This is a genomic window from Dyadobacter luticola (genome assembly GCF_005860805.1).
GTDB lineage: Bacteria > Bacteroidota > Bacteroidia > Cytophagales > Spirosomataceae > Dyadobacter > Dyadobacter luticola.
Genome location: NZ_VCEJ01000005.1, coordinates 1 through 115343, shown reverse-complemented (window position 1 = coordinate 115343; position 115343 = coordinate 1). Strand labels below are relative to the sequence as shown.

Here is a 115343-nt window from a genome sequence, read left to right as displayed (position 1 = left end):
TCGGGCGGAAAAACGGTACGTCAAGCCGGGCCAGGACTTTGGTCGGATCGTTTTTGTCAAAAAGTACTTGTCCGGCGCAGTAGCTGTTGGGTGTAAAACGTTTGTCCCCGTCTTCGCCTTTGTCGTTCTTACCATTATAAAGCAGCACAATTCCCTTGTCGGTCAATATTGCAGGAGGGCCGCATTCGGTGAGGTTACTATCGAAAAAGCCTTTTCGCGGCGAGATCAGATTGACAATGTCCTGGTTTTTGTCAACTACCGGCTCCCAGTTTGTGAGGTCTGTCGAAGTAGCCACATTCACATTGTTTTCACCAAAATACAGCCAGTACTTACCATTAACCTTGGCAATCACCTGCTTATCGCCCACCAGTTTCGTCAAAATCGACGCTGATTTTGTCCAGATCTGGTTGAATTTTCCACCATAAGCTTTCGCAAATGCAGGTCCATGTTTTTCCCATTTAATAAGGTCCCGCGAAGTAGCCACGCCGATCCGTGCTTTATCCTGGTTCCACTGGGTATAAAAAATAACATATAAACCATCTTCGGTCACTGCCACGCGCGGGTCTTCGCAGCCACCCGGCCACTCGTTGGCTTTCTGGCCATCTTCGGCTGGAAACAAAACCGGCTCTTTGCGTCTCTTGAATGTGATACCATCCTCACTTTCAGCATATCCCAGCCGCGAAGTACGTTTCCCGATCGCTTTCCCGGCTTTATCTTCTGCCCGATAAAGCACAACGATCTTTCCGTTTTTAATCGTAGCCGCCGGGTTGAATGTATCATTGGATTCCCAGTCGATCTTTCTCTTGTTCATCGGACAAAAAAAGCTGGAAGTAGTGTCTGGCGAGATCACCGGGTTTACGCCTGTCGGACGTTTAAAACCGCCAAAAGTCCAGTCGGGAAGCTTGTTTTCGGTTTGGGAAAAGGCCTCGGGAAAAAATAGCGTGGCAGCGAGCAGCACCCGCGCAATAAAATTTTTCATAGATATATTTTGAGTTATCGAATAGGTTTTTCCAAATATAGGCACAAAAAAATCCGGTCTGAACATTCAGACCGGATCAAAAAATAGCAGTGATTCCTGGATTATTTGTTAGCAACCAGGTTCACATCCAAAGTAAAATCGTTGTCAATCGCTTTGTCGCCCAAGTTTTCGAAGAAGTTGGTCGAGCGGAATTTAATGTCATATTTGGTACGGTCCACAGTTACTTTCGCAGTAGCCGTCACTTTGCTTGCGTCCGATTTTACCGTTGCAGGAAACTTCACTTCCTGGGTAATTCCTTTAATCGTCAGCTTGCCGGTCACGTCGTAAGCATCGCCACCTTTTGGAGTTACCGAAGAGATCACCAGTTTCGCTTGTGGGTGTTTTTCAACCGAGAAAAAGTCATCGCTTTTAAGGTGACCTGTCAGCTTACCATTCATTTCTTTATCTGTAACATCCGTCACAACCAGTGATTTAACATCAGCTGTAAAACTTCCGCCTTTCAATTTATCCCCGTCAACGATCAATGTTCCGCTTTCTACCGGTACTGTTCCGGCGTGTGTTCCGGTTACTTTTTTGGCGCCCCAGGTGATGGTGCTGCTTTTTGTATCAACCGCCAGCGATTTGTCTTTTACCTTGCCAGGACCGCCCGCGATAGCAGCAGCATTCATCAACAAGCCAGCTACTACGAATACAAACATTTTCTTCATGATCATTTTCATTGTTTAAAGTGTAGAAAGAATTTTTAGAAATATAAAGAGATAGTTTAATAATAAATCACAACAAACGTTAATACGTGTTTTTTCAGGATCTCGTTGCCTCTTCTGCGAGCAATTTGTAATTCCCTAGCTTTTCCAATATCTCTTTCCCCTCCGTCCAGTCGCCAAGTCCGGAAACTGCGTTGATATGGCCTTTTTTGCCAACATTAATAAATTCACTGCCCCAGGTTTCGGCGAAATGTTTCGACCGGCTGATGGTGGCATAAATATCATTGGTACTCGCTACGACGATGGTTTTAAAGGAAATCGGCTTCACGGGGATCGGTTTGAAACCCACCACAAAATTAAGCCGCTTGGAAAGTTCCGCATCCGCCGGCGCAACCAGTAATGCACCTTGGATCAGATCCGAATGATGTTCCTGCGCCCAATGTGCCACGGTAATGCAGCCCAGACTATGCGCCACCAGGATCGTCGGCTGTGTAAGTTCACTGATTTGTTTTTGCAGCTGCGTCACCCAATCCGTTTTCACCGGCCAGTCCCAATTATCCTGCATCACCCTGCTGAAAATGTGCGGATATTGCTCTTCCCAGATCGTCTGCCAGTGCATCGGCCCAGAACTCGCCAGCCCCGGAACAGTCAGAAAATGCGTACTCATACGATTAAAAATTGTTGATGCTGAATTGCAAGAATAAAGATATTAACCGGCATTTAATTATCCTACTAAGTTAGTAGATTAAACTTTTAAAGAATGTTTTTCACTTCTGCTCAGCGGTTTATCGATAATCGGTGACTTTCACGTTTAACAAAAAAATAATCACCTCTCAACTTCGGTATTTATGAAAGTTTTCAAGAAACTACTGAGCACCGCACTTATCACTTTAATAATAATGCATTGTAAGGAGCCCGAACCCTACGTAATTACATGTACTGACGGCATCATACCCTACTCCGAAACCGGCGGTTTTAATAAAACTTTCAGGTTTAAAGATGATGCCCCTGAAAAGATGAAGGAACGATCGGCAGTCATTCAATCTCAAATTGAATTTGACTCCTATCTTGACCCGACAAGCTTTGGCAACTCACCTCAAATCGACTTTGATTCCAAAACGCTTCTGGTCGGAAGAAGATATAATGGCCAACAACCTTTTGTGGTCAGCCAGGAAGTAACAAGCGACTGCGGCAAGAAAATGATTGAATATCGTGTTAAACTCAAATCCGGTTCGGCGACCGTGACCGGCACAGCTTATTACTATGCGGTGATCCCGAAAATTTCGGATGATACCAAAGTTCAATTCAATGTCAGTCTAGAATTGTAATTGATTTCACTTCTTCGCCATCACGCACCGAAAACCCAAATTATTACTCCCGCTCGTAACTTCCCCTTTTCCCCGACTTCCCGCCTTGTAACGAATGCAATAATCGTCGCTGCATAAAAATGAGCCGCCGCGCTGGACGCGTTTTACTGCGCCGGGTTCGTCGGGATCGTAGCTGTCGGAGGGGCCTTGGGGGTTACTTTTTTCACTTTTTGCGTAATAGTCGGGACGGTAAAGGTCTTCACACCATTCCCATACATTACCGTCCAAGTCATAAATTCCATAAGGATTTGCAGGAAAAGTTTTTACAGGGGCGGTGGCCAGGAAGCCGTCTTCCTTGGTGTTTTTATCTGGAAAACTGCCCTGGTAAATGTTGGCTACCCACTTGTTTCCGGGTTTCAATTCGTCGCCCCAATAGTAAGTATGGTTTCCGCGGCCGCCCTGGGCTGCAAATTCCCACTCAGCCTCGGTCGGCAATCTTTTTCCGGCCCACTTGGCGTAGGCGGCGGCATCTTCGTATGAAATATGTACGACAGGATAATTCTCACGGCCCTTGGTCGAGCTCGAAGGACCTTCCGGATGCGCCCAGTTGGCGCCCGGCACGTAATTCCACCATTGTAACGGGTTATCCAAAGAAACGCGCGTCGGGGTTGGTGTGAAAACCGCCGAGCCGGGTACCAGTTTGTCGGCAGGTACGCCGGGATAATCAGCAGGATTGAGCGGGCGCTCGGCGACGGTTTTGTAGTTGGTTGCTTTTACAAATGCCGCAAATTCAGCATTGGTCACTTCGGTTTTATCCATATAAAAACCGTCTACCGAAACTTCGTGCATGGGCCGGGAATCTGGGAATTCATCGGCGCCCATCAGAAATTTACCGCCATTAATCCAAACCATCCCGGTTGTATCTCCCTTTCCAGCCGTCACATTACTGGCATTCCGGATCGCCGAAGCCCTCGACGGCATCCCATCTGCGATGCAATGCGCGAGACTGTCCGCCTTTCTCTTTTCTTCCGCCGTCTGCTTTTTCTCGCAGCTGAGTGACGCCAGCGCGATTAGGCCTAAAAAACATAAAACTGAAAATTCTTTCACCAAAACCTTCATATATCAATTATTAATGATGCTATGCTTGTGACTTTACGTTGAAAACATCCTTTAAAACCTGCCGTGCGGCGTTGTAGCCGCACATTCCGTGTACTCCACCGCCGGGAGGTGTCGAGGACGAACAGAGGTAAATGTTCCTGGCCGAAGTCCGGTAAGGCGATACGCTCAAAACCGGCCGGGTATACAACTGGAAAATATCCTGGATCCCACCATTAATGTCGCCGCCAATGTAATTCGGATTATAGGCCTCCATTTCAGCAGAATTGAATGTGTGTTTTGCTTTAATCAAATTCTTAAACCCCGGCGCAAACCGCTCCACCTGATTTTCGATCGCCGCGGTCATATCCCGCGTCGAACCGTGCGGTATGTGGCAGTACGCCCAGGCTGTATGCCTTAACCCGGGAGCGCGGGTACAGTCAAAAACACTGGGTTGGGTGAGCAAGACAAAAGGGCGGTCGGCTTCTTTGCCGGCTGCAATACATTTTTCGTAGTGCGCGATTTCCTCCAATGTATTCCCCAAATGTATCGTCCCGGCCTGCCTACATTCCGCGGCTGAAAACGGGATCATATCGTCCAGAGCCCAGTCAATCTTAAAGACACCCGGCCCGTACCGGTATTTTTCCAGCTTTGCCCGGTAAGATGCGCTCAATGTATCGCCAGCAATTTTGATCAGCTGCCGCGGCGTAATGTCGGCCAGGATTACCTTCGCAGCAGGCAGCTGGGTTAATGTTTTCACTTCAAAACCGGTTTGTATTTCGCCGCCCAATGATTTGAAATAAGCTGTCAGCGCATCAGCAATCGACTGGCTCCCACCTTTTGGAATGGGCCAGTTGTTTAAATGTGCCGCCGCCATCAACATGATCCCAAATGCAGAGGTTGCTACATTTTGCAGCGGCTGAATGCTATGCGCGGCCATTGCGGCCCAGAGTCCTCTTGCTTCTTTTGTTTTAAAATTTTTAGCCGTGTGTTTCGCAGAGGGCAATGCTTTTATGCCAAACTTCGCCATCGCGATTGGCTTTTTCGGCCAGTGAAATGGACCTAATAATTCTGGCAGCAAATCCGGAATATCTTCCAGCAGCGGCTCCATGAAATTTCGGTAAGCCGATCCATCGCGTCCCAGTCTGTCGGCTGTACCTTCCAGCGATTGTTCCAAAATAGCTGCACTGCCATCATCAAAAGGATGCGCGGCTGCCCACTTTGGATCAATAAATTCCAGCCCAAAATCCTTCAAAGGCAGCGACTTGAAAAATGGCGAAAGCAGCGCCATCGGATGCACCGCCGAACAAACGTCGTGCACATATCCAGGCCATGTCAGCTCCTGCGAGCGCATTCCTCCACCGACTGTCAGTTTTGCCTCCACGATCAAAACAGTAAATCCGGCACGCTGCAAGGTAATGCCCGCCGCCAGCCCGTTTGGGCCCGAGCCGATCACTACTGCGTCGTATGCTGTTTTTTGCACCGTTTAATTTTTTGCCGTGGCCAGGATTTTCAACGCCTCGTCGTCCTTGTACTCCGTCATCAGCACTTTCAGCTTTGCTTTCAGGTCTGCTGTAATGCGCTCGGTACCTTTTGTTCCATAAATGTTCGAAACTTCCGTCGGGTCTTTTTGCAGGTCAAATAACTCCCACGAATCCGCGCCGCCATAGAAATACGCCAGCTTATACCGGCTGGTCCTCAGCCCGAAATGAGGGTAAACGTGGTGCGGCTCCGGAAATTCGTAATAATGATAGTAGGCTTCTTTGCGCCACGGAACCTGCGCAACCCGATCAGATTTTAACAAAGGCAAAAACGATTTTCCCTGCATATCGGCCGGCGTTTTTACTCCGGCAATGTTGAGGACCGTCGGCGCCCAGTCAATGTTCAGGATCAGGTCGGATACTTTCGAACCCGGCTTGATCACGCCCGGATACCGGATCACAAAAGGCGTTTTCAGGGATTCCTCATAGATAAAACGTTTGTCGAACCAGCCGTGCTCTCCCAGATAAAATCCCTGGTCGGAAGCGTAAATCACGACGGTATTCTTTGCCAAACCACTTTTGTCCAGATAATCCAGCAGCTTACCAATGTTCCTGTCCAGCGAGTTGGCCACCGAAAAATAATCGCGGAGATAGCGCTGGTATTTCCACTCAATCAGTGCCTTTCCGGTCAGCTTTCTATCGTGGTATTCTTTTGAAATTTTATCATAATAACCTTTGAAAACCTTTTTCTGCTCCGGATTGAGCCGCCTGTAAGTCCAGTCTTTTTCATAATCGACATCCACTTTAAGGTCTTCTTTCAGGCGCATGGTTTTATTGATGGTCATATCCTGGTCTTTCGCCGCAGCCCTGCCTTTGTAATCATCATAAAAATTGGAAGGCAGAAGAAAAGTAACATTATCATAAGCACCCAAATCCTGCAAGTCCGGCAGCCACTCGCGGTGGGTTGCTTTATGTCCGACAATCAGGAAAAAAGGTTTGGAATCGTCCCTTTTTGCAAGCCACTCGGTGGAAAATTTTGTGATCAAATCGGAAACATAGCCGGTATGCCGCGTGGTATCATTGGGCTGACCGATAAAATCCGGATTATAATAATTTCCCTGACCTGGCAGCACATTCCAGTAATCGAAACCGGCCGGGAGACTGTTTAAATGCATTTTTCCGATCCACGCTGTTTGGTAACCATTCTTTCGTAATGTTTCCGAAAGCAAAGTCTGGCTGGTATCGAACCGGGTATTATCGTTGCGTTTGTATCCGTTGAGGTGGCTATATTTTCCAGTCAGTAATGTAGCGCGGCTTGGTCCGCAGATGGAATTGGTTACCAGGTTATTGGTTAAAAGTGCGCCTTCTCTGGCTATGCGGTCAATGTTGGGTGTTTTTACAATTTTATTACCGTACGCCCCGATCCCCTGGTAGGCATGATCATCCGAAAAAATAAAAATAATGTTGGGACGCTGGGTGTTTTGTCCAAAAGAGCAGATTGAAAAAAGGGTGATTGCAAGGCTCAAAAAGCCGATGCGCTTCCAGGATAAGGTTTTGGTAAAAAAGGCATCCATACAATACTCTATTAAATTGGTAGACAAAATAAACTTATCGAAAACTATTAAGCAAGCATTTGGGACGATAACTTGTGAAGATAGCGGAGATGTATTTAAAAGAAAAGGCCGGAAACTGACAAGCAGAATCCGGCCCCGGGACCATTTTAAGCATTAATCCAATCGCTTATTTTTCAGCATCATGGATCGCCTCGATCATTTCCAGGTGATGTTTCAATGTTGGCAACTTGCCAGACGCCCAGGATTTTACATCCGGATCTTTGGCATCGCTTGCGGCTTTTTCAAATTCCCTGATATCCTTTTTGTGGTCGTCCACCATCAGGGACACATAAGCTTTATCGAAATCCTTGCCTTTTTTCTCGGCCAGGTCATCATACGTTTTTTGTTTGTCATCGCTCAATACAGTCGGCAAAGTAATGTTCTTCTGGCTCGCCAGTTTTTTCAATTCCTCGCCTGCCGCACTATGGTCTTTCACCATTTGCGCACCAAATTTTTTCACTGCATCGCTGGTTCCATTGGTTTGTGCCAGCTCACCAAGCTTCACCTCGATCATTCCGCCATCCGCAGCTTCCACCGCAAATTCAGAATCGTCTTCGAGTTTGGTATCATCCAATTTTTGGTCATTTTGCTCTTCCGCAACTTCTTTCGAATCTTCTGATTTATTACTGGTACAAGCTGAGAAAGCCATCATTGTGGCCAATACCATACAGCTAAGTGTCATCTTTTTCATAATTATTTTCATTTTTTTGTGACTTAACAACTTGCTAGCTCAAAAAAGCATGCCAATCGACCAAAGCAGTTTGCGAAACACGAGGTCACTTAGGGTATTTATTCTTCGCAAAAGATGTGTTAATTTTGAAATAGCATTCGCTATACTTTTAAATTAGCTTTCACAAAGAATACTTGACCCCGCTGTTTTAATACCTATAATGAGTTACGTTAAACCTTTTCGAATTCTTCTTGCGGACGACGACGACGACGATACCTTTTTATTTCAGGAGGCGTTGCAACAGCTGCCAAGCCCGATGGAACTGCTGATTGCGGACAATGGTATGGAGTTGATGAATATTCTTGAAGACGGGGATGTAAAGCCAGATGTTATATTTCTCGATATGAATATGCCGGTCAAAAATGGCCTGGAATGCCTTACGGAGATCCGGTCGACCCCGGGATTTGAAGAAACACCCATCATAATTCTGTCCACTTCTATTGCACAGTACCTGTGGGAATCGGCTTATAAAGGTGGCGCAAACCTCTACATTCAAAAACCAACGAGCTTTGACGGATTGGTGGAAATTCTGAAAAAATGCCTGTCAGAGGGTCATAAGAGAAGCGCGGATTTCATTGTGGAACAATTTTTGATAACCAACTAGGCTTAATCGATACCGACCTCTCTAACCTCATGGGTGAACCAACTCTATTCAGCAAGGATCAGGACTATTTCGTTAAAAGTTTAAGGCAGGAAACCTCAGAAAGTCATCAGAAACTGGAAGAAAATCCGCTTTCCAAAGCCATACTGGACCCGGGCGTCACATTAGCAGATTATCAGGCTTATCTTTCAAAACTTTACGGGGTTACGATTGCCTGCGAGGACCAGGTTTTTCCGGCCGTCAGCCAGCATTTGCCTGATCTCAGCGGACGTTATAAATCAGGCCAGATCATTGAGGATCTTTCTTCTACCGGCATGAGCGACGTTGAAATTGATGCAATACCTGTTTTTCAATTTCATTTTGAAGATACCTCCGAAGCGATGGGCATTATGTATGTGCTGGAAGGTTCTACCCTGGGAGGAAGGATTTTATACAAGCACATTCACGAAACGCTCGGACTGGATTCGGAAAGCGGCGCTTCGTATTTCTGGGGTTACGGCGCAGAAACCGGGCCACGGTGGAAGTCATTTATGGCTGCGCTTGGCCAACAGGCTGAAAGCGACGGCGCGGCCAAGAAAATTATAGAAAGCGCAAAAAGAACATTCACTCACATAGATCATTGGCTCAGCGGCAGCAATTGAAGGATAATGAATATTAAAGACATCGTTAACAGGGATATCGTAAACCTGACAAATTGCGAAAGTGAGCCAATACACATTCCGGGGAGCATTCAGCCTCACGGTTTTTTACTTGCGGTAAAAGCAGGTACTTCCCGCGTCGAATATTGCAGCCAGAATACAACAACATACATTGGCCTTACGCCTGAAAAAGTGCTGGGCAAATCGCTGGGTGAGATATTTTCCGAGGAAGATTCCCGCGCGTTTGACCTCTACGCGAACAGCGGCACCATCGACTCGGCACATCCGTTTGTGTTTACCCTACACGATATTTCATACAATACGACGGTTCACACAAGCGGCGATAACCTGATCCTTGAACTCGAACCTTTCCCCGACGGTACGATTAACCTTCCGAACCTGTACAATCAGACCAGGAAATTTGTGTCGATCATGGAAAAATCGGCCTACCTGACGGAGCTCTGCCAGGAAATGGCGACCGAAACCCGCTCCATCACCGGATACGACCGGGTGATGATCTATAAATTCGACGAAGATTATAATGGCGAGGTGATTGCGGAAAGCCGGCGCGAAGACCTTGTTTCCTTTGCCGGACAAAAATACCCGCATACCGATATTCCTGTTCAGGCGCGCGAGCTCTATATCAAGAATCCGCTGCGCATGATCGCCGACATTAATTATGTCCCGGTGCCACTGCTCACGCTCGACGATTCCACAACCGGAGACGGGGCCGAAAAAAGCAATCAATCGCTGGATCTGGGCATGTCCATTTTAAGAAGCGTCTCGCCGATCCACATCGAGTACCTCCGAAACATGGGCGTGGGCGCTACCCTGACGATTTCGCTATTGCATAACCAGAAGCTGTGGGGGCTCATCGCCTGCCACCATTATTCACCGCTGGTGCTGCCCTATTACTCGCGGCTTTCGGCATTGCTGCAAGGTAATTTTCTTACCTCGCAGATTTCTGTAAGAGAGGTAGCGGAAGAGTTTGACGTGAGCCAGCAACTCGACAAAGCGCTGGTGGCCTCGCTGACTTCGCTTCACGAGCGTGAAAATTTTGTTGAGCAAAGCTTTCAATCAAAATCCCTCCTGGACCTGGCCAATGCTACCGGTGCGGTAGTCCTGCATGATGGGATTTTATATAAAAACGGATTGGTGCCCGAGGATGAGGACATTCTGGAACTGCTGCATTTCCTTGGCGAACGTTATCCTGCCAAAAGTTTTCATACCCGGTCTCTGCTGAATGTATATCCGAAGGCAGAATCCGTCGCGAAATATGCGTCGGGAGTTATTTATCATTCATTATCCAATACCGACGGCATCATGTGGCTCCGCAGGGAGCAGGTCGATACCATCAGCTGGGCAGGAAATCCGGACAAGGCCGTGCTGCAAAATGAGGACGGCTTCCGCCTTTCGCCCCGAAAATCTTTCGAGCTATGGATGGAAGTGGTAAAAAACAAAAGCATCCCCTGGCGGAAATCCGAGATCAATGCAGCTACGAGCTTTTCGTACGCTTTGCAGAAGCACATGAACTTTCAGCTGATCCAAAAGCAGGAAGATAAAAACCGCATCCTGAATGAGGAACTGCGCACGGCCAACAAGGAGCTGGCCAACATCAACTGGATCAGCACACACGATTTGAAAGAACCGCTGCGGAAAATTCAGATTTTTGCCTCCAAGGTACTCGACCGCGAAGATCCCGATCTTTCGGTGCAGGTGAAGGATTCAGTGGAGCGTATGCGCTTTGCCGCGGAGAAAATGCAGCTGCTGATCGAAGATATCCTCGCTTATTCAAAAGCCGGAAACATGGACAAGGTTTTTGAAAAAACAGACCTTAATGAAATCCTGGCAGAAGCGCTGGAAGAATTGCAGGATGTGATCGCGGAAAAAAATGCCGTAATCGTTTCCGATAAGCTGCCCGAGCTGGACGTAATTAGCTTCCAGATACGCCAGCTTTTCATCAACCTGCTCAACAATGCCATCAAGTTCACCAAACCCGGTGTGGAACCTTCAATTCAGGTAAAAGTGGACATGCTCGCCGGCGAGCAGATCGACCATGAAAAAGCGCTGCGTAATACGGAATATTACCGGATCGCTTTCCAGGATAATGGTATCGGGTTTGAAGAGGAATATAAAAACAGGATTTTTGATGTTTTCCAGCGGCTTCACCCGGCGCACAAATATCCTGGCACCGGCATTGGTCTTGCTATTTGCAAGAAGATCATGGAAAACCACCAGGGCTTTATCTTCGCCGATTCCGAGCCGGGAGAAGGTTCTGTTTTTCAAATTTATTTCCCGGTGATATAGCACGTTGGCTGATCCCAACTGAGTAGATACTTCCTCAGCAAAATTTCAAAACGAAATCTGCTGAGGATTTTTTGTGGGCTTTCAAACTGGTATCACTTTATTATAACTGTGGGACAAAGTTTAAAATAGCCAAAATGTCGGTAGCCGTAGCCGTTGGTACCTTAACAGGAGAACCTGTTATCACCGCAAGACAATTCAAGAAATTAAGAAAAGACCCCGCCCTCACCGCAGCAGCTGCCGGACTCAATTATGTTCAGTCCAGCGGAGCGCCAGGATTTACCAGGAAGGGCAAATCACCCCGCTTTTTTTATGTCGATCATCAGAATAACCGGGTCAAAGACCAGCAGATCATTAAGCGGATCAAGTCGCTGGTGCTGCCGCCGGCCTGGAAGGATGTATGGATCAGCGCGGATACTGAGTCACACTTGCAGGCCACGGGCATCGACGATGCGGGCCGGAAGCAATATCGCTATCACCCGCACTGGAACCTGATCCGGAATCAAACCAAATACTACAAGCTGCTGACATTCTCGGAAGCATTGCCGCTTCTCCGGGAGCAGGTGGAGCATGATCTGAGAAAACGTGATCTGGATTTACAAAAATCCATCGCTTTGGTCATTAAGCTCATGGACAAAACCTGCATCCGCGTAGGAAACCAGCGGTACAAGTTGAAGCACGGATCCTCGGGCATTACCACGCTCGACGCCCGCTGCGCTACGGTAACCGGAAGCAGGATCCGGTTTATGTTTACAGGAAAAAAAGGCGTTAAACAGGATATTACCCTGCGGGACACGCAGCTGGCGCGGCTCGTACAGATTTACAAGCAGATGCCCGGCAAGCGATTATTTCAATACGTGACGGAAAACGGCCGCTGCTCATTGAATGCACGACAGGTCAATGATTACATCCGCGAACATACCGGGTCTCATTTTTCCGCAAAGGACTTCCGCACGTGGATGGGTACGGTTACTGCATTCGAATACCTGAGCATGCAGGAACCTTATACCTCGCAGCGGCAGTACACGCGCACAGTGAATACCTGTCTGGATGTGGTGGCGGCGCATTTGGGAAATACGCGGGCAGTTTGCAAAAAATATTATGTGCACCCGGCAGTTTTCAGGGCTTATGAAAACGGTAAAATCCAGCGATTTGTGAACCGGGAAGCGGAAGAAACAAAGCTTTTTTCAGCGAGCGAGCAGCGTGTAAAGTATCTGCTGGGCCACCAGGTGTAGCATCGGGGAGGTAAGTAACTGCGGGTAAAATCGGCAACATATACGTATTGCGATCGTTACTCAAAACCCTTAAAATTCTGCCTGTCAGCTAAATGGCACAGGATTTTAACCATCCCTAGCAAACAATGAAAATTTATCACAAACTATAACTTTCAACATCATGGAAACCAACGAAAATCTCACCGAAGTATTAAACGACCTGATCAGGATCAATAACGACCGTATTGACGGTTATGAAAAAGCAATTAGCGAAGTAGAAGATATTGATGTAGACCTGAGAGGTATTTTCCAAAAAATGGCAAACGAAAGCCGTGAAAATATTAACGAACTGAGCGCAGAAGTTAGAAATCTGGGCGGCGACGTAGCAACTGGTACTACCAACTCTGGTAAAATCTACCGTGTTTGGATGGACATTAAAGCAACATTCACTGGTCACGACAGAACTTCTGTTCTTGAAAGCTGCGAATATGGCGAAGATGCTGCTCAGGAAGCCTATGACGATGCGCTGGCAACAGATGCAGATCTGCCTGTAAACATTCGTCAGATCATTGCGAACCAGAAAGCAGAATTGCTCGAATCGCATAACCTGATCAAAAAATACCGCGACTTGCACGAAGCAGTAAACTGATCAGAAGTACACTAGGCATACTATCAAAGAAGGGGGAATTCGTAGCGAATTCCCCCTTTTCTCTTTTCCAGCTAAGTGTTTCAGATTACCGAAGATCGACCACTTCTACGCCTGGATATTGCTTGGTATTAAATGCAAAAAAGCTGTCGGCCACATTTACATCAGGCTGGAACTGTTCCACTTTGTAAACTACTTCCTGGCCATTTTTCTGGAAAATCTTCCAGGCATTGATCGACTTATCTGCTTTGTTAACCTCAATTTCCACTTTATCTACCTGGCTGCTTTTGTTCGTAGAAGTCAGCTCCACTACGTCCAGGGCCTTGGTACCTTCTTTCTTTTCTTTCAGGTAAACGTATTTAAAACCCTTTTTATAAGCCGAGTAAATTTTTGTCGGATCAAGATCTCCGCCCGCAGTCGGGTCGGCATCCTGCAAATTCACCTCGTTGGTTTCCTTAATGTAGGTCGCCATCAGCTTGCCATCATTAAAAATCTCTTGACCAGCCATTTTCAGCCTGAACTTCATGCCTTTTACCGTCGCCTCACCTTTCAATGGTTTTTCTCCTTTCGGTGTGTAGGTAAAAACTGCCTTAAACGACTTGATCTGCTGGTATTTCTTGCTCATCGCTTCCAGGATCGCCGATGATTTTTTATCTCCTTGCGCAAATGTTGAGAGTGAGCCCAGCAGGAAAATCAGCGTAAATGCAATCGTGAAAACCTTGATTTTTGAATTTCGCATATTAAAGATTTGGTTTCTAGTAAGTTAAATAAAGAAGATGTTGAATGATATATGTATAAAATTTAGACCAGCGATCCACGAGAAGGTTTAATGGATCCCCATCACCCGCAAATGTTCTTCCAACATATTGAGGTCGTGGAACATCACATCACGGGCTTTGCTGCCGGTGAACGGACCGACTACGCCGAGGGTTTCGAGCTGGTCCATAATGCGGCCTGCACGGTTGTAGCCCAGCTTCATTTTCCGCTGGATAAGGGAAGTACTGCCCTGCTGGTGGGTTACGATCAACCGTGCTGCATCCGGCAGCAGGCCGTCGAAATCATCCGGATTGAGGTCTGCTTTTCCTTCGGAAGCATCCTCGCCTTCATATTCCGGCAATGCATAAGCTTCGTCGTAACCTCGCTGCGAACCAATATATTCACATACATCCTCCACTTCACGGGTATCGATAAACGGACATTGCAGACGGATCACTTCGGAGTTGATGGCCAGCAGCATATCGCCCTGCCCTACCAGCTGCTCGGCACCGCCCATGTCTAGAATGGTACGGGAGTCAATGCTGGAAGTTACCCGAAATGATAGCCGGGCCGGGAAGTTGGCTTTGATCAAACCGGTAATCACTTTTACCGAAGGTCTTTGCGTTGCAACCACGAGGTGAATCCCCACGGCACGGGCCAGCTGTGCCAGACGTGCAATCGGTGTTTCCACTTCTTTGCCGGCGGTCATCATTAAATCTGCCAACTCATCGATCACGAGCACGATATATGGCAGGAACCGATGGCCTTTTTCAGGGTTCAGGCGTCGCTGGGCAAATTTGGCATTGTATTCTTTAAGGTTCCGCACGGCGCCTTCTTTGAGCAAATCGTAGCGTGAATCCATCTCGATACAAAGTGAGTTCAATGTAAAAATCACCTTTTTCGTATCGGTAATAATCGCCTCTTCTGCATTCGGCAGCTTCGCTAAAAAGTGCCTTTCCAGCTTGTTGAAGAGGGTTAACTCCACTTTTTTTGGATCGACGAGGACAAATTTCAGCTCGGCCGGGTGTTTTTTATAGATCAATGATGCCAGGATCACATTCAACCCCACCGACTTTCCCTGACCTGTCGCACCGGCCATGAGTAAGTGCGGCATTTTAGCGAGATCCACAATGTGAATGTCGTTGGAAATGGTTTTTCCCAAAACAATCGGCAGATCAAAATTAGACTTTTGAAAGCGCTCATTAGCAAGTACGGATCTGGCAAAAACAGTCTCCCGGTTCTTATTCGGCACTTCAATACCGATGGTACCACGTCCCGGCATCGGCGCAATGATCCGGATTCCCAGTGCCGCCAAACTCAGCGCAATGTCACCTTCCAGGTTTTTGATCTTCGAAATACGGACACCGGCTTCCGGGATGATCTCATACAATGTTACCGTCGGCCCGATGGTCGCCTTGATCTTGGAAATGTTGATCCCGTAACTCCCCAGCGTATCTACAATTTTGGTTTTGTTACTTTCCAATTCCTCCTGACTTACCTTTTCATGCTGGTTTTCATGCACTTCATTCAGCAAATCAATGTTCGGGAATTTGTAGGTCGGCAGGTCGAGCATCGGATCATATTGCCCGAATTCCCGTAAAATAGATATATTAATGTCCTCTTCCTCCAAATCTTCTTCCGGCTCCGGCGCAACCTGGGTCGTATCTTCCACCTCCAATTCCAGCCTGGCGTCGGGAGTGACGACGGGCGTCGGGATCGGTGGGGCGACAGGTATTGCAGTCGGCTGCCCGTTTTTCACTTCCAATACAGGTTCTTCCGCAGCAACCGCTTCTTCCAGTTCTTCCAAAATATCTGCTTCTTCTTCACCTGCGCCATAATCATCATACGTATCATCTACTACCGAGAAAGTGCTCGCTTTTGCAGCCGGTTTTGCGATAGCAGTACCATTGAGCGATTGCGCCAGAATATCTTCTTTGACTTCCAGCGGCTCCTCAGGTTTCGCATTTTTCAGCTGCCAGGCCTCATAAGCCGAGCGCGCATCGTAGAAAAAGACGGCAAACACAAAAAGGGCAAAAATGATTGGGATGACACTTCCCCATTTCAGCCAGTCGAACAAAATCACATTCACGAGATATCCAAAACCACCCGACACGAAGCTCAGATCATTCTCGGTATTGCTCATTAAAATAATGTATCCCATGAGCACGCTTACCCAGAGCGTGAAGAAAATCACTTCTTTGGTGGTGCGTGATAAAGGCAGAAATTCTCTTCCGAACGCCAGTTTCCAACCCGCTACAATCGGCACCAGCGGGAGCAATAATGAACCCACGCCAAACCAGCGATAGACAAAAAAGTGGGAAACGACGGCGCCGAGCACACCGAAAAAGTTGCGTGTTTGATTCCCCGCGTCACGGACCGAAAGCTGCCCGAGACCATCTATAACACTCTGATCAGAGATGCCGGTGACGACGTAGGATATGAATGAAATTTCGAGAATGATCCCGAGCAAAATGAAGAAAATACCCCAGGCGAGGGTATTTTTCGGACTGGAAAATATCTGTTCCCAATCGAAAGATAAACTAAAACGGGAACGTGGCGCGTCCTCTGCCTTTTGACGCTGAGTGTTTCCTCTTGGCTTATTAACTGACATTATTCGACTCTGGGAATGCGTGAATGCTGTTTTCAGATGCTATTTATTAACCAGCGCCTTACAAATCCGGCTGGCCAATCCGGGTCCTTCATAAATGAAGCTGGTATAAACCTGGACAAGTCCGGCACCGGCTTTGATTTTTTCCAAAGCGTCACCCGGTGAGGAGATACCGCCTACACCGATGACTGGAAAAGCATGATTGGATTGATCGCAAAGGTAACGAATTACTTCCGTTGACCGGTGCGTGAGCGGGGCTCCGCTGAGACCGCCTGCACCCAGTTTCTCTACTTCCGCCCGGTCCGTTTTCAGGTTTTCCCGGCTTATGGTTGTGTTCGTTGCGATAACGCCAGCGATACCTGTTTGTTTTACAATATCAATGATATCGTCCAGCTGGCTCCAAGTCAAATCAGGCGCAATCTTTAAAAATATGGGTTTTGGATTAATTTTTTCCTGATTCTTTTTCTGCAATTCGCGGAGTAACGCAGTAAGCGGCCCTTTTTCCTGCAAATCGCGCAAACCAGGCGTATTTGGCGAGCTTACATTGACGACAAAATAATCGACGACGTCAAATAACTCCCGGAAACAGATCAGGTAATCGTCCAGTGCATTTTCATTTGGGGTATCCTTATTTTTCCCAATATTACCGCCGACCAGAATTTTTGATTTCCGTTTTGAAAGCTTCCCGGCTGCTACGCCAGCGCCTTTGTTATTAAAGCCCATCCTGTTGATCAGGGCTTTATCCTTTTTCAACCTGAAAAGTCGGGGCTTATCATTGCCCGGCTGCGGCCGCGGCGTCACGGTACCAATCTCAATAAATCCGAAACCCAGCGCTTCGAGCTGGTCTACCATTTCCGCATTCTTATCAAAACCCGCAGCAAGTCCTACCGGATTTCTGAATTTCAATCCAGCCACTTCCTGCACCAGATCGGGGTGCTCGAATGTGTAGATACTTTTAAGAATGTTGGGAAGAAAGGGGATTTTGAACGCAATGTGCAATACCTCCGCCACAAAATAGTGGATCCGCTCGGCATCAAACAGGAAGAGTAAAGGTGAGATCAGGATTTTGTACATGCTACAAATGTACCATGTTTGGCAGGAAGGGGAAGGTTACTCGTTATTTTTCCTGGATAATTCTTCTAAAATTTCATCAATGAGTACGACATCACGCAGATCTTTTGGACGCCGTGCTAAAATTTTCAATTTCTCTGGCTGCTCTGACAAAATCGAGAAAATCCTGATTCTCTAAATCCATTCTGGCTTCAAAATGATAATTCGTTTTTTACGCGGTTCCTCAGACACCTCATTTTCAGGTCTGCCAAAAAATTCCTTATAAAATTTCTTAAGCTTCCAGAAAGTCTCCCAACGCTCCTGCAAAGACATATTGATATTCCTTTGAATCTCGTCTCTGTTCATTTCTTCAAAAGAACTATAAAACTGTATTCGCTTGTTTTTCATATGGTCCACTTTTGGTAGACAAATATACAAAACGCATTTAGCTTCCAGCTTCGTTATACGCACTTAGGGAAGCCACATTTTATATCTCTAATCTCGATTTTTTCATACTTTTATATAATTGTTTTGCGACCGGGTGCGTTACCAATTCTATGGTTCTTCCGATTTGCAAAGCATGTGGCAAAAACGGATTTGTACTATTTTAGCACGCACTTACTCAGCAGAATCCGCTTAACTCCTAATAAAAATCAAAATCCTAAACCTGTGAAAAATACCCGTTTTGCTGGCATTGTGGCCTTATTAGCGCTTCACCTGCCTCTTCTTGCTTTTACGAAAAGTTATAAAAATCCCGTAAATATTTCTAAAAACTTCCGGGCTGATGGCGGCAAGCTGGTCGGGAAAATCGTAGAATCGCCTGCTAATGCTGGCGTAAGCTTCGCGACGGTGGCGCTTCTGGCTTCGAAGGATTCTACACTGGCCAATGGTGTCGTGGCGGATGAAAACGGGGTTTTTACAATTACCAATGTGCCTCCCGGCAGCTATATCCTGAAAATTACCAACCTGGGCTACCAGACCAAATTTGTCGCGAATGTAAAAATGGCGGCCGAGGGAAATATGGTCGACCTCGGAAACATTACGGTGCTGGCGGAAGCGCAGAAGCTTAACGAAGTAGTCGTAAAAGGCGAGAAGAGCATGATCGTGGATGACATTGATAAAAAAATGATCACGATCGGGAAGGATTTGCTGGCTAACAGTAACAATGTAAGCGACTTGCTGGAAAAAGTACCGGCGGTTTCGCTGGACGAAAATGGTAACCCGCAGGTGCGCGGCAAAGGAAATGTAGTGGTGCTGATCGACGGAAAACCGTCCAACCTCTATGGCGCCGATCTTCCGACCATCCTGCAATCATTTCCGGCCAACCTCATCGAGCGTATCGATGTAATGACGACGCCGTCGGCGAAATATGAAGGCGAAGGTGCATCAGGGGTGATCGACATTATTACCAAGAAAAATAAGATCCACGGCATGAATGGCGGCATGCGGCTGAGTCTCGGAAATAAAAATAACAACAATGCATCCGGTAACATCAGCTACCGAGCCGGAAAAGTGGGCGTGAATGCTTCGCTCAGCGGCAATACCCGCGGCATGGGCTGGGAGCGTAACCTGACCCGCGAGAATTTTATTTCGGAAACCGTTTCTACTCTGAAACAATCGGGGACCGGCACGAATAAAGGGAAAAATGCCTTTGGCCGCGTAGGTGTCAATTACGATATCAATGATAAAAATTCACTGGAAGCCGGGATCAATTATTCGCTGGACAACAACCGGAATAACAGCAACATTTTTAATGAAAACCTCGCTGGCAGTGTTTCGAGCGGGAATTTCAACCGGATTAATAACAGTAAGGGAAATGGTAACAACGTGAATTTCAGTCTCGATTACCGGAAGAAATTTGCGGACAAAGACCACCAGTTTAATTTCCAGTCGAGCTACTCGCTGGGCGGGTCGGATGGAGAATCGTACTTTTTGCAGGATAGCAAGATCGACAGTTTGATCAAAAACCAGCAAAACCTGCGTAATAACAACCGCAGATCGCTTTTCCTGAACACGGATTACACCTGGCCGATCACGCCGAAATCAACACTGGAGGTAGGTTTGCGGACGCGGACCAGCTCGAATGATAATACCAATTCGTTTTACAATTTAAACCGCGAAACGAGCTCCTACGAATTTGACCCCAACATTAGTAACGTATTTAGTTATAGCGATGCGACTTACACGGGCTTCATGACATTCTCCCAAAAAACCGATCTCTGGGGCATGCGGGCTGGTTTGCGGGTGACCGATTACAATCAGAATATTGATCAGGTAAGCATCGGCCGGGAATTTGGCGTACAATTTTTAACATTGGTACCGTCGCTGGCACTGACCCGCAAGCTGAACGAAACTTCGCAGCTGAAACTGAATTACAGCCGCCGCGTACAGCGTCCGGAAGCCGACTGGCTTAATCCCTACACCGACGTATCCGATCCAAGAAACGTAAAATCGGGTAACCCGAACCTGCGTCCCGAGTTCACGCACAATGCGGAGCTGGGTTATTCCAATTATGAAGAGTCGGGTGGTTTCGGGCCTTCCTTGTTTATGAATTATTCCAACAATGCCATCACCCAGATCCGCACCGTGGATGAAGCTGGCGTTTCTCTAACGCGGTACGATAATGTGGGCCGTGAGCTTTCTTACGGTTTTGAAACCGATTTTTCTCAAAAGTTTGGCGATGTTTTGAAGATCAATGGCAGCGGCCGCTTCTTCCGCAACGAGGTAGTATCCGCACTGGCGCAGATCGACAACCGGACGTGGAGCTACTCGGGTAACCTGAATGCTTTTGTAACATTACCCGCCGACTTCCGCGCCTCGGCTTATGTGAATTATGAGGGCCCGCGGGCGATTGCGCAGGGAACAAGGCAGGGTGTTTTTATCGCCAATATGGGTATTAGAAAAGACTTGCTGGAAAAAAAAGCAACAATTTCATTTAATGTGCAGGACATCTTTTTGTCCCGCGCCTACAAAAGTCAGTTGAACACGGCCACTTACTCCCAGGATTCGTACTGGCATCAGACCAACAGACTTGTTAACCTGACGTTTCAGTACCGGTTCGGGAAGATTTCGGGTGGTGGGGACGACGCCTAATACCTATCGTTACAGGCATTTCAGAAAAGGAAGGGTGATCATTTCGCTCTTCCTTTTTCATTTTCAGGATATTAGAATGGTGATTTTCCAGATTACATCCACAACCCTACCAGAAACGCCGTAATAGGCTTTTATGGAATGGTTTTTGCAAATGAATGTTAAGCAGTGCCTAATTTACCTTGCTTATTTAAACAAAAACCCATTTTGCAGATCTAAAATGAAGTAATGTATATTTCTTCGGAAATCTGTAATGAAGTTTAAATCAAATAACATTCAAAGAATATGAAAAAATCATCAATGATCTGGGTTGCGCTGCTGCTTGTGTCAACCGCTTCTTTTGGTCAAAAAATGCCAGCAGACTCTATTTTCAACAATTTCTATAAAGCAACCGGGGGCAAAGCGCTTTGGGACGGCGTGAAATCCTATACATTAAAAAGATCATATTCAGCGGCTTCGGCAACACCTTATGATGCCACCGTGACTGTTTCGCTACCCGACCAGTCGATCTATAAGTCCAAAACCATTATGCGACGCAGCTTTGTGTATACCGTAAAAGGTAATGAGGGCTGGATCAAAGTGCCTATCGGACAAAAAATGGATGTAAAAGACCTCAGCCAGGCCGAGCAGCAGAATATGCGCTTCGAAATGTATGATATCCTGGCCCCATTTTTGAAATATAAGGACCGCAGTTTGATCGCCACGACGGTTGGCACGGAATCTTTAAATGGTGCGCAGGTCAACCAGGTAGAGTTGCAGGGAAAAGGGATCAAGTATAACCTTTATTTCGATGCAAAAACCGGCTTGATGGTGCGTCAGAAAGAAACACAGGCGGGTGTTGAGACGACAACGGATATGTCGGATTATGTAAAATCTGCCTACGGGATTTCTTATCCATCGAAACTGGTGGAGATCAATACACAGGATAAAAAACCTGTCAACATTAAATCGGAAGTGAGTATTAATCAGTCGGTGAATACGGAGTTATTCAAGAGATAACACGGTAAGCCTTCTCTGAACAGTTCACTGGATGGTTGAATTTTCAAAAGTTTGACCGTCCAGATTTTTTATCTGTCAGGCGAAAAATCCCCTGCAAAACCAGCGCAGGACTAAAAGCAACGCATGAGGAAAGCACTAAAAGTATTGGCGATAATTATCCTGACCGTACTGATCCTGGTCGGGGTTTTAATTTGGGGATTACAAACAGAGTTCGGGCAGAATTTTCTGACAACACAGGCCAATTCCTTTTTACGCAAAAAACTCAAAACCAAAGTCAATATTGAGAAAGTCCGGTTCGACATTCCGGACTGGGTGTTGCTGGAAGGTGTTTATTTTGAAGATACCCACGGCGATACGTTGGTAGCAGGAAAAAGGCTTTATGTGGATCTTGATATGTACAGCCTGATCAAAGGCAATATTGGTATCAACAAAATCGAGCTCGAAGGCGTCAATGCCAACATTAATCGAGTGCTTCCGGATACCACCTTCAATTTCCAGTTTATCATCGATGCTTTTGCAGGCTCCGATACCGCTGCAGTGGAAACCGATACCAGTTCCAAGCCGATGGAAATGCGCCTCGACCAGATCGCGCTGAAACAGGTCCGGCTTTCATACCGCGACGCCGTCACAGGCATGGACGCAAACGCCAACATTGATACGGCGACCGTTAAATTCGACAAATTCAATCCTTCACTTTCCCAATATCATCCTTCCAATGTTGCGCTGCTCAATAGCCAGGTGAAGCTGAGAATGTATCCGGCTTTGAAAACCGCGGCCGCCAGCCCTCGACCTGATCCGGCCGATTCTTTGGATTTGAAAGTAGGCGATATCGACATTCAGCAATTCAAATGGGAGTTTAATGATGAAACTTCCGGGCTGAAAAATGGCGTGACGGTCGGCAAGTTTGCGGGTCACGTGAACAGCATTTACATGAACAGCCAGCAAGTGGATGTGAAAAATGTTTTGCTGGAAAAAATGTCGGTGTATGCGGAATTCGCTAAAAAACCAAAGGCAGAAGCTGTAAAGGATACCATTGTGGCCGTGGCGGATACGACCGGCTGGCGTGTAAAAGTGGGCGAGATCAGGCTGGTGGATAACAAAATTCGATACGAAGACTTCAATACGCCTGCCCAGCCGAAAGGCATGGACTTTGCGCACTTGGATATTGATAAACTTAACATTGATCTGCAAAACTTCCTCTTTTCGCCCGAAGTGATTTCAGGCGCGCTAAAATCCGGTTCATTCAATGAGAAAAGCGGATTTAAGTTGCAGGAACTCCACACGGATTTTGCCTATGGCGAGAAAGAAACATTCCTGAAAAACCTGCTGGTACGTACGCCAAACACCACATTGCGCGACCAGCTGATCCTGAAATACGCCAGCCTTGATCAGCTGACCAAGGATATCGCGAAAGTAAAATTGAAGGTACGGCTCACCGATAGCCGCATCGCATTTTCAGACATTCTGCTGCTTGCGCCTGATCTGGCTAAAACTCCACCATTTGATTCAGAACCGAACGGCGTCGTGAAAGGCTCCGGCGATATTTCCGGCTCGGTGGATGATATGCTGATTTCGAAAGCGCAGTTTTCGATGCTTGGCGGGACAGTTTTGAACGCAGATGGACGCGTAAAAGGATTGCCGGATGCGGAGAAGATGTCGCTGGACTTAAATATCAACGAAATATCGTCGACCAAAGCGGACCTGATGAAAATGCTGCCCGACAGCGCGGTACCGGCTTCGATTGAGCTTCCTGAAAACATCAAGATCACCGGCAAGGTGAAAGGTTCGATGGAAAACGTGACGCTGACGACGACCATCAATACTTCTTTTGGTACGGGCACATTCTCGGGAAATCTGAAAAACATTACCGACAGCATTCGCGCGCAGTATAATGGTACGCTGGCTTTCAATGAGTTTGATTTAGGAAAACTGACGAAACAGCCGCCAGAAGAAATGGGCAAGCTGACATTGCATACCGATTTGGAAGGTGTAGGATATGCACCGAAAACCATGAAAGCGCGGCTGGATGGCAGCGTCGAAAGTGCGGATATCAAAGGTTATGTTTACAAAAACCTGAATTTGAAAGGCGACGTCGATCACGGATTTGCCAACATTTCGGCGGATATGAATGATCCGAACATTGATGTAAAACTGACCGCGCAGGCTGATCTTTCCAAAGAATATCCTTCCGTAAAAGCAGATGTAAACATTGATAACCTGGATCTGACAGCATTGAAACTCTATGCAGATTCGATGCAGATTAAAGGTAACATTAAGGTGGATATGCCTTCTACCAACCCGGAAAATCCGCTTGGAACGGTTGATATCAATAATTTTGTGATGACCCACCACCGCAAGCCGATCGCAATAGATAGTATCGGCATGGCGCTGACGGATTCGAGCGGCGAGCGGCAGGCGAACATTTATGCGCCGTTTTTGAAAGCAAAAATGGAAGGTAACTATACTTATACCGAGCTGGCTGACGCCATGCTGACGGAGGTAGGAAAACATTTTAAAGCGCCGAACCTGACATATAAGGAAGTTACCAAGCCGGTAAACTTCACGCTCGACGCGACGGTGACCAACCACCCGATGTTCCAGATGTTTGCGCCGGGGTTGAAGGAAATGAATGATATCCAGTTCCACGCGCAGATGGACAATCAGAAGGATTCGTCGATCGTGGCGAAACTGAGTATTCCGATGGTGGATTATGACAGTATCCGCACCGAGCGCGTGTCGGTCAACTTTGCTACGCTGGAAGAAAATGCGATTTTGAATGCGAATGTGGGGCTGGTTAATACCGGCAGCTTCCGGATACAAAATGCTTCCCTGGACAGCAAAATCCAGGATAATGATGTAAAGTTTGATTTCGTGGTGAAGGATTCGGTGCAGACCGAGCGGCACATTGTGAAAGGGGATTTGGCGATTGCCAACAACCAGTACCGCCTCAACCTGCGCGACGATTTAATGTTGAATTATGATAACTGGGCGACAGATACTGCGGGTTACATTCAATACGCGACGGATAGCTTGTATGTGAAGGATTTTGTGATCAGTAACAAAGGTCAGTCACTAAAAATCAACAGTACTACCCAGGCTCCAAACAGCCCGCTGGATATTGCGATGACCAACATTTCGATCGGTCCGCTGATTGAAATCGCCACCCGCGACTCGACGATGGCAACCGGGATTTTGAATGGCAAAGTGATGCTAAGTAATTATATGGTCGCGCCGGTTTACACAGGTGAACTGACCATTGATAGCCTTGCGGTGACCAAAATTCCGGTCGGCAACCTATCTATCAAATCAACCAACGAAACTGAAAACCTGATCCGTGTAGCGATGTCGCTGGTGAACGGACAGAACAATATGACGCTGAATGGCAGCTATAACCTGAAATCGGATAGCCCGATGGATTTTCAGCTTGACCTGAAAAACCTGAGCGCGCAGACCGTGGAGGCTTTCAGTATGGGACAGTTGAAAAGAGCCGAAGGTAACCTGACCGGAAATGTGGCCATCACCGGCGCCACCGACAGTCCAAAATTGAATGGCGCGCTGAATTTTAACAACTTCATTTTTACACCGACGCAGCTCGGATCCAGGTATTCTCTTGCCAATCAAAAAATACAGTTCAATAACCAAAATATCAACTTCAACAACTTCATCATTACGGATTCGCTGAACCAGCAGATGAAGATTGACGGAAATGTGAGCATCGCCAACATTCCGAATGTAGGTTATAACCTGACGATCGCAGGAAAGAATTTTAATGTTTTGAATTCAACCCAAAAACAAAACGAGCTCTTTTTCGGAAAAGCCAACATTGATGCAAATCTGAGCGTGAAAGGACAGGGAAGCAAATCGGTCGTGGGCGGAAGCATTAAAGTTGATCCGGAAAGTAACATTACCGTGGTACTGCCGAATGATGCTACCGAAACCGGCGACGCTTCGAAAGGCATCATCGAGTTTGTGGATATGAGCGACTCTACCAATATTGCGCAGGAGGATTCACTCGAAAAGAAACAGGATATCATTGTAGATTTTGCTTCGCAGATAGACCTGGACATTTCGGTGGACGACAAGTCGGAGTTTAAAGTCGTGATCGACGAATTGAATGGCGATAACATTCGTCTGAAAGGAAATGCGCAGCTGAATACCGGTATCTCGCCAAACGGCCAGCTTTTCCTGCTGGGTACCTATGATTTGACGGAAGGTTCTTACGACCTGACGTTGCAGATCCTGAAACGCCAGTTTGAAATACAAAAAGGCAGCACCTTGCTCTGGACCGGCGACCCGATGAAGGCTGACCTGAACATCACAGCAGCTTATCCGGTGATGGTTGATCCGGGTTCTATCTCGGCTAAGTTTCAGGGTGCCAGTAAGATTCCGGTGGAAGTACAGATTGTGATTACAGGAAATTTAACTACACCGAACATTACTTTCAACATTGTTCTCCCGCAAAATGAGATCGATGAGCAGATTCGCAGCGACATATCGAACCAGATATTCTGGAATGATATGCAGAATAACCCATCAGAAATGAACAAGCAGGCATTTGCCCTTTTGATCACCAATAAATTTATCACTGATCAATCTTCTCCGGGCTTTAATTTAGGTTCAAGTGCCGAAGCAGTAGCACGTCAAAGCGTAAGCCAGTTACTGAGTGATCAGTTGAACAACCTTGCATCAGACTTAATCAAGGGTGTGGATTTAAACATTGGTTTGAATTCCACGGCTGATCAGACTACCGGCGCGCGTACAGATTTGAATGTGGGACTGAGCAAAGCATTTTTGAATAACCGTCTGAAAGTGTCTGTGGGTAAAAACTTTGAGTTGGAAAGTCAGAGCAATTCCGCCAGCTCAACGGAGGTATTTGACAACATTGCGCTCGATTACTCGATCACCAGAGACGGCAGATACCTTTTCAGGGGATACCGGAAAAACCAATATCAATCGATTTTGGAAGGTTTTATCATTGAAACCGGGGTAAGCTTCATTATTACAGCGGATTACGATTTGTTCCGTGAAATTTTTCAAAGGCAGCGAAATGAAGAATAGTTTATTAGCGATACTGGTATTTTGTTTCATATTGTCGGGTTGCTCCGTCAATAAATACATTCCCGAGGGGCAAAGTTTGTACGTGGGCGCCAAAGTTAATGTGCAGGCGGACAGTGTTTCCAAGCCAAGTGTTTCCGGCTTGGCGAGCCAGTTGGAAGGAATCGTAAAACCCCCACCAAACAAAACACTTCTCGGTTTCCCCTGGAAAGTGTGGTTCTATTATTGGATCGGTGAGCCAAAAAAGGAGAAAGGTTTGAAAGCCTGGTTCCGGAATAAACTAGGAGAAGCGCCCAGATTTGCAACGCAGCGTGTGGCGGATATCAATGCCAAAAACATGGAATCTTTCCTGGATAATGAGGGGTATTATCGCTCGTCGGTAAAAGGGGATGTGGTTGAATCGGCTAAAAAGTCGCGCAGGACGGCTACCATGGTGTTCGATGCGTATGTCATGCCGCGGTATGTAATTAATGAAATCAGCTACGTTGTTCCTGATAGCTCTACCTTTAATAAAGACCTGGTTTTTGCCAAAAAGGATACTTACCTGAAAAAAGGCGACCCGATAAGGCTTGATGTTATTTCATCAGAAAGAAACCGGATTGACAACGAGTTGAAAGGAAAGGGATATTATTATTTTAACCCTGACTATCTGATCATTAAAGTAGATACTACGATTGGTAAGGTAGATTCGACGCTTGGCCCGCAGCAGGTGAATCTCTTTTTAGAAGTAAAACCAGAAACTGCGCAGAATTATTTGAAACAATATTTTATCAATCAGATATATGTCAATACAGGCACAGATGCTTCCAAGGCTGAAACCGACTCAGCTACCAACCGGGGTCCGGTTCGTCGCGGATTGAGTATCACGGATCCTGGCAAGCTTTATAAAAGACGTATTTTCTACGATGCGATCGGGTTTAGAAGAGGTAATATGTATACCAACACGATGCACGATGTGTCGCTGCAAAGGCTGGTCAACTTGCAAAATTTTAAGTTTGTCAGAAATCGTTTTGAAATCGTACCGCGCTCTGACTCAGCATTGTTGGATGTTTATTATGATTTATCTCCTTTGAAAAAGAAATCTTTGCAGACGCAATTGACGGCAAGTACGAAATCGAATAACCTGGGTGGCTCGCAGCTGGACGTTACCTGGCGGAACAGGAATTCTTTTAAAGGCGCCGAATTGTTAACAATCAATCCTTATGTCGGTTTCGACGTGCAGCTGGGTGGCGGAACATCGGAGGCACGCCGTACCGGAAATGAATACATTCGTTACGGTTTGAAAGCTAGCCTTTCTTTTCCAAGATTTATTGTTCCGTTTACAAGGATACGCCCGGAAAAAAGTCAGGCGCTACCGAAAACTATCTTAACCTTAACTTATGAAAACAGGATCCAACGGAATTTTTATACGTTGAGGTCAATACGTGGAGACTGGTCATACAACTGGCGTAAAAACCAGGAGGTTGAACATACATTAACGCCGATTTCTATCAACTTCGTTGAACCGCGCAATGTCAACTTGGAACTTTTATCTGACATTGCTGACGATCCAAATGTAAATCCGCTCGACCTTGACAGGATTTACAAGACAGTAGATCAGAAATATTTCATAGCGGGGTCTAATTATACGATTTCTTATCGCCCTATTCCCCGACCGTTCAGTCGCAACCAGTTCGCATTTTCTGCAGGGATTGATTATGGCGGAAACTTGCTAAGTCTTCTTGCCAAACGGCCCGCTGCTCCAAATGATACTTTGCCGAAGGAATTTCTTCACGTGCCTGTTTTCCAGTATGTAAAACTGGATGGCGATGCGAGATATTACCGCACAATCACGCCAGGTATCAAATGGGCAAACCGCTTGTTACTCGGTGCCATAAGACCTTATGGCAATTCGAAAACCATGCAGACACCTTTGTTCAAGCAGTATTTCGGCGGCGGAAGTACAGGAATCCGGGCATTCAGAGCACGGGCACTGGGACCGGGCGCCTACCCACCAGATACGGCGAGAATCAATCTGCTAGGCTACCAGCAATTTGCTGATATCAGAATGGAATTCAATAGCGAGCTGCGCTTTCAACTAACCAAACTGATCAATATCGCCGCATTCATGGATGCAGGAAACATTTGGGCGTTTGGAGATAGTTTGCGTGCAGGCTACGATTCCCGGGGTTTAATCAGCCGAGGCTTTCTTCGTCAACTGGCAGTTGGAGGTGGTATCGGCCTCCGACTGGATTTCTCTTTCCTGATTTTCCGGCTTGACCTTGCAACACCATTCAGAAAGCCCTGGTACAAAGGTTTAGCCGATCCTGACAACCCGGACGATCCAACAAAAAACAAAAGTCCGTGGGTGTTCAACGAAGTCAATTTTGGCAGCAAAGCCTGGCGGAAGGAGAATTTGATTTTGAATATTGCGGTTGGGCTTCCGTTTTAAAACGTTTGTAATGCATTTATTAACAACGAGTTATCGCATTCAATGCCACCGTAAATAGCCCACTTTATCGACTTGGATCACTGCCCCACCAGGAAACGGAGTAACCTTCGCTTTCAATGTTAATTTGCCTTGGGCATCAATACTCAATTGAGAAACTTCCATTTGACCTTGTGTTACGTTATAAGTTCCACAATTAGATTGGCATGGCGTAAAATTATAACTATTACCATTCGGAGCGCCTCCAACGACCTGCACAGATACAGGCGACGAATTCCATGCAATTGATCCATTCGAAATTGCCAATGGATAACCCCTCACTACAAATTGGTATGGAGCTGATTTAAATATTACTCCCATCCATAAACGTGCAGCCGTAGGTGCTACGGGAAATGGGAATACTGTGTTAGCGGCGGCTGGCCCAAATGCAACAATATCAGGGCCATATAATGTACCAGTTGGCGTATATGAAGAGCTTGGCTGACCTACTGGAATAAGTGGGCTTGCGTTAGATACAGTTGGCGACTGTGGCATAACAAAAGTAAAGTCTCCGCCGCCGCCGCCTTGACTACCGGGATCTTCAGGTGGTAAATCTCGTGAAACTTGCGCTGCGGATTTTTGACCAAGGTACGCCGACTTTCCAAGGCCGTTCGACGCATCAACAACATCGTTTTCAACTTCTTTACAAGAATAACTGAACAATGTTAACGTAATCACAAAAGCAAAGACCTTTCTCACGATAAAATTAGTTTTAGTTTAAAACAAAACTAACAAGCGGCAGGCTGTCCTAAAAGATCTTAACGACCAAGTTTGTTACTTTCTTAGTAAACGGCAAGTAACTTACCTGATTTCCTGACAAAGCTCAATCAAAATCCCATTTGTAGACTTCGGGTGCAGGAAGCAAACCAGCTTGTTATCCGCCCCTATTTTGGGAACATTATTTAGAAGTGTAAACCCTTCATTTTGCAGGCGCAGCATTTCGGATTCGATATCTTCAACTTCAAAGGCGATGTGGTGAAAACCTTCGCCCTTTTTTTCGATGAAGCCAGCGATCACACTATCGGGAGAGGTGGCTTCGAGGAGCTCGATTTTGGTTTGGTTGATTTGAAAAAAAGAAGTGGAAACTTTCTCCGATTGTACGGTTTCGCGTTTGTAGGGGGCGACGTTGAAAAGTGCGGAAAACAACTTTTCAGATTTTTCCAGCTCCTTTACGGCGATACCGATATGTTCGACATTCAGCATAAATCCTGGTTATTTGCGGTTATCCTGACCTCCTACCATGCTCAGATAACTCTCATAGCGGCTTAAAGCAATTTCTCCTTCTTCGACGGCCGACTTTACGGCGCAGCCCGGCTCGTTAATGTGCTGGCAGTTATTAAACCGGCATTGATTTAGCAAATCGCGCATTTCGGGGAAGTAGTGGCTGATTTCTTCGGGTTTCATATCTGCCAGACCCAGTTCTTTGATACCCGGCGAGTCAATGATAAACGTCCCCGGCGCGAGCTCGAACATTTCGGCGAATGTAGTGGTATGTACACCTTTGTTTGCAAATGAGGAAACTTCCTGCGTTTTTATGTCCAGGTCCGGCGCGATGGCATTTACCAATGTTGATTTGCCAACCCCCGAATGTCCGGATAACAAGGAAACCTTTCCGTTGAGCAACTCGGCGACATCCCCGACACCTTCCTCTGCCACTGCTGTCACCGCCAGACATTGGTAACCCAGGCTGCTGTACATGTCCATCAGCTCCGACTGAAATTCCTTCATATCATCATTCAGCAAATCCTGCTTATTAAAAACCAGCACGCCGGGAATGCGGAAGGATTCGATTGCGACCAGAAACCGGTCGATAAATCCCAAAGAAGTTCGTGGAAAAACCAATGTTGCGATCAGGATCGCCTGGTCTACATTCGCGGCGATCAAATGTGCGTGGGCAGTTTTGTGCACCGACTGGCGGATCACATAATTTTCGCGCGGGAGTATTTCGTGGATAATTCCGAAGTTTTCAGTTTCATTTTCAACCTCAAAATTTACGTAGTCGCCGACTGCAATCGGATTGGTCACTTTCAATCCCAAAGCCTTAAATTTCCCCTTCAACCGGCACTGCCAGATATGCCCGTCGCGACTGTCCCTAACCTCGTACCACGATCCGGTAGACCTGAGTACCAACCCTTTAATCAAGCTCATTCTTTCTTATTTTGTTGCAAGTAGTGAAATTTAAAGGAGTTTCGCAGATATGGTCAATAATTAATGACTTTGAGCTAAAATGCTGTCAATATTTTAAAGTAGTTTTTTTGAGCGTGTGGTTTTACATGAAGATTTAGTATTAATGAAAGATTTGACGTATAATAATATATTTTAATATGTTACGCCATTTTAATACTTTCTTCATACATTAGTAACCTCAGATAATAAAAAAAATCAAAATTACGCCACAAAAATTACCTCACTCCCCATAATGGATTTAGTCGCTGAAGAACCGAATTCGGTCATTGATATTCGTAAAAATCGCATCCGAAGTAACCTTTTGCTCCATTTATATCAGTCCGGGGACACTTCCATTAATCGCATGGCGCGGCTCTTTCACGCCAGCATTCCCTCTGCCACCGGTATTGTGAACGACCTGATCCGTGAAGGCTGGATCACTGAAACTGGGACCGGCCCGGCGCGCGCTGGAAGGCCGCCTGTACTCTACGGTTTGAATGCGAAGAAGTATCTGACATTGATCATGGACATCAACCGTCACGATACGCAGCTGGTCATATTTGACTTGCATAACCAGCTGGTAGTGAAGCGAAAAGTGGATATCCGGCTGGACGATTCGGCAAATTTTCTTGAAATTCTTTTCGCAGCGACAGACGATTTTCTGAAATCCAATAACATTAGTCTTGGCAAGCTTTGGGGAATCGGCGTTTCCATGCCGGGACTGATCAATACTTCCAAGGGAATTAACCTCACTTATCTGAACCTCACGCCTCCCGGGGTACCGCTGGTAACTTATCTCAAAAATCATTTCCAGCTGCCGGTATGCCTTTTTAATGATACCAAAGCCACGACCATCGGCGAGCACCGTTTCGGTTTTGCGGTTGAAAAAAGCCAGGTATTGACAATCAACATTGACTGGGGTGTCGGTTTAGGGATTATCATTAATGGTGAGGTTTTTAATGGCGCATCCGGTTTTGCGGGCGAGCTGGGGCACATTCAGGTGAAGCCCGACGGCATGCTTTGTCACTGCGGAAAAGTGGGTTGCCTGGATACCATTACCTCCGCCATCGCTTTGATCCGCCAAGCCAAAGAAGGTATTCACAGCGGCCGAGCCACGATTTTGACTCAAATTGTAAACAACGATCTGAACCTGCTCGAAACTTCGCACATCATCGAAGCCGTGCATGCAGGAGATGAATTTTCAATCGATCTTTTAAGTAAAGTCGGTACGGAGCTGGGTAAAGGACTGGCTACGGCGGTGCATTTGTTCAATCCCGAAGTGATCATTGTCGGCGGTTTGCTGGCCGAAGCCGGGCCTTTTATTTCCAACCCGATTGAGCAGGCGATCAACAAATACTGTCTCTCTGATTTCAAAAACCCGCTTTCGATCCACATTTCGAAGCTGGGTGCAAAAGCACGTTTGCTGGGCACGCAAGCCCATTTATTCGAGCATTTGATACAAAAGGAATTTCCCTGAAATGAATTTGGCAGGCTGGCTGTCCGGTTAGTTAGCGCGAAGTTCTGCTTCGCGATTAAGATTCATGGGCCTCTGGCCGGTCAGTCTGCCAATTCCTGCACCTTACGCATAATCATCTCCGTCGCGCCGGTCCCGGTTTCGACATACTCCCTACTCACATTCCCAGCGTCAGTCCTCGCAACAGCATTTTGAAGCCATTTTTCAATGATCGCCGAAGTAGCAGCCGCATCCGCCACCGGAAAAGCTCCTCCCAAACTGATCAGATCAATAGCTTCCTGAAAACGGTGATAGCTTTTATTCCCAAAAAGAACCGGTAACCCAAATGTGGCCGCTTCGAGAATGTTATGCAGCCCGACACCAAAAGAGCCGCCAATGTAGGCCATATCTCCATACTTATATAAAGACGATAACATGCCCACATTGTCAATGATCAGGTAATCAGCGTTTTCAATGTTCCTTTCGCCGATCTCGGAAAACAGGATCACAATCCCTTTCAGCTTCTCCCGCCAGCCACGTATCTGCTCTTTTTTAATTTCATGCGGCGCGATAATCGCCTTGAATTTTCCTTGAAAACCATTCAAAACCGGAAACAAAACCTGCATATCTTCTTCCCACACCGACCCGGCGATCAAACACAACTTTTCTCTGCGAAAACCAGCGATCACCGGCAAATCGCGGGCATTGGCGGCAATACTTTTCACGCGGTCGAAACGGGTATCTCCGGCTACGGTCGCTTTAATGCCGACACCTTTCAGCAGCGCGACGGATTTTTCATTTTGAACAAAAATATGGTCGAAGTAGCGCAGCATATCCCTGAAAAATCCGCCATAAGATTTGAAGAAAATCTGCTCCTCGCGAAAAATCGAGGAAAATGAGAGAATGTGGCTGCCGTTCTTTTTTAGCTCGCGGAGGTAGTTGTTCCAGAATTCGTATTTAATAAAAAAGGCAGTGCTGGGCTGAACTGCGGCCACAAACCTGCGGGCATTGGATGCGGTATCAAAAGGCAGGTAGCAAATGTAATCCGCGCCATTATAGTTTTTCCGGACTTCGTAACCCGAGGGAGAGAAAAAAGTGACAAGAATAAAATGTTCCGGATACTGGTTTTTATAGGCCTCAATCACCGGCCGGCCCTGCTCAAATTCACCCAGGGAAGCGGCATGAAACCAGGCTACTGGCCTCCCCGCGGCCAGTGCCGGGAACGAGCGTTCCAATTCCTCGATCAGCCCTTTTCTACCGTCGACAGTCTGTTTTATTTTGGCATTAAACGGTGCAACGAACTTGATCAGTGAAGCGAAAAGACTTATAGCAATTTGATATACGAATTCAATCAAAGGAATCTGATTAAAAGGATGTTATGAGAAAAAATAGTTTTTCAAAATCACCCGGAAACGGGATCTTTGGCAGGCTTTTTTGCTACTTTTTTTATTAAAGAAACATAAATGTACAAAAAACCGTTAAAGTGAAGTTGATATACAAAACCTACACGATTATTTTGTACTTTCACTCGTTACAATAACACATACCTGATCACTGAGTTTATTTTACAATAATGATGCGTATAAAACTTTTACTATCAGTATCTATCCTGTTTACGCTATCAACAGATATATACGCTCAACGCAAAGCGGCAAAGAACGAGGACAGTGAGGAGAGCTATAAATCTTTCACCTCAGTAGGTATTTCCACCAATACGAACTCCGGTATTTTGGGCGGCGCGGTTTTCCGCCAGTCTTCTGCATTGAATTCCAAGCTGTTTGGCAAAAACCAATATCGTTACCTGGCTGTCGAGCTGGTGAATGTGAAGCATCCGAAAGAGCTTTCCACGCAGGATTTTGTGACGGGGGCACGTCTGGTTTATGGCAAACAGAATTATTTATTTGCATTAAGACCGGAGTACGGCCGCGAGCTGACATTGTTTAACCGGCATGAAGACGAAGGAATTTCTATCAGCGCGATTGTCGCTGCGGGTCCGACATTAGGTTTGGAAAAACCTTATATGGTACAGTTTCAAACGTCCGACGGGCGGGTAGTTACCGAGCCTTTTGATCCTGTAAAACATGCCGGAAGTTCACAAACAACTGGAATTGTGGGTGCCGGAAGTTTCTTTTCTGGTTTTGGGCAAACTAAAATTGTACCGGGTCTGCACATTAAAACCGCCATGAGTTTTGAGCTGAGCGCATTCAGAGAGAATGTTACCGGTGTTGAAATTGGCTTTATTGCTGAAGCATTTACCCGCCAGATCCAGATCATGGCATTTGCCGATAACAGGGCCTTCTATACTTCCGGATATCTTACCTTATATTTCGGAAGCAAGAAAAGATAATCCTATTACTAATTGACTTTCAGCATTTTACTGCCACAGTCAGAGATTACAAACGAATATGATTGAATTGCCAGTTATTCCATCGGAGCGCAGAAAGCGGCCCGATTGGTTGAGAGTGAAACTTCCCGCAGGACCAGAGTTTCGTAAAGTGCGACAGCTGGTCGATAATTATAAGCTGCATACGATCTGTGAAAGTGGGAATTGTCCAAATATGGGCGAATGCTGGGGTGCAGGTACCGCTACCTTTATGATCCTTGGGAATGTGTGTACCAGAAGCTGCAGCTTTTGTGCAGTAGCTACGGGCCGCCCCAACGAATACGATGCCGACGAGCCACGCCGTGTAGCGGAGGCCATCAAATTGATGCAGGTAAAACATGCCGTGATCACTTCGGTAAACCGGGATGAATTGAAAGACCGGGGCGCTGAAATTTGGTACCAGACTGTACGCCAGGTGAAAGAAAACACGCCTGAAACGACCATTGAAACATTGATCCCGGACGTAAAAAACAACTGGGAAGCGCTGATCCACATGATCGAAGCCGGTCAGGAAGTGGTTTCCCACAACATGGAAACCGTGGAACGTTTATACCGTGCGGTACGTCCTCAGGCCAAGTATGCGAGGAGTTTGGAACAGATCAAGCGGACGAAGGAATTTGGTCAGCGTACCAAATCCGGCATTATGCTTGGACTTGGCGAGACGCAGGATGAGGTGCACAAAGCCATGGACGATCTGGCCGAAAACGGACTGGATATTCTGACATTGGGACAGTATCTGCAGCCTACCAAAATGCATCACGAAGTGATCGAGTGGATCACTCCTGAAATGTTTGATAACTACCGGGAAGAAGGACTTCGGAGAGGTTTGAAATATGTGGAGTCGGGTCCGCTGGTACGTTCGAGCTACCACGCTGAGCGTCACGTGAATGTTCCGATTTAAATATTTTGGAATTCAAAATAAAAACCCTGCTTAACCTGGTTAGGCAGGGTTTTTATTTTGACCGTTGAATCACAGATACGCCCGTTTGTTATATTGACCAACTTTTCGAGTGTTTTTTATTTGGTTAATGACTTAAAAAAATTCAATTTTGTTTTTTAAATCATACACTTAAAGCAGAGTTCCAGCAGGAATTAACTTCTAACATTTTAAATTTTATGCCATACTTATTCACCTCGGAATCCGTATCTGAAGGACATCCGGACAAGGTAGCAGATCAAATATCAGATGCGCTGATCGACAATTTTTTAGCTTGGGATACCAACAGTAAAGTAGCATGCGAAACGCTGGTAACGACCGGTCAGGTGGTTTTGGCGGGAGAGGTTAAGACGAACACATATCTTGACGTACAGAAAATTACCCGCGAGGTGATCAAGCGGATTGGCTATACCAAAAGCGAATATATGTTCGAAGCCAATTCCTGCGGTATTTTGTCGGCTATCCATGATCAGAGCGCAGATATCAACCAGGGTGTTGACCGTGCAGTGGCATCGGAAAGCTTCGAGGAAAAAGCAAATGCACAAGGTGCTGGTGACCAGGGAATGATGTTTGGCTACGCAACCCGCGAAACCGAAAACTACATGCCGCTGGCGCTAGACCTGGCTCATAAGATTCTTCAGGAAATGTCCTATATCCGCAATAACGAATCTGACCTGATTCCTTACCTGCGCCCGGACGCCAAATCACAGGTAACCATCGAGTATAGCGACGAAAATGTTCCTTTGCGCATTGATACCATCGTAGTTTCTACACAGCACGACGATTTTGATGCAGAGGCTAGCATGCTGGCGAAAATTAAAGAGGACGTTATCAACATTGTAATCCCCCGCGTAAAAGCGAAACTGACTCCCGAGCTGCAACAATTATTCACCGGTGATATCACATTCCATATCAACCCTACTGGCAAGTTCGTAATTGGCGGGCCGCACGGCGATACCGGATTGACTGGCCGTAAAATCATCGTAGATACTTACGGTGGAAAAGGTGCTCACGGTGGTGGCGCATTCTCCGGAAAAGATCCTTCCAAAGTAGACCGCTCGGCAGCTTACGCAACCCGCCACATTGCGAAAAATATGGTGGCTTCCGGACTTTGCGATGAAGTACTTGTTCAGGTTTCTTACGCGATCGGTGTCGCAGAGCCTTGCGGCTTGTACATCAATACTTACGGCACCTCGAAAGTTGCTGACAACGACGGAGCGATAGCTGAGAAAATCGGCCAGATCTTCGATCTACGTCCTTACGCGATCGAGCAGCGTCTGAAATTGCGTAACCCGATCTACTCAGAAACTGCTGCGTATGGTCACATGGGTCGCAAAAATGAGACGGTGAAGAAATCATTCAAAGGTGCAAATGGCGAGGAGAAAGAGGTGGAAGTAGAATTGTTTACCTGGGAAAAACTGGATTTCGTAGACGCTATCAAAAGTGAGTTTTCACTTTGAGAATATATTGAGTTTGAAAAAGATACATTAAATTGAGTAGGAAGGCCGACAGTTCTGTCGGCCTTTTTTTATTTGGTTAAATGTATCCACGATAGATAAAATTTCGTGTTTCTGATATAGGCCAAAGAATCATTTGTCAACGAAATTAATCGAACCGATTACTAATAATAATGAAAATAATCCGTTTCTTGGGAACTATTCACATGTAAAGCCCTCAAAGAATTCAAGGCATCCGCTCCCCATGCAGTATCAAAAAATTAAGTTTACAAACCTGGAAAAAAGTACGTTTTTTCCAACGCTCCGGCAGCGGGTTGACCAATATTTTGTTGCCAATGATCTTTGCAAATCAGGAGGTTCCAAAATCATTTACAAAGCATTTTTCATGCTGGCCCTTTACCTGATCCCCTACGGATTGATCCTTACAGGTCAATTTTCCAATCTAATAATGTGGGGAATGACGATTATTATGGGTTTCGGCGTGGCTGGTGTCGGAATGTCCGTCATGCACGATGCGATCCACGGGTCGCTGGCAAACTCCAATATCCTGAATAAATTTTTCGGCGCATCCATCTATCTCTTGGGCGGAAATGCCTATAACTGGGAAGTGCAGCACAACCGGCTGCATCATACTTATACCAACATTCACGAAGTGGACGAGGATATTACTGGTAAATTTCTGCTCCGTCTTTCTTATCAGGAAAAGCAAAAATACATTCACCGTTTCCAGCACATTTACGCCTTTTTTCTTTACAGCCTGATGACGCTGTCGTTTTTGTGGAAGGATTTCAAGGAAATTTCGCTTTTCAATGAAATGTCAAAATCGGGTATGACCAAGCCATTTCCGAAAAAGGAGTTGATCCGATTGATCCTGACCAAATTGGCTTACGTGCTGTTTATCTGCGTGATACCACTTTATTTCACTTCACTTACTTTTGGTCAGTGGTTGATCGGATTTCTGACGATGCACGGCGCGGCAGGAATGATTTTGAGCACAGTATTCCAAATGGCCCACGTAGTAGAAGGTGTCGACCAGCCCATGCCGACACAATCTGGCAGCATTGAAAATGCCTGGGCAGTTCACCAGTTGCAAACTACCTCCAATTTCGCCGGCAAAAACCGCTTCTTATCCTGGTACATCGGCGGCCTCGATTATCAGATCGAACACCATTTATTCCCTTCAATTTCCCACATTCACTACAACGCCCTGTCTCCAATCGTCAGAGCTACCGCACTGGAATTCGGCCTGCATTACAATGCCAAAGCTGGTTTTTCAAATGCGCTTGGGTCGCACATCAGGATGTTGAGGAATATGGGGACGGTTTAACGTCTAATTAAAATTTCCAGGAAGGCGCCGGCTTTTATCACATTGACTTTGGGAAAATCAATGCTGGCGAGGATATTGTAATGTCCGTCATTAGAAACAAGATAATCGGCGTTACAAGCTACGGCGCAATCGACAAACTTATTGTCGTCTTTATCTGCCTCAATAAGTTGCCAGAGATAGTAAGATTCGATTTTGTGAACATTGGAAAGATGCAGCAATTCCTGTAAATGCAAATCTGTGCGGGAAATGCCCAACCTGTAACTCAATTGTTCTTCATATTCCGAAATGATTTCGTTCGTGACGAAAAGCTCGAAAGTTTTATCGAGAAGTGCCGTGAAAATAGGATGATAAACCGATCGGCTGGGAAGTGCAACCAGCAAAACATTGGTATCCAGAACAACATTCATTGCGCCGGATCATTGAGGATATCGTCCATATCCTGCTCAGTCCAGGCATTTCGCTCCCAAGCCAGATCTGCACTCTGGGAAAGCCGCTTTGCGAAGTAGCTTCCTATTAATTCTTTAATGTTGGTCAAATCGTCCTCACTCACCTGACGCGCGTAAAGTTGCAACAGCTCCTGCTGCAAGTTCGTCAGAGGCATTTTCAATGTTGATGGCATACGGCTATGACTTGTTTAAAGTAAAGTTAACAAAATCGTTAGGTATGTTTAATTCAAAGCTAACTATGCGCCTGCTGCTCCTCCCACTCGCTTTCACGGGCGACGCGGTCGATCATTTTCATTTTCTCGAAGTTTTTGGGTCGGGAGAAGAATGTGTAGATCGCTGGGATTACATATAATGTTAGTACCAGCGAGAAAAGCAGGCCGCCCATAATGACAATACCCATCGACATCCGGCTTTTCCCAGCTGAGCCCAGCGCCATCGCGATGGGAAGCGCACCTAAAATTGTTGCCAAACTAGTCATTAAAATGGGCCGGAAACGCAGCGTGGCGGCTTCCAATGCTGCCTCCTGAATACTTCTGCCCTGCTCACGCAGCTGGTTGGCAAATTCTACGATCAAGATTCCGTTTTTGGTTACCAAACCGATCAGCATGATCATACCGATCTGACTAAAAATGTTCAGCGTCTGATCAAAAAGCCAGAGCGAGAATACAGCACCTCCGATAGCCAGAGGCACGGTGAACATGATGATGAAAGGATCGACGAAACTTTCGAACTGTCCGGCGAGGATAAAGTAAATCAGAATCAGCGCCAGGAAAAACGAGAACATGGTATTTGAAGAGCTCTCGGCATAATCCCTTGATGAGCCGCTCAATGCGGTTTGAATGCTCTCATCGTGCAGCTTGTCGCGGATTTTATCCATGGCTGCGATACCGTCGCCGATCGTCTTACCGGGCGCCAGCGCTGCCTGCACCGTCGCACTCGTGTAGCGGTTGTAGTGAAAAAGCTGCGGCGGGCTGCTTTCTTCGTCGGCGCGGACAATGTTGTCGAGCTGCACCAGACTTCCCGTACTTGTTTTCACAAACATACTTTTCAAATCCAGCGGCTCGTCGCGGTTTACACGGTCATACTGGCCTATAACCTGGTATTGCCGGCCATTCATCGTGAAGTACCCAAAACGCTGACCCGCAAATGCGAGTTGCATCGTTTGTGCTACGTCCTGCACGGAAACTCCGAGGGACTTCGCTTTTTCCCGGTCAATCGCGATCTGGATTTCCGGCTTGCTGAATTTCAGGTTCACATCATTGATCGCGAAAGTGGGATCATTGGAAACTTCTTCCATGAACTTCGGCAGGTATTCACGCAGCTTTTCAAAATCGGGCGCCTGGATTACATACTGGATCGGCAGGCCACCGCGGGAATCAACGGAAATCGTCTGTTGCTGCACCACAAATGACTTAGCATCAGGCATTTGTTTCAGTTTTTGATTGATATAATCCGCGATTTCCTGCTGAGATTGCGTACGGAATTTCTTGTCGACGAGCGCGATCCTTCCACTACCTGTATTAGCGGCTCCCAGGCCCGAATTTCCCGGAGAAGTGATCAGCATAAGGCCCTTTCTGCCTGGCATCGAATCCATCAGCATATTTCCAACGTTCTGCACATAGCGGTCGGTGAATTCAAAAGAGGAACCTTCGGGTGCCGTCATGTTGATACGGAACCAGTTACGGTCGTCCAGTGGCGCGAGTTCGGATTGTAATCCTTTTCCAAAAAACCAGATCATGCCCATCGTCAGCGCGACCAGCGGAATTGCGACCCAACGCATTTTCAGAAATTGCCCCAAAGCCTTGCCATAATTTTCCGTGATACGTTCAAAGAAAGGCTCTGTTTTTTCATAAAACCAGCTCTTTTTATGCGTTTTACGAACCAGGTATGCATTCAACATCGGCGTCAATGTCAGGGAAACAAATGCCGAGATCAAAACCGCGGCGGAGATCACGATACCAAATTCCCGGAACAGTTTTCCGACAAAACCTTCCATAAAAATCACCGGCAAAAACACCGAAGCCAATGTGATGGAAGTAGACAAAACCGCGAAAATAATCTCATTTGCCCCTTTTATCGCGGCCTCGATCGGGCTCATACCCTGCTCGATCTTCTTGAAAATGTTCTCGGTCACCACAATCCCGTCATCCACCACCAGCCCCGTCGCGAGTACAATCGCCAGTAGCGTGAGCACATTGATGGAAAAACCCATGATATACATGACGAAAAACGTCCCTATCAGCGACACCGGAATGTCGATCAGCGGGCGGAAGGCGATGAGCCAGTCGCGGAAAAAGAGGTAGATAATGATCACCACCAAAATGATTGCGATCAGCAATGTTTCGCCAACTTCCTCGATTGATCGCTCTACGAAAATGGTGTTATCGATCAATGTATCCAGCGTATAATCTTTTGGCAACTCTTTTTTGATCGCGGCCATCCGCTTGTTTACTTCCTCCGCAATGTTCAGATAGTTGGCTCCGGGCATCGGGGATATCGCCAGACCAATCATCGGCACATTGTCCAAACGAAGAATAGTTTCTTCATTTTCAGGCCCTAATGTGGCATAACCAATATCTTTCAGGTGGATGGTTTGGGTCGCGGAGTTTTTAATGATCATCTCATTAAAATCACTCTCCGTACGAAAGCGCCCGATCGTTTTTACCGTCAGCTCTGTGTTATCTCCGGCCAGTTTTCCACTCGGCAGCTCCACATTTTCCTTGTCCAGCGCGACCTTCACATCCTGCGTCGTGATACCTAGCGATGCCATCTTAATCGGATCCATCCAGATCCGCATCGCATATTTTTTCTGCCCGAAAATCCGGATTTCGCTCACACCCTCAATGGTTTGCAGCCGCTGCGCGATCACATTCTCGGCATAATCACTCACTTCCAAATGGGAGCGGGTGTCGCTTTTGAATGTCAGTACGATGATCGGCTCCGAGTTGGCGTCGGCTTTGGCTACCACCGGCGGGCCGTCGATATCGAGCGGCAATGTTCTGGAAGCCGAGCCTACTTTGTCGCGCACATCATTTGCGGCGCGCTCCATATCCACCCCAATGTCAAATTCGACGGTGATCTGGCTGGTACCCTGACTGCTCGTAGAGTTGATGGATTTAATCCCCTCGATACTATTCAGCTGCTTTTCGAGTGGCTCGGTGATTTGCGATTCGATAATGTCGGCATTGGCGCCGGTATAGCTGGTCCGGATCGAAACTACTGGTGGGTCGATAGAAGGAAATTCCCTCATCCCCAGGAATTTATAGCCTAGAAAACCAAACAATATGATCAGCAGGTTCATCACAATCGCTAGGACCGGCCGCTTGATGGAAAGGGTTGAAATACTCATAACTGGGGATTAAAATGCTTTTTCTCAGTTCACTTTCACAGTTGTATTCGGTTTGATCGCGATGATCCCCGAAGTGATCAGCGAGTCGCCCGGCTGCAACCCTTCTATAATCTGTATCTTTTTATCGGTACGCAGACCAGTCGTCACCATCGCTTCCTGCGCCTTGCCATTTTTTACAATAAATACCTTTTTACCCTTCAAAACCGGCACAATGGCCTCCGTAGGGATCATCATGGCCGATTTGTTGGCATCGAGATCCGCCAGGATTTTCACGAACATACCCGGCACAAACCTCGACTGCGGATTTTGCGCGATCGCCCTCACCCGCAATGTTCTCAGATTTTCATCCACCTTAGGATCAATCGCCAGAATTTTGGCATTGAAGGTGGAGGGATCGCCGTCGAGGTTGAATTTCACCACATTACCGACGCGGATATTCGGCGTGTATTTTTCAGGAACTGTAAAATCGATTTTGACAGGATTGCTCTGCACGATGGTCACGACGGGCGTACCCGGTGCCATATATGCGCCTTCACTGATGTATTTCAAACCGATCTTACCATTAAAAGGCGCACGAATTTCAGTTTTGGCCAGCTGCGCTTCGAGGATTTCCTTCTCGGCGTCCAGCACACGTATATTGTTGGTAGTGAGGTCGTACTCTTCCAGGTTGATCGCTTCCACATTCAAAAGCTTTTTCTGGCGCGCCTCAATTTTTCGGCTGAGATCCTGGTTATAAATCACTTTTTGCAGCTGACCTTTCAATTCACGATCGTCGATTTTACCAATCAATTGACCTTTGATAACATTGGCTCCTTCCTGGATGCTCAGCTTGACGAGCCTGCCAGTTGCCTCGGCCATCAGGTTTACTTCTTCGTTTGGTAAAATGGTACCCGCCGCAAATATTTGATTTTCAATCGTTTCTTTTCCAACAACATATACATCCACAGGCACAGCGCCACCGCCCGAAGACTTGGCGCTTTTGCTATCCCCGCCTTTTTTTCCTTCGGCACCTTTATCATTTCCCGGTTTGGAAAACACAAAGAGCTTCCCTAAAACCAGCACGACGATGACAACTGCAACCAGTATTATTGTACGCATAATATTTACTGAAAATAAATTTCGTCTTAAAAGAAGGCTTGATAATTATATTTCTTTAAATGACTTATTTAAAGATACTTCATATTGTAGAAAGCGACAATGAGTTACTTTCTTACCGTCAAGGTCAACATTATTCTGGGCTGCAAACTTCAAAGCACCGCTTACCTTAGAATAAAAGATCGGAAGCCGAAGGTTCAATGAATGCGGGAGCTTGTTACAGGATTGCTTACATTAACAGCACATTTATCCTTCTTTTTCAGCCATGAAAACAAAGTCACTTTTCCTTTTTCTCACACTATTCTTATTTTTTATTTCGATGAAAACAAATGCTCAGTTAGCGCCAAAAACTTACAGCCCGCAGTGGAAAATTGTGGAAGAAGCGATGCAAAAAGGGCTTCCCAAGTCGGCTTTGGAGGAGGTTAACAAAATTTACAAACAGGCAAAAGCGGAAAAACAGGATGCGCAGGTTATCAAAGCCGTCACTCATATGATCGGGTTGAATGCGGAAAATCAGGAAAATTTTGAGCAGAAATCAATTGATGAACTGAAAAAGGAAATTTCGGAAACGCAGGGAGCTGTGAAGGCAATACTGACATCCTTTCTGGCAAAAAAATATCTGAGTTACTACTATCAACATCGGTGGCAGCTTTATGAAAGAACTGCTGTCGAAGGGGCGAAAAGCGAGGACATAACAACCTGGTCAACAGGAGAATTTCACAAAAAAATAACACAACTTTATCTTGAATCTCTTCAACCTGAAGCTGATTTGAAAAAGACCTTACTGGCACCTTTCGACGAGATCATTCAAAAAGGTAATGTGCGCAAACTGCGCCCAACTTTATACGACCTGCTGGCCCAGGAAGCATTGCAATACTTTTCATCGGATGAGCGGAACATTAAAAAACCAACTTATGCCTTCGAAATCAGTACTGCCTCCGCTTTCGACCCAGCCGCAGATTTTGCACATCGAAAATTTGAATCCAAAGATTCGACCGAGCTGGAATATTTTGCACTGACCTTATATCAGAAACTAGTCGCTTTTCACCTCGAAGATCCGAAGCCGGATGCGCTGATAGACATTGATTTACAGCGCTTACAGTACGTCCGGCAAAAATCCGTGCATCCGGATAAGGAGCAGCTTTATTATATGGCCGTCAACCACATTGCGCAGCAGTATGAATCTATCCCGGCTGCTGCTCAGGCTTGGTGTATGGTTGCCGCCTGGCATAATGATCGCGGGAATGGATATGAACCTTTTGGTGATACTACTGCCCGTTTTGAGCGGGTAAAGGCTGCGGAAATTTGCGATAAGATAATCCGTGAAAATCCAAATTCCGAAGGCGGCATCAATGCGCATAACTTGCTAAATACTATTCGGGAGAAAAGCATTTCGTTCCAGACGGAAAATGTAAATGTGCCTGAAAAACCATTTCTGGCGCTTTTTAACTACCGCAACATTGACCGCGTTTTCCTTCGGATTGTTCCCGCGACGGACGAGGTGAAAAAGAAAATGGAAAGACAAGGCGAAGGACTTTGGAATGATCTGGTTGCCGCGAAACCGATCCGAAGCTGGCAGCAGGTATTGCCCGACACCAAAGATCATCAGGAACATCTGGTGGAAATCAAGATTGACGCGCTGCCTATTGGTGAATATATACTGATTGCCAGCTCGGGCGCTGATTTTACCAATCCCAAAGCATTGCTGGGAGCCCGGCTGGTGATTGTTTCCAACATTAGTTATGTCCGGAACGGGCAGGATATGTTTGTTTTGAATAGGGATAATGGTCAGCCGATACCAAGCGCTACTGTCAAAATCTCGCAAATGGCTTTTGATTACAACCTGCGAATCAACAAAAAGCTGAAAAGCGACCAGTATATCACGGATTTAAATGGTCATATCAAAACAGCGCGCGAGGATACCATTAAAAATTACTGGACCGAACAGGTAGAAATTACCACAGCAAAGGATAAGCTAGCGCTTCCGGCGGCGAACCGGACCTATTATCGGGAGGAAGCAGACGTCGAAGAGTATAAAACCTTTTTATTTACCGACAGGAGCATTTATCGGCCTGGCCAAACGGTCTTTTTTAAAGGAATTGTTTGCGACAGTACGGCCACAAGCAGCAGTTCGACGGATAGTATAAGCGTAGTTCTCACTAATGCCAACGGTGAAGAAGTTGAGAAAAAGGAATTTAGAACCAATGAATATGGCAGCTTTTCAGGTTCGTTTCAGTTGCCTAAAAATGCGTTGAACGGCACCTTTAAAATTGTTACCGACGATTTGGACGAAATTTCCTTTCAGGTGGAAGAATACAAGAGGCCAAAATTTGAAGTCAGTTTCGACACTTTGAAGGTGGCTTACAAAGTGAATGATATCATCCGGATAACTGGCGTCAGCAGGGCCTATGCCGGTAATGCAATCGACGGAGCGAAAGTTTCTTACCGCGTAACCCGCGTGCCACGATACATTTATCGGTGGCGATCGAAGAGCTGGCTGCCACCGGTGTCCCCGCTGGAAATTGCTCACGGAGAAACCACAACAGATGTTACCGGCAAATTCCTGATCACTTTTGAAGCATTGCCGGATTTAAAAATCGACAAAAAACAGGATCCCGTTTTTGACTATGATGTCAAGGTGGACATTACCGATAGCAATGGTGAGACACGCAGCGAATACACGAAAATTTCGGTTAGTTATAAATCCATTTTGCTCCGTGCCGACATTCCTGATAAGATTTTTGCTGATAGTTTAAAGTCGCTTTCAATCCGGACGGAGAATATAAATGGTGAATTTTTGCCGGCCGAGGTAAAGGTGATTATTTCAAGTCTGACTCCTGAAACGCGACTCATCCGTGAACGCTACTGGGCGCGTCCCGATCAGTTTGTTATATCGAAAGCCGACTACATTCAGGATTTTCCTCACGACGAATACAATGATGAAACTGATCCGACAAACTGGGTTGTCAAGAATGTTGTGTTAGAAAAAAGCCAAATGCTGCAAAATGATAAGGATTTTGCGCTTTCCGAAGCAAATCTGCCAGCTGGATTTTATAGGATAGAAGTCGTCACCCAAGACCAATCTGGCGAAGAAATTAAAGAGGTTAAATACACGGAATTGATAAAATCTAAAAGCGATAAGAGCGCGCAACCGGTGTATTTATCAACTACGGCGAGCAAGCCAATCGAGCCGGGTGAAACGGCCAGCATTCAAATCGGCTCTTCTGCGGATCATTTGTTTTTAATCAGCAAAACCGGTCAAAAGGCGAAGCAAACATCCCCTTTTTCATTTTCTCAATTAAATAATCAGGTCCAAACTTTCCGACACACCGCCACCGAGGAAGATCGCGGCGGATATGTGGTTTCTTATCTGTTTGTAAAACATAACCGCATTTACGAACACCAGGAAACAATTCATGTTCCTTGGACCAATAAAGAACTTCGAATTGAATACCTGACATTCCGGGACAAAACGCTGCCCGGAAGCAAGGAACAGTGGAAAGTGAAAATTTCAGGATACAAAAAAGAAAAGATAGCGGCTGAAATGCTCGCGTCGATGTACGACGCTTCGCTGGATCAGTTTGTCTTGCATCATTGGCAGAAACCGAATTTGCATTTATCATCGCTGCCAGAGCAGAACTGGGATTCGTACCGAAACTTTAAAGAAGAAGCAGCTTACATCCGGTATGTGAATAATGGCGTATACCGATCCAACGATAAAATCTACGACAGGCTGTTACTGGACGATTTTTATGAGATCAAAAGTGCGGTTATCGCTGACAAAACCGGCAGAAACCGACGGATTCAGAAAGCTATTGTTGGGGCAAATACCAAAATGAATCAGGCAGCGCCGGAAGAGGAAATGTCCATGGCAATTGGTGGAAATGCATCTGCTCTTGCGGAAGTCGTAACCGTGGGTTATGGCGTCCAAAAAACCCCTGCATCATCAAAAAATCCCACCGCAGCAGACATTGCGCCTCGCAAAAATTTCAACGAAACCGCCTTCTTCCTTCCCGAATTGCGCACAAATGAAGACGGTGAAATCGAATTCTCCTTCACATTGCCCGAGGCATTGACGCGCTGGAAATTCCAGGCGCTGGTGCATACGAAAGATTTGGCGTTCGGGTATAGCTCCAAAGAGATCATTACCCGGAAGGAATTGATGGTGCAGCCCAATGCGCCCCGGTTTTTGCGGGAAGGTGATCAGATCAATTTTCCGGTGAAAGTGGCCAATATTTCGGATCAAGCGCTTACCGGGACTGTTTCTTTGCAGCTTTTTGATACCGAAACCAATCAGCCGGTTGACGTTCAATTTAAAAATCAAACAGGTAGTCAACCCTTTTCAATCCAGGCGGGACAGAATACCAATGTTTCTTTTTCGCTGGAAGTGCCGAAGGGTTTTACCAAAACATTGACCTGGCGGGCGGTGGCTAAGGCGGGAAATTTGTCGGATGGGGAGGAAAACATTTTGCCTGTGCTGTCCAACCGCATGCTGGTTACCGAAAGTTTGACTTTGAATGTGCGAGGTGCAGCTGCGAAGGATTTCAGGTTTGAAAAACTGCTTAGTTCCGGCAACTCCAAAACATTAACACACCAAAAACTAACGGTTGAATACACCAGCAACCCGGCCTGGTACGCTGTGCAGGCGCTTCCGTACCTGATGGAATATCCGTACGAATGTGCCGAGCAAACCTGGAACCGCTACTATGCCAATGCTTTGGCTGCACAAATTGTGAGCACTTCGCCCCGCATTGCGAAGGTTTTTGAAACCTGGAAAAATGCGGACACTACCGCCCTGATGAGTAATCTGGAAAAGAACCAGGAGCTCAAATCTGTGCTGCTGGAAGAAACGCCGTGGGTGTTACAGGCCAAATCGGAATCGGGGCAAAAAAGGAACATTGCTTTGCTTTTTGATCTCGTAAAAATGAAAAGCGAGCTTACCGGAAATCTGGAAAAATTGCTGCAAATGCAGAGCGAAAACGGCAGTTTTCCCTGGTTTAAAGGTGGATACGAAGACAGGTATATTACGCAATACATTGTGACGGGTATCGGGCACCTGGCAAAAACTGGTTTCTTTTTGGCAAAGGAAAACCGGAATATCGAACCGATTTTAGACAAAGCACTGAGCTATCTCGACAAAAAAATTAAAGAAGACTATGACAATCTAATCAAGTATAAATCCGACCTGAAACAATATGCTCCCGGGCCAGTGCAGGTGCAGTATCTCTATCTCAGAAGTTTTTTTGCTGATAAACCGGTCGCTTCAGCTTCGCAAAAGGCTTATCAATATTTCAGGGAGCGGGCTGGTGTAACGTGGGTTACTCAATCGAAATATTTGCAGGGAATGATTGCATTGACATTGAACCGCGGCCGCGAGAAAGTCACGGCAAAAGCCATCCTGAAATCTTTGCGGGAAACTGCCGTCGTAAATGAAGAAATGGGGATGTACTGGAAAAGCAACCAGCGCGGCTGGTGGTGGTATGAGGCGCCGATCGAGCGGCAGGCGCTACTGATCGAGGCATTTCAGGAAATCGAAAACGACACCAAGACCGTCGATGCTTTGAAAACCTGGCTTTTGAAAAACAAGCAGACCAATGCCTGGGAAAGCACAAAAGCCACTGCCGAGGCTTGCTATGCATTGCTCATGCAGGGCAGCAACTGGCTGACCGAGGACAAAACTGCGCTGATACATTTGGGAGAAACTACCATTCAATCGGACGCGAACAGTCCGGAGGCGGGCACCGGCTATTTCAAAAAATCCTTCGAAAGCGACCAGATTTCAGTTTCAATGGGTAATGTGCACATTGAAACAAAGAGCGAAACCCAAACTTCCGCACCATCCTGGGGCGCAGTGTACTGGCAATATTTCGAAGATCTGGACAAAATCATATTTGCCGAAACACCTCTGAAACTTTCCAAAAAGCTTTTCATCGAAAGAAACACAGACAAAGGCCCAACACTAACCGCCATCAACGAAGGCGATAAGCTACATATCGGCGACAAAATCACAGTCCGCATAGAACTCCGCGCCGACCGCGATATGGAATATGTGCACATGAAAGACATGCGTGCGTCAGGCCTGGAACCTGTGAATGTTTTAAGCAGCTACAAATGGCAAGGCGGCCTCGGCTACTACGAAACCACCAAAGACGCGAGCACCAATTTCTTTTTTAGTGCAATTCGAAAGGGCACTTATGTCTTCGAGTACCCACTTTTTGTAGCCCATGAAGGGGATTTTAGCAATGGGGTGACGAGTATTCAATGTATGTATGCACCGGAGTTTACGGCGCATAGTGAGGGGGTTAGGGTGCGGGTTGGGAAGTAAATGGTATCATTTTCACACACTAATGAATAATTTATCAGAATACGAAAAAATCCCTTCCAGCCTGAAAAGCCTGGTATCGGACGAAAAAATCAGCAGTCGGCTAAATAAGCTGGACTGGGTTGTCACCGAAAAAATTCACGGGGCCAATTTCCGGTTCATCTATCAGGATAACCGGCTGCATTTTGGAAAAAGAAAAGAATTTCTGAAATGGGAAGATGATTTTTTCGGCTTCCAAATAGTGGTTGCGAAATTGGAATCCGCAGTTACCCAGCTGTTTGAGCAGATCAAACTGGATCTTAATGCTGATAAAATAATTATCTATGGAGAGCTGTTCGGAGGGATTTATCCGCACCCGGATGTGAACAGTAACGCGACAGTCGAAGCTATTCAAACGGGTGTTTATTACTCGCCTGATATCGAGTTTTGCGCGTTTGATATTGCTATTGAAAATCATTTTACCTCGTCAAAGAACTATCTCAGCTACGAAATAGCGATAGCCTATTTCCAAAAATTCAACATTCTCCACGCCAAACCCTTGAAAATTGGCAAACTATCGGAGGTCATGGATTTTGACCTGAGAATCGACAGCCGAGTTCCCAAACAACTGAAACTTCCACTTATTCAAGACAATTTGATCGAGGGTGTTGTGATTAAACCGTTTGGAGACATCTCTACCGATACCTTGGGGTTCAGGCCGATTATCAAGATTAAAAACCGGGAGTTCGAGGAGGATAAAAAGTATTTGGAGGCCCGTAATTGGTCTTTTTCATCCAGCATATCGTCTTTATCCGAAGATCTAAATTTCCTTATGGATGAACTAAGAAATTATGTAAATGACAACCGGTTAAACAGCGTTTTATCAAAAATTGGAATCCTTCGTTCAGAAAATCAAACCAGACTGCAGGAGGTAATACAGGAATTTTTGGAAGATGTTTTGGTAGATTTTAATATCAACAATGAAAATATTCTTGCTGAACTGACACCAGAACAAAATCACTGGATCAGACAGCGGGTTCAATCGGAAATTATGCAGCTGCTTTCTTCAAAAAAACAAGCTTTCAATTTTAGCTCACCGCCTCCTGAATTTTCAAAATCGCCCGCACAAACCCTTCCATATCCTCCTTCTCCCCCAGCATCGCATGCTGCAAAATCCAAACCGCATCCGTAGCGCAAGCCTGTTCGGCTACCGGGCAGAAAGTCTGGCTGTAATCCGCAGTTTCTGGAATCGCGTAGCACATCCAGTTCTTGTTCTGAAACAAAGGCTGTTTGTAGAGCGGATGCGGGTAGCCTCTGAAACTCGGCACGCCTTCGGCGGCCAGCATTTCGGCAAATTCGTTTTTGGGCAGACCTCCAAAATGCTCTGCGTCATATTTGAAAATGTAGATGTGGTAGCAGTGTAGGGTAATGTACTCGCTTCGCGAAAGTGGCGTGATGCCTTTTACGTTTGTGAGTAACTCATTCAGGTAGAGGCCATTTTCATTTCGTTTTTTGGTTTGCTCTTCCAACCTTTTAAGCTGCGCGGAAAGCAAAACCGCCTGCATTTGCGTGATTCGATAATTACAGCCCGGATTGTAATGATCATACCACTGCCCGCCTTCGATCCGGCCAACATTGCGCAGGGAATGCATCATCGCATACAATTCGTCATCGTCGGTGATGACAATACCGCCTTCACCGGAAGTCAGGTTTTTGGATGATTGGAAACTAAAACTACCTACGTGACCGATAGAGCCCAGTTTTTTGCCTTTGTATTCCGCGCCGTGACCGTGGGCGGCGTCTTCGATTACTTTTAATCCGTGACGATTGGCAATTTCCATAATCGCATCCATATCGCAGGAAAGCCCGCCGAAATGCACCGGGATAATGACTTTGGTCCGGTCGGTAATCGCGGCTTCGATGGCGGCGGGGCTAATGTTATAAGTATCCGGATCGATGTCCACGAATACCGGCACGCAGTTACATTCGATTACCGAGGAAGCCGTGGTGATAAACGTATATGGTGGCACGATCACTTCGTCGCCGGGTTTTACGCCGCATGCAATCAGCGCCAATCGGAGCGAAACCGAACCATTTACACAAGTGATGGCATATTTACTCCCGCAATAAGCCGCAAATTCCTTTTCGAATTTTTCAACTTCATCCCCGCAGTCCGGGTTACCCCACTTGCCACTCTGTACGATGGCCGCCACTGCATTTACCTCCTGCTCATCATAAATCGGCCAGTTGAATGTTTTGCTGATCGTTTTCGGTCCACCATTAATTGCCAGGTCCTGTGACATACTTTCTTGCTCGATTTTACATTGTGCTCCTCCACATTCCATACTTCGAAGGCCGACTTTCAGGCTATTTTTCTATCCCAAAAACCGCTTTATAGTCCGTTTTCACCATAAGCAGGTATTTATCGCACAAACCCTTATTCCGAAAATGCATGAATAACAAGCCACTGCTTTTCAATTTACTGATCGCCGGAATGTCATTGGGGACCGCCTGGGCGATCCGCGGACAATTTGGTCACGAGCAGGCTGCTGCCTGGGCCGGTGGCATCGGCGGATTGGCGATTGTGCTGCTCTCGAGACGCACCGACTGGTATGCCAAAGCCTTCCAGCTTACATTGGCTTCGGCGGCTGGCTGGGGCATCGGCGGGATCATCAGTTATGGAAAAGTGGTGGGTTACGCCCGGGGATTGGACTTCGAAAATGTGTATTACGGCTTTTTAATGTTGCTCATCATCGGCGGGTTGTTTGGACTTGTCGGAGGGGGATTGTTTGGGTTAACCTTAGCTTCAAGCCGCCAAAAACCCGTCAAATGGGCGCAGCTGCTCACAGAAATGACCACCGGGGCAATCCTTTTTTATTATTTCCTGATTGAGGAGCTCGGCTGGCTCATGACGCCGCCACGCTCCGAAGCCTGGGCGGCGGGTGTTGGCATGACAGTCGCGCTATTCTGGTACATGATCCGGCACAAGCAACATTCAGCGATCAGGCTGGCAGTTTTTGCCGGTTTAGGTGGTGGCTTTGGTTTCGCATTCGGCAATTTTCTGCAAGTGATGGGCAGTGTTTCCGGGATCAAATTCAACTTCTGGAATGTGATGGAATACTCGATCGGCTTTTTCGGCGGGTTGGGGATGGCTTATGGGACTTTCACCAGCGAGTGGGAAAAATCGGAAGAAACCGTTTCAAGAAAAAATCTGATCGCACCGATCGTCATTCTTACGCTCGTCCTGCCATTTGTAGTCTGGGACCAATCTTTCGAAACGCAGCGACTCGTCGAAACGATCCAGTCATTCAGCGAAACAGCCGACGCACTCGGCGTAGTCAAATATGTCAAACTGTTGGCATTACTGCTTGTACTAGCATTCAGCAGCTTTTCACTCTACTGGTTTTATTTCAAGAAACGCACCGAATTTATTGAACTGCAACAAAAAGAATTGCAGCTTTTTTTCTTCTCCTACCTCGGCCTGTCCACCATTTACAGCCTGCTCATCACCTGCGCTTTCATGAGCCTGTACCGCATTGAGCAATATTTGTACATTGTCAATATAGCTGCGATTGGCTTTTTGATAAACAAATTCGACAGTCACTTCTCCCAGCGTGGCCTGAATGTGAGCCGCTGGGTGGTCAATTTCATTTTCATCCTGGCATTTTTCGCGATACTGACAGCGGTAGCGATTAGTACGCATGGAGAGTTAAAGGGGGCGAATGTGCGGTTTGAGTAAGAAGGCGCTATTTGGAAATCACCAACTCATCTTTCACATTCCCCTCAGGATCAAAACATTTATAAAAAAGCTGATCACCTTTAATGGATATATGCTGATAAAGCGGCCCATTCCGATAACGTTTAACGGCATACTCCTCCTCATTCCAGATTTCCTGCTTGCCCGGAACGCTGATCGACATCATGTAAATTGTACCTTTCACTGGTGAGTCTACGGCTTTTCCGGCATACATCGGCTTGGTGCGGAGATAATAATGCATGTGCCCATTCATGACCATATCCACGTGGTATTTGTCAAATAGCGAGCACCATTCGCGCATGATTTCGTCGTAAGGCTCTTCCACATTGTAGGGTGGAAAATGGAACATCGCGAACTTCCATTTTGCCTTGCTGTTTTTCAATTGTTCCTCGATCCAGGCCGTCTGATTGGGAATGGACAATGTTACGTCCAACATTAAAAACAGCGCATCACCATAATGATAAGCTTAAGACATTTCCGTCGGCTGACTAGCCGGGCCGTTTTCGGGCAGACTGAACATATCCTTGTACATGCCGCCGCCCAATCCGTCCTGACTATCATGGTTCCCCGGCACCGGCATCAGCGGGCGCGAAATGAATGTGCCTTTGCTATGGTCCCACAATTGGTCCCACTCGTCGCGATGCAAACCTGTACTTACGAGGTCGCCGGCGATTTGAAAAAAAGCGGTTTCCGGATGCCTCTTCACTGCTTTTTGAGCCATATCTCCCCAGATCGGAGAAAAATGCGTGTCGCCAAACCAGATAAACGAGAAGTCCTTATTCTGGTCCGGCGCAGTCCTGAAAGGCTCTGGCGACGTCCATTTAATGTTGTCGGCGGCGATGGCATAATGGTAGGACGTAGCGGGTTCTAACTTTTTGATTTTAGCTGTAAATCGATTTACATACCGGTCATTCTGCAAAAGCCGGTCATCCATTTTAAAAGCCGACGCCTCGGTGAAAAGCGTATCCTTCGAGCCATCCTGCCAATATTTTACCTTTCCGGTTGTGATTTTCGGATTTGTGCGCCACTGAATATCCACGGAGGTTTGAGGATCGCCGCTCCATGTGAGAATCACCTGATCGGGCGTCGCGGACGAAGGCGTCGCGGTTTTTCTGAATGCATTAATAAGATGTGCCTCCCGCGCCCGGCCGCGCACCGTCGTAAATAGGACCTCCCCTTTCAGCTGGTCCGGTACTTCCGTCAACGTCAGGCCGTCCCAATCGTGGTAGGTAAATGCCCCGACACACAATGTATCCAGCTTGTATTGAGCAGGAACCACATTTGAAATTTCAAGTTTGTCACGTTCGTTTTGTGGTGCTACGCTGATAAAATAGACGGGCCGGTGTTTATCAAAACCATTAATTCCAAGTCCTATCTCGCCTTTTTCAAAATCCTTTTGCCAAACTTCATAACCATATTCTTCATTTCTAACGAACATCGGAGTCTTCTTGAAACCGCTTTTTTCCAGCCAGAAAGGCAGAACTTTCTGCGCGGTATCCCGCATGAGCGAGACCCGTACCGGCACATTTGCTTCAAAGGTCCAGAAGCGCGTTGCCAATATTTCTTTGTCCTCTTCACTCAAAAATCCGAGAATGTAGGGTTCCGAAATCGTGTCGAGCTGGGCAGGAGTCAACTTTTCATAAAGCCTTGTCACCGCATCATCGATCACTTTTTTGACTGTACCTGAGGATTTTGCCTTTTCTTTTTGGCAAGAGAATAACATTGTGCCCGCAAGTAGCAGGCACATAATGGGCAGGATTCTGAATTTCATGAGCGGATTCTAATGCTTCAAATTTACAAAAGTGCCTTACTGCTCGTCAGGAACACGCGGGTACTTTCTGTGTAAATGTCGCCTTTCGGGGTTTTGTATTTCAAATCCACATAAAACGCACGGAAGCCGCTGGCCGGGAATGTGGCCGAGACTTTTACGGAAGCTTTATTCTTGATACCCAGACTTTTACTCGTCCATTTATCATCCCGCAAATCCTGGTCCGCAGAATTCGCAGACCATAAAATCACATCTTCCAGCACATCGGCCGTGGTTTTAATGTCCAGGTTCACGCTATTTCCTGCCACAGACTGCGTCCACTTGCATTGGGTATAAGGCTTTTTATTGACCGTAGCTCCGAAAAACGCGCTCAATGCTTCAATCGCCTGCTTGCCGCCGCCAAGGTCGTGGCCAGCATTAGGGACGTAGTGCAGCATATTGTTGCCGGGAATGTTGTCGAGGTAATTTTTAATGTTATCCACCACCCAATATTCATCATTCGTGCCCATAAAAATCATTTTCGGCATCGTCAGTTTGGCGCGGTAAGTATATGGATCGATCATTGTTGTGATCGCCTGGCCGTCAGGTGAGCCGGTCGATTGTGGAATGCCGAGTTTCACGTAATCCTCGATCTGCACACTGTAATCGCCCCACGATTTGATCTGATAATCAAGACTTACCGGCATATTCAAAACGTCGATGACCATCGGCGCAATCGCCTCTACCCGCTTGTCGCTCGCCCCAGTCAACCAGGTGGTCCAGCCGCGTTTGGATGCGCCGGTTACCACGAAGCGGTTTACAGGATGATTCAATTTTTGTTTGGAAAACTCCTGCACCGCGTCCATCGCCCGCACCGCGCTTTTTACCATCGGGAAAAGCAGCGGCCAGCTGTAATCCTTGTCCTTTTTCCAGTTATGCAAAGTGTAGGAAATCAGCGCGTCCTCCGTCAGATCTCCAAAAAATGGCTGGTTTGGGGTTTGCTTTAAAAGTGCGACGATCGCATTATTAGTCTGCGCGACATTGCCGAGAGAGACGTACATATCGTCGTCTTTTTTGTTATTCCAATTCGGCAGACCGTCGGTATTGTGGCCGCCGGTGATGAAAAGCAATGCATCGTCGTGCTTGTTTTCTTTGGGAACGATCACTGTCAGCTGGTGCGTCCAGGTAAATTCGCGCCATTTTTGCGAAGTAAGCAGCACATTGTAATAAGTCAGGTCGCCACGGACGAAAGAATCTTTAAGCTCCCATTTAAACGTCTTGTCGCCATTGTTCAGATAACTCTCCAGCGCACTTTCGGGGGTGATTTTCTGGGCTTTAACAGTAAAAATGAGGGCAGTTTGGATCATTAAAAGTTTGATCCCGGTTTTGATGAATTTTAAAAACATAAGCGGATAAATGTGGTGGTAAAAAGGTAAGGTCAGGGTTTTGGACTGTCATTGACTAATTTGAGCGCCTGCTCCATGTAAATCTCCCCGGTCATTTCTCCGAGGCTGGTGCGGCTCACATATTCATATCTTTTAAAACTGTTGAAATCAACCTTTGTCAGCATATAACCGAATGCATCATTGGTCAAGCCAAACAAAAACGGCTGCTTCGTGTTCATGTACCTTTTCACGTAAAAACCAATGTTGGGCAATGCTTCGCCGGGAATGGTCAGCACCTGCGCGGTACCAATGTTGAGCAAATTCAGTTGCGTCGCGATCCGATTTTCACCCGCCATTTCATTTTTAATCGGTGATTTTTGGAGAATGTAGCGCATGATCTCCGAATCAACCGGAAATTCAATTTTTCTCGCTGTGCAGAATAATGCAGGATTTTCTTGGACTGGCGCATCTTTTACAATCCGCAATGCCTCGTCGGCCAGCAACTCGCCGATTCGCCTACATTCATTCCAATCATTTGCTTCCTTGCCACCTTCAACGCGGTTATCAGCAGTGACCATGCCGCCCTGCGCGCCATTCATAAAAACGGCGACTCCTCCGCCCTGCGATTCTATCCGATCATAAAGTGGCCCGCAAAGATCGGGACTAAGAATGCCCCTGCTAGCCCCGATCACTTCCGGGTGAATCGCATAGTTAACCAATGTTGCAATTGCGCTCCCCTTTTTCGCTCCAGAAGTGGCAATCGCCTGGATTACGCCGCAGCGCGGATCATAAAGTTGGTCTGCATAATAATTATAAGCGATTTTTCCTTTCGCCTCACCTACCGCGATTTTCAGGGAAGCATCTTCCAGCTTGCCCACCGCCTCATTTACCGCCTCGGCAATTTTTTTAACACAATCATCGAGGTATTTCAAATCAGCAAAAGACTCGCCTTTTTCGTTCGGGAAACCGTAAGCATCCGGCCCGCTGTGTGTATGCGTAGCGCCGATCAGGATGTTTTCCGGCGGTATACCTTTGATCAGAGCGCGTGATTTGTTGCCCAATGCGGCAGGCCAGCCGAGATTGTCCACATTCACGATCGCTACGCGGACATTGCCTTTCTCCAAAACCAATGCACGAATCGACAGCTCTCCGTTTTTTTGGATAGATTTTTTAGGTGTACCGATACCGCCGGAAACCGATAGCAGCGGATCGGGCGTAATGATCCGCATGGCAGCGCCTGCACGGAAATGTTGCGCCATCGTCAGTTGCGCGATTCCCAGTAGCAGGCAAAAAAATATGATCCTAATTTTCATGAACAAAGGGGTTTATCTCAAATTCAAAAACTCCTTTTTAAAAATAAACCGGAACTGTCGTCACTCGGACAGCCCCGGTTTCAAATACTTCACCTTAATTCAAAATTCATTACCATGGCTTTTTCGTGCCCTGGATCAACCATTGTTTCGACCACGCACTGTTGCCTTTGTCAGCCTGCGAGTAGCTGGTGATTTCCAGCCGGCTCACCGCGCTTTCTGCATTCGCCTTGTTGATCTGCAACTCATCCTGCATGTAGTAGAAACGCACCGGCAGAACTTCTCTTTTCGCAGCCGGACCCGCTTTCAAGGCAGGGAAACCTGTCCTTCTGAAATCAAACCAGGCTTCGGTCGCGGCCGTCCAGCTTGCGATCCATTTTTGCTCAATCACCTGCTGGATGCTTTTATCAAATGCCACACCCGGATTGGCAATGTAAGTCGCGTAAGATCCGCCCACGGTCCAGGTATCCATCGATGCTTTCACACCCGCTTCGTAGCGGTCTTTTGCGGTACCAGCATTCCAGCCCCTTAATGCGGCTTCCGCCAGGATGAAGTTCACTTCGGCGGCAGAGATCAGCCTTGCTTTCAACAATGGGCCTTTTGCTTGCTTATAAATGTTATTCAAAAACGAAACGTGCGGGTTGTAAGAAGTTTGTCCCGGCGTAGGGTTCAAGTTATAGGACGACGGCAATGCCGAAAAACTTGGTGGCAAACCTACGTAGTCGGGATCGGTATCTACCACCGTATTTTTCACTTTGTCCGGCGACAAAATTCTCTTACCGTTCACAATTTTATCGGTTCCGGCTGGCTGCGTAGCATCTACTACCAAAGGCACTTCCACTTTATTCGCCCAGATACCCAGACGCGGGTCTTTCAATGTTTCCAGCTTTTCTACCAGCGTGGCGCACATTTTAATCCGGCGATAACCGCTTCCGCTGGCATCATACACCGAGTTGGCAGGCCACGAATCCTGATCACTGTTACCTGGAAATGACATTGTTGCATCGTCGGCAGGCACAGTGATGATCGGATACTGCGTTGCATTGCCAATCACTTTTTCAATACCGGCTTTCGCAATATCAGGTTGTTTTATCGACAAACGCATGTAGTAACGGAGCAGCAAAGAGTTGGCCATTTTTCTCCATTTGGTCGGGTCGCCGCCGTAGTAAACATCCACATTATCCACAATACCGTCGTAATCCGCTTTGGACTTGGACAACAAGGTGTTGGCTTTTTCAAGATCAGCGATGATGCCTGCGTAGATTTTATCCTGTGTGTCAAAAGCAGGCAGGATGTCGGTTACCGCACCGGCTTCTCCTTTCAATGCATCGGTGTAAGGCGCGTCGCCCCAAAGATCGGTGATCAGACCAAACATGAATGATTTCATCACCAATGCCACACCCTGGTGAAACTCGAATTTCGTTTCCACGGCGCGGTTGTAAAGCAGATCATTGTTTCGCAGAATATCGTAATACGCATTCCAGCTCTGGTTTCCGCCCCAATCGTAATCATTGTGGCTGCTTGCCCAGGCGTCTTTTTGCGTATGCTGCACCACCCCGGCGATATCCATATAACCAAGGTTCACATAGGCTTTTGCAGCTTCTGTCAAAACCGTAGGCATTACCAGGTTCGGGTTCACGGTCTCGGGACCCACACCATTTGGGTTCTCGTTGAGCTCCGACAAATCTTTACAAGAGAATGTAAAAACCGCCAGCAGCAACGGAATTATGATGGACTTTTTGAATATTTTTTTCATGAGTATATTTTTAAAAAACAGACTATATGATGCTGAATTAGAATGTCAAACCCAATTTGAAACCGATCGGCATCACCCAGGGAGTCACATTATAGCGCTCGATACCTTGCTTGAACTGGGTACCTGCCTGTGCGCCGGATTCCTGCTGGAAAGCCTGCTCAGGATCGATACCGATGCCTGCTTTGGTCCAAAGGATAATGTTGCGGCTGTACACGGCAATGTTCGCATTCTGCAAACCCACTCTCTTCACCCAGGTTGCGGGCAGATCGTACCCGATCGAAACTTCGCGCAGCTTTACAAAAGAGGCGTCGAAAGTGGCCGCGCGGGTAAAATCCCACGGATAGTTATCTCCGTAAGGAATGTATTTGGTATCTTTTCCGCCCAGGTTTTCGGTATAGCCTGTGATCTCGCCAGCTTCATTGTACTGCGCAATCACGCCGGGGTTGAACACCGCATAGTTGTACGTATTACCGCCATATTCAAAAGGAAAGCCGCCGTACTCGGCAGTCGGGCCGCCGACAATGTTGAAATGGTTACCCCGAACCACCACCTTGTCATTATCCACCAGGTAGTTTCTCAGCTGGTCGCCGCTCAGGCCATTTGGGTTAATCAGGTTATCCAGGAATCGCTGCGATTTCAAATCCGATTCGCTGTAACGATAGGTTTGTGACACAAAATTGCCGCCCTGTCTCCAATCAAATGTCATATTCAAAGTAAAGCCTTTGTACGACAGCTGGGTTTGCAAACCAAGTATAAAATCCGGGTTGAAGTTTCCAATCTTGTTGCGGGTGTTGGAAGCCGCAATGCTCTGCCAAGAACCGTTCTCATCCAGGATCGGGTAACCATAGTAGGGCGACGCTTTGTCTTTTACGGTAACGAGCTCGGAATCATACAAATCACCAATTTTTTCACCTACATAAGTCCAGGCGCCACCTTTCGCGTCTGTCCAAAGTGTGTAGAAATCCAGTCCATCAGAAAGTGACTTAATCGTCGTACGGTTTCTCGACCAGTTGGCATTGACATCCCATCTCCAACCATTTTTAGCGATTGGCGTGCCGCCCAATGTCAGTTCAAGACCTTTACTTACCAGCAAACCAGCATTGATATTTTTCTGGGTAAAACCACTCGATCCCGGCAATTTGGTTGGGATAATCTGGTTGCGGTTTTCAACCTGATAATAAGTAGCCGCAAAACGAAGCTTGTTACTGAACAAATTCAAATCCAGCCCATATTCATAGGAAGTCGCAATTTCCGGTTTTAAATCCGGCAGCAGGATTTTACCTGATTTACTCAAACGCGTAATGCCATCCCACGCACCCAAATTATCCATAGTAGCCAGCAAGCTGTATGGGTTGGTATCATTACCTACCTGCGCCGCGCCGCCTCTCAATTTGAACAAGCTGATCGAGTTTGACATCTGGAACATTTCATTCAGCAAAACACTCAGAGAAGCCGAAGGATAGAAGTAAGAGCGGTTGGCTTTTGGCAATGTACTCGACCAGTCATTACGTGCAGTCAAGTCCAGGTAAATCATGTCCTTGAAACCCAGGTTAGCCAACCCATACACACTGAATACGGCGCGCTCAGTCTTGTAGCTATTGATGTTGATGTTAGCAGGCGCAATGTTGGAAATCGTATAAAGTCCCGGAATGATCAGACCTGTACCATTCTTGGCAGACGTGTTCACGTCCATGTTTTTCTGATAACGGGTGTTCCCACCTGCCGAAACCGACACGCTGAAATCGCTGATTTCCTTTTTGTAAGTCGCAAGAAAATCGGCATTGCGCTCGAAACGTGACAGGTTGATAATACCGTAAGATCCGCGGGCATCATTGGTATAGCTGTTACCGATTTTCGTCTCACGGTCTTCCTGATACGTATCCAGCGAGTAGCGGCCCATCAAACTAAATTCCGGCGTAATTTGCCAGTCCGCTTTCAGGTTACCAAAAACACGGTCGCGGACAAAGCTGTTATTTACTTCATAAGCCAAAAAGTACGGGTTGTTGAAATCGCCCGGGCCTTGCGACAATTGCTGCAAACCTTCCTGACCAGGTACCCAGTAATTTCTCAGCTCCTTGATATCAATATGTGGAGAAACGGCGTACGCCCATTGCAGCGGGTTGGTACCACGGTTGGTAGCAGGGCGGTTGTTGGAATTGTTTCTGCTGAAATCAATGTTGGTACTCAGTCTTAAATTCTTCGCTAGTTTTACAGAAGAATTGACATTCAACGAGTTGCGAAACAAATCGGAGTTTGGAATAATCCCTCTGTTTGTCATATTGGAGTAAGACAAGCGGTAGCTAACCAAATCCGTGGAATTCGCTACCGAGACACCATTTGTTGTCGTGATACCGGTCCGCACAAAGTTTTTAACATTATCAGGGTGCGAAACCAGCTCGGTGGGGATCGGGTTTCCGTTGGCATCTTTCGGGCTGTTCCACTGGATGGCTTTGTAACCTTTATCCAACTCAGGACCCACGCCGCCCGCCGAATTTTCATCGATCATCAGCACGCCGCCCGGGTACGGATTATTGTCAGGCGTAAAAGGCAAGATACCTGTCGCGAATTTCGAGTGCATTTTCAGGTATTTGTAAGGCTTGTCAAAAACCGTGTTCGAGTTCACCGAAACCGTCATTTTCTTCGCTTTACTACCGCTTTTGGTCGTAATCAAAACCACACCGTGACCGGCGCGTGAACCATAAAGTGCCGCTGCGTTGGGCCCTTTCAGAATTGATACGCTTTCTACATCGTCGGGGTTAATGCTGGAAATTGCATTACCATAATCCACGCGGTTATCATTACCAATCTGGCTGACGTTGTTCAATGTGTTTGTGATGGGTACGCCGTCAACCACGAAAAGTGGCTGGTTATCATTACTTAACGAAGTAGCGCCACGGATGATCATGCTCACCGAAGAACCGGTACCACCGGTCGAACTGATCGTTACCCCCGGCACTTTTCCTGAAAGTGAGTTCAAAACATTTTCCTGCGCCACGCGGCTGACTTCCTTGCCGTCTACCTCGCTTACTGAATAACCCAGTGAGCGTTTTTCGCGGGAGATACCTAACGCAGTTACGACGGCCTCATTCAATGTAGCCGTTCCCTCTTCCAGCGAAATATTGACTACCGACTGGTTGCCGACCGTAATTTCCTGTGTTTCATGGCCAATGTAAGAAAACACGAGTATCGATTTCCCGCTGTCATCGACGCTAATCTCATAATTTCCCGCCGCATCGGAGCTCGTACCTACCTGCGTTCCTTTTACGATCACATTCACGCCGGGCATCGCCGATCCGTCTGTTTTTGCAGTAATTTTTCCTTTGACGGTTCGGTCCACGGCGTAAGCAAACCTGGGGCTGGCCATTAATGCAACTACGAGCAAACACAACAATGTTCGTCGCAGGTTAATAATAGAATTTGAATCCATAATTTTTGAGTTTAAGGTGATTGTCACTTGTCATGGTACTTAGAAATAGGGCTTATTAAAAAATCCAGCTGTCAGAAAAACCTATATAACCAGTGTCAAAGAATGTCGCCGGGTAAACGATCACAGACCTTCACCTCCGCCGGGGCTGCCGGAACTCAACCCAAAATCAAAATCAGTTACATTACGCCAAGGGGTGTGGAATGGGCTATTGTGGTGTGTTACTTTCTTGAAATGTTAATGTTGGTAGCTGAGCAGATTTAGAGTTGTGATGCTGAGCGAATTTAATGCTGTCATACTGAGCGAATCTAACGCTGTCTTGCTGGGCGGAGTTAAAGTGTCATGCTGAGCGGAGTCGAAGCACGTTACTGGCTCGGCACAATGTAAAAAGGGCTTAGTGCCGAGCCAGTAGCTTGCTTCGACTCCGCTCAGCATGACAACTCTAAAGGGCGCTCAGCATGACAACGTTAATTCATCTTGCATGACATCAATCCGCTAAGTATGACAACTTTATGCCGCATTACTTAATCAACCACATCTTCGAAAACTGGTCATCCACGGCCGGTGACAGCGACGACACGCCCAGGTCATAAGCCGTGCGGTTCTGTCCCAGTTCGTTGCCCGGGTAGCGGTAGCGCTCAGGGAATGGAAAACCGTCCAGACGGCCGTTTTTGAATATATTAGGCAAATGTGTCCTGCGCAGGTCGAGGTAAGCTTCGGAGGAAACCAGGAATAACCCGATCCACTTTTGGTCTGCGATTTTAGCGAGCTGGCCGGCTTTATCGGCTGGTAGTGCTACGCTTGCCTGTGCCAGATATTTGTCAATGCTGGCCTGACTTACGCCCCAGCGCAACATAGAGTTGGTGATTCCTTTGCGGTAATAAGTATCGGCACTTCCGGTGATGTAGCCTTTTACAGCTGCCTCAGCCAGGATAAACTGCACTTCGTCGCTGTTCAAAATCATCGCTTTCAGCAGAGGATGCTTGTTTTCCCTGAACAGTTTCGAGAATTTGGAAACCTTGAAATTACCTACTGTACCACCGGCCGCAATGTCGTAATGTCCGTTCCCATTTTTCCAGTCGGCCAGCATTCCGGCAATGAAACCTGCGTATACTTTGTTGGAATCCAGCAGGATATCTTTCGTGGCGTATTGCGCGATGTCCTTATTTTTCCGGTTAATGTACTCCCAGGTTGAAGTGTAAGTATAACCATTCGGATCGGTCGTCGTGAAGCTTACACCGTTTTTAGCAGGGTCGTTGGTCCAGGGTTTTTCGATGGGTGCAAACCAAACTTGCATTCTTGGGTCATTCAAATCCGCCAGTTTGTCGACCAAAGTTTTCGCAGGTCTTCTGGTATCGAAATTGTCGATGGTTCCCCAGTTTAATGTACCGCCCGTCCAGGAATTGCTGTTTTCACCACCCAATGTTCCCACGTACCCGATCGCCGCATTGTCCGAAGGATCGCTCATCAGCGGCGCGGTTGCCAGCGCTGACATTCTTGCTGCAACATCCGGCAACTTCGCAGATGCACGCATTAACAATCTCAATTTCAAAGAATTAGAAAACTTTTTCCACTTCTCTTTATTTCCTCCATACATCAGATCATACGTATCTGAAATCGGCTCGGTACCTGCGTCCATTAAAGCATTTGCTTCGTCCAGCTCGGCTAGCAAGCCTGTGTAAATCTTATCCTGCGTATCGTATTTCGGATATAAAATCCCTTCCCGCGCTTTAAGTGCCTCTGAATAATATACGTCACCGTAAAAATCGGTCATGTAAGAAAAAAGCAGCACCCGGAAAACCTTGAAAATTCCCTGGTGGGTTTTGGAACCCCTGCCTTCGGCAAGTCCTGCGGCGCCGTCGATTAGTTTCAGAATGTCCATCGCCGTGTACATATCATTGATCGGCGCTTTGAAGCCCTGGTAAAAATTGTCGCCGCTCTGGTAGTTGCTTTCCATGTGCTGGACAGCCCCCGGAAGCATGCGGTTATCGAAACCCATTTTCTGGTAAAAAAGGGTTGTCTTTTTAATGATAGAGGCCAGCAGGTAAGGATCGTTCACCGATTCCACTGCGTCTTTTTGCTGGAGAGAATCATAGGTTCTCAGTTCATCGTCACTGCAGGAAACCAAACCTGCTATCGCCACCAGCGTAAATACTTTTATAAATGATTTCATGTTGCTTCTGAATAACGGTGGTTATTAAAAATCAAGGGACAGTTTGAAGCCGTAAGAGCGAATGCTTGGCAAAGTAGCGCGCAGGATACCCTGGCTGGCACCCACACCCGAAAATGCCGATTCCGGATCTTCATGGCGGCCCGACTTGTTCCACTGGAACAGGTTTCTGCCCACCAAGGCCAATGTTACATTGTTCAGTTTGTATTGTCTGGTCAATGCCGTAGGCAAGGTGAAGGCCAGCGATACTTCCCTCATTTTGAAGTTGGTAGCATCGTAAGTACGGGTAGAAGCGAAGTTCCAGATGATGTCGCCGTAACCATTGTAAGGGAAATCGTAGAAGGTATTTTTCGGGTCAGCACCATTTACAATGTAGTCCGAATCTTTCGCATCCGCCGGATCGCCTTCGTAAGCTGGGTTCAGGAAAACCCCTTTTACGTAGCTCGCATCCTGGAAATCAGAACGTTTGTCATCGTTATTCGCATTGATCGCTTCGTACTGGCTGGAACCTGCCGCCGGCCAAACCAGACCGCCATGCTCCGCGTCGCGACCGCCCACCCAGTAAGGATTGTTTTCGCCCGCACCCAACGTAGTCACTGCGCGACCATTCGATTCCAGATATTGCTGATTGACAGAGACATATTTACCACCCTTTCTCAGGCTACCTACCATGGTCAGCGTGAACTGTTTGTAGCGCAATGTGGTGTTCAGGCCGAGAATAAAATCCGGATTATAGTTACCCAGCTTACCGCGGTCTCTTTCGTCTGATGATTGCTGGATTTTACCCTGCTCTCCATCCAGCAGCGCCATACCCGCATATTGTCCCGATTTTACCCGGATCACCGGGTTCTCTTCGTAAATGTTACCGATGGTCTCGCCTTTCGCGATCTTCACTTTGGTCTTGCCATCATAGTTTGCGAAAACATATCCGTTCGGTGCAAAGCTGTCTGATAACCTGGTGATCGTTGCTTTGTAATGTGTAAAGCTGGCGAAGATATCCCACGAGAAATCCTTGGTTTTGAAGGGCGAGATAGTCAATCCCCACTCGTAACCTTTGCTGCGTACATCCCCGATATTGGTCAGTAAGCCGGAATATCCGGTTCCCTGTACGAGCGGAATGTTGTCGATCTGGTCTTTCTGGGTTTTGACAAAATAGGTCAAATCAAACTTCACACGGTTGCGCAGCAGCCATACATCCACCCCGGCTTCCTGCGTGATCGAATGTTGTGCTTTCAGGTTCGGATCCACGATACTTGCATTCAAGTTCACGGTATTGATCGAGCCCCAGGGATTAGCGTCATACGTGTAGGTATCAATGGATCTTCTTCTCGTCAGACCGTTACCCACATCTGCCAATCCCAACCTGAATTTCAGCAGGTTAAATGTTTCAGGCAGCTTGAATGTTTCCGAAGCCAGCCAGCTCAGAGAAGCCGAAGGATAGAAATAATGTATTTTTTCTTCCGCCAGGATACCTTTCCAGTCATTACGTCCGGTGACATCCAGGTACAACATATCATCCCAGCCGATCGTCGCGGTTCCATAGGCGCTCAGCGACTTACCCGTCATGAAAGGATTACCTGCCACCGTCATAGTACCCGCCTTAATGTTTGCCAGGTTGAAAAGCGAAGGCGAGTTCAGGTCGTTACCGGTGATTTCCTGGCTGCTCTGGTTGGTAAACCGGTAGTTTCCACCACCCGCCACGGTCAGCGAAAGTTTGCCAAAGTTTTTATTATAGGTCAATATCGCATCCGTATTGGCTTCCACGCTGCTATTGTTTCCGGATACATATTGTCCGAAAGGATCACCTTTTTCACCCCAAGATTTGCGGAGCTCGTAAGTTTCCTTCACATTCTCCATACCCGTCCGCAGCAAAAGCGACAGATGATCCGTGAACTGCCAGTTGAGCTGGATTTTACCAAAATAATTGTCGCGGCCGAAGCGGTGGATTTTCTCATAAGTGGTCCACCAGGGGTTGTTTTCAGCAACATCGACCCCATTGTCCTTCATGATCGCGCCATTTTGCTTTACACCTTCGAAACCGTCGAGCCAGTAGCTTTTCATATCGCCCAAAGGCTGTAAGTTGCTCGGCATGTTGAACAGCAAACTGTTCAGCACACTGTTGCTACCGGTCGAGTTGGCTTTATTCGGGTTGTACGTATTAATGTAGCTCGCATTGATCGAGACGGTCAGCCGGTTGGTAATGTTATACTGCGAGTTGAAGTTGACCGACTTCTGCTGCGTCTTAGTGTTGGGCATCACCCCTTTATTGGTCATGTTGGACAAAGACAATCTGAAAGAACCTTTGTCATAATTACCCGTCACGCCAATGTTATTGGTAAATGTGGTCCCGGTTTGCAGGTAAGCTTTCACACGGTTTTCGTTGGAAGAAACCATTGGGCCGTTTTTCCAGCTTTTGGATTTGATATCCCAGTAATCCGACTTAAAAGTGCCGTCCAGTTTTGGACCCCAGGTATCGGTATTATCATACTGCCACTCGTAGGCGCGCTCGCCCTGCCCGAATTCCATCTGGCTTTCGATAAACTGGTAAGGCTTTTCAGCAGTAGCCATGGTCGAGAAGGATACGCCCAAACCTTTTTTACCACCTTTACCCGTTTTGGTCGTGATCATTACCACACCATTTCCACCCTCCGCACCGTATAATGCACCCGCGCTGCCGCCTTTCAGGATTGTGATCGACGCAATGTCATTCGGATTGAGCTGGGAAAGAATGTTACCGAAATCGACACCGTCTTTCGCAGTGAATGTTTGTGTACCCACCGGAATACCGTCGATCACATATAAAGGTTGGCCTTTTACAGAAACGTTAGCCCCGCCATCGCCGGTTGTGGGCATGGCCGTGGTACCGCGGATGTTGACCAAAACCGAAGAAGTAGGGTCGCTGCTGAGGCTGGTCAGGTTCACGCCGCTCACTTTTCCGTCCAGGGCTTTCATGAGGTTCGGGTTACCGCCTTTTACAATGTCTTCACCTTTTACATCACTTACCGAGTAAGCCAGCGATCTTTTATCGCGGCTGATACCCAGGGCAGTTACCACCACCTCTTTCAAATTTTCAGCGCTCGGGCTGATCACCACATCGATCACACTTCTGCCATTGACCGGCTCTTCCAGCTGGTCGTAGCCTACGAAAGAAAACACCAGTGTAGGGTTTCCGGTACCGGCTTCCAGGGAATACTCCCCTGCTGCGTTGGTCGTAGTTCCCGATTGCGTGCCCTTGATAAGAATGTTCACACCAGGCATGGCGGAACCGTCTTCTTTGGAAGTCACCTTTCCCTTCACCATCGACTGCGCCTGCGCAAACGAGGTAAAAGCCGCCGCCGCAAAAACGGTGAGCAAGGTGCGGAGGAAGGATTTTTGAAACGTAGAAACTAGATTCATAATTAGTAGATAAACGGGTTAATGCTTGCTTATAAATCGCCCTTCCCCTGGGGGGATTCGCCATTGGAGTTGTTTTCTTTTAACAATTTGTTAAAATAGATCTCCAAAGCATCGGAGTACTCTTGCTGCTCCTTTTCATTGGTAATGCCTGCCAGCAGCTCAGACAGTTCATCCCCCGAGAGTTTGTTGCTGATCAGCTTGTTGATCAATTTTTCAGCCCGGGAAAGTGACATATAATTAGTTTGGTTTAGTCTGTACAGGATACTTTGGTTGCAGATTAAAGGGCTATCGGCTTATAAATGTTTTTTATTTTCACCATCTTCCGTGAAAAAATCGTTTCGATACGGGGCTTCGGTGGGGCCTTGCTGTAAGAATGAAGTTTCCCAAAAATGAAATGCTATAAAAAGATCTACTTTCTGCTCTTTTTCCTGACAATCGCAGGATATGCCTGCTGCCAGACGGTCGTCACTGACTCAGCGGGACGTATCCTGGTGGGAGAAATTAAAGTGGAAGGTAACCATAAAACCCGCTCGGGCATTATCCTCCGCGAAATGGCGATCAGGCCCGGCGACACATTGAGCCAGGAAGCATTTAAGGAACAACTGGAACTGGACCGCCGCAAAGTTGTCAACACCAATCTTTTTATCACTGTCGATCTCCTGACCCAGGCCAGCGAAGATTCCGTGCATACCGATGTCCGGATTTTGGTCAAAGAGCGCTGGTACCTCATTGTGATGCCGGTTTTCCAGCTCGCCGACCGCAATTTTAATGAATGGTGGTACGAGCGCAAACGCGATCTGTCGCGGACGGTTTACGGGGTTTATATGAGTTATGGCAATGTCACGGGGCGGGCGGACAAGCTGCGGCTCGTGGCGGAATTTGGTTTTATTCCAAAATTTGAGATCGCCTATACATTACCTTATCTGGATAAAGCCAAAAAAACCGGGCTGACCGTCGGCACATCGTATTCTATTAATAAAACAACGGCATTCCGCACCTGGCATGACAAGCTGCAATACCTGAGCAGCGAGGACATTAACCGGCGGCGGTCTATCACGTATGTCAGCCTCACCCGCCGCAACAAATTCTACACCTTTCACACCGCCGATCTGAGGTATAGTTACAGCAAAATTTCGGACACGATTGCCGCGCTGAACCCCAATTATTTATTAAACGGAAACAAAATCCAGAAATATTTTCAGCTGACCTACTCATTCAGCTACGACCGCCGGGACAATGTGCAATATGCGCTGAGCGGGCAGACATTCGGTTTGCAGGCTTCCAAGATCGGCCTTTTGCCATCGGACGATGTGCAGACCATGTACTTTTATGGGCTATACCGGAAATTCATCCCGCTGGGTAAAAAGTGGTTTTTCAACACCGGCGTGCGCGGCAGGATTTCTTTTCCAAAAAGACAACCGTACCTGCAAACCATCGGCCTCGGCTACCGCAATGATCTGGTACGCGGCTACGAACTTTACGTGGTCGACGGGCAGGATTACGGGCTGATCAAGAATGAGTTGAAGTACAAACTTTTTTCCCTGCAAAAAACATTTTCATTTATCCCGATCAGGCAATTCAGCACGGTGCCGCTGGCCGTTTATATCAATTCGTTCGCGGATGCCGGGTACGTCAGAAATCATTATCCCGAATTCAGCAGCACCAGGCTTGGCAACTCCATGCTGTACGGTGCGGGCGCCGGCCTCGACGTTGTCACCTTTTATAATATCGTGGCGCGGTTCAATCTGACGCTCAACGGAAACCGCGAAGGCCGGTTCTTTTTTAACATTGCGCGTGAATTCTGATCATTTTCAAACCCTGGAAATATTCTTAAATTGCATTATGTCTGCTTTTCGTCCCTGCGGCGGCATGACTATTTTATCAAATACGCTACCTGACTGAACGAACATCATTTTACCCGCATGAACGGATTTTATAAGTGGACCTCCGCTCTTTTGATCATGCTCGCCGTGGTGAGCTGCGACACGAAGACCAACGAAAAAACCGAAAAGTCGCCCGACTCAGTGGTGACAGTCCCGCCCGCTACCAACGATCTCAACAGTAACCAATCGGCTTTGCTGACCAAGATCATCGGCGAGCCAAATGAAGGTACCATCATCCGCGGCGTCTCTTTCGGCGACCCTGTGAGCAAGGTCAAGGCGGCCGAAACATTTGATATGTTCGAAGAAACCGCCGACCATTTGGGTTATACTTCGGAAACTACGCAGCTGGAAACCATTGACATTCAGTATTTTTTTACTCCTGATAAAAAGGTCAACAAAATCACCGTCGATGTGTACCTGAACAGCACTGATGCTACCAAACAGCTTTGGAATGCGGGGAAAAAGCATTTTACTGACAGTTATGGCGCACCCAAGGAGGAGGCGAACAAGATCTCCTGGAATAATAAATCTGTGAAAGTCAATATGGAAGATGTTTCCAAAGGCAAGGATTTCGGGCTGAAATTCCAGTTTTTCCCTGCCGATAAAACCGCATTAGCAGCAAATTAAAATCTATGAAAAACAAAAAAACGATTCTCCTAAGTATCTTTTGCCTGATTTCAGTCAGTGTTTTTGCCCAAAAGAAATCTAAGAAAGATGAGGTAGTGACCATCAAGACTGACTTAGGCACCATGCGCTTCATCCTCTTCGATGAAACGCCCAAGCACAAGGCCAACTTCCTCAAACTGGCCGACGAGAAATTTTACGACGGCACACTTTTCCACCGGGTAATCGACGATTTCATGATCCAGGGCGGCGATCCTACTTCCAAAAACGCCAAGCCCGGCGACCGTGTCGGTAATGGTGAAAATGGTTATAAAATACCCGCAGAAATCAGCCCAAAGTTATATCATCAAAAAGGTGCACTGGCTGCGGCGCGTGACAACAATCCGGCCAAAGAATCCAGCGGATGCCAGTTTTACATAGTTGAAGGCAGAAAATGGAGCAAAAACGAGCTCGCAAAACAAGAAGCCCGCGCCGCCAGAAAACTGACCGAAGACCAGAAAAAAGTATATGAAACAATTGGCGGAACACCGCATTTGGATGGTTCCTACACCGTTTTCGGTCAGCTGATCGATGGCATGGAGGTGATCGACAAGATCAATTCTGTTGAAAAAGACGCAAAAGACCGTCCCGAGAAGAATGTGCCTATGAAGGTTTCGGTCAAAAAGATGAAGAAGAAAAAGATCACAAAAAAATACGGCTGGAACTACGCAGCTTAGCATTCTTGAAAAAGCAACGCATACTCATCACCGGTTCAAATGGTCTGCTCGGCCAAAAACTGGTAGAACTGCTCATTCAGCAACCTGACATTGAGACGATTGCCACCGCAGTCGGCGAAAACCGCCTGCCGGTTCAGGAGGGTTACCAGTACCTGCAAATGGACATTACTAACGCGCAGAATGTGGATGAAGTGATCGACGGGATTCGCCCGGACGTGATCATTCACACCGCAGCGATGACCAATGTGGACCAATGTGAACTGGAAAAAGAAGCCTGCTGGAAATTAAATGTGACGGCAGTGGAATACCTCATCGCGGCTTGCAAAAAGTATGATGTGTTTCTGCAACATCTCTCTACCGATTTTATATTCGACGGAACCTCAGGGCCTTACTGCGAGGAAGACGAGCCGAATCCAATCAGTTTTTACGGTTGGAGTAAATATGCTGCTGAAAAAGCCGTAATCAACTCGGGCCTTGATTGGGCTATCACGAGAACCGTACTGGTTTACGGCATCGCGCATGATATGAGCCGAAGTAACATTGTGCTGTGGGTTAAAAAATCACTGGAAGAAGGCCGGGCGATTAAGGTTGTGACGGATCAGTTCAGGACACCCACATTGGCAGAAGACCTGGCGATAGGCTGTTTTTTAATTGCGCAAAAAAGAACAAAAGGCGTTTTCCATATTTCGGGGAAGGATTTTCTGACGCCCCACGAAATGGCACTGATGGCCGCAGCTTATTTCAACCTGGATGCCTCGCTTATCTCCCCTACCGACGCCTCGGCATTCACCCAACCCGCCCGCCGTCCTCCCAGGACTGGCTTCGACCTTACAAAATCGAAACAAATCCTGGGATACGAGCCGCGCAGTTTCACAGAGGGAATCGCGATCCTGGCTGGGCAAATGGGCGTTTAATACAATTTTTCATAATACTCCCGCGCCATACGGTCGGAGTTGAAGTCTACATTGACGTCGTTCATGCTGGCCAGTACCATGCTTTGCCATTTCTCCTGGTCGGCGTAGTAAGTCGGGATTACGGATTTTTCCAGCTTATCATTCAGGTTGTCGCAATCTTCCTTATTGATGTCGCCACTTTTCGCAACTGGCAAAATGAAGGAGTTTTCGTCGTCTTTGGCAAATTCGCAAATCCAGCCGTCGTAAGTTGACAAGTTGAGAGAAGCATTCATCGCGGCCGTCATCCCGCTGGTGCCGGAGGCTTCACGGGTTACAACCGGGGTGTTGAGCCAGATATCCGAACCATCTTTCAGTAACTTGGAAAGTCCCAGTTCGTAGCCGGTCAGTACCGCCATATTGGGAAACAGGTGGCTCAGGTAGAATAAATGGTTGAATGTGTTGATCGCGCCTTCGTCTTTTGGGTAAGGCTTACCGGCCCAGATCACCTGCACAGGCTGGTCCTTGTTATCCATCATTTTGCGGAACCTTTCCATATCCCAAACCAGCATATCCGGCCTTTTGTAAGCCGCAAACCGCCGCGCCCACACAATCGTCAATACGTTCGGATCGAAGATTTTACCGCATTGATCGGCCACGGTTTTGAACAGAATTGCTTTCAGTTCTTTTTTCCTGGCGGCAATTTTGGCATGATCTGCGTTGATACGCGCTTCTTCGAGCTGCTTGTCGACCCAGTAGGTATTGTTCTGTGCATTGGTGATATGCCCGATCGGCGCAATCTTTGGGTGCGCCTTCCACATATCCCGCGATACTTCGCCGTGCAATTTGGAAACCGCATTCGCATTACGGCTCAGGCTTAGCGCCGCCAGCGAGTGATTGAAAATGTTGCCCTGATTCCCGCTGATCTTCCGTACTGTTTCAAGATTTAGTCCCGAGAAAAAGCCCAGATTTTCCAGAAAATGAATTTCATGTTTTTCATTTCCAGCTTCCTCCGGTGTATGCGTTGTGAAAACCACACGCTTTTTGACCTCATCTACCGTCTTGTACTTTTTATAAAGCTGGAAAACCGCCGATACTGCGTGCGCTTCATTGAAATGATACACTTCGGGCTCATATTTCAATTCTTCCAAAAGTCGTGCGCCGCCGATGCCCAGCACCATACATTGCGCCACTTTATAAGATACATCCGCGTCGTAGAGTGAATAGGAAATCGCACGCGTTTCTTCGTCATTTCCATCGGTATCGGTGGTCAGCAAAAACAGTGGCGCAGACTGGAAGACATTAGGCGCCAGGTAGTAAGCCGCAATCCAAACGTCCTGTCCCATGATCGGAACCTGGAAGCGTATACCTGTATCCGTTAAGAAAGAATACATTTTTTCACGGAACTCGGGCTCCATACTTCCGTCTCGTTTCCGGCTCTGATCGTAATATCCGTATTTCCAGAGCATACCAATCCCGATAAGGTTTTGGTTGAGCGCATATACGCTCCGCATGTGCGAGCCGGCGAGGAAGCCGAGGCCGCCGGAATAGATTTTCAACGCCTGGTCGACGGCGAATTCCATGGAAAAGTAGGCAACTGATTTCTTGTATTGGTTATCCGGAGTGAATGGATGTTTGTAAGGAATCGAAAAATTAGATTGTGACATCAGGGAGTGATTAGATGAAAGTTTTGATTCTTACCTGAGGCGGCTATAAAATTGTGCCATTCTCTGCCCTGAAATTTACTGATTCACAATCACTTTTATCACATTAAAAACCGTTTTTCCATTTCCGCGCAATGGCGATTGCTGTTTCAAGCATGACCGGTTCCCAGTTTTCGACACGCCAGTCCGAGTTGGCCAAGGTTGAATTTTGGAGCATTTTGAAAGCCTCAAAGCTATCTGCAGCATTTTCAAGAATGTCCGAAAGTTGTTTTTGCTGCCGGTACAAATGCGGGTCTTCCGGTGGAATTGGGCTGAGTGGGGAGAAATACTTTGTCACAAAATCAGAAACTGATTGAGCGGATTTTGTGCCGGGATGCTGAATGATCGCCTGCATTTTCAGGAAGTCATTTCTGAATGTTTCCTGCTGGTCGGAAGTTTCCAAAGCCGCGCCCAACTGCTCTAAAACTACATATTTAAGGTTTTTGCATTGTGGAATCGCCAGTTTAAGATATTCAAAAACTTCCTCAGGCACCGATTCATCATGCGTATCACGCCTCACTATTTTCTCAAAACCTGACAACTGATCGTCCCAGCTTCCGCCTGAGATATGAATTTCCCGCACCCTGTCCAGCGGGTAGAGCCGCATCATTTGGTCAAAAGGAATGTTGAAATTATGGCTCTGACAATAAAGGTTATGCAGGTCGAGAATAATAAAACCATTCACTTCCTCCACCAGCGCATCCAGAAATTCTCCATGTCTTTTCACCTCTTCCAGAGAATATGAAAATGCCAGGTTTTCCAGCCCGACCGGACATTGACATGCGTCCTGGATTCTGCGAAGCCGGTCGCGGCCGATAGTTAATGTGGAATTGGTAAACGGAATGCCGATGGGCGCGCCTTTGTGGAAATCGTCACCGGTCAGGAACCCAAAGTGTTCCGATACATGGTCAAAATGAAAATCCCCAGATAACTTCCGCAGCTTTTCCAGCCACTGCTGCTGCTCGGGCGACCATTTCCCCGAAAAAAGTGAGAAATACACCCCGTGACCCACCAGCCGGTTGTTTTCGCTGAATTCATGGACCAGGTCGGTAAACCAGCCCGGAATTTCCTGCCATTTAAAAAGGGCATCGAATGACCATTCAATGCCCTCTATTTTGCCCTCCTCAAAAAGCGGAAGGGACGCCTGCAAAATCGGAATGTCCAGGTTGCAGGCTACGGAAGCGTAAATTTCTGACATATCCTGCTCGGAATAAACACATTAACCCATTCCACAGCCAGGGCATGGATCCACTTTTTGCCTCAATTTCTTCTCTGAGTTTGGCTTGATAATGTTGTCGACACAGGCTGTCGTAGAGACCAGTGTCGTAAGCGCCACGGCAACAGCAACGCTTTGCAGCACGGATTTAGAGATTTTCATGAACGGAATGTTAAGGATGAAATGAAATACTTTGTCAGGATAAAAAGCAGGTCTTTTTAGTTGTAACCAAATGCTATTTTTTTTAATCCTTCCAAGAACCAACAATGCCCGGCTCCATAACGAAACCGGGCATTATCCACATTATTTTTCCTCTTACTTCCCGAATAACCGCGCCCAGAAGCCTTTCGCCTTGGTTTGGGTCTCGACAATTTTTTCAGATGCTTTTACTTTCGCTTCTTCAAATTCCTCCGCAGCTTTCGCTTTCAGTTCCGCAGCTTTGATTTTGGCTTCCTCCATTTTTTCCGCGGCGATCACTTTTGCCTCTTCAAATGCTTCCGTTGCGTCCTCTTTCAGATCCTCAAATTTATCCGCAGCCGCCACTTTCAAGTCTTCAAACTTGTCGGCAGCCGTTTCATTCATGTCCTCAAATTTGTCAGAAAAAGATTCTTTCGCTTCCTCTGCTTTGTCCGTAACAACTTCCTTCGCTTCCTCCGCTTTGTCGGTAACTACTTCCTGCACATCCGCTGCTTTGGCAGCTGCTTCCTCTTTAATGTTGGCCACGATTTCCTTTGCTTCTGCTGCCTTATCTTCCGCGGCTGCTTTCACATCTTCTACTTTTTCCTCAGCTTCCACTTCCAGCTCATCCACTTTTTCGGAGATATTGGCCTCTATTTCAAGGGCTTCGTCTTTTGTTTCGTCTGCTTTTTCCTCTGCCTGGGCTTTCAGGTCGTCCAAAGTTTCGTAGGCTTCGGTTTTGATACCATCGGCGGTTTCTCCCGCCTCTTCCAGTTTTTCCTCGGCCACTGCATCGGCTGTTTCCCATTTTTCTTCTGCTGTCTCCTTCGCCTCATCCTTGATTTCGAGCACTTCTTCCACTACTTCGTCTTTTGCTTCCGCGGTGGTGGCTTTCAGTTCTTCCGTTTTTTGCTCCAATGGTTTGTTTGATTCCTCGGGAGTTAATTGGTCATTTTCTGGCATGGGGCATGAGGTTTAAGGTTCGAAAAAAGGAAATACACGATTTCGAAAGCTACAAAGGAGTTGGCAACGTTGCAAACCCAACTTCACTCTAACCTTCTAATCATCAAATTTTTAACTAATTCATAAAATGGCTCCGGCTGCAATGTACGCCAATTGTTGAGATGCAGCGTCCCGCCAAAATTGATATAATAATCGAGCCGGAATTTCTGCCACTGCTCCTCCACATGCTCCCGGAAACTCACCGCCGCGATCCACCCGTCCTCAATGTCGTCGAACCACTCGGCGTAGTAGTCGTCTTCACCACCATGAAAATCCAGCACATTCTCGCCCAGCAAAATGAATTTATTGATCCCCTGCTCCACAAGCGGATCGATCACCTGGCGTTTGAAAAACATAATGTCATTGTGCAGGGTATCATTCCACTCGCCAAACATTTCAATAATCACAAACCGCTTGTTGTAGTCAGCAAATAAAATCTTCACATACAGCGTCTCCGAGCCGATTTCGTCCCAGAGCGGGTGAATGTAGTATCCGTAAATCGCGTTTTCGTAATAATCCAGATTGTAAGTCCGGCCGAAAAACGGGGAACGTTCGTCGTGGCTGGCTACGTAATGTTTTTCCCAATTATAATAGGGTTCAATCTCCTGCATGACAATAATTCGTTATCGGGAATTTTGGAATAGAAAAGTATATCCTGAAAACAGAAAAGGCTTAAACGATGTTTCAAACCGTTTAAGCCTTTTAAAATTATTATACCTGAAAAACCGGCTCTTGAAGCTTACAACTCGCGGATCCAGATGTTTCTGAAACTGGTCGTGTTGTTGTGGTCCTGCAATTTGATCGGGCCCGGTCCGTGTGGCTGGATCATCGGCTGACCAACATAAGGCGTAGTTCCCTGGATCATGGTGTGGTTTTGAACCAAAACACCATTGTGGATCACGGTAATGTATGGCGGGATCAGCATTTGTCCGTCTTTGTTGAAATGCGGCGCCGTGTACACCACGTCATAAACCTGCCACTCGCCTGGTCCTACCGAAGCATTCACCAGCGGCATCGTTTGTTTGTAGATCGAAGCTGCCTGTCCGTTGGAATAAGTCAGATTATTATAGCTGTCGAGTACCTGCAACTCATACAATCCCTGCATAAAAATACCGCTGTTTCCACGTCCCTGGCTACTGCCTTCTACTTTGGCTGGCGTACGAAATTCAATGTGCAGCTGGTAATTTTCAAAGTTTTGTTTCGTTTGAATGTCTCCCGATTTCGGTGCTACGGTAATCGCATTGTCCGCAACTGTCCAGGGCGCGGCCGATTTTCCGTCTTTTCCGGAAACCCACGCATCCAGGTTTTTACCGTCGAATAAAACGATCGCATCGGAAGGAGCTGTGAAGCCTGAAAGGGCAGGAGTGATTTTACCTGGCGTTACGACGCGGGGAACCGGGCTCCATAATTCGCTCGATTCAGGGGTTTGCTTGGCAGGTTGCAATTGCGCATAAGCTCCAAAGGCAGACGCCAGGCCGAACGCGGTAAGCATTAATTTTTTCATTTTTGAAAAGTTACTGTTTAGTCTAATAAACCATTGAAATAATATCAAAACGCAACATTAATTAAAAAGCATTAACAAATGCGTTTCTCATCTAATTAAATGTGGATTCTTATCACGTAATTTGCGCCGCCTCGTCATAGGGTTCTACCGGCGCCGGCAAACATGTAAAACCGACCAAGCTTAATCCAAGTATGTTTAAAATCAAGAGTACTTTGTTGCAACTCGCTTGTGGCATGGCAGCTGTTTTTGTGCAGTCCGTCTACGCCCAGCAGCCGATCCCTCTTAACGACCTCAGTGCATTCACTACCAAATCCGACAACTGGAAAATTGTAGGTAATGCAACAGCCGACATTTCCAAAGAAAACGCATTGATCACCACGCCGGGAAAAGGCGTCCTGGCGTGTATCCATGAAAAAGGAAAATATGGTAACGACTACGAGCTGATCTCCAAATTCAAACATGGCGATCTGGACATTGAGCTGGATTTTATGCTGACAAAAGGTTCTAACTCGGGAATCTATCTGCAAGGAAACTACGAAGTACAGCTATTTGATTCATGGGGTAAAAAAACGGCTAAGTACAATGATAACGGCGGTATCTACGAACGCTGGAATGATGCCAAGCCGGAAGGTGAAAAAGGTTACGAAGGTTATGCGCCACGTTATAATGTAGCCAAAGCGCCAGGTTTATGGCAAAATATCAAGATCTCTTACCAGGCTCCCCGCTTCGACGCAAATGGAAAGAAAATCTCTAATGCCGTTTTTCTGTCAATCGTTTTGAATGGGGTTACCATTCATGAAAACGTGGAAGTAAGCGGCCCCACCCGCGGCGCACTTTCGGAAGATGTAGCAATGGGCCCGATCCGTATCCAGGGTGACCACGGTTCGCTGGCGATTAAGAACATCATGATCAACAACTTCGACCAGAAGCCAGGTACATTATCCGAGCTGAACTACAAAACGTACTACGGTGGTTTGTCCGAAACCGAAGACCTCTCGAAGCTGACGCCCGCTGAAACCGGCAAAGCGGAAAGTTTGAGCTGGGAAGTTTTGAAAGAAAACAATAACTACTCCTATGTATATACCGGCCGCTACAATGCGCCTACTGCCGGTGATTATAATTTCAAATTGCAGGCATCAGGCAATTCTTACCTGAAAGTGGACGGAAAATTCGTGATCGATGCGCAGTGGAAAAGCAATACCGATATCCGTGAGGGAAAAGTGAACCTGAAAGCAGGCGACCATACCGTTGAAATTTTTAACAATAAAAGAGACGGCTGGATGCGTCCGGTGCTCGGTCTTTGGGTAAGTGGCCCTGGTTTCCGCGAGGTAGCTTATCATTCCAAAAGCTCGGCGATGGCTTCCGGCAATACCGATCCGATCCTGATCAATGCGGGTACCAATACGATCATTCGCAGTTTTATGGATTTCAAAAAAGACGAAAAAGCGAAAAGAACGCGCGTGGTGCATGCAGTTTCGGTGGGCAGCCCTACCAACCTGCATTATACCTATGATCTGGACAAAGGAAACATTCTGCAGGTATGGCGCGGCGAATTCCTCGATGCGACTCCAATGTGGCACGATCGCGGCGACGGATCTTCCCGCCCGCGCGGCAGCGTGACGCTCCTGGGCGACGATATGTTGCTCGGCAAGGCAGAAGGAAAATCGAAATGGGCAACAGACACGACCGGCAGTAGCTACCGTCCAAAAGGTTATGTACTGGATGACACGGATGTACCGACATTCCAGTACCAGGCTTTCGGCTCGACGGTAACGGATTATATTTCAGTGGTTAATAACCAGTATTTCGAAAGAATTGTGAAAGTGGACAAGCCTGCAAAAGGTTTGATGGCAAGACTGGCTGACGGTGCTACGATCGAGAAAATTTCGGATGGCTTGTATGCGGTGAACAATAAATCGTACTACATCCAGCTCGCTGATAAAAGTATTAAACCCGAGATCAGAAATGCGGACGGTGCGCAGGAATTGCTGGTTCCGGTAGGAAGCGGCGAAGTGAAATATTCCATCCTATTCTGATTTAACCCCATTATATCTTTATAAATAATGAAAAGATTCATTCAAATAACACTCACCCTTTTGGTTACGCTCACGACATTGAGAGCGCAGGAGTCGCCGAAAGAAGAAGATTTTTATAAAATCATTACCCCGCCAATCCCGGAGGGCATTATCCTGGAAGTGGGTGGTTTGACGACCATGCCTAATGGTTCGCTGGCGCTGTCGACACGCCGCGGGGAAGTCTGGATCGTGGATAACCCGACCAGCCGCACGCCATATTTCCGCAAATTTGCGACGGGCCTGCACGAAATCCTGGGACTTGCCTACAAAGAAGGTGCATTGTACTGCGCACAACGCGGCGAGCTGACCAAGCTGGTCGACAAAAATGGTGACGGCAAAGCGGATGTTTACGAAACGGTGTACGCCTGGCCACTTTCCGGTCACTACCACGAATATTCCTTCGGGCCGAAACTGGCGCCGGACGGTAGCTTTTTCGTGAGTGGTAACGTAGCATTTGGTGATGAAGAATGGTGGAGAGGCGAAAGCCGCGTGCCTGGTCGTGGCTGGATTTTCCACATTACCAACGATGGCAAGTATGAGCCCTGGGCAACCGGTGTGCGTTCCCCGGCGGGTATCAGTATGTTGAATGGTGAATTGTTTTATACCGATAACCAGGGCGATTGGATGGGTACCGGTGGTATTTTCCAGGTTAAAAAAGGTGGCTTCATGGGCCATCCGGCTGGTTTGAAATGGGCTGGTTTGCCAAATTCACCGGTTAAGCTGACTGAAAAACAATTTTTCGCTGAGCGCGATAACCGCCAGGAAAAAGATGCAAAAGGTGCTGCCATCAAGCCTGAAAATACCAGAAATGAAGAGCCGCAATTTTTATATCAGTTGAAACAGAAGTATGATATGGTGCAGCTGCCAGCAGTTTGGTTGCCTTATGGTGTGCACGGTGTTTCGACTTCGGAGTTGATTTTGGACAACACAAACGGAAATTTCGGACCATTTACCGGCCAGGTTTTCGTGGGTGACCAGGGACAAAGCAACATTATGCGTATTGTTCTGGAAAAAGTGAAAGGTGAGTACCAGGGCGCTAGTATTGGTTTCCGCAGCGGATTCCAGTCGGGTGTTTTGAGAATGGCATTTGATAAGGACGGGTCCATGTTCGTAGGTGAAACCAACCGTGGCTGGGGCTCGGCGGGTGATGCCAACCAGGGCTTGCAGCGTCTGGTTTGGAATGGCAAAATGCCATTTGAAATGTATACAGTAAAGGCACAGCCGGATGGTTTTGAAATTGAATTCACGATGCCGGTGGACCGCAAATCAGCCGAAAATCTTGATTCTTATAAGGTTAGCAGCTATATCTACAAACATTACCCGGTTTACGGCAGCCCGCAGATCAATCTGGAAGATGTGAAAATCACTGGTGTAAAAGTTTCTGATGATAACAAGAAAGTGCGAATCGTGCTGGATAAGATGAAGCAATATTATGTGCACAAAATCCAGCTGGAAGGTGTGCGCGCGGCTTCAAACAGCTGGTCACTGGTTCACCCCGATGCTTATTATACCCTGAACAACATTCCTGACGGTGAGAAGCTGAAAGTCTCGGAGTTGAAGACGACAAGATCGGGTGCTGCAAGTACAGGTACCGCTTCCACTTCTGGAAATGCTGCTGCTGACAAAGAGCACGTATCGCCGGACGGAAAAGGAAAACCAGTTGCTGCGGTGGCTGGCAAAACGCCAACCTGGGCAGAAGTAAAGCCGATTTTGGAAAAAAACACGTGTCTCGCCTGCCATACCATCGACAAGAAAGTGGTAGGTCCGTCTTACCAGGATGTTGCAAAACGTAAGTATTCGAATGAAAAAATCGTTGAGCTGATTTACGCACCAAAACCTGAAAACTGGCCGGATTACGCAACTCCGATGCCTCCAATGCCGCAGGTGAGCAAAGCCGATGCAGCGAAAATTGCTTCGTGGATTAATTCTCTTGCAAAATAATTTATCCCTGAGAATCAGGAACATTCAATGCTTTGAAAAGACTGCCTTTATCCAAAGAGGCAGTCTTTTTCGTTTGTACGACAGGATAACACTTTCTGATTTTATACATTATATTCACATTCTGAATCAGACAGATAGACCTCAGCGGGCACGTTTCAGCCGGTGAAATGCGTTAGTTGATATTGTAATATTGCACGTTCTTCCTATGCCAACATTACGGGACCTTTTGCGATCAGTCAGGGGTAAAGTTCTTCTTGGATTTTTATTTGCTTCACTCGCCCTGGGCGCCTCCTGGTTTATCAGCTGGCTGACCTTTGATGGGATGACAGAAAAACTGGATGAGCTTTATGCACCCGATGAAAAGGTTACACTGGTTAACCGGATTTTTAAAAATATCCTGATCCTGGACCAGCTTCAAAGCAGCAGGTTTGGAAAAAATGACGAAAAAAACTCACTGGTACTGGCGCAGTCCGGGCTGCTGATCAAAGATCTTGACACACTTTCCGCCATGAGTTTGGGCGATAACGATCAGATCATCCGGATCGATTCCATGAAGAAGATCCTGATCAAACGGGAGAAAATTTATACGCACTACTCAAAAGTCCGCTCGAAGCTGGTAGATAATAAAGACCTTGAAGATGAGGTGAAATCGATTTCCGGATTAATTACCACCACTACAAAACAAAAGCCCGACAGTACCGTCGTAAAAACCGAGAAGCGGACCACCACAACCACAACTTATACGGACATACCTGATTCCGGCCAGAAAGCAACTTCGAGACCGGGTTTTTTCAAACGGGTATTCCGGAACAATAAAAAAGTAAAACCGGCGCCGGTTGAACCCGCAAAAGTGGTGCAGCGGCAGGAAGTTAACATTGAGGTAGATACCATCAAGGTTGCGCAGGAAGATAGTACCATTGAGAAAGTGGGCGAAGCGGTGCAGGCTATCGAAAAGTCTCAGAAGATCAGGGCGACCAGCTTTGTGGACCGGGAGCAGGAATTGGCAAACACCGGAACCTCACTGGTGCAGCAGCTGATGGGTGTTATGCAGGGAATTGAGCGCCAGATCCTTCAAGAGTCCAGACAAGCGCAGGAAACGACGAAAATGGAGGCGCAGCGGAATTTTGAGAAAATCAAATGGATCATGCTGGGCTTTTTGCTGGTTACCGCCGGGCTGGCATACCTGATCTCCACCGACATTACCAAAAGCAATCAGTACCGCCGGGAGCTGGAAGAAGCAAAAGAAGAGGCTGAATACCATAGCATGGCCAAGCAAAGGTTCCTGGCAAATATGAGCCACGAAATCCGGACGCCGCTGCAATCCATCATTGGCTATACCGAGGCACTTAAAAAGGACGAAAAACCCAAGAAGCAAGATTTGGAAACATTGCATTCCGCGTCTGAACATTTGCTGTATCTGGTAAATGAGGTGCTGGATTACAGCCGCATTATTTCCGATCGGTTCACTTTCGAAGACCGCGTTTTTGCGATCAATCCGTTATTAAATGAAGTAATACAGGTTTTAAGGCCTACGGCGCTGGCCAAAGGACTGATCCTCAGACTAGAAAACTTGCTGCCGGCCAACCTTTATCTCCATGGAGACCCTTTCAGGCTGCGCCAGGTTTTATATAACCTTTTGACCAATTCGATCAAATTCACGGAACATGGCGAAGTGGTGGTGAAAGTGAATGGTGTTGAATTTGGCAACGATATTCAGATAGAATACCACATTTGCGATACGGGCATCGGGTTGACCAATGAACAAATGCAAAGGATATTCAACCAGTTTGAACAGGCCGATTCGTCGATTTCGCGGCGATATGGTGGTAGTGGGCTGGGTTTGAGTATCGTAAAAGCCCTTGTAGAGGGTATGAGGGGCACAATCAGGGTGACCAGCTTGCAGGGACAGGGCACAACTTTTTCTGTTTCGACCCGCATGAGAAAAGCTGAAACACTGGAAATCGCAGAAGAAGCGCCGGAAAGAAGCTATCACATTAACGGCAAAGTGTGGCTCGTGGATGATGATGCCTTTATCCTCAAATGGTGCTCGTCCGTTCTGGAAATGAACGGAATACAACATACCGCCTTCTCCTCAGCCGAGGAAGTGCTGAGCCGGCCGTGGGATGACAATGTGAAATTTATACTGACCGATATGAGAATGTCGGGCATGAATGGTGCTGAAATGTGCAAACGGCTGCGCAAAGTGGTTTCTGAGGATACCAAATTCTTTGTCCTCACTGCCCAGGCACTGCCCGAAGAGCGGAACAACCTGATCAGCATGGGTTTTGACGGCTACCTGATGAAACCTTTTCATTCCAAGGAACTGCTGGAACTGCTGGAATCCTCTTCGTCACCGAATGTTGAGAATGCTTCGAAGGCGCCGGAAATTGATTTTTCTTCGCTGAATGAGATGACTTTCGGGGATGAAAGCCTGATGCGGGAGATCCTGGAACAGTTTGTAAAAGACTCACGGCATGATGTAAACGCACTGCACGATTACCTGCTGGACAACAACCTGATCGAAGTTCAGGAGCTCATGCACCGCATGGCCGGGCGCACAGGCCAGATCGGCGCGAAAGATGTTTCCGCGCGGTTCAGGCACTTTGAAATTCTGTTAAGAGAGAATCCGTCCGACGCCTCCACCGAGGAAATGCATACATTGGTAGAGGACGCAGAATTGATGATCGAGCAGGTTGAAGGTAAGGCGATGGCCTACTCGATGTGATATTTTTCGATTTTGTAGTAAAGCGTTTTCCGGTCGATGTTCAGCAATTTTGCAGCCTTACTTTTATTGTACCGAACTTCTTGCAACACTTTTTCGATCATTTCTTTTTCGTGCGTTTCCTGCAATGCTTTCAAGTCCGAGCCGGCGGGTTTTTGCTGATCTTCCATAGAAGTAATCATTTCGGCAGGCAATGCGCTCGTCGTCGCAACTTCTTCCTTAGATAAGAGTACCAGGCGTTTGATGACATTGTTCAGCTCGCGGAGGTTACCCGGCCAGTCGTATTTCATGAAGATTTCCATTACTTCTTTCGACAGCTCACGCACATTCCTTTCCAGCTCCTCATTGGCTTTGTCCACAAAATGCTGGACAAAAATGCCGAGGTCTTCGCCCCTTTTGCGCAGCGGCGGTACTTCTATTTTAAATTCATTCAAACGGTGGTAAAGATCTTCACGGAAATCGCCGGTAGCGGCATTCGCCATCAGATCTTCATTTGTCGCAGCGATCAGGCGTACATCTACTTTCACCTGCTGCGTAGCGCCGATGGGCACGATAATGCGCTCCTGTAAGGCCCTGAGCAGTTTTATCTGAACATCGTAACCCAGGTTTCCGATTTCGTCCAGGAACAATGTACCTCCGTCCGCCGCTTCAAACTGGCCGATCTTATCCATCAGGGCTCCGGTAAAAGCGCCTTTTTTATGACCGAAAAGCTCGCTGGCGGCCAGGTCTTTGGACAATGATCCGCAGTCAATCGCGACAAAAGGACCATTTGCACGCTTACTCAAACGGTGGATGGATTTGGCGACGTGCTCCTTGCCGGTACCACTTTCTCCCTGAATGATCACCGACATATCCGTCGGCGCCACGAGCCTTACATATTCATAAAGCTGCTTGGAAATCTTGCTTTTACCCTCAATGTATTCCAATGATTGTTTATCGGCTTTCACATTCGGTTTGGCTTTTGATACGGCTTTAACGCTGGTAACCTCTCCTTTGTTAAGCGCCTCGCGGAGCACCATCAGCAACTCCTCGGGATTGACGGGCTTGGTAATGTAGTCGAAAGCGCCGATCTGCATGGCGGTTACCGCGGTACGCACATCGTGGAAAGAAGTCATTATAAATGCTGCAGTGCGGTTTCCTTCGCTGCGCAATGTTTTTAGGAAATCGACTGAGTTACCATCCGGCAAACGATAGTCCAGCATTAAAACATCAAACGGACCTTCCTCGGTGAGGGCTTCCCGGGCGCCTTTCAGGCTGGAACAAACCTTCACCTGATGACCATGCTTGCCGAGAAAGCTGGAAAGAAGCTTGGAAAATGTAGTATCGTCTTCAACAAGAAGGAGGTTTGCCATGGGTTCAATCAATTCAGAAATAAATTTTGCAAAAGCTGGTAAATGTAAAATTATAAAAACAAAAGCCAAAAAGCCGGAGAAATCTCCGGCTTTTACCAGTACTTTAAGAAATTCTACGTATCGCTTTTAATCAAGCTTCTTGCCGTATTTATCCAGATTTACAGTCGTCGATTCCTCTGTTTTTTTCAGATTCACCTCATAATACTGCGAGTTATCTTCCTTCGTCACCAGGTAAGCGCTGGATACTTTCCACTCTGAATAGTTGGAAGACAATGCCGACTTTACCGCTTCGGGCAGGTCTTCGGGCCGCACAGCCACTTTGTCAATCACTGTTTTTGAAATCTCATTGGCCTGCAGTGTACCACCGGCGAAAGATATGTTTGGAGACATGGCCAGCAACCCGGCCACCAGTACTAAATTTCTCATATCAGATTTTAAGAATTCGAAATGCAAAGGGTAACCTCATATTTTATGCCAAAACGATGGTCACCTGCAAAAAAACGCGTTTATGCCTGATTAAAAAACTTTAACCAAAAATTGTCAGCTTTTACATGATGGCTTATCCCACAAAATGTTGAATTGTACATCAGAATTAAACCACCGAAATTCTGCCTGAGACCATAGGATATTGGTTTTTTTGAAAAAACTCAAAATATTTCAGACATTGATTTCAGCTTGATAGATTAAACTCTTATATTTGATTATAAATTAGTTGAATAATTTTGTAGTAAATACACTACACACCAATCCATTCCTGCGCTATACATTCATTAGATATTATAACCCTGAAAAGGCATTATTCTCAACGTTATCTGATATTCTATCATCGGTTAGTCAGAAAGCATCAAGAGTCTTGAAAGAGACTCTTTTTGTTTTTTTATCCCCCGCCATTGATCTAAAGCAAAAAAGAGGTCGTAGGTCTTTTCAAATCGTCTTTTCGACAAACGAAAGGAAAGGTCAAAAATCACTATTGCTATGAACAGACCAATAAATGCAAAAAACAGTTCCGGTAAAAAGGAAGAGGAAATCGCGTCCGTAGTTAACAGACGGTTATTTTTGCGCTCCGCCGGACTTGCTACTTCACTGGGTACGATTGTGATCAGCGCTGCCTGCAGCGATGATGATCCGGATCCGATGATCCCCGGCACTGGCGACGCCGTCGACCTGGGCTCAGGCGACATTGGTGTATTAAACTATGCTTACGCGCTCGAACAACTTGAAGCCGCATTCTACGAGCAGGTGATCAAAACACCTTATGCAGGCATTACTGACGCCGAAAAAACCATTCTTACCGACATTCGTGACCACGAAGTCGTACACCGTGATTTCTTCAAAGCAGCTTTGGGCGATAAAGCGATCAAAGGTCTTACGCCAAACTTCGCTACCATTGATTTCTCCAAAAGAGACGCCGTACTTGGTGCTGCAAAATTGTTTGAAGATACCGGCGTAGCCGCTTATAATGGTGCTGGTAAACTTCTGAAAGACAGTGGTTACCTGCTGTTGGCCGGAAAAATTGTTTCTGTTGAGGCACGTCACGCTGCTGTGATCCGTGACCTGATTAACCCAAAATCGGCTGATTTTGCCGGAGACGATGTCCTGAATACTGACGGTATGGACAAAGCGGTGGCACCTGCGGATATCCTTGCGGCTGTAAAAGGTTACGTGACGGATAACATCACCGGCGCCAACGTGGGTAAATAATTTCAATCTTAATCACAACCAGAAACATGGATATTTTCAAAATCATAGATGACATTCAAAGAATTGACGGGGATGCGCTGGGCCGTATGGAATTCGCCTCGCGCCGTCACTTCATGAACAGAATAGGCAGTAAAGTAGCGCAGGTAGCGGTACCCACTGTTTTCGCTTCCATCGTTAACAAAGCTTTCGCACAGTCTGCAGGAGCAGTTGATGTACTTAATTATGCATTGACACTGGAATACCTGGAAGATGAATTTTACAAAGCAGGTAATGCTGCTGCAAACCTCATCCCAGCCTCTGACAAGGTGATTTTCACCCAGATCGGCAAGCACGAGACGCAGCACGTCGCATTTTTGGTAAAAGCTTTGGGTGCCAAGGCAAGAACCAAACCGACATTTGATTTCAAATACAATGGTGCATTTGCTGATGTTTTTACCAATTATAAGACATTCGTAACGGTTTCGAGCGCGCTGGAAGATACCGGCGTACGGGCTTACAAAGGTCAGGCTGGTGCATTGCAGGCTGATCCACAGATTCTGGAGTATGCATTGCAGGTACATTCCGTGGAAGCGCGTCACGCTGCCATGACCCGCAGATTGGCTGCAACTGTAACCGGTAATGCAGCGATGAAAGGCTGGATCACCGGCAAAGAAGGCGCAGTACCTGCGATTTATGCGGGAGAAGACAACATGACCCAGGGAGGTAAAGACCTCACAGGACTTGCGTCTAAATCAAACGCTGCTATTACAGAAGCATTTGACGAGCCTTTGACCAAAGAAGCGGTACTTGCAATTGCCGGTCCGTTTATCAAATCATAAAAGAGTTATAGTAAATTCTCCCTGTTTGAACGTATACATACACTTATTTAAGTGAGCGTTCGAGTGTTTCTACACACTATCCAGTGAAGCAGAAGAGGTTGCCGGCGAGGCAACCTCTTTTCTCGTTTTAAAATAAGTATAAACAACACGTCCGGGGCGTTTTGCAAGGATGGTTTGCTTAAATTTGATCTTATCCTTTACCTATTCCTGATAACAACTCATGAATTCCGCGCTAAACAGACGGGTTTTTCTCAAACATAGCGGCATCGCTGCATTTGGTACTGCACTGGCTGGAAGTAAGGCTTTTGCAACCGGTTTTTCCAACATTCAAGGCCCCGTTTTTCCTGGTGAGGCAGATGCTTTGAAGGGCAAAAGCACCGAAATGATCGTGCAGGGCGATAAACCCTGGAATGTGGAGTCGCCGGTACATTTGCTGGACGACCGCGTGACGCCGGTAGACAAAATGTTTATCCGCAACAATGGTCTCGTCCCTGAGAAAATCGACGTAGCCAACTGGACGCTGACAATCGACGGGGAGTCGGTGACGACGCCGAAGACCTATACTTTGGAAGATCTGAAAAAGCGTTTTAAACATTATACTTACCAGCTGGTGCTTGAATGTGGCGGAAATGGCCGGGCGGGCTACCAGCCGCAGGCGTCGGGCAACCAGTGGGGCCAGGGCGCGGTACATTGCAGCTCCTGGACAGGCGTGCGGTTGAAAGATTTGCTGGCCGAAGTGGGCGTGAAAGGTGATGCAGTATACATTGGTTACCACGGCAAGGACCAGCATTTGAGCAAAGACCCTAAAAAAGAAGCTATTTCCCGCGGTGTCCCGATTTCAAAAGCGATGGAAAATGAAACATTGCTGGCCTGGGAACTGAACGGAAAAGACATTCCCGAATTTCATGGGTACCCGCTGCGGCTGGTGATCGGCGGCTGGCCGGCTTCGGTATCCGGAAAATGGCTGAGCGGGATTTCGGTTCGGAATAAAGTGCACGACGGCGCAAAAATGGACGGGCATAGCTATAAAATGCCGAGAAGTCCGGTGGCGCCGGGCCAGGATGTGCCACAAACCGACCAGTATTTCAGGATCATCGAATCGATGCCTGTAAAATCCCTGATCACGTACCCGAAAACCGGCGCGATGATCGCTCAGGGAAAAGAACTGACATTACGCGGCCACGCCTGGGCGGGTGATCTTTCAGTTAAAAAAATGGAAATTTCGATTGATTATGGCGCTACCTGGAAGGAATGCAAGCTCGAAAAACCGGTAAACAGGCTCGCCTGGCAACATTGGAATGCGAACATTCAATTTCCTGTAAGCGGATATTACGAGATCTGGGCTCGGGCTACCGATGAAAAAGGCAGCGCGCAGCCGATGGTAATTCCCGCCTGGAATCCCGGGGGATATTTGAATAATGCGTGTGAAAGAATTGCGGTGAAAGTAGGTTAAATGTGAGATATGATGAAGATAATGCTCCTGGCGGCTTTGACGGCGGTGATCCTGTCCAACGCTTTGCCTGAAATGTACGGCTCAAAAAACGACGGAAGAATTAATGCGACTGCTTTTGCGGATACCACCAAAAAAGATCCGGAAACCGGCATGATTGTCGACGGCAATTTTAATATGGTCAAAGCGCAATGTACTAGTTGCCACTCTTCTAAGCTGATCATCGCCAACCGGTTTACCCGCGATGGATGGAAGCAAAAAATTCGCTGGATGCAGGCTAACCATAACTTATGGGACCTGGGCGAAACTGAAAAGCAGGTACTCGATTATCTGGAAAAAAATTACAGTCCGACAGCCGGAATTGCCCGCAGGGCGCCTTTGAAGGATATTAAGTGGTACAAGTTGGATCAAAAATGACGTTTCTTAAAAATCACGCTTTCTTAATAGTTTGCTTACTATTTCCAGTACAAGTTGAATCCGGCATCCGGGCCGAAAAACAAATCCCGAGCGCCAATCTTCCCAATCCTTTAAAAGCCGAGGTAATCGCGATACAAGACGGCGATACCATTGAATTGAAATACATTTATACAGGCAAAAAAGCGGGGCGCCGTGTAGGTAAGCCTATCAGGATAAGGCTCTTACATATTAACTGCCCGGAGCGCGGCCGACCTTATTACAAAGTGGCGAAGCAGTTTACCAGCCAGAAATGTTTCCGGCGGATTGTGAGCATCAGACACGCAGGGAATTTTGATAAATATGGCCGGTTACTCGGCGAAGTGATCCTTCCCGACGGTAAAGTTTTAAATAAAGAACTGGTCAAAAACGGGCTGGCGGTACATTTCAAAAAATACTCGAGTAGCACGGAATATTCCAGTCTGGAAATTCAGGCGAAGAAGCAAAAGCTGGGGATTTGGAGCCAACCTGCCACTATCTTTGGCAAGCTGTAAACATTAATATGGATGGGAAATCAGGTGGCATTTTATCAGATACTTTTCCAAAACGAAACACTTTTTCAGGTGGAGGAAAGGGTGTTGTCGGAGGTAAAAAGAGAAGTTGAGGCCAAAGTTCAGCCGGTACAAACACCCGTGACACCTGCTGCTTTGCCGAAAACACCTGCTATCACGCCGCCGGTAGCTGCCGCGCCACAGCCTGCGAAGCCGGTAGCACAGGAATACTTCCCTGCATTAAAACACCAGATCCTTATTCTGATCGACGAGCCGAAAAACAAAGAAATGCCCGATTCGGAAGCATTGCTGCTGGATAACATTCTCAAAGCGGTTGGTCACTCAACATCGCATGCGGACATCCTGAATTTTAGTTTCCTGCCCGGGCAAAATGCGCGAAGTGTACTTTCAGAAAAGAAGACCAACTTCTTTATCACATTCGGCGTGCCTTTGATCAAGCTTAATCTGGACTTGCTGCTGGCACCTTACACGCCCAAGTCCATCGAGGGGATCTGGTTCCTCCTGGCCGACCCGCTGGCAGTGATCGAAGCCGACCGCGATTTAAAGAAAAAACTCTGGCAAGCGTTAAAGAAGATGTTCGAAATGTCCTAGTTACGAGGTCGTTACCTTTTTTAATATCCGGTCATCACAATATTGTGGGGATATTCCCTGTTTTCATGGATACTCGCAGGCTAACCCATGAAAACTATGGCCAAATTGACAGATTTTTTTGCCGGATTGTTTCGCCCGAGAGAGTCGGACGAAAACCAGTACTACGATGTTGACGAGACTGTTACGCCAACAGCTCTGACGCCCCGCCCTGCCGATGTTACTCCTAACGTACCTTTATCAGCTACCCCTGAATTCAAGCCAAAACCCTACCCCAATACTGTACTACAACCAGCCCCGGTCTACGAGCGCCAACCGGCACCCGTTTACGACCGGCAACCCACTCCGATCATTGAAAAACAGCTAGCCCCAGAGCCGGTAGAAATCCCGAAAATTGAGATCGAGATCCCCTACTGGCTCGACGACGAAGATATGCTGCGCGATGAGGGCGTCTTGTTTGGTCTCTCGGAATCCGATCCAAATGAAAAGACCGACATTATCCAGAAATATTTCTCCAACCTGGCGGCTGGTTACATTGCCAACATTGAGGAGCAAAATGAGCGTATTCAGGAACTAAACCTGTTTATCGGTCAGAAAAACAACCGGATCGAAGAATTACAGGAAAAGCTGAAAAACCCAGCCAGCCGCTCTGAGCGTGAGCATCACTTACCACGCACATTGATCGGGATCACATTATGCATTGCGATGTGTGTCGGTAACTTTTTTCTGATCCGTGAATCGCTGAAACCGGTTTTTGCTGATAATTCCTGGATCGCGCTGGGCGTATTCCTGGCGGGTATGTTCAGCTTGTTCGGAAGGATTTCGCTTTTCCATGATACTGAATCGCGGGTGACCTGGAAATCGCTGCTGGAAGAAGTGGGCTTGCCTTTTGCCTCTGCACTTTTTGTTTTTGCCAATGTGATCACGCACCAAACCTGGTGGCAGGCATCTGCACTTTTCATCTTTGTTTTCTTCCTGTTTCTATTTGCCGGTAAACTTTTGCTGAGCAACATTACGGTGCTGCGCAATGACCTCCAATCGTGGTTGAACATTCAGAAAGACCGCAAGGATTTTGAGGATAATAACTACAACTGGGAGACGGAATCACAGCGTTTGCACGAAGAAATTGATGAATTAAGGGTCAAAAAATGGCAGATACTCCGCGAACAAAGTAATGCCGAAACCGAACGTGACCGCCTTTTTGCAAAAAGGGATATGCTTGTCAAACTCTTCGAAAGTGAGTTCTATTTGGCCAGAAAGATGAAAAACGAGCTGACTACGCGGCAGTTGAACCTCATTCAGCGCGGCATCAAATAGCGCTTTTGCACGATTTTTTACGCCCGAAGTGGCGTGGTTTTAAAATATTCACAAATCGATTAACCAAAATAAGAGGTTATGAACGAGCAAAATCCAAACGAAAACGGCGATTACCAGCGCGGCTACACCCGTGGAATCGAGGGCGTTGACCGCGAGGTTTACGAAGCCTATCTGTCCAGTGACGTGAACCACGACTGGATCCAGGAAAGATTAAATACCAAAAGAGAAGAGCTTTCCGTCATTAAAAACAAGCATCGGGAAACTCAGCAGCTACATAAATTTGCTTACGACAAGCTGCAAAACGAGGTGATGGGCCTGAACAATGCTGCAAGGCAAATGCGGGACCATGAAAATGCGATCGAAGAAATCGATACGCAAACTGCTGAGCTGAAAGAAAAAAGGACAGCCAAAGCGCCTTCCTATTCTTTGATCGCCGGGCTTATCTTCCTGGCCGCCGGCATTTCATTCATCGCAGGTGACCTGATCATTTCCCATGAAATTGTGGCTTATGCCTTGAACATCAGGAATTCTAATGAAGCCTGGGCATTTGCGATCGGTCTGGCGATGTTATCCATTCTTTTAAAACCTGCTTACGACCGGTTGGTTGAGGAGCCTTATCACAAAGATGATTCACCAAAAGCAAGATCGAGATATGCCGGTTTCAAGCTGGTGCTTTCCATTTTCGCGATTGTTACATTGATCATTCTGGGCTGGTTCAGGTATGAAGCTTACCGGACTGATAAACTGAAAGAGGCAATCAACAAATCGGTCAAGAACTTGCAGCTGAATGCTGTTGATCCTTTGACTGGCGCGCCGGTTAATAGTCCTGAGCTGACCAATAAGATTGAAGAAGCATTAAGGAATTCGGACCAGCTCAATCTGGACCTGGTAAATAGCCCATGGGCATTGTTATCATTTGTATTGAGTGGCGTGCTTTTCGCCGTAGCAGGTGCAGTTTCGCTGGGTATGGCGCTGCCGGTATTGCAGGGTTTCTGGTACCGATGGCTGCAAATTGACCCGAAACTCGCGCGATTGCGCAGACGACGAAGACGCATTTTGAAACAAATAGAAGAATTGCAGCCTGCCGTCACCCAGCACATGACGCAAAAAAGCATTTATGAGAACGACATTTCATTCCTGCCAGAGCTGGAAGAGTTGAAAGAGGAAGAAATGAAGATTAAAGCTGAAATTGACGAACTGGAAAATGAGCGCAAACGCACATTAACTGATAGCCGCATTCAATCTTTCGGCGACGGCTATGCACACGGAAAAGTGAGCCGCGACGTGATGACCGAGGAAGAATACGATTCGTGGCGCGACAGTCACCTGACAGTTTCCAACCTGGCATTACGCGCTAAATCCAATGCTTCTGCCGACCGACAAGTTCCAAGAGCGAAAAGCTCGGGCATGCGGCCACACCAGGCGATCCGCAAAGCAATTACCGATCGCTTTGACGAAAACAATTCATAGTTTCTTAAATTGGGGGGCACTTATCGCTTTTTATGATAGTAACCCCCCATTTAAGAATTGTCCCCTGCGACGACACGCTTTATGACGCGATCCGCATGGGAAATAATACGCTGGCCCGCGTCATGGGCGTCAATGTCCCGAAAAAGTGGACCGAATTCCGCGATACTTTCACCCCTTCCTACCATCGCTGGAAAGCCCATCCTCCTCTGCGCGACTGGTGGGTATATCTGATCATTTACATTCCTGATAACCTGCTGATCGGCTCCTGCGGCTACAAAGGCGAGCCGGATGCAAACGGAATGGTAGAGATCGGCTATGAAATTATTCCTTCACACAGACAAAAAGGCTTGGGTACCGAAACCGCGAAAGGCCTTCTCGATCACGCATTTAGCCATAGCATTGTAAAAAGGGTTTGGGCGCATACCCTGGCCGAGGAAAATGCTTCCGCCAAAATTTTGGAGAAGTTGGGATTTGCGCAAACCGTGGATGTGAACGATCCCGAAGACGGGCAGCTCTGGCGCTGGGAAGTTACGCGGCGATAGTGGTAGCCTCTTCATCCGCATTTGAAGTAATGTTATGGTCAGAAAGTAATTGCATTTGTTTGATAATCTTTTGTCTTAAATGATTATATTGATTTTCTGAAAAACAATCAGTCCGTACCCTGGAAACCCTTGAAATATGGCCTCAGTAACAAAGGAGACTTTTCCCTGGCTTAAAAATTACCCGGAAGGGATTCCCTACGAAATCAATCCCGAAGCGTATTCATCACTTCTCGAAATGATGGAAATCAGCTTCAAGGACAATGCGGATAAGGCTGCCTATACCAACATGGGAAAAGAGATTACATTCGGCGAGGTAGGGAAATTGTCCGAACATTTTGCGGCTTACCTGCAAAGTATTGGCTTGCAGCAAGGCGACCGGATTGCGATTCAAATGCCGAATTTACTTCAATACCCGATCGTCATGATGGGTGCGCTGCGGGCAGGACTGGTGATTGTGAATACCAATCCGCTTTATACGCCGCGGGAAATGGTTCACCAGTTTAAGGACTCCGGCGCGAAGGCGATCGTGATCCTCGCCAACTTTGCCTTTCATCTTGAAAAAATCATTGCAGATACGAACATTAAGCACGTCATCGTCACGCAGATTGGCGATATGCTGGGTTTTCCTAAAAAGCTGATTGTCAACTCGGTGGTCAGATATGTAAAGAAAATGGTCCCGGCTTATCATTTGCAGGATGCGGTGAGTTTCGGCTCAGCATTATCGAAGGGCGCGGGACTTACTTATAAGCGGCCGAAAGTTTCGGCAATTGACACCGCATTTATCCAATATACCGGCGGAACTACGGGAGTATCAAAAGGTGCCATGTTGACGCATCGAAACCTGATCGCGAATGTAGAGGGTATCAACGAGTGGCTGATGTCCAAGATGCGGATTTCAGAAACGTCCGGGCAGCTTACACTGGTGGCAGCATTGCCGCTTTATCATGTTTTTGCGATGACGATCAATGGTTTGTGCGGGATCAAATGGGGTGCATTGAATATTTTAATCACCAATCCGAAAGACATTCCAGCATTTGTAAAAGAGCTTAAAAAATTCAGGTTCAACATTTTCCCCGGGCTGAATACGCTTTTTAATGGGTTGCTAAACAATGCTGATTTTGCTTCCATCGATTTTACCGATCTGAAAATCACGATCGCCGGTGGTATGGCTTTGCAAAAAGTAGTGGCCGAGCGCTGGGAAAAAGTGACTGGCTGCCCGCTCGTGGAAGGTTACGGACTTTCGGAAACTTCGCCGGTGTTGTCGGTTAATCCTTTGGATGGAAAGCATAAGCCGGGGACAATTGGTTTGCCATTTCCAAGTACCGAAATGCGGATTTTGAGTGAAGATAATACCTGGGCACCGGTAGGCGAGCGCGGTGAAATTTGTGCGAAAGGCCCGCAGATCATGCTGGGATATTACAATCGTCCGGATGAAACGGTGAAGGTGATTCTGGAAGATGAAAATGGCAGGTGGTTCAAAACCGGGGATATCGGGATTGAAGACCCGGACGGTTTTTTCAAGATCGTCGACCGGAAAAAGGATATGATACTAGTTTCCGGTTTTAATGTTTATCCTAATGAAATTGAGGATGTTGTGGCACAATGCCCGGGTGTACTGGAAGTTGCCTGTGTAGGTATCCCTGACGAAAAATCGGGTGAAATGGTGAAGATATATGTGGTCAAAAAAGACCCGGCGCTGACAGAGGACGACATTAAAGCATTTTGCAGGGAAAACCTGACAGGGTACAAAATTCCGCGTAAAATCGAGTTCAGAAGTGAGTTGCCGAAAACCAATGTTGGCAAGATTCTGCGGCGTGCATTGCGGGAAGAAGAAATGGCGAAAGTTGCCGGTTAGCGCCCAACTGGCAGCAGGTTTATGTATATTTAGCCGAACAAGTTCTCAACTTTGAAAGCGAAAATATATGAATTTACACCGGAAAACATTAGTCCTGCTACATGGGCATGGCGTAGATGATACGATTTGGGATAGCCTCGACGCGGCTCTGAATGAGTACTTTACCATCATCCGGCCCAACCTTTCACTCTTCACCAACTGCCAGTCGATTGAAGATTATGCCGACGAACTGCACCGCCTTCTGACGAATGCCAACATTCATAAATTCACCCTGATCGGCCACTCGATGGGCGGATACATTGCGCTGGCATTTGCAGAAAAATACCCGGATATGCTGGAAGGCTTCGGCCTTTTTCACTCCACAGCCTACGCCGACGACGAAGCCAAAAAGGAGCAGCGCAACAAAATGGCGGAGCTGCTGAGAAATCACGGAAGTGCATCTTTTATCAAAAATACCGCTGCCAATATGTATGGGGACCGGTTTAAAGAACTCTACCCAGATAAGCTTCCGGCACATATTGCGCAGTACAGCAAGCTTCCGGCCGATGCGCTGATTGCAGGAATGATGGCCATGCGCAACCGCCCCGACCGGACGGCCGTTTTGCAAACATTACCTTTTCCGGTACTCTTTATCATCGGTATGCAGGACAAACTCATACCTTTTGAAAGTTTGATCGGTCTCTCCGAGTTTCCGAAGCAGAGTTATCCATTTATTCTCGCCGAGGCCGGGCACATGGGGATGGTGGAGCGGCCGGATGCCACCGCGCGGATGATCAATTGGTATATGAGTAAAATTTAGGCAATAAATAATTTCAAACCGCAATCGAAAACAGGTCAGCGTTCGTTATGTATCCTGGAACGCTGACTTGTTTATTTTGATCCTATGCAAAAATTTACTTCCCTTTCTCATTTAAAAAAATACTTCTTCCTGCTTTTTTGGAGCATTTCTGTCTTCAATGCCTGTAAAACGGATAATCCAACTCCGGTTGAACCGGTTGAGGAAGACAAGTATCTCAAAGAAAGCAGCGTCATCAAAGAGCTTTCAAAAGAAGATATTACTCAGAAAGCCAACGCATTAAACCCGCTGCTGGCAGCTTATGTGCGAAATGGCGTGAAGGTGTACAAGATTACTTACAATACAAAAAATACAGACGGTACTGATATCGTAGCATCCGGTGCTTTAATTCTGCCTGCTACCGACCAGCCGATTTCGATGATCAGCGTACAGCATGGTACTATCCGCAATGATGCCTCGGCGCCTTCCAATTTCAGCGATGATTCCGAAGCGGCTTCTTTCGGCTCTTTATTTGGCGCGATGGGCTACATTATCGCTTATCCGGACTACATTGGTTACGGCGCTTCCAAAGATTTGCCGCATCCCTATGAGCACCGCGCAAGCCTTGCTTCCTCTACATTGGATATGCTGCGGGCTGCGAAGGAATTTTTGAAGAAACAAACGGCCGTGAAGTGGGATGAAAAATTGTACGTGGCCGGTTACTCGGAAGGCGGATATGCGACGATGAGTTTGCAAAGGAAAATTGAGGAAGAGGCTTCGACTGAATTTAACCTGCGGGCGTCGAGCTGCGGCGCAGGTGCTTATGATAAAACGGCTTTTATGGAATACATTATCAACAGCCCGACGCATGGGATTTCTTCTTACAATCAGCTCTATCTCTGGGTTTTATTGACTTACGACCGGATTTATAAGTTAAATAAACCGGCTTCCTATTACTTCAAAGAGCCTTTTGCAACCGCTGTCACGAATGCGAGTTTCAACATTCCAATCAATCAGAGTTTCAATACCATCCTGAATGATTCGTTCAAAACCGCATTAAATAGTGGCGCAGACAAAGGTTTTGTAGATGCGATCGGGGATAATGATGTGTATAAATTCAAGCCCAAAACCCCTACGCGACTCTTCCATGGAGATGCCGATAAGCTGGTTTTTTATTTTAATTCAAAAAATGCCTACGACTATATGAAAGGTGCGGGCGCAGCGGATGTGCAGCTGATCACGGTTCCCGGCGGTGACCACCCGTCTTCGATCGTGACGTTTCTGGCGGGTACATTGACGTTTTTTACTTCGACAAAGTAATTAACCTATATATTTGCAGCCTACCAGTTGAGTAGAGTAACTATTCGCACTTTTCTGGTGTTAAATCCCTGCAACAAGAATTAATGTCCAATGTCCTCACTGCTTGATCTGGTCGGTAATACGCCGCTTGTCGAATTAAAAAAACTCAATCCCAATCCCAGAGTACAGATTTATGGAAAGCTGGAAGGTAATAATCCTGGCGGAAGTGTGAAAGACCGCGCGGCTTACAGCATGATCAAGGGCGCTTTGGAGCGGGGCGAGATCAAGCCGGGGATGAAGCTGATCGAGGCGACGAGTGGAAATACAGGTATTGCCCTGGCGATGATTGCCCGGTTGTTTGACATTGACATTGAGCTCATTATGCCGCAGAGCTCCACCAAGGAGCGGGTGCTGACGATGGAAGCGTATGGTGCAAAAGTGATTTTGACCGAAACCATGGAAAGTGCGCGGGATTATGCAGATGAAAGAGCGGCAGGTGGAGAATATTTTATGTTAAACCAGTTTGCCAATCCCGACAACTGGAAAGCACATTACCGGACAACCGGCCCTGAAATTTTCAGAGATACCCATCAGAAAGTCACGCATTTTGTTTCTTCAATGGGCACTACGGGTACCATTATGGGAGTATCACGCTTTTTGAAAGAACAGAATAACAACATTCAAATCGTTGGCTGCCAGCCGAATGACGGATCGAGCATTCCGGGTATCCGCAAATGGCCGACGGAATATCTCCCAAAAATTTTCGAAAAAGAGCGCGTGGACCGTGTGATAGAAGTTTCGCAGGAAAATGCGACGATGACGACGCGGAAGCTGGCTAGGGAAGAGGCGATTTTTGCCGGTATGAGCAGTGGCGGCGCGGCCTGGGCGGCTGTGGAACTGGCCAAAGAGCTGACCGAGGGTGTGATCGTTTTCATCGTCTGCGACCGTGGCGACCGTTACTTATCCAGCGACTTATTCAGCTAAAAAGAAAACTGCCGGCTTCCGAACATGGATCGAAAACCGGCAGCGGATATTTTAAAACCAGGCTGCTCCCAGATTCCTGAAAGGCCAGGGAATCGCTACGAGAATGATAATCAACGCCATCGCGTAAAAGTAAAGCACTGTCCGGTGCTTGTCTGCGCCATACAACTTCTTGGATCTTGACCTTCCGATGGTGATCAGGACGATTGCGATCACCATCATCAGCACGTGCTCGATGGAATAAAATCTGAAAACCGGCACTTTCAATTCACTGAAATTTACTTTGGGGCTCATGAAATACAGGATCAGCCCGATCAGCAGCTGGGTATGCGTGGCGATCATGGCAAAAAGATACAATTTGCTGTCGCCATCTTTGCCTTTCTGCCAGTTGGAGTAAGCCGCAAAAATAGCCGCAATCAAAAGTGCCAGAACAACATACCGGAGACCGGAGTGGGCACGCAAAAGAATATTCATATCGGATAAAATTATGGTGAATATATACAAGCATGCAAATGTAAGGCGCATTCTACCGCCGCCCAAGACAGCTTTGGAAAGTTTCGGCCGAATCTGAAATATTAACCGGATATTTGTCCCGACAGTAAAATCAACACGCGTAAAATGATCATCTACAACATTACAGTCAACATTAGCTACGATGCTGAGAAGGATTGGCTGCATTATATGAAACAAATCCACATTCCCGCGATCCTCGAAACAGGTATCCCGAACGAATGTAAATTACTGAGACTTTTAACCGAAATTGACAACGAAGGCTCGACTTATACTACGCAATTTTCCTTCCTGACGATGGAGGATTTTCTGGCTTATCAAACCGGCTATCAGGCTGATTTTCAGGAGCGTCACCACGAACTTTTTAACGGAAAATATGTGTCTTTCAGGACACTACTGGAAGAAGCATAAACGACAGCGTGATATAGGAGGAAGTGCGACAAATGTGTGTAAAAACAATTCGATTTACTTGACATTAGGTTAATATTTCTCTTTATTTAATTTACCGTAGCAGCAAGAACTGCCCCTGTCAGCTGCTTCGGAATTGTTATTTATATAAGGATTCCAAGTACGATCTGGCCTGGGCATAAATATTGTAAGTTGCGGTTTAGAATTATGTTTTACCTTAAAACAATGTGCTTATGAGACTGCAGATGCAAGCAATTCATTTTGATGCCGATCCCAAACTCCTGAATTTTATTCAGCAGAAACTAGATAAACTGGACACATTTTATGATCGCATCACTAGTGGGGAGGTATTCCTTAAGCTCGATAAAAGTGAAAATGCCAAGGCGCATACGAAGTTACTTGAAGTAAAATTATATGTGCCCGGTGGTACCATGTTCGTGAGAGAGCAGGGGACTACATTTGAAGAAGCGACTGATCTCGCGGTAGATACGTTAAAAATGCAGGTTAAGAAGTTTAAAGATAAGCGTAACAATGCCAAGGCGCCGAAAGTGACGGATGGAGAAGCTGATGGCATCATCGTTCTGGCAGAAGAAACCGAAGAATAAAATCCATATATATAGAATAAAGGAAGTCGTCCGGGTGGGCGGCTTCCTTTGTTTTAAAACCTCATCCTTATGCAAATAGAAGCTACTGTCGATGCGACATTTGAGTACGCATTCCGGTTTACCCAAAGTGAAGTGCAAAGTTTCGCTGACCTGACCGGCGACAACAACCCGATCCACCTCGACGCCGAATATGCGGCCACGACATCATTCAAGCGCCCCATCATTCACGGAATGTTAGGCGCTACGGTATTCACGAAAGTACTGGGGACGCAGTTTCCGGGTTACGGATCGATTTATGTAAAGCAAACGCTGGAATTTTTAAGGCCTATGTTCGTAGAAACCGATTATAAAGCTGTTTTCAAAATCCTGGCAATCAATGCAGAGAAGCATTCTGCCGATATTTCCACCGAGCTTGTGGATGTCACGACCAACAAAGTGACGACGCGGGGAGTGGCCACAATGATCAACAAAGAGAAATTCTAAAAAAAATGGGGACGGATTTGCGATCCGTCCCCAAAAATTTTTTGTGTGCTTCTTATTACTCGCCTGTGTTCTTTTTGTTCTGAACTTCTGAGCGAATATCCTGAGCTAACGTTTTAAGGTCCTGCATACCTTTACGTACACGTGTTCCTGCTGCTTGATTACCTTTTGAATAGAACTTATCGAAGTCGCCCTCAAGCGAAAGGATCAAATCTTTTACTTCATCAAATCTTGCCATGTTTTCTTTAGTTTTTTAGTTGAAAAATGCCTCAAATGCGCTAAAAACGCATGTTATGACCGAAATTTAACAATTAAAAATATTTTAGCAACCCAAAAAACAAAAAAAAACACTCCTAAAATACAATTATTTACTTGCAAACGGATAAATACTTGCTAATCAATAAGTTATACGATTTAGAAATTTGCTTAAACAACCAATAAAAAAGGAGGACATTTTTTGAAAATGCCCTCCTTTTGCAAATAATGCGTATTTCTACTTATTATACCACTTCCTGAACGTCGTCGATTTGGTAAACGCGGTTCTTTAATTTGTCCGCGAGGGTAGTAAATGCGTTCAATGTATATTCCACATCTTCCAGTGTATGCGCCGCCGTCGGGATGATCCGGAGCATGATCTGGCCTTTTGGAACAACCGGGTAAACCACGATCGAGCAGAAAACACCCATGTTTTCACGAAGGTCCCTCACCATTCTCGTAACCTCGGGTACACCACCTTCACTGTGAAGAAAAACAGGTGTTACCGGCGATTCGGTTTCACCAATGTTGAAACCGCGTCCGCGCAGACCATCTTGCATGGCCTTTACATTCTCCCAAAGCTTGGCACGAAGTTCCGGCATGCTCTTCACCATTTCCAGCCGTTTGCGGCAACCTTCCACGTATGGCATCGGAAGCGCCTTCGCGTAGGTTTGTGAGCGCATGTTATATTTCAGGAACATAATGATTTCGGGATCATCGGAAGCGATAAATGCTCCGATAGCTGCCATGGATTTAGCAAAAGTGGAGAAATAAAGATCCACTTCTTTCTGCACGCCCAGCATTTCACCTACCCCGGCGCCAGTCTCGCCCATAGTTCCAAAACCGTGCGCATCGTCCACCATCAGGCGGAATTCATATTTCTTTTTCAGCTCAACGATCGCTTTCAGATCACCTACCTTGCCCGACATGCCAAATACACCTTCTGTGATCACCAGCACGCCTCCGCCTTTTTCGTTCGCAAGTTTCGTCGCCCGGATCAGGTTTTTTTCCAGGCTCACCATATCATTATGGTTGAACTTGTAATACTCCCCCATTTTCGCTTTGTGCAAACGGATTCCATCGATCAGACAAGCGTGGGATTCGGCGTCATATACGATTACATCGCGGTGGTCGCAGAGACATTCTATGGCGGACATAATGCCCTGATAGCCGTAATTGAGCAAAAAGGCGTCTTTTTTACCAACAAACTCTGCCAGCTCTTTTTCAAAAACCTCATGCAGGGTCGAATTTCCCGACATCATGCGGGCGCCCATCGGATAAGCCAGCCCCCACTTGGCAGCCGCTTCCGCATCCGCCTGACGTACTTCTGGGTGATTGGCAAGCCCCAGGTAATTATTCAGACTCCAGTTCAACACCTCACGTCCCATAAACCTCATGCGCGGCCCCAGCTCTCCTTCCAGCATCGGGAATGAAAAATAATGATGGCTATTCAGCATTTTAGCCGGAGTTCCTATCGGGCCGGAGTTATTGCGCAGTTTCTCGAAAATATCCACTCTCTTCTATTTAATGTGGGTAACAATGATTTACAAATGTTAGATAAATGCAAAAATAAAAAATTTTACGCTTAGTATTGATACTTCGCGCAGGAAGGGCTGGTTTGTAAATTAGTAAAATAATAAAGTCTGCGGCTTTTTATCTGGACTAAAATCCGGCATTCTACACCAATCAGTGACATTCTTTCATGCCTTCAATTAAAAAAATACTTGTAGCAAACCGGGGCGAAATAGCTTTACGGATCATGCGCACCGCCCGCGAAATGAACATTAAAACGGTTGCGGTTTTTAGTGAAGCCGACCGGCGGTCACCGCACGTACGCTATGCCGACGAGGCCGTGTGCATCGGACCTGCGCCTTCCTCTGAGTCATACCTGAATGTTGCTAAAATCCTGAAAGTATGCCGCCAGCTGAATGTGGATGCGATCCATCCGGGTTACGGTTTTTTGTCTGAAAATGCCGGGTTTGCAAAAAGCGTGAAGGAAGCGGGGCTCATTTTCATCGGCCCGTCGCCGGAAGCGATCGAGATCATGGGCAGTAAGCTGGCCGCCAAGCAAGCCGCAGCTGCCTACAACATTCCGATGGTGCCCGGCACCGCCTCGGCGATCCAGGACCGGGACGAAGCAAAAAAAATCGCCTCAGCGATCGGCTACCCGATTTTGATCAAAGCCAGTGCCGGTGGCGGCGGAAAGGGCATGCGGGTGGTGGAAGAGGAAAGTACATTTGACGAACAAATGGACCGGGCGGTCAGCGAGGCGCAATCGTCTTTCGGCGACGGCTCGGTTTTCATTGAAAAATACATTACTTCTCCCAAACACATTGAAATACAAGTTTTGGGAGACCAGCATGGCAACATTATCCATCTTTTTGAAAGGGAATGTTCTATCCAGCGCCGACATCAGAAAGTCGTCGAAGAAGCACCTTCTATTTCCATCACGGCCGGTATTCGCAAAGAAATGGGCCGGTGTGCGGTAGACGTGGCGCGGTCGTGCGGATATTATGGCGCAGGTACCGTGGAATTTATTCTGGATGAAAATCAGAACTTTTATTTTTTGGAAATGAATACCCGGCTGCAAGTGGAGCATCCTGTTACTGAGCAGATTACGGGCGTAGATCTGGTCAAACAAATGATCCGCATCGCAGAAGGTGAGCCGATTACGATCCGGCAGGAAGATCTTTCTATCAAAGGACATTCAATTGAAATAAGGGTATATGCGGAGGATGCTGCAAACGGATTTCTACCCGACGTTGGTAAACTGCATACTTATGTAAAACCCGATGGAAACGGTGTGCGGGTGGATGACGGCTTTGAACAGGGTATGGATATCCCGATTTATTACGATCCGATGATCTCCAAACTGATCACGTACGGCGAGACGCGGGATGAGGCGATTGCGAAAATGATAAGGGCTATCGACGAGTACCAGATTTCCGGCGTGCAGACGACGCTGCCGTTTTGCAGGTTTGTGATGACGCACCCGGCGTTTGTCTCAGGAAATTTCGATACCAATTTTGTAACCAAACATTTCCATCCGGATATGATAAAACCAATACCTGACCAGGATGCGGATGCACTTGCTGCGTTGATTTCCGGCTTTGTTTTAAAGAATCCGGCGGGCGCAGAAGTGATTCAAAATGAGGCGAAGGCAACTTCTGTGTCTCAGTGGAAGGATCGGCGGCTTCGGTTGCGCTAGCATTTCGGCTTATTGGATTTTCGGATAAAAATGTCTACTTTTGCGGTCTTAAATTTTGGTAATGCTGAATTACTAAAATAAATGCATTTTGGGAATCATTTGCAAGTATTCTGAAAGTCAATTTTTCTTTGATGATTAGGTTCGAATGACCACTCCCAACACTTATTTCCTACGACTAAGATATTCCAAGATTTCCCGCTATGAAGCTATCCGAATTTAAGTTTGATCTCCCTCAAAGTCTCATTGCACTTCATCCTTCCGACCGCGGCGAGTCCCGTTTAATGGTCGTACATCGTAAAACCGGGGAAATTGAACATAAAACCTTTGCCGATCTGATCAATTATTTTGGCGACGGTGATGTGATGGCCATCAATGATACCAAAGTTTTCCCGGCTCGTCTGTACGGCCAAAAAGAGAAAACCGGTGCTAAAATTGAAGTTTTTTTGCTCCGTGAGCTCAACCGTGAAATGCGTCTTTGGGACGTATTGGTGGATCCTGCTCGCAAAATCCGCGTCGGTAACAAATTATATTTTGGCGACAGCGACCTGGTTGCAGAGGTAATTGATAACACAACTTCCCGTGGACGTACAATCCGCTTCTTATATGATGGTGATAATGACGCTTTTATGAAGCTTGTGGACGAGCTGGGTGAAACCCCGCTTCCTCCCGAAATCATTTCCCGTCGTAAAGTGGAAACTTCCGACCGTGAACGTTTTCAAACCATTTTTGCCGAGCACGTAGGTGCCGTAGCCGCTCCCACTGCGGGTATGCACTTTACAAAAGCGATCATGAAACGCCTTGAAATCAAAGGAGTTAGTTTCGCGCCGGTAACATTGCACGTAGGTCTTGGTACATTCCGCACCGTGGATGTGGAAGATTTGACGAAACACAAAACGGATTCGGAAAATTACCGCATCACACAAGCCAGCGCCAGCATTGTCAATGCGGCTATTGATGGTAAAAAACGCGTTTGCGCCGTAGGTACTACGTCTCTGAAAGCCATCGAATCGTCGGTATCGGCCAGCGGACATTTGAAGGCGGTGGAAGGCTGGACGGACAAATTTGTTTTTCCTCCTTATGATTTCAAAATCGCCAACGCATTGCTTTCCAACTTCCAGCTTCCCGAGTCGATTCTTTTGATGTCGGCCTGCGCCTTCGGAGGTTTTGATCTGGTAATGAAAGCCTACGAAATGGCGATTAAAGAAAAGTATAAATTCTTCACTTACGGTGACGCAATGCTGATCGTATAGCATTTGTTCAACCCATTTTTTTGGTCATTTATGTTTAAGGATTCACTCCTGATGCGTAAATGACCATTTTTTTAACCAGACTTTAAATGATGCAGGAACATGTGATCATTGTTGCGGGCGGGAGCGGGAGCCGGATGAAAAGTGACATTCCGAAACAATTCTTGCCCATCCACGGAATTCCCGTGCTGATGTACACGATCCGTGCATTCAGAAATTATTCTGCGCAACTGAATATCATTGTGGTCCTGCCCAAAAATCAGTTCGATTTCTGGCAGGAATTATGCGATCGGCGTCAATTTTCGGAAACGTATCAACTTGTTGAAGGTGGCGAGACACGATTTCATTCTGTGAAAAATGGTTTGCAGCAAGTCGCTGATAATGACGGTCTTGTTGCAGTTCACGATGGAGTAAGACCGATTATTTCGAAGGATATTATTGCTGAAAGTTTTCTGAAAGCCGCTGAATTCGGTGCGGCAGTGGTGAGTGTGCCTTTGAAAGATTCGATCAGGCAGGTTGGTGAAAATGATACGAATAATGCGCTCAACCGTGAAACATTCCGGCTCATTCAGACACCGCAAACATTCCGCCTGGACTGGATGCGCCAATCATTTTCAGCTGGTTACCAGCCAACATTCACCGATTGCGCTAGCGTTTTGGAAGCATCTGGTTATGCCATTCATTTGATTGAAGGCAGTTATGAAAACATCAAAATCACCACGCCCGAAGACCTGCGCTGGGCGGAAGTCTATTTGAAACCATGACCATCCATGACATTATCCATCTCCGGCTTCAAAACCAGCTGATTTCCGACGCGCGCGTCAAATCTCCGGAAGAGGTAGTTTCCTGGCTCGGCGCGATGCAGGCGCAGGACTATACCGGCGCGCGATGGTCGATCGGCTTGCGGCTGCAGGGTATCAAAGATTCGGACATTGACAAAGCATTGGCTTCGAAATCGATCGTGCGCACCTGGCCGATGCGCGGCACATTGCATTTTGTAGCGTCGGAGGACGTCCACTGGATTTTGAAATTGCTGACGCCTCGTATCATTTCCGGCATGGCTGGCCGAAACCGTCAGCTTTCACTGGATGAAAAAGTGTTTGCAAAAAGTGAAAAATTGCTGGTCCCGGCACTGGAAGGCGGAAAGCAACTGATGCGCTCCGAGGTCTTCAAGATTTGGGAAGACCATGGAATCAAAACGAGTGACCAGCGGGGAATTCACATCATTAACTACCTCGCGCAGAAGCAGGTTATCTGTCACGGGTTGCATAATGAGAAGCAGGCCACTTATACACTGCTAGACGAGTGGGTGACAAAATCACGAAATCTCGAAGGGGAGGAGGCGCTAGCCGAGCTGGCTTTGCGCTATTTTACTAGCCACGGACCAGCTACAATCCAGGATTTTATCTGGTGGACGGGATTGAAAATCACCGACGCCAAACTTGCGCTGAACAGTATTTCAGGGAAATTACAATCCAGTGAAATGGTGGGGAAAATTTACTGGTATTCGCCGGAGCTGCCCGATCGTGTTAAATCAGATGCCGTTTTTATGCTCCTTGGCTTTGACGAATATATGCTGGGCTACACCGACAGGTCGCTGATCTTGCATCGGGACCATTCACAAAAAATCGTCCCTGGTAACAACGGAATGTTCATGCCGACGATCATTATTGGCGGGAAAGTAAGAGGTACCTGGAAAAGGACGATCAAAAAAGACGCTGTCCAAATCGATTTTTCGGCATTTGAAAAAGTAAGTCAAGCCAAAAAACATTCATTCGAAGTAGCTGCCCGGAAATATGGAAAATATCTTGGCAAAACGGTTTCCGACATTAATTGGCTATAATGTTAGGCTTTTTATAGCCACTTATCAAACCACGCAAATGCGTCCTGCTGCATTTGAAGATCAAACTTGTGAGGCCCGTCGTAAAATCTGGCCTGATACTTATCCGACGCATTCGCCTTTTTAAATACCTCAGTCAGAATATTATCCGCCTTTTTCATCTCGGATAATGTATACAGTTCGTCCTGGTTGTTGTTTAAAACCAATGTTGGTAGCGGCACCCTTAAACCGATGATTTCCGGAAAATCGAGATATTGGGGCAGCAGCGGCGTGTAAGTCATCCAGGTATGGTTGAACGATTTATTCAAAATTAGATCATTCCAAGTCGTCATAAATCCAACACAAACCGCACATTTAACCCGCTCGTCCATACCCGCCAGATAAACTGTCCTCAGTCCCCCACCCGACAATCCGCCGCAGCCGATCCGGTTCGGATCAACGTCTTTACGGTTGCTCAAAATATCCAATGCGGTTTGATCCTCGGAAAGAAAAACGCCCGGCCAGGTGGTACCCGCACAAAAAAGCGATTTTGACATAACATGCTCATGCTCCGAAGACCAGGCGTTATAGGCCTCAATATTTTCCGTTTTCTCCGGATCAAGGTCGCTTTTTCCAGCGGTATTGACGGTTCCCCAGTCCAAACCTTTAACATCTTCATAAAAGACCCGGCGACTCCCAAACGCAAATGCATCATGCACGAGCACCACATAGCCACGCTTCGCAACTTCATTGGCCCACGCTTTGCCGCCGTAATCCGTTTCCTGATGTTCTTTCAAAAGCGGATGCTGGTCGTCGGAGGTTTTTACAATTTTTCGGTATCCAAAATATTTTTTCCCGGCATGGTCGTGCAAGCCTAAAATTGCGGGTAATGTCCCTTTCGTACCCCGTGGTTTTAATAAAACGGCATTTGTAGGTCGCCCGTAAGGCAGCTGCCAGCTCAGTTCTTCAATTTCCAGGCCGTCGTAAACATACTTTTTGATCGTCTTTACCTCTGGCAATTTGTTTTTCGGCGGACTAGCGATCATTTCGGTTGTTTTGGTAAATGCCGCTTTTTTCCAGGCAGCCAGGTCTTTCTGATTTTCATTTCTGAAAGAGAGTGGCGGAATTTTCGGCATTAAAGATGCGGCCCAGGGACCGTAATTACCAATCAAACTTTTTTCAGATGTCATAAGCTGCGCATTTTCCGTATCAGTAGACATACTATTCAAAATGGGTTGACTATTTAATGCCGAAAAAACGGGAACCAGTGCGGCTGCTTTCAAAAATGTTCTCCGCTCAATTTTTTCGCTAAAATCTTCATGTTCAGCATTCATATCTTAAACTTTCACAAAGATTTTATTCCGGTAAAGGACATATAGAAAAAGCCAGACGAGTACAAAACCGCCCAAAGCATTGAACACTTCATGCCATTTCTCAGGCGCATATTTATAAAAACCCTCGAAAAGCAACTCGGAAGAATGATTAAAATCTATAAATCTGACAGCGAGGTAAATAACCAAAGAATTCATCCCAATTACCCTGAAAAAGAATGACCATCGCTGGTATCCTTTCACATCGATGATGAAGTAAAAAATTGTCAGTAAGGTAAAAGCCATGCCTCCGGTAAGCATGATAAATGAGCTCGACCAAAGGTGTTTATTGATTGGAAAAATAAAATTCCACAGGATCCCGGCCGCGATGCCAGCCACCCCGAGTAGTAACATTTGTCCTGATTTTTTCTCTGGTGAAATTGGCTTTTGTAAAAGATCTCCTGCTAATGTTCCAAATAAAGTCAAACATATTGCCGGAAACTGTGTAAGTAGCGCCAGCTCGTCGTAAGTGTCCTGTTTGAGTTTTCCAGGCATAAAGTTTCTATCAAACCAGCCTACCAGGTTACCTTCAAAAGACAGATCACCGGAGCCGAAACCAGGTACAGGAACCAGTATCAATGTTAGATAATAAAGAAATAAAATACCCAGTGCAATGCCCAGACGCTGATTCCAGGAACATTTCATGTAGAGAACCGCGCCGATGAAAGTGGCAAGTCCGATACGTCCCAGCACGCTGCCGTACCGGATGTGGGCAGGATCAAAAATATCGATCGGCGCATTTTTGTCGAGGATACCCAGCGCGATCAGGATCAGCATTCGCTTGAAAATCTTGCCTCTGAGTTCCGCCTGACTGATTCCTTTTGCAAGCCCGGCATTGATGCTGAATGTCATGGACGTGCCCGCCAGAAAAAGAAAAAGCGGAAAAATGAAATCAAAAAAAGTAAACCCGTGCCAGGGTGGGTGTTCAAACTGCGCAGCGATCCAATCAATGAGTGGAATACCGGTTTTTCCACCCAGCAAAAAAATAAATGCGCCGCCGCCGGAAATCATCAGCATATCGAAGCCGCGGAGTGCATCAATAGAAGCAAGTCGGGTAGATGATACTGCCTGGCGATTTTGGGGTTGAACTGCTATTAAAGGTGCTTCCATGACATTACGGCGGGTTGAAAGTGCTGAACGGAATTTGGTTTGACTAGTTACTGATCCCGATTTCTCTTTCCAGCAAGAGGCTGGCTGAATCTTTATCCAGGAAAAAAGTGCAATTGGCATGTTTCTGAAGAATGCTGGCGGGAAAAATATTGCTAACATTATTTTCAAGGCTATTTTTCACTGCAACAGCTTTGCGCTTATCGGGCACCGAGCAGATAATGTGCTGCGATTTCATAATTTGCCGCACAGACATGCTGATAGCCTGCAACGGAACTTCGTCCAGCGAAGCAAACCAGCCCTCGCCCATCTGCTGTCTGCGGCAGGGTTCATCGAGATTAACGATCAGATAGGGTTGCTCCGTCGAGAAATCAGCCGGCGGATCATTGAATGCCAGATGTCCATTTTCCCCCACTCCTACCAATGCAACGTCAATCGGATGATCGGAAATCGTCTGGTTTAATTTCGCTATTTCAACCTCAGGATCAACTTCACCATTAATAAGGTAGCTGGCATGCAACGGCGCGACTTTTTCCAGGAAACGCTCTTTAAGATATTTCCTAAAACTGGCGGGGTGGCTCAGCGGTAAACCAATGTATTCATCCAAGTGAAACATCGTCACCTTGCTCCAATCAATGCTTTCGTCCGCTATCAGCCTGCTCAATGTTTCAAATTGGCTGGTTCCTGTCGCCAGGATAACATTTGCATGCCCTTTTTCCAGGATGGTATCGTTGATCAGCTGAGCCGCATAAGCCCCGGCGGATTGTCCCAGTTCCTCCTTACTTTCAGAAATTACAATCTTCATTTGAATTAATTATGATTTTACGCCCGTGTTTCCTCCCTCTTTCAATGCAATGTCAACTGGCTTATTCTTTTTCCAAGCGCCATTTGTGAAGTCCGGCACCTCAATAGAATTGGATTTATTAGCCACCGACCACTCACTTAGTGAGGAGATCACACTCCATGACGCCGCATCATATACGTCCTGATCCAGCGGTAAGCCATTCCGGAGACAATCAATTAATCGCCAATCCATCAGGAAATCCATCCCCCCATGACCGCCTACTTTTTTTGCCAGCTCGCCGATTCTTTTGACAATTTCGGGCTGGTATTTCTTTTCCAGTTCTTTGAATTCGGCTGTACTGACCCACTCGTGGCCGTGCGAGATTCTTCCTTCCGTACCATCTTCCGGCAGTGGATACTTTTGCGCTGCTCCTTTTGTGCCGCTGATTAAATGTAAACGTGAGTACGGTCGTGGCGAAGACACATCATGCTGTAACATGATTGTCCTGCCTTTGCTCGTCTTTATTGTCGTGGTATTCATATTTCCCCGAAAGCTTTTACCTACAAACTGCTTGAAATCCGGGTCGGTCGCGGCTAGCTGGTTGATTTTATTTTGTATCATAAAATCATTGCTACTCATAGAAACCAGGTAATCCATCTTGTCACCCCGGTTAATGTCAAGAATCTGCGCGATCGGGCCTAGTCCGTGAGTTGGATACAAATTTCCGTTACGCTGATTTTCCCGGAGCCGCCAGAGGTCAAATCTTTTGTCTTTTTCAAAAAGAGAATCAAAAATGTCGTGAATATAAGCGCCTTCCACATGAACAATTTCACCGAAATATCCCTGACGCGCCATGTTTAGAGTAAGCAACTCGAAGAAATCATAGCAACAGTTTTCTAGCATCATGCAATGCTTCGTAGTGCGCTCGGAAGTTTCAACCAGCTTCCAGCAATCACTTACAGTAGTCGCAGCCGGTATTTCGGTTACCGCATGTTTGCCATGTTCCATCGCATATACTGCCATGGGCGTATGAAGATTCCAGGGCGTACAAATATAAATCAGGTCGAGGTCGTCACGCTCGCAAAGCTTTTTCCAGGCATCCTTCGAACCCGAATAAACCTCGGGATGATGCCCTGCCGCTTCCAGTTGCTTTTTAGCACTGTCAGCCTTTTCCTGAACAATGTCAGAAATAGCTTTTACCTGAACATTTTCCAGATTTACAATTCTCTTAATAGCACCGCCGCCTCTGTTCCCGAGACCAATGTAGCCAATACGAACCGTATCAATTTTAGGAGCTGCATAGCCGCTCATATTGAAAACTTGCTTACCTACTGTTGGAATGTTTGGATGGCCAGATTTGGCAGAGACTTTCTCAGTTCCGGCCAATCCTATACCGCCGAGGCCAGCCAATTTTAGAAACTCTCTTTTTTTCATTTTGTTAATGTTGGGTTTAGGCTAAATAACTTTTGTATATCCGCAATTTTACAATGTTTTAAACTGGCATTTCAGATATTTACATGAAATAGTAGCGAGAACGTTATCGAAAATAAAGACCAGCTTACCATACATAACTGAGGATTAATGACCAAGCCGGCTACCATTAAAGACATTGCAAGAAAATTAGGGATTTCGGTAGCTACCGTATCAAGAGCTTTGCGTGACGCCTATGATGTAAGTAAGGAAACCAAGAAGCTCGTAGAAGAAACGGCGGCAGCCATGCATTATCGGCCCAATTTCAATGCGACTGGCTTGGTAAAACGAAGCACGCATAAAATAGGGATTATTATTCCGTCGATAACAAATTACTATTTCTCGACAGTTATTACAGGAATTCAGGAGTACGCTTTTGAGAAGGGATACCAGGTTATTTTATATGTTACAAATGACTCGCCGGATTGGGAAGAAAAGATTGTGCGGGAATTATCTCCCGGCAGCATTGATGGAATGTTGGCCTGCATAACGTCTAACACAAAATCTTTCATCCATTTCCAGGAGTTGATCGATGGAGGTTTACCAATCGTCTTTTTCGACAGGTTTGCAGAATCGCTTAATGCTTCCCGAGTTTTGCAGGATGATTATAATGGTGCATGCATTGCGACAGAACATTTAATTCAATGTGGATACAAAAAAATAGCACACGTTACCGGTCCAGCTAAATTGAGTCTGACACAAAACAGGTTAAAAGGTTATCTGGATACATTGGGAAAGCATAACCTGAAACCTTTTGGAATAGTGCATTCCGGGTTTAGTAAAGAAGACGGAATTAAAGACGTGGAAGCAATTTTAAACGAGAAAGATGGGCCAGACGCCATTTTTGCAGTGAATGATCGCAAGGCAATTGGAGCTATTCTAGCATTAAAAAGTGCAGGAATTAAAATCGGAAAGACAATTGGCGTGATTGGATTTACAAATGATCCAATCTCGGAAATCATATCTCCTGCACTCACTACCATAGCCGAACCAGCATACGAAATTGGAAGAATAAGCTGCGAACTGCTGCTCCGTCACATTCAAAAAAGTAATTATCCGATTCAGGAAATAATTCTCCCAACTGAATTGATTGTGAGAAATTCGACTCAAATTTTATATGAGCCTTAATGATACTTTGCTAATTAGGAGGAATTATCTCAACTCCTCTAAACGCAAAAAAGCCCCGTATTTCTACGGGGCTTTTGATGTTAATAATTGTGGCGACTACCTACTTTACCAGGTTTGACCCAAGTATCATCGGCGGTTCTGGGCTTAACTTCTCTGTTCGGGATGGGAAGAGGTGAACACCAGGCCAATA

At 46.7% G+C, this 115343-nt stretch carries 89 protein-coding genes and 1 rRNA gene (1 of these 90 running past the window's edge); 46 read left to right on the top strand and 44 right to left on the bottom strand.

Features of this window, described 5'->3' with window-relative positions; genetic code table 11:
* The 3 genes from FEN17_RS19525 to FEN17_RS19515 all read right to left on the bottom strand — a co-directional run.
* Positions 1 to 979, bottom strand: partial view of a beta-1,2-mannosidase gene (locus FEN17_RS19525; RefSeq protein ID WP_138367080.1) — the 5' portion only. The gene continues 167 nt to the left of window position 1, outside the view; the window shows 979 of its 1146 coding nt (coding positions 1-979); it begins with the start codon at positions 977 to 979; the stop codon falls past the left edge of the window.
* A 101-nt stretch (positions 980 to 1080) separates the two neighbouring features.
* Entirely contained in the window at positions 1081 to 1698 is a 618-nt protein-coding gene (locus tag FEN17_RS19520; RefSeq protein ID WP_229208902.1) for a YceI family protein, read from the bottom strand.
* 82 nt (positions 1699 to 1780) lie between these two features.
* Entirely contained in the window at positions 1781 to 2350 is a 570-nt protein-coding gene (locus FEN17_RS19515) for an RBBP9/YdeN family alpha/beta hydrolase (RefSeq protein WP_138367079.1), read from the bottom strand.
* 232 nt (positions 2351 to 2582) lie between these two features.
* Here FEN17_RS19515 and FEN17_RS19510 point away from each other — a divergent pair, with 232 nt between their 5' ends.
* A complete protein-coding gene (locus FEN17_RS19510) occupies positions 2583 to 3011 on the top strand; it encodes a hypothetical protein (protein ID WP_138367078.1) in 429 nt (142 codons plus the stop codon).
* A gap of 6 nt (positions 3012 to 3017) precedes the next feature.
* Here the strand turns inward: FEN17_RS19510 and FEN17_RS19505 are convergent, their stop codons facing one another.
* The 4 genes from FEN17_RS19505 to FEN17_RS19490 form a co-directional block, all read right to left on the bottom strand.
* The gene (locus FEN17_RS19505; RefSeq protein WP_138367077.1) at positions 3018 to 4109 is read right to left on the bottom strand and encodes a formylglycine-generating enzyme family protein; all 1092 of its coding nucleotides are present in this window, start codon (positions 4107 to 4109) and stop codon (positions 3018 to 3020) included.
* 19 nt (positions 4110 to 4128) lie between these two features.
* A complete protein-coding gene (locus FEN17_RS19500) occupies positions 4129 to 5568 on the bottom strand; it encodes a phytoene desaturase family protein (protein ID WP_138367076.1) in 1440 nt (479 codons plus the stop codon).
* 3 nt (positions 5569 to 5571) lie between these two features.
* Complete coding sequence (locus tag FEN17_RS19495) at positions 5572 to 7140, bottom strand: sulfatase family protein (RefSeq protein WP_138367075.1); 1569 nt, start codon at positions 7138 to 7140, stop codon at positions 5572 to 5574.
* Between the two features lie 166 nt (positions 7141 to 7306).
* Positions 7307 to 7870, bottom strand: coding sequence for a DUF4142 domain-containing protein (locus FEN17_RS19490; RefSeq protein WP_138367074.1), 564 nt, complete (start codon positions 7868 to 7870; stop codon positions 7307 to 7309).
* A 199-nt stretch (positions 7871 to 8069) separates the two neighbouring features.
* Between FEN17_RS19490 and FEN17_RS19485 the strand changes: the two genes are divergently transcribed.
* The 5 genes from FEN17_RS19485 (at position 8070) to FEN17_RS19465 (ending at position 13315) form a co-directional block, all read left to right on the top strand.
* Positions 8070 to 8513: a response regulator gene (locus FEN17_RS19485; RefSeq protein ID WP_138367073.1), complete on the top strand. Its 444-nt coding sequence runs from the start codon at positions 8070 to 8072 to the stop codon at positions 8511 to 8513.
* Positions 8514 to 8542: 29 nt separating this feature from the next.
* A complete protein-coding gene (locus FEN17_RS19480; protein ID WP_138367072.1) occupies positions 8543 to 9151 on the top strand; it encodes a biliverdin-producing heme oxygenase in 609 nt (202 codons plus the stop codon).
* Positions 9152 to 9157: 6 nt separating this feature from the next.
* Entirely contained in the window at positions 9158 to 11455 is a 2298-nt protein-coding gene (locus tag FEN17_RS19475) for an ATP-binding protein (protein WP_138367071.1), read from the top strand.
* Positions 11456 to 11589: 134 nt separating this feature from the next.
* Positions 11590 to 12687 (top strand): DNA topoisomerase IB, encoded by a 1098-nt coding sequence (locus tag FEN17_RS19470; protein WP_138367070.1) that lies wholly within the window; start codon positions 11590 to 11592, stop codon positions 12685 to 12687.
* Positions 12688 to 12847: 160 nt separating this feature from the next.
* The gene (locus FEN17_RS19465) at positions 12848 to 13315 is read left to right on the top strand and encodes a ferritin-like domain-containing protein (RefSeq protein ID WP_138367069.1); all 468 of its coding nucleotides are present in this window, start codon (positions 12848 to 12850) and stop codon (positions 13313 to 13315) included.
* Positions 13316 to 13400: 85 nt separating this feature from the next.
* On the opposite strand, the gene lolA1 is transcribed toward FEN17_RS19465, so the two are convergent.
* The 3 genes from lolA1 to FEN17_RS19450 form a co-directional block, all read right to left on the bottom strand.
* On the bottom strand, positions 13401 to 14051 hold the full coding sequence (lolA1, locus tag FEN17_RS19460) for an outer membrane lipoprotein periplasmic chaperone LolA1 (protein WP_138367068.1): 651 nt from the start codon (positions 14049 to 14051) through the stop codon (positions 13401 to 13403).
* Between the two features lie 87 nt (positions 14052 to 14138).
* Positions 14139 to 16679 carry an FtsK/SpoIIIE family DNA translocase gene (locus tag FEN17_RS19455; protein WP_138367067.1) on the bottom strand — a complete coding sequence of 847 codons (2541 nt, stop codon included), beginning with the start codon at positions 16677 to 16679 and terminating at the stop codon, positions 14139 to 14141.
* A gap of 39 nt (positions 16680 to 16718) precedes the next feature.
* Positions 16719 to 17750: a quinone-dependent dihydroorotate dehydrogenase gene (locus tag FEN17_RS19450; protein ID WP_138367066.1), complete on the bottom strand. Its 1032-nt coding sequence runs from the start codon at positions 17748 to 17750 to the stop codon at positions 16719 to 16721.
* A gap of 645 nt (positions 17751 to 18395) precedes the next feature.
* Between FEN17_RS19450 and FEN17_RS19445 the strand changes: the two genes are divergently transcribed.
* The 4 genes from FEN17_RS19445 (at position 18396) to tamL (ending at position 29301) form a co-directional block, all read left to right on the top strand.
* Entirely contained in the window at positions 18396 to 20819 is a 2424-nt protein-coding gene (locus FEN17_RS19445; protein WP_229208901.1) for a TonB-dependent receptor, read from the top strand.
* A gap of 282 nt (positions 20820 to 21101) precedes the next feature.
* Complete coding sequence (locus tag FEN17_RS19440) at positions 21102 to 21815, top strand: hypothetical protein (RefSeq protein WP_138367065.1); 714 nt, start codon at positions 21102 to 21104, stop codon at positions 21813 to 21815.
* Between the two features lie 123 nt (positions 21816 to 21938).
* A complete protein-coding gene (locus tag FEN17_RS19435; RefSeq protein WP_138367064.1) occupies positions 21939 to 26873 on the top strand; it encodes a translocation/assembly module TamB domain-containing protein in 4935 nt (1644 codons plus the stop codon).
* The gene (gene tamL, locus FEN17_RS19430) at positions 26863 to 29301 is read left to right on the top strand and encodes a translocation and assembly module lipoprotein TamL (RefSeq protein ID WP_138367063.1); all 2439 of its coding nucleotides are present in this window, start codon (positions 26863 to 26865) and stop codon (positions 29299 to 29301) included. The genes FEN17_RS19435 and tamL overlap by 11 nt, the downstream gene beginning before the upstream one ends.
* Before the next feature lie 39 nt (positions 29302 to 29340).
* Here tamL and FEN17_RS19425 read toward each other — a convergent pair whose 3' ends face one another.
* From FEN17_RS19425 to rsgA, 3 genes are all read right to left on the bottom strand, one after another.
* Positions 29341 to 30036, bottom strand: a complete 696-nt coding sequence (locus FEN17_RS19425; RefSeq protein WP_138367062.1) for a hypothetical protein — start codon at positions 30034 to 30036, stop codon at positions 29341 to 29343.
* A gap of 102 nt (positions 30037 to 30138) precedes the next feature.
* Positions 30139 to 30540 (bottom strand): methylmalonyl-CoA epimerase, encoded by a 402-nt coding sequence (gene mce / locus FEN17_RS19420; RefSeq protein WP_138367061.1) that lies wholly within the window; start codon positions 30538 to 30540, stop codon positions 30139 to 30141.
* A gap of 9 nt (positions 30541 to 30549) precedes the next feature.
* A complete protein-coding gene (rsgA, locus tag FEN17_RS19415) occupies positions 30550 to 31485 on the bottom strand; it encodes a ribosome small subunit-dependent GTPase A (RefSeq protein ID WP_138367060.1) in 936 nt (311 codons plus the stop codon).
* Positions 31486 to 31756: 271 nt separating this feature from the next.
* On the opposite strand from rsgA, the gene FEN17_RS19410 reads away from it, so the two are divergent.
* Entirely contained in the window at positions 31757 to 32980 is a 1224-nt protein-coding gene (locus FEN17_RS19410; protein ID WP_138367059.1) for an ROK family transcriptional regulator, read from the top strand.
* An 80-nt stretch (positions 32981 to 33060) separates the two neighbouring features.
* On the opposite strand, the gene FEN17_RS19405 is transcribed toward FEN17_RS19410, so the two are convergent.
* Positions 33061 to 34311: a 3-deoxy-D-manno-octulosonic acid transferase gene (locus FEN17_RS19405; RefSeq protein WP_138367058.1), complete on the bottom strand. Its 1251-nt coding sequence runs from the start codon at positions 34309 to 34311 to the stop codon at positions 33061 to 33063.
* A gap of 218 nt (positions 34312 to 34529) precedes the next feature.
* Here FEN17_RS19405 and FEN17_RS19400 point away from each other — a divergent pair, with 218 nt between their 5' ends.
* From FEN17_RS19400 to FEN17_RS19385, 4 genes are all read left to right on the top strand, one after another.
* The gene (locus tag FEN17_RS19400; protein WP_138367057.1) at positions 34530 to 35303 is read left to right on the top strand and encodes a hypothetical protein; all 774 of its coding nucleotides are present in this window, start codon (positions 34530 to 34532) and stop codon (positions 35301 to 35303) included.
* Positions 35304 to 35361: 58 nt separating this feature from the next.
* Entirely contained in the window at positions 35362 to 36240 is an 879-nt protein-coding gene (lipA, locus tag FEN17_RS19395) for a lipoyl synthase (RefSeq protein WP_138367056.1), read from the top strand.
* Positions 36241 to 36455: 215 nt separating this feature from the next.
* Positions 36456 to 37736 (top strand): methionine adenosyltransferase, encoded by a 1281-nt coding sequence (metK, locus tag FEN17_RS19390; RefSeq protein ID WP_138367055.1) that lies wholly within the window; start codon positions 36456 to 36458, stop codon positions 37734 to 37736.
* A 241-nt stretch (positions 37737 to 37977) separates the two neighbouring features.
* Positions 37978 to 39060, top strand: a complete 1083-nt coding sequence (locus tag FEN17_RS19385) for a fatty acid desaturase family protein (protein ID WP_138367054.1) — start codon at positions 37978 to 37980, stop codon at positions 39058 to 39060.
* On the opposite strand, the gene FEN17_RS19380 is transcribed toward FEN17_RS19385, so the two are convergent.
* The 4 genes from FEN17_RS19380 to FEN17_RS19365 all read right to left on the bottom strand — a co-directional run bounded on the left by FEN17_RS19380 (position 39057) and on the right by FEN17_RS19365 (position 43953).
* Positions 39057 to 39467 carry a putative toxin-antitoxin system toxin component, PIN family gene (locus FEN17_RS19380; RefSeq protein WP_138367053.1) on the bottom strand — a complete coding sequence of 137 codons (411 nt, stop codon included), beginning with the start codon at positions 39465 to 39467 and terminating at the stop codon, positions 39057 to 39059. The two genes, FEN17_RS19385 and FEN17_RS19380, sit on opposite strands and share 4 nt — an antisense overlap.
* The gene (locus FEN17_RS19375; RefSeq protein WP_229208900.1) at positions 39464 to 39661 is read right to left on the bottom strand and encodes a DUF8507 family protein; all 198 of its coding nucleotides are present in this window, start codon (positions 39659 to 39661) and stop codon (positions 39464 to 39466) included. The genes FEN17_RS19380 and FEN17_RS19375 overlap by 4 nt, the downstream gene beginning before the upstream one ends.
* A 77-nt stretch (positions 39662 to 39738) precedes the next feature.
* A complete protein-coding gene (locus FEN17_RS19370) occupies positions 39739 to 42855 on the bottom strand; it encodes an efflux RND transporter permease subunit (protein WP_138367051.1) in 3117 nt (1038 codons plus the stop codon).
* Positions 42856 to 42879: 24 nt separating this feature from the next.
* On the bottom strand, positions 42880 to 43953 hold the full coding sequence (locus FEN17_RS19365) for an efflux RND transporter periplasmic adaptor subunit (RefSeq protein WP_138367050.1): 1074 nt from the start codon (positions 43951 to 43953) through the stop codon (positions 42880 to 42882).
* Positions 43954 to 44269: 316 nt separating this feature from the next.
* Between FEN17_RS19365 and FEN17_RS19360 the strand changes: the two genes are divergently transcribed.
* Both FEN17_RS19360 and FEN17_RS19355 read left to right on the top strand, forming a co-directional pair.
* The gene (locus FEN17_RS19360; RefSeq protein ID WP_229208899.1) at positions 44270 to 50275 is read left to right on the top strand and encodes an alpha-2-macroglobulin family protein; all 6006 of its coding nucleotides are present in this window, start codon (positions 44270 to 44272) and stop codon (positions 50273 to 50275) included.
* The gene (locus FEN17_RS19355; protein ID WP_310589772.1) at positions 50220 to 51443 is read left to right on the top strand and encodes an RNA ligase family protein; all 1224 of its coding nucleotides are present in this window, start codon (positions 50220 to 50222) and stop codon (positions 51441 to 51443) included. The genes FEN17_RS19360 and FEN17_RS19355 overlap by 56 nt, the downstream gene beginning before the upstream one ends.
* Here the strand turns inward: FEN17_RS19355 and FEN17_RS19350 are convergent.
* Entirely contained in the window at positions 51340 to 52554 is a 1215-nt protein-coding gene (locus tag FEN17_RS19350; RefSeq protein WP_138367047.1) for a DegT/DnrJ/EryC1/StrS family aminotransferase, read from the bottom strand. The genes FEN17_RS19355 and FEN17_RS19350 overlap by 104 nt on opposite strands.
* A gap of 149 nt (positions 52555 to 52703) precedes the next feature.
* On the opposite strand from FEN17_RS19350, the gene FEN17_RS19345 reads away from it, so the two are divergent.
* A complete protein-coding gene (locus FEN17_RS19345; protein WP_138367046.1) occupies positions 52704 to 53990 on the top strand; it encodes a hypothetical protein in 1287 nt (428 codons plus the stop codon).
* 7 nt (positions 53991 to 53997) lie between these two features.
* Here the strand turns inward: FEN17_RS19345 and FEN17_RS27715 are convergent, their stop codons facing one another.
* From FEN17_RS27715 to FEN17_RS19305, 9 genes are all read right to left on the bottom strand, one after another.
* A complete protein-coding gene (locus tag FEN17_RS27715; RefSeq protein ID WP_229208898.1) occupies positions 53998 to 54444 on the bottom strand; it encodes a metallophosphoesterase family protein in 447 nt (148 codons plus the stop codon).
* Positions 54445 to 54474: 30 nt separating this feature from the next.
* Positions 54475 to 55779, bottom strand: coding sequence for a fibronectin type III domain-containing protein (locus FEN17_RS19340; RefSeq protein WP_229208897.1), 1305 nt, complete (start codon positions 55777 to 55779; stop codon positions 54475 to 54477).
* 23 nt (positions 55780 to 55802) lie between these two features.
* Positions 55803 to 57161 carry a PhoPQ-activated pathogenicity-related family protein gene (locus tag FEN17_RS19335; RefSeq protein ID WP_138367045.1) on the bottom strand — a complete coding sequence of 453 codons (1359 nt, stop codon included), beginning with the start codon at positions 57159 to 57161 and terminating at the stop codon, positions 55803 to 55805.
* Positions 57162 to 57193: 32 nt separating this feature from the next.
* The gene (locus FEN17_RS19330) at positions 57194 to 58453 is read right to left on the bottom strand and encodes a hypothetical protein (protein WP_171037970.1); all 1260 of its coding nucleotides are present in this window, start codon (positions 58451 to 58453) and stop codon (positions 57194 to 57196) included.
* Positions 58454 to 58562: 109 nt separating this feature from the next.
* Complete coding sequence (locus FEN17_RS19325) at positions 58563 to 60206, bottom strand: SusD/RagB family nutrient-binding outer membrane lipoprotein (protein WP_138367044.1); 1644 nt, start codon at positions 60204 to 60206, stop codon at positions 58563 to 58565.
* Positions 60207 to 60243: 37 nt separating this feature from the next.
* Positions 60244 to 63633 (bottom strand): SusC/RagA family TonB-linked outer membrane protein, encoded by a 3390-nt coding sequence (locus FEN17_RS19320; RefSeq protein WP_138367043.1) that lies wholly within the window; start codon positions 63631 to 63633, stop codon positions 60244 to 60246.
* Positions 63634 to 64150: 517 nt separating this feature from the next.
* Positions 64151 to 65803 carry a SusD/RagB family nutrient-binding outer membrane lipoprotein gene (locus tag FEN17_RS19315; protein WP_138367042.1) on the bottom strand — a complete coding sequence of 551 codons (1653 nt, stop codon included), beginning with the start codon at positions 65801 to 65803 and terminating at the stop codon, positions 64151 to 64153.
* A gap of 24 nt (positions 65804 to 65827) precedes the next feature.
* Positions 65828 to 69196 carry a SusC/RagA family TonB-linked outer membrane protein gene (locus FEN17_RS19310; protein ID WP_138367041.1) on the bottom strand — a complete coding sequence of 1123 codons (3369 nt, stop codon included), beginning with the start codon at positions 69194 to 69196 and terminating at the stop codon, positions 65828 to 65830.
* Between the two features lie 29 nt (positions 69197 to 69225).
* The gene (locus FEN17_RS19305; RefSeq protein WP_138367040.1) at positions 69226 to 69429 is read right to left on the bottom strand and encodes a hypothetical protein; all 204 of its coding nucleotides are present in this window, start codon (positions 69427 to 69429) and stop codon (positions 69226 to 69228) included.
* Between the two features lie 156 nt (positions 69430 to 69585).
* Here FEN17_RS19305 and FEN17_RS19300 point away from each other — a divergent pair, with 156 nt between their 5' ends.
* The 4 genes from FEN17_RS19300 (at position 69586) to FEN17_RS19285 (ending at position 73333) form a co-directional block, all read left to right on the top strand.
* Complete coding sequence (locus FEN17_RS19300; protein ID WP_138367039.1) at positions 69586 to 71001, top strand: BamA/TamA family outer membrane protein; 1416 nt, start codon at positions 69586 to 69588, stop codon at positions 70999 to 71001.
* A 117-nt stretch (positions 71002 to 71118) separates the two neighbouring features.
* Positions 71119 to 71706, top strand: a complete 588-nt coding sequence (locus tag FEN17_RS19295; RefSeq protein ID WP_138367038.1) for a hypothetical protein — start codon at positions 71119 to 71121, stop codon at positions 71704 to 71706.
* 5 nt (positions 71707 to 71711) lie between these two features.
* A complete protein-coding gene (locus FEN17_RS19290; protein ID WP_138367037.1) occupies positions 71712 to 72419 on the top strand; it encodes a peptidylprolyl isomerase in 708 nt (235 codons plus the stop codon).
* A gap of 5 nt (positions 72420 to 72424) precedes the next feature.
* A complete protein-coding gene (locus tag FEN17_RS19285) occupies positions 72425 to 73333 on the top strand; it encodes an SDR family oxidoreductase (RefSeq protein WP_138367036.1) in 909 nt (302 codons plus the stop codon).
* Here FEN17_RS19285 and glgP read toward each other — a convergent pair.
* From glgP to FEN17_RS19260, 6 genes are all read right to left on the bottom strand, one after another.
* Positions 73330 to 74976 carry an alpha-glucan family phosphorylase gene (gene glgP, locus FEN17_RS19280; RefSeq protein WP_138367035.1) on the bottom strand — a complete coding sequence of 549 codons (1647 nt, stop codon included), beginning with the start codon at positions 74974 to 74976 and terminating at the stop codon, positions 73330 to 73332. The two genes, FEN17_RS19285 and glgP, sit on opposite strands and share 4 nt — an antisense overlap.
* A 103-nt stretch (positions 74977 to 75079) precedes the next feature.
* Positions 75080 to 76210, bottom strand: a complete 1131-nt coding sequence (locus FEN17_RS19275) for a multinuclear nonheme iron-dependent oxidase (RefSeq protein ID WP_138367034.1) — start codon at positions 76208 to 76210, stop codon at positions 75080 to 75082.
* 21 nt (positions 76211 to 76231) lie between these two features.
* Positions 76232 to 76390 (bottom strand): chryseobasin-related MNIO class RiPP peptide, encoded by a 159-nt coding sequence (locus tag FEN17_RS28050; protein ID WP_445438708.1) that lies wholly within the window; start codon positions 76388 to 76390, stop codon positions 76232 to 76234.
* A gap of 153 nt (positions 76391 to 76543) precedes the next feature.
* Positions 76544 to 77368, bottom strand: coding sequence for a hypothetical protein (locus FEN17_RS19270; RefSeq protein ID WP_138367033.1), 825 nt, complete (start codon positions 77366 to 77368; stop codon positions 76544 to 76546).
* 83 nt (positions 77369 to 77451) lie between these two features.
* A complete protein-coding gene (locus tag FEN17_RS19265) occupies positions 77452 to 78018 on the bottom strand; it encodes a hypothetical protein (protein WP_138367032.1) in 567 nt (188 codons plus the stop codon).
* 128 nt (positions 78019 to 78146) lie between these two features.
* Positions 78147 to 78911: a 3-keto-disaccharide hydrolase gene (locus FEN17_RS19260; RefSeq protein WP_138367031.1), complete on the bottom strand. Its 765-nt coding sequence runs from the start codon at positions 78909 to 78911 to the stop codon at positions 78147 to 78149.
* 233 nt (positions 78912 to 79144) lie between these two features.
* On the opposite strand from FEN17_RS19260, the gene FEN17_RS19255 reads away from it, so the two are divergent.
* The 3 genes from FEN17_RS19255 (at position 79145) to FEN17_RS19245 (ending at position 85652) form a co-directional block, all read left to right on the top strand.
* Positions 79145 to 80947 (top strand): 3-keto-alpha-glucoside-1,2-lyase-like domain-containing protein, encoded by a 1803-nt coding sequence (locus FEN17_RS19255; protein WP_229208896.1) that lies wholly within the window; start codon positions 79145 to 79147, stop codon positions 80945 to 80947.
* Positions 80948 to 80974: 27 nt separating this feature from the next.
* On the top strand, positions 80975 to 82927 hold the full coding sequence (locus FEN17_RS19250) for a c-type cytochrome (protein WP_138367030.1): 1953 nt from the start codon (positions 80975 to 80977) through the stop codon (positions 82925 to 82927).
* A gap of 205 nt (positions 82928 to 83132) precedes the next feature.
* Complete coding sequence (locus tag FEN17_RS19245) at positions 83133 to 85652, top strand: hybrid sensor histidine kinase/response regulator (protein WP_138367029.1); 2520 nt, start codon at positions 83133 to 83135, stop codon at positions 85650 to 85652.
* Here FEN17_RS19245 and FEN17_RS19240 read toward each other — a convergent pair.
* Together FEN17_RS19240 and FEN17_RS19235 are read right to left on the bottom strand one after the other, a co-directional pair.
* Positions 85640 to 87001 carry a sigma-54-dependent transcriptional regulator gene (locus tag FEN17_RS19240; protein WP_138367028.1) on the bottom strand — a complete coding sequence of 454 codons (1362 nt, stop codon included), beginning with the start codon at positions 86999 to 87001 and terminating at the stop codon, positions 85640 to 85642. The two genes, FEN17_RS19245 and FEN17_RS19240, sit on opposite strands and share 13 nt — an antisense overlap.
* 126 nt (positions 87002 to 87127) lie before the next feature.
* Positions 87128 to 87427, bottom strand: a complete 300-nt coding sequence (locus tag FEN17_RS19235; protein WP_138367027.1) for a hypothetical protein — start codon at positions 87425 to 87427, stop codon at positions 87128 to 87130.
* A gap of 549 nt (positions 87428 to 87976) precedes the next feature.
* On the opposite strand from FEN17_RS19235, the gene FEN17_RS19230 reads away from it, so the two are divergent.
* The 13 genes from FEN17_RS19230 to cysM all read left to right on the top strand — a co-directional run bounded on the left by FEN17_RS19230 (position 87977) and on the right by cysM (position 100765).
* Positions 87977 to 88702: a ferritin-like domain-containing protein gene (locus FEN17_RS19230; protein WP_138367026.1), complete on the top strand. Its 726-nt coding sequence runs from the start codon at positions 87977 to 87979 to the stop codon at positions 88700 to 88702.
* Positions 88703 to 88728: 26 nt separating this feature from the next.
* Complete coding sequence (locus tag FEN17_RS19225; RefSeq protein ID WP_138367025.1) at positions 88729 to 89520, top strand: ferritin-like domain-containing protein; 792 nt, start codon at positions 88729 to 88731, stop codon at positions 89518 to 89520.
* 220 nt (positions 89521 to 89740) lie between these two features.
* Complete coding sequence (locus FEN17_RS19220; protein ID WP_138367024.1) at positions 89741 to 90973, top strand: sulfite oxidase; 1233 nt, start codon at positions 89741 to 89743, stop codon at positions 90971 to 90973.
* Positions 90974 to 90982: 9 nt separating this feature from the next.
* Complete coding sequence (locus tag FEN17_RS19215; RefSeq protein WP_374756673.1) at positions 90983 to 91387, top strand: hypothetical protein; 405 nt, start codon at positions 90983 to 90985, stop codon at positions 91385 to 91387.
* Positions 91384 to 91917 carry a thermonuclease family protein gene (locus FEN17_RS19210; RefSeq protein WP_138367023.1) on the top strand — a complete coding sequence of 178 codons (534 nt, stop codon included), beginning with the start codon at positions 91384 to 91386 and terminating at the stop codon, positions 91915 to 91917. The genes FEN17_RS19215 and FEN17_RS19210 overlap by 4 nt, the downstream gene beginning before the upstream one ends.
* A 12-nt stretch (positions 91918 to 91929) precedes the next feature.
* The gene (locus FEN17_RS19205; protein WP_138367022.1) at positions 91930 to 92526 is read left to right on the top strand and encodes a hypothetical protein; all 597 of its coding nucleotides are present in this window, start codon (positions 91930 to 91932) and stop codon (positions 92524 to 92526) included.
* Positions 92527 to 92622: 96 nt separating this feature from the next.
* Positions 92623 to 93840: a hypothetical protein gene (locus FEN17_RS19200; RefSeq protein WP_138367021.1), complete on the top strand. Its 1218-nt coding sequence runs from the start codon at positions 92623 to 92625 to the stop codon at positions 93838 to 93840.
* 78 nt (positions 93841 to 93918) lie between these two features.
* A complete protein-coding gene (locus FEN17_RS19195) occupies positions 93919 to 95310 on the top strand; it encodes a hypothetical protein (RefSeq protein ID WP_138367020.1) in 1392 nt (463 codons plus the stop codon).
* 32 nt (positions 95311 to 95342) lie between these two features.
* A complete protein-coding gene (locus tag FEN17_RS19190) occupies positions 95343 to 95852 on the top strand; it encodes a GNAT family N-acetyltransferase (protein ID WP_138367019.1) in 510 nt (169 codons plus the stop codon).
* A 136-nt stretch (positions 95853 to 95988) separates the two neighbouring features.
* Positions 95989 to 97707, top strand: coding sequence for an AMP-binding protein (locus FEN17_RS19185; protein ID WP_138367018.1), 1719 nt, complete (start codon positions 95989 to 95991; stop codon positions 97705 to 97707).
* Positions 97708 to 97774: 67 nt separating this feature from the next.
* A complete protein-coding gene (locus FEN17_RS19180; protein WP_138367017.1) occupies positions 97775 to 98506 on the top strand; it encodes an alpha/beta fold hydrolase in 732 nt (243 codons plus the stop codon).
* 84 nt (positions 98507 to 98590) lie between these two features.
* A complete protein-coding gene (locus FEN17_RS19175; RefSeq protein WP_138367016.1) occupies positions 98591 to 99802 on the top strand; it encodes an alpha/beta hydrolase family protein in 1212 nt (403 codons plus the stop codon).
* A 90-nt stretch (positions 99803 to 99892) separates the two neighbouring features.
* Positions 99893 to 100765, top strand: coding sequence for a cysteine synthase CysM (cysM, locus tag FEN17_RS19170; protein WP_138367015.1), 873 nt, complete (start codon positions 99893 to 99895; stop codon positions 100763 to 100765).
* Between the two features lie 51 nt (positions 100766 to 100816).
* Here the strand turns inward: cysM and FEN17_RS19165 are convergent, their stop codons facing one another.
* Entirely contained in the window at positions 100817 to 101236 is a 420-nt protein-coding gene (locus FEN17_RS19165) for a cytochrome B (protein WP_138367014.1), read from the bottom strand.
* A 144-nt stretch (positions 101237 to 101380) separates the two neighbouring features.
* Between FEN17_RS19165 and FEN17_RS19160 the strand changes: the two genes are divergently transcribed.
* The 3 genes from FEN17_RS19160 (at position 101381) to FEN17_RS19150 (ending at position 102768) form a co-directional block, all read left to right on the top strand.
* Complete coding sequence (locus tag FEN17_RS19160; protein WP_138367013.1) at positions 101381 to 101683, top strand: DUF4286 family protein; 303 nt, start codon at positions 101381 to 101383, stop codon at positions 101681 to 101683.
* A gap of 230 nt (positions 101684 to 101913) precedes the next feature.
* Positions 101914 to 102285, top strand: a complete 372-nt coding sequence (gene hpf / locus FEN17_RS19155; protein WP_138367012.1) for a ribosome hibernation-promoting factor, HPF/YfiA family — start codon at positions 101914 to 101916, stop codon at positions 102283 to 102285.
* 69 nt (positions 102286 to 102354) lie between these two features.
* The gene (locus FEN17_RS19150; protein ID WP_138367011.1) at positions 102355 to 102768 is read left to right on the top strand and encodes a MaoC family dehydratase; all 414 of its coding nucleotides are present in this window, start codon (positions 102355 to 102357) and stop codon (positions 102766 to 102768) included.
* A gap of 55 nt (positions 102769 to 102823) precedes the next feature.
* Here the strand turns inward: FEN17_RS19150 and FEN17_RS19145 are convergent, their stop codons facing one another.
* Positions 102824 to 103003, bottom strand: coding sequence for a BF3379 family histone-like protein (locus FEN17_RS19145; protein WP_138367010.1), 180 nt, complete (start codon positions 103001 to 103003; stop codon positions 102824 to 102826).
* Positions 103004 to 103265: 262 nt separating this feature from the next.
* Complete coding sequence (locus FEN17_RS19140) at positions 103266 to 104534, bottom strand: aminotransferase class I/II-fold pyridoxal phosphate-dependent enzyme (RefSeq protein WP_138367009.1); 1269 nt, start codon at positions 104532 to 104534, stop codon at positions 103266 to 103268.
* 188 nt (positions 104535 to 104722) lie between these two features.
* Here FEN17_RS19140 and accC point away from each other — a divergent pair, with 188 nt between their 5' ends.
* From accC to FEN17_RS19120, 4 genes are all read left to right on the top strand, one after another.
* The gene (gene accC, locus FEN17_RS19135; protein WP_138367008.1) at positions 104723 to 106228 is read left to right on the top strand and encodes an acetyl-CoA carboxylase biotin carboxylase subunit; all 1506 of its coding nucleotides are present in this window, start codon (positions 104723 to 104725) and stop codon (positions 106226 to 106228) included.
* A 200-nt stretch (positions 106229 to 106428) separates the two neighbouring features.
* The gene (gene queA / locus FEN17_RS19130) at positions 106429 to 107478 is read left to right on the top strand and encodes a tRNA preQ1(34) S-adenosylmethionine ribosyltransferase-isomerase QueA (RefSeq protein WP_138367007.1); all 1050 of its coding nucleotides are present in this window, start codon (positions 106429 to 106431) and stop codon (positions 107476 to 107478) included.
* Between the two features lie 89 nt (positions 107479 to 107567).
* Positions 107568 to 108239 (top strand): 2-C-methyl-D-erythritol 4-phosphate cytidylyltransferase, encoded by a 672-nt coding sequence (locus tag FEN17_RS19125; RefSeq protein WP_138367868.1) that lies wholly within the window; start codon positions 107568 to 107570, stop codon positions 108237 to 108239.
* Positions 108236 to 109318, top strand: coding sequence for a winged helix DNA-binding domain-containing protein (locus tag FEN17_RS19120; protein WP_138367006.1), 1083 nt, complete (start codon positions 108236 to 108238; stop codon positions 109316 to 109318). The genes FEN17_RS19125 and FEN17_RS19120 overlap by 4 nt, the downstream gene beginning before the upstream one ends.
* An 11-nt stretch (positions 109319 to 109329) precedes the next feature.
* Here FEN17_RS19120 and FEN17_RS19115 read toward each other — a convergent pair whose 3' ends face one another.
* From FEN17_RS19115 to FEN17_RS19100, 4 genes are read right to left on the bottom strand one after another with little or no spacing between them, the layout of a single operon-like run.
* The gene (locus tag FEN17_RS19115) at positions 109330 to 110628 is read right to left on the bottom strand and encodes a prolyl oligopeptidase family serine peptidase (protein WP_171037969.1); all 1299 of its coding nucleotides are present in this window, start codon (positions 110626 to 110628) and stop codon (positions 109330 to 109332) included.
* 3 nt (positions 110629 to 110631) lie between these two features.
* Positions 110632 to 111774, bottom strand: a complete 1143-nt coding sequence (locus FEN17_RS19110; protein WP_138367005.1) for an acyltransferase family protein — start codon at positions 111772 to 111774, stop codon at positions 110632 to 110634.
* A gap of 43 nt (positions 111775 to 111817) precedes the next feature.
* Positions 111818 to 112576: a glucosamine-6-phosphate deaminase gene (locus FEN17_RS19105; RefSeq protein ID WP_138367004.1), complete on the bottom strand. Its 759-nt coding sequence runs from the start codon at positions 112574 to 112576 to the stop codon at positions 111818 to 111820.
* A gap of 9 nt (positions 112577 to 112585) precedes the next feature.
* Positions 112586 to 113989, bottom strand: coding sequence for a Gfo/Idh/MocA family protein (locus FEN17_RS19100; protein ID WP_138367003.1), 1404 nt, complete (start codon positions 113987 to 113989; stop codon positions 112586 to 112588).
* 147 nt (positions 113990 to 114136) lie between these two features.
* On the opposite strand from FEN17_RS19100, the gene FEN17_RS19095 reads away from it, so the two are divergent.
* On the top strand, positions 114137 to 115153 hold the full coding sequence (locus FEN17_RS19095; protein WP_138367002.1) for a LacI family DNA-binding transcriptional regulator: 1017 nt from the start codon (positions 114137 to 114139) through the stop codon (positions 115151 to 115153).
* An 87-nt stretch (positions 115154 to 115240) separates the two neighbouring features.
* Here FEN17_RS19095 and rrf read toward each other — a convergent pair.
* A 5S ribosomal RNA gene (gene rrf, locus FEN17_RS19090) occupies positions 115241 to 115343 on the bottom strand; the annotation flags it as partial.

What these genes read in the sequence shown, in the direction of transcription:
- FEN17_RS19520 (WP_229208902.1), bottom strand. Translation starts at nt 1,698, where the DNA reads ATGAAAATGATCATGAAGAAAATGTTTGTATTCGTAGTAGCTGGCTTG.
- FEN17_RS19515 (WP_138367079.1), bottom strand. Translation starts at nt 2,350, where the DNA reads ATGAGTACGCATTTTCTGACTGTTCCGGGGCTGGCGAGTTCTGGGCCG.
- FEN17_RS19510 (WP_138367078.1), top strand. Translation starts at nt 2,583, where the DNA reads ATGCATTGTAAGGAGCCCGAACCCTACGTAATTACATGTACTGACGGC.
- FEN17_RS19505 (WP_138367077.1), bottom strand. Translation starts at nt 4,109, where the DNA reads ATGAAGGTTTTGGTGAAAGAATTTTCAGTTTTATGTTTTTTAGGCCTA.
- FEN17_RS19495 (WP_138367075.1), bottom strand. Translation starts at nt 7,140, where the DNA reads ATGGATGCCTTTTTTACCAAAACCTTATCCTGGAAGCGCATCGGCTTT.
- FEN17_RS19490 (WP_138367074.1), bottom strand. Translation starts at nt 7,870, where the DNA reads ATGAAAAAGATGACACTTAGCTGTATGGTATTGGCCACAATGATGGCT.
- FEN17_RS19485 (WP_138367073.1), top strand. Translation starts at nt 8,070, where the DNA reads ATGAGTTACGTTAAACCTTTTCGAATTCTTCTTGCGGACGACGACGAC.
- FEN17_RS19480 (WP_138367072.1), top strand. Translation starts at nt 8,543, where the DNA reads ATGGGTGAACCAACTCTATTCAGCAAGGATCAGGACTATTTCGTTAAA.
- FEN17_RS19475 (WP_138367071.1), top strand. Translation starts at nt 9,158, where the DNA reads ATGAATATTAAAGACATCGTTAACAGGGATATCGTAAACCTGACAAAT.
- FEN17_RS19470 (WP_138367070.1), top strand. Translation starts at nt 11,590, where the DNA reads ATGTCGGTAGCCGTAGCCGTTGGTACCTTAACAGGAGAACCTGTTATC.
- FEN17_RS19465 (WP_138367069.1), top strand. Translation starts at nt 12,848, where the DNA reads ATGGAAACCAACGAAAATCTCACCGAAGTATTAAACGACCTGATCAGG.
- lolA1 (WP_138367068.1), bottom strand. Translation starts at nt 14,051, where the DNA reads ATGCGAAATTCAAAAATCAAGGTTTTCACGATTGCATTTACGCTGATT.
- FEN17_RS19455 (WP_138367067.1), bottom strand. Translation starts at nt 16,679, where the DNA reads ATGTCAGTTAATAAGCCAAGAGGAAACACTCAGCGTCAAAAGGCAGAG.
- FEN17_RS19450 (WP_138367066.1), bottom strand. Translation starts at nt 17,750, where the DNA reads ATGTACAAAATCCTGATCTCACCTTTACTCTTCCTGTTTGATGCCGAG.
- FEN17_RS19440 (WP_138367065.1), top strand. Translation starts at nt 21,102, where the DNA reads ATGAAAAAATCATCAATGATCTGGGTTGCGCTGCTGCTTGTGTCAACC.
- FEN17_RS19435 (WP_138367064.1), top strand. Translation starts at nt 21,939, where the DNA reads ATGAGGAAAGCACTAAAAGTATTGGCGATAATTATCCTGACCGTACTG.
- tamL (WP_138367063.1), top strand. Translation starts at nt 26,863, where the DNA reads ATGAAGAATAGTTTATTAGCGATACTGGTATTTTGTTTCATATTGTCG.
- mce (WP_138367061.1), bottom strand. Translation starts at nt 30,540, where the DNA reads ATGCTGAATGTCGAACATATCGGTATCGCCGTAAAGGAGCTGGAAAAA.
- rsgA (WP_138367060.1), bottom strand. Translation starts at nt 31,485, where the DNA reads ATGAGCTTGATTAAAGGGTTGGTACTCAGGTCTACCGGATCGTGGTAC.
- FEN17_RS19410 (WP_138367059.1), top strand. Translation starts at nt 31,757, where the DNA reads ATGGATTTAGTCGCTGAAGAACCGAATTCGGTCATTGATATTCGTAAA.
- FEN17_RS19400 (WP_138367057.1), top strand. Translation starts at nt 34,530, where the DNA reads ATGATGCGTATAAAACTTTTACTATCAGTATCTATCCTGTTTACGCTA.
- lipA (WP_138367056.1), top strand. Translation starts at nt 35,362, where the DNA reads ATGATTGAATTGCCAGTTATTCCATCGGAGCGCAGAAAGCGGCCCGAT.
- metK (WP_138367055.1), top strand. Translation starts at nt 36,456, where the DNA reads ATGCCATACTTATTCACCTCGGAATCCGTATCTGAAGGACATCCGGAC.
- FEN17_RS19385 (WP_138367054.1), top strand. Translation starts at nt 37,978, where the DNA reads ATGCAGTATCAAAAAATTAAGTTTACAAACCTGGAAAAAAGTACGTTT.
- FEN17_RS19380 (WP_138367053.1), bottom strand. Translation starts at nt 39,467, where the DNA reads ATGAATGTTGTTCTGGATACCAATGTTTTGCTGGTTGCACTTCCCAGC.
- FEN17_RS19375 (WP_229208900.1), bottom strand. Translation starts at nt 39,661, where the DNA reads ATGCCTCTGACGAACTTGCAGCAGGAGCTGTTGCAACTTTACGCGCGT.
- FEN17_RS19370 (WP_138367051.1), bottom strand. Translation starts at nt 42,855, where the DNA reads ATGAGTATTTCAACCCTTTCCATCAAGCGGCCGGTCCTAGCGATTGTG.
- FEN17_RS19365 (WP_138367050.1), bottom strand. Translation starts at nt 43,953, where the DNA reads ATGCGTACAATAATACTGGTTGCAGTTGTCATCGTCGTGCTGGTTTTA.
- FEN17_RS19360 (WP_229208899.1), top strand. Translation starts at nt 44,270, where the DNA reads ATGAAAACAAATGCTCAGTTAGCGCCAAAAACTTACAGCCCGCAGTGG.
- FEN17_RS19355 (WP_310589772.1), top strand. Translation starts at nt 50,220, where the DNA reads ATGCACCGGAGTTTACGGCGCATAGTGAGGGGGTTAGGGTGCGGGTTG.
- FEN17_RS19350 (WP_138367047.1), bottom strand. Translation starts at nt 52,554, where the DNA reads ATGTCACAGGACCTGGCAATTAATGGTGGACCGAAAACGATCAGCAAA.
- FEN17_RS19345 (WP_138367046.1), top strand. Translation starts at nt 52,704, where the DNA reads ATGAATAACAAGCCACTGCTTTTCAATTTACTGATCGCCGGAATGTCA.
- FEN17_RS27715 (WP_229208898.1), bottom strand. Translation starts at nt 54,444, where the DNA reads ATGTTGGACGTAACATTGTCCATTCCCAATCAGACGGCCTGGATCGAG.
- FEN17_RS19340 (WP_229208897.1), bottom strand. Translation starts at nt 55,779, where the DNA reads ATGAAATTCAGAATCCTGCCCATTATGTGCCTGCTACTTGCGGGCACA.
- FEN17_RS19335 (WP_138367045.1), bottom strand. Translation starts at nt 57,161, where the DNA reads ATGTTTTTAAAATTCATCAAAACCGGGATCAAACTTTTAATGATCCAA.
- FEN17_RS19330 (WP_171037970.1), bottom strand. Translation starts at nt 58,453, where the DNA reads ATGAAAATTAGGATCATATTTTTTTGCCTGCTACTGGGAATCGCGCAA.
- FEN17_RS19325 (WP_138367044.1), bottom strand. Translation starts at nt 60,206, where the DNA reads ATGAAAAAAATATTCAAAAAGTCCATCATAATTCCGTTGCTGCTGGCG.
- FEN17_RS19320 (WP_138367043.1), bottom strand. Translation starts at nt 63,633, where the DNA reads ATGGATTCAAATTCTATTATTAACCTGCGACGAACATTGTTGTGTTTG.
- FEN17_RS19315 (WP_138367042.1), bottom strand. Translation starts at nt 65,803, where the DNA reads ATGAAATCATTTATAAAAGTATTTACGCTGGTGGCGATAGCAGGTTTG.
- FEN17_RS19310 (WP_138367041.1), bottom strand. Translation starts at nt 69,196, where the DNA reads ATGAATCTAGTTTCTACGTTTCAAAAATCCTTCCTCCGCACCTTGCTC.
- FEN17_RS19305 (WP_138367040.1), bottom strand. Translation starts at nt 69,429, where the DNA reads ATGTCACTTTCCCGGGCTGAAAAATTGATCAACAAGCTGATCAGCAAC.
- FEN17_RS19300 (WP_138367039.1), top strand. Translation starts at nt 69,586, where the DNA reads ATGAAATGCTATAAAAAGATCTACTTTCTGCTCTTTTTCCTGACAATC.
- FEN17_RS19295 (WP_138367038.1), top strand. Translation starts at nt 71,119, where the DNA reads ATGAACGGATTTTATAAGTGGACCTCCGCTCTTTTGATCATGCTCGCC.
- FEN17_RS19290 (WP_138367037.1), top strand. Translation starts at nt 71,712, where the DNA reads ATGAAAAACAAAAAAACGATTCTCCTAAGTATCTTTTGCCTGATTTCA.
- glgP (WP_138367035.1), bottom strand. Translation starts at nt 74,976, where the DNA reads ATGTCACAATCTAATTTTTCGATTCCTTACAAACATCCATTCACTCCG.
- FEN17_RS19275 (WP_138367034.1), bottom strand. Translation starts at nt 76,210, where the DNA reads ATGTCAGAAATTTACGCTTCCGTAGCCTGCAACCTGGACATTCCGATT.
- FEN17_RS28050 (WP_445438708.1), bottom strand. Translation starts at nt 76,390, where the DNA reads ATGAAAATCTCTAAATCCGTGCTGCAAAGCGTTGCTGTTGCCGTGGCG.
- FEN17_RS19270 (WP_138367033.1), bottom strand. Translation starts at nt 77,368, where the DNA reads ATGCCAGAAAATGACCAATTAACTCCCGAGGAATCAAACAAACCATTG.
- FEN17_RS19265 (WP_138367032.1), bottom strand. Translation starts at nt 78,018, where the DNA reads ATGCAGGAGATTGAACCCTATTATAATTGGGAAAAACATTACGTAGCC.
- FEN17_RS19260 (WP_138367031.1), bottom strand. Translation starts at nt 78,911, where the DNA reads ATGAAAAAATTAATGCTTACCGCGTTCGGCCTGGCGTCTGCCTTTGGA.
- FEN17_RS19255 (WP_229208896.1), top strand. Translation starts at nt 79,145, where the DNA reads ATGGCAGCTGTTTTTGTGCAGTCCGTCTACGCCCAGCAGCCGATCCCT.
- FEN17_RS19250 (WP_138367030.1), top strand. Translation starts at nt 80,975, where the DNA reads ATGAAAAGATTCATTCAAATAACACTCACCCTTTTGGTTACGCTCACG.
- FEN17_RS19245 (WP_138367029.1), top strand. Translation starts at nt 83,133, where the DNA reads ATGCCAACATTACGGGACCTTTTGCGATCAGTCAGGGGTAAAGTTCTT.
- FEN17_RS19240 (WP_138367028.1), bottom strand. Translation starts at nt 87,001, where the DNA reads ATGGCAAACCTCCTTCTTGTTGAAGACGATACTACATTTTCCAAGCTT.
- FEN17_RS19235 (WP_138367027.1), bottom strand. Translation starts at nt 87,427, where the DNA reads ATGAGAAATTTAGTACTGGTGGCCGGGTTGCTGGCCATGTCTCCAAAC.
- FEN17_RS19230 (WP_138367026.1), top strand. Translation starts at nt 87,977, where the DNA reads ATGAACAGACCAATAAATGCAAAAAACAGTTCCGGTAAAAAGGAAGAG.
- FEN17_RS19225 (WP_138367025.1), top strand. Translation starts at nt 88,729, where the DNA reads ATGGATATTTTCAAAATCATAGATGACATTCAAAGAATTGACGGGGAT.
- FEN17_RS19220 (WP_138367024.1), top strand. Translation starts at nt 89,741, where the DNA reads ATGAATTCCGCGCTAAACAGACGGGTTTTTCTCAAACATAGCGGCATC.
- FEN17_RS19215 (WP_374756673.1), top strand. Translation starts at nt 90,983, where the DNA reads ATGATGAAGATAATGCTCCTGGCGGCTTTGACGGCGGTGATCCTGTCC.
- FEN17_RS19210 (WP_138367023.1), top strand. Translation starts at nt 91,384, where the DNA reads ATGACGTTTCTTAAAAATCACGCTTTCTTAATAGTTTGCTTACTATTT.
- FEN17_RS19205 (WP_138367022.1), top strand. Translation starts at nt 91,930, where the DNA reads ATGGGAAATCAGGTGGCATTTTATCAGATACTTTTCCAAAACGAAACA.
- FEN17_RS19200 (WP_138367021.1), top strand. Translation starts at nt 92,623, where the DNA reads ATGGCCAAATTGACAGATTTTTTTGCCGGATTGTTTCGCCCGAGAGAG.
- FEN17_RS19195 (WP_138367020.1), top strand. Translation starts at nt 93,919, where the DNA reads ATGAACGAGCAAAATCCAAACGAAAACGGCGATTACCAGCGCGGCTAC.
- FEN17_RS19190 (WP_138367019.1), top strand. Translation starts at nt 95,343, where the DNA reads ATGATAGTAACCCCCCATTTAAGAATTGTCCCCTGCGACGACACGCTT.
- FEN17_RS19185 (WP_138367018.1), top strand. Translation starts at nt 95,989, where the DNA reads ATGGCCTCAGTAACAAAGGAGACTTTTCCCTGGCTTAAAAATTACCCG.
- FEN17_RS19180 (WP_138367017.1), top strand. Translation starts at nt 97,775, where the DNA reads ATGAATTTACACCGGAAAACATTAGTCCTGCTACATGGGCATGGCGTA.
- FEN17_RS19175 (WP_138367016.1), top strand. Translation starts at nt 98,591, where the DNA reads ATGCAAAAATTTACTTCCCTTTCTCATTTAAAAAAATACTTCTTCCTG.
- cysM (WP_138367015.1), top strand. Translation starts at nt 99,893, where the DNA reads ATGTCCTCACTGCTTGATCTGGTCGGTAATACGCCGCTTGTCGAATTA.
- FEN17_RS19165 (WP_138367014.1), bottom strand. Translation starts at nt 101,236, where the DNA reads ATGAATATTCTTTTGCGTGCCCACTCCGGTCTCCGGTATGTTGTTCTG.
- FEN17_RS19160 (WP_138367013.1), top strand. Translation starts at nt 101,381, where the DNA reads ATGATCATCTACAACATTACAGTCAACATTAGCTACGATGCTGAGAAG.
- hpf (WP_138367012.1), top strand. Translation starts at nt 101,914, where the DNA reads ATGAGACTGCAGATGCAAGCAATTCATTTTGATGCCGATCCCAAACTC.
- FEN17_RS19150 (WP_138367011.1), top strand. Translation starts at nt 102,355, where the DNA reads ATGCAAATAGAAGCTACTGTCGATGCGACATTTGAGTACGCATTCCGG.
- FEN17_RS19145 (WP_138367010.1), bottom strand. Translation starts at nt 103,003, where the DNA reads ATGGCAAGATTTGATGAAGTAAAAGATTTGATCCTTTCGCTTGAGGGC.
- accC (WP_138367008.1), top strand. Translation starts at nt 104,723, where the DNA reads ATGCCTTCAATTAAAAAAATACTTGTAGCAAACCGGGGCGAAATAGCT.
- queA (WP_138367007.1), top strand. Translation starts at nt 106,429, where the DNA reads ATGAAGCTATCCGAATTTAAGTTTGATCTCCCTCAAAGTCTCATTGCA.
- FEN17_RS19125 (WP_138367868.1), top strand. Translation starts at nt 107,568, where the DNA reads ATGCAGGAACATGTGATCATTGTTGCGGGCGGGAGCGGGAGCCGGATG.
- FEN17_RS19120 (WP_138367006.1), top strand. Translation starts at nt 108,236, where the DNA reads ATGACCATCCATGACATTATCCATCTCCGGCTTCAAAACCAGCTGATT.
- FEN17_RS19115 (WP_171037969.1), bottom strand. Translation starts at nt 110,628, where the DNA reads ATGAATGCTGAACATGAAGATTTTAGCGAAAAAATTGAGCGGAGAACA.
- FEN17_RS19110 (WP_138367005.1), bottom strand. Translation starts at nt 111,774, where the DNA reads ATGGAAGCACCTTTAATAGCAGTTCAACCCCAAAATCGCCAGGCAGTA.
- FEN17_RS19105 (WP_138367004.1), bottom strand. Translation starts at nt 112,576, where the DNA reads ATGAAGATTGTAATTTCTGAAAGTAAGGAGGAACTGGGACAATCCGCC.
- FEN17_RS19100 (WP_138367003.1), bottom strand. Translation starts at nt 113,989, where the DNA reads ATGAAAAAAAGAGAGTTTCTAAAATTGGCTGGCCTCGGCGGTATAGGA.
- FEN17_RS19095 (WP_138367002.1), top strand. Translation starts at nt 114,137, where the DNA reads ATGACCAAGCCGGCTACCATTAAAGACATTGCAAGAAAATTAGGGATT.